Below are 115,343 nucleotides of genomic sequence, written 5' to 3' on the forward strand. Positions count from 1 at the left end.
GATGTTCAGTTAATTGGTGGTATGGTGTTGCACGAAGGTAAAGTTGCCGAGATGCAAACGGGGGAAGGTAAAACTTTAGTAGCTACACTTCCACTATACTTAAATGCTTTGACCGGAAACGGAGTTCACTTAGTAACAGTGAATGATTATCTTGCCAAACGTGATAGTACATGGAAAGCACCTTTATTTGAATTCCACGGTTTAACTGTTGATTGTATCGATAATCACCAGCCAAGTACGGAACAAAGAAAGAAAGCATACGACGCCGATATCACTTACGGAACCAATAACGAATTTGGTTTTGACTATTTAAGAGATAACATGGCACATTCGCCAAGCGATTTAGTACAAAGAAAACACAACTATGCTATTGTCGATGAGGTCGATTCTGTATTGATTGATGATGCCAGAACACCACTTATTATTTCAGGACCGGTACCTCAGGGAGACCGTCATGAATTTAATGAACTGAAGCCAAAAATCGAAAACTTAGTAGCACAACAACGTCAGTTGGCAAATGGTTTCCTTGCTGAAGCAAAAAAATTAATCAAAGAAGGAAACACTAAAGAAGGTGGATTCTTATTGTTAAGAGCTTACAGAAGTTTACCTAAAAATAAAGCATTAATTAAATTTTTGAGTGAAGAAGGAATCAAACAATTGCTTCAAAAAACCGAAAATCAATACATGCAGGACAACAATCGCGAAATGCACAAAGTGGATGAAGCTTTGTATTTTGTAATTGAAGAAAAAAACAATCAGGTTGAATTGACGGATAATGGTATCCAATACCTTTCAGGAGATACTGATCCGGACTTTTTCGTACTTCCGGATATCGGAACTGAAATTGCCGCTATTGAAAAGCAAAAATTAGACAAAGATGGTGAAGCAGAAGCGAAAGAAAGATTATTCCAGGATTTTGGAGTAAAAAGCGAGCGTATTCACACTCTTACTCAACTTTTAAAAGCATACGCACTTTTTGAAAAAGATGTGGAATACGTAATCATGGACAACAAAATTATGATTGTCGATGAGCAAACAGGTCGTATCATGGATGGCCGTCGTTATTCTGATGGTTTACACCAGGCGATCGAAGCTAAAGAAAATGTAAAAATCGAAGCTGCTACACAAACTTTTGCAACTGTTACATTACAGAATTATTTCAGAATGTACAGCAAACTAGGTGGTATGACCGGTACAGCTGTTACAGAAGCTGGCGAGTTATGGCAGATTTACAAGTTAGACGTTGTTGAAATTCCAACCAACCGTCCGATTGCGAGACAAGATAAAGAAGATTATATCTACAAAACAACACGTGAAAAATTCAATGCTGTAATTGAAGACGTAACTGAATTATCAAATGCAGGAAGACCTGTTCTTATTGGAACAACTTCTGTAGAGATTTCAGAGTTGTTAAGCCGTATGTTGAAAATGAGAGGCGTTACACATAACGTTTTGAATGCTAAAATGCACAAACAAGAGGCACAAATTGTAGAAGAAGCGGGTAAAGCCGGAGTAGTAACGATTGCAACCAACATGGCTGGTCGTGGTACCGATATTAAATTAACACCGGAAGTAAAAGCTGCCGGAGGTTTAGCAATCGTGGGTACAGAGCGTCATGACTCTCGTCGTGTAGACAGACAGTTACGTGGTCGTGCAGGACGTCAGGGAGATCCGGGAAGTTCTCAGTTTTATGTTTCACTTGAAGACAACCTAATGCGTTTATTTGGTTCTGAAAGAGTAGCTAAAGTGATGGACAGAATGGGACTTCAGGAAGGTGAAGTAATTCAGCATTCTATGATGACGAAATCTATCGAGCGTGCACAGAAAAAAGTAGAAGAAAATAACTTTGGTGTTCGTAAACGTTTATTAGAATATGATGACGTAATGAACTCTCAACGTGAAGTAGTATACAAACGTCGTCGTCATGCTTTGTTTGGTGAGCGTTTGAAACTGGATATCGCAAACATGCTTTACGATACTTGTGAACTAATCGTAAGTCAGAATAAAGCAGCTAATGATTTCAAAACTTTCGAATTTGATCTGATCCGTTATTTCTCTATCACTTCTCCAATTTCTGAAGCTGATTTTACGAAATTATCAGACATCGAAATTACAGGAAAAATATACAAAGAGACTTTGGCTTTCTATACTGAAAAAACAGAAAGAAGCGCCAGAGAAGCTTTCCCAATCATTAAAGGAGTTTACGAAGAGCCAAACAATCATTTTGAGCGTATCGTAGTACCGTTTACAGACGGTATCAAAACACTGAATGTGGTAACTGATTTGAAAAAAGCATACGACAGCCAAGGAGCTCAGTTAATTGCCGATTTTGAGAAAAACATTACTCTTTCTATCGTTGATGAGGCCTGGAAAAAACACTTACGCAAAATGGACGAATTGAAACAATCAGTTCAATTGGCCGTTCACGAACAAAAAGATCCATTGCTTATTTACAAATTAGAAGCTTTCAATTTGTTCAGAGGAATGTTAGACAACGTTAACAGAGAAGTTATTTCATTCTTGTTCAAAGGTGATTTACCGGCTCAAAACGTTCCTGAAATTCATGAAGCTAAAGAAGTACGTCAAAAAGAAAACTTCAAATTAAGCAAAGACGAAATCGTAAACAGCGAAGAAATTAACCGTGAAGCCGGAGAAACACAACAGCGTCAGGTTACAGAAACGATTGTAAGAGATATGCCAAAAATCAACCGTAATGATACTGTAACCGTTCAGGAAGTTGCAACCGGCAAAACAGAAACAATGAAATTTAAAAAAGCGGAATCTTTAGTAGCCTCAGGCGAATGGGTTATCGTTAAATAATAACGAACTATCGTTTAATTAAGTAAACCCGACAGATTTAAAACCTGTCGGGTTTGTCTTTTTAAATCATCCGATTTACGAAAACAATTATCAAATCCGACAGGTTCTAAAAAACGTGTCGGATATTTTTTTGAAAAAAAACCAGTATTTGTTCGTTCAAAAAACGATTATAGTGTATTTTTGCATTCGAAACAACGAAATCTACTCTTGAAGAAGTTATTTACCATATTTCTTTCCTGTATGCTCCTAGTGCCCTCATTCGGCAGTTTTGTTGTTTATACCTCTTTCAAATTAAATCAGGACGAGATAGTAAAAACGATTTGTGTGCAGCGTAAATTAGTTTTTAACACCTGTAACGGTCGATGCGAACTTCAGAAAAGTTTAAAAAAATACGCCGACAACGAAAAGAAAATGCAAAACAACCTGAAAGAAAAATCAGAGATCGTTTACATTCAAAATACAACCACAGCCGATTTTAAATTAGTAGCACCAATAGAATCTAAAGCAAAAATTTATGCTTCTTTAGACCAAAAACCTATTTCGGTTTCCATCGCTACTTTTCACCCTCCTTCCTATTTTATATAATTTTTAAATCCCGTTTCAATACCAATTGAAATGATTTTTCATTGTACCTAAAAAACAATGAAAATGTGTTTGCGCACACCCAAAAATTTAAAATTACAATTATATAAAATTCTTAAAATGAAAAATACTTTATACAAAGCCCTTGCTATTGTAGCACTATCTATATCTTTATTCTCCTGTTCAAACGATGACAATAACGAAACTGTTTCAGGAAACGGAAACATCACTTTAAAATTCGACAATGCTTATGGCGCAAATGATCTTATTTTAAACACACAGGGCAATATAACTTCAAACAACGAAGTACTAAAAATCAACCTTGTAAAGTATATCGTGAGCAATGTTGTTTTCACAAAAGCGGACGGAACGACTTTTACCTATCCAAAAAGCAAAAGCTATTTTATTGCTGACGAATCTACTGCTGCCGGTCAGCAATTTAAACTAACAGATGTTCCTGCAGGTGATTATGTGAAAGTAAAATTCGGAATCGGAGTTGACGAAGCGCAGTGGAAACTGGGTGCTGCGGGTCAGGGAGATTTTCTTGCACAGGCAGATGCTGCCGGTATGATGTGGTCATGGGCTGCCGGATACAAATTCCTTGCCTTCGAAGGTACTTTTACCTCTGAAACGGTTACAACTGCTACGCCATTTATGATTCACACCGGAAAAACAGGAACAGATTACAACTACACTGAGGTAACTGTAGACTTTCCAACAAAAGCTTTGGTACGTTCTAACATTACTCCTGCTGTTCATATTATAACAGATCTTTCTAAAATAATTGACGGTCAGAACAAAATCAAACTTTCCGAAAACAATATGGGCGGTATGGGTGCAATGATTATGGGTGGTGCAAAACTGCCATTAATCACTCAAAACATTTCCACAATGTTTAGAGTTGACCACGTACACAACGATTAATTTATTTTTTAAGAAGTACTAAAATTTAGGCAAAACCTAAACAATCCACTATACCGTATCTTTTGTGTCCGCTAAAATGGACACAAGAGTATATTGGTAACGGAAAAAAAACATAGGTACTTCTGCAAATCAAAGAGTAATCCCGGTAAAATTTAGTTAATGCTTCTTTATGCGAATTCGCACAAGTAGCAATGAAAAAATACTCTTTACTCTTTTTACACTCAAAATATCATGCTGAAAATAAAATACTTTCTTTGGCTATTGATTCCGTTAGTATGGAGCTGTTCGAATGAGGAAGAAGAATATGTAAATATTCCTTTAGAATTTAAAGTCCCTTCCAATTTCCCCGCTTTAGCGTACAATATTGCTCAGAATCCTCCAACGGTAAAAGGATTCGAACTGGGCAAAAAACTATTCTATGACGGACGTTTAGCGTCAGACGGAGTTGTTTCCTGTGGCTTTTGTCACATACAGGCTAATGCCTTCACCCATCACGGACACACGGTTAGTCATGGTGTTAACGATGCTCAGGGAACACGAAATACACCACCAATTCAAAATCTGGCTTACCAGTCTATGTTTATGTACGATGGTTCTGCGGATCATTTGGACCTGCAGCCTATAATTCCGTTGACGAGTATTATAGAAATGAATGGGAATCTGAATGCCATTCTAAAAATGATGAAAGCCGACAAGGAATACCAAAAGTTATTTGGACAGGCTTTTACTGACAAAGAAATCTCAACCGAAAACATGCTGAAAGCACTTTCGCAGTTTATGGTTATGGTCACTTCTTCTAATTCAAAATTTGACAAATACAGACGTAAAGAAGCCGGTGGAACTTTAACTACAGACGAATTGGCAGGATATGATTTATTCAAAACAAAATGTGCTTCCTGCCATGCTACTGATTTACAAACCGATAATTCGTTTCGAAACAATGGCCTCGCTGTAAACCCAATGGTAAATGATGTCGGAAGATACAAAGTCACCGAACTGGCGAGCGATTATTACAAATTTAAAGTGCCCAGTTTACGAAATGTAGAAGTTTCCGGACCTTATATGCACGACGGACGATTTGGAACTCTGGAAGGTGTTCTGGATCACTATGCAAGAGGGATAGAATCCTCGCCAACTCTGGATCCGATATTAAAACAAAACGGAAAATTTGGAATCACACTTTCCGAAACCGATAAAAAGCAAATCATAGCATTTCTGAAAACACTGACCGATACGGAATATCTAACCGATAAACGTTTTGCAGAATTTTAAAAATACGGCCGCAGGTTATTGCTTTGCAGAAATGTATAAGCCGCGACAAAAAACATAATGAAAACCGAAGTCCTAGCCCCGATAGAGGCGGTATCCTTTTTGGGTGATTTTTCTTCACCCGAAAAGATAAAGCCGAAAGCGGGATTAGCTTCTAAAAATAATTAAAATGAAAAAGATAATAGTAATGTTCACCCTTTTGACTGGTTTATCAGCTTTTAGTTTTACTTCAAAAGATAGTATTTCTGCCTTCACTTTTCAGCGTATGGCTTTGATGGAAGATTTTGATTGTGATGCCTGTGGTTGTTCGGCAAGTGGCGGAAGCATGGGATTTAGCTCTATGCTGAACAATAATTTTGTAGGTCTGAGATATTTCAGACAAAGTTATACCAGCCGTGATGGAATCTTTGCAAACTCTCCCTGGATTGACGAAAATTTCAATACTGTTCAGGCATGGGCACGTATACCGATTACAGAAAAAGTACAAATTTCGGCATTGATTCCGTATCATTTTCATGAAAGACAATTAACTGCAGGAACTGAAAGTATTGCCGGTTTGGGTGATATTACAGTGATGGCTTTGTACACGGTTTTTGAAACTCAAAAAGACAGTACCGTTTTTACACATAAAATAAGCCTTGGCGGTGGTGTTAAAATTCCGACCGGAAAATTTACAGAAGCTAATAACGCAGGAAGTGTTAACCAAAGTTTTCAATTGGGAACCGGGAGCTGGGATTTTCCGTTGGCCACTGAGTATGTGGTAAAACGCAAAAATCTGGGACTAAATACGACGCTGAATTATATTTTTAAAACCCAAAACAACAAAAATTATCAGTACGGTGACCAATTTAATTATGCTGCCACTTTCTTTTATTTGTTTGATACAAAATCAATTCAGATTGTTCCGCAAGCCGGCCTGGCAGGCGAACTTTATCAAACCAATAAACAACATAATCTGAATTTACCCAATACTGCCGGCGATATTTTGTTTGGAAAATTTGGTCTCGAAGCCGGAAAAGACAAGTTTTCAATTGGTGTAAATGCGATGCTGCCAATTACTCAGAACCTATCAAATGGTAATATGGAAGCCAATTACAGATGGAGTATTAATTTGAATTATACTTTGTAAGAGGTTTTAAATCTCTGAGGTTCAAAGCTGCAAAGGTTCAAAGCTGCAAAGGTTCACAGGAGCAAAGGTTCACAGGAGCAAAGTTTTTTAACCACGACCCAAGCGATAGCGAACAGGCGAAGCAATTCACGAATGTTCTTTTTGAAAATTTATGATTTTGTAGAGGTTCAAAGCTGCAAAGGTTCAGAGGGACAAAGTTTTTTAGCCACGTATTCACGAATTTTCTAAAAAGTATTCGTGAATTCGTGGCTAATTTTTTAAAGGGAATTTTGAAAATAGCTAACCTAAATCGCTTTTACGATTGGGGATTTTTTTATATTTGGAAGCTAATAAATCCTTTACAAAAAAAAAAGATTGAAAAAGAATTTTCGGTTTTCATTGCAATTAATTTGGACTTTCCTTTTTAGTTACTTCTTTGTTTTAATGTTACAGCTGACATTACAATATGTTCCACTAAAAAAAAACATTGCATTTCTTCAAATCAAGCAGACTGAAGTTTCTGAAATTCCATTTTACATTACTTTCTTTTACATACATGTATATTCGGCAATTTTTGTTTTGCTCAGCGGATTTTTCCAATTCAGTGACACTCTATTAAAAAAATATCCTGCAACTCATCGAAGTATTGGAAAATTTTATGTTTTGACAGTGCTCTTTTTTAGTGCCCCGTCGGGATTATTTATCGGTCTTTTCGCCAACGGCGGACTTTTCGCTAAGATCTCTTTTGTTGCCTTGTCAATTTATTGGTTTTACTTCACTCTTAAAGGTTCTACTTCTATAAAAAACAAAAAGATTAAGCAACATAAGGCATTTATGTTACGAAGTTTTGCTCTAACCTTTTCTGCTGTAACATTACGTTTTTGGAAGGTTATTCTTGTATATTTGTTTCATCCCGCACCAATGGATTTGTATCAGATTATTGCTTGGCTGGGTTGGATCCCCAATTTATTAATCGTTGAGTATTATCTTTATAACCAATTAAAAAAATGAAAAACCTTTTTTGTCTACTAGTGTCAATATTACTTTTTTCCTGTAATTCTAAAGAGAAAAAAATAACAAAAGACATTACCAAAGATCTGCCTAAAGAAATCAGAACCGATTTATATGGCTCTTATGTAGGTGATTTTACAATTCTAGAACGCGATACCACAGGACCTGAAAAAGAAAATTATATCAATAAAATTAATATTGTCATCAAAAAAATCACATCCTCAAAAGTTATAGGACAAAGTATTGTTGCCGGAAACAGCAGACCTCTCACAGGTACAATGACGACAAAAGGAAGCACCCTTCGTTTTATACTTAAAGAACCTGGTGATGATAAAAATGACGGTGTTTTTGATTTTGAGATCAAAAATGACACTCTTTTAACCGGAATCTGGGTGGCCAATAATCCTAAAAAAGAAGTCTCTAAAAGGAAATTTGAACTTATTAAAAAAGAATTTAAGTATGATCCTAATGTGATGCTTCCGAAAGACGGAATGTATATTGATTATGAAAATCCAAGAGAAGAACAAGTAACCAATTTAGAGGGAGAAGAAGCTGAAACCTACATAGAAGCAGTATTCAGAGCAGCATCAGAAAGTATTATGACGATAAATTCGTCTACGCAAAAATTAAAAGAATCAGATTTAAAAAATTTAAAAAAAATTGATTTAGAGATTCTAAGAAACACCATTTTCGCAAGACATGGACTGACTTTTAAAACAAAAACAGTTCGTCAGTTTTTTGATAGTGTAGAATGGTATATTCCTGTTTCAGACAACGTAAACAATGAACTAACCAGTACCGAAAAAGATAACATTGTATTATTAAAACGCTTTGAAAAATACGCCGAAGACAATTATGATTCTTTTGGAAGATGATTTTGTAGAGGTACAAAGCTTCAAAGGCTCAGAGTTGCAAAGTTTTTAGCCACGAATTCACGAATGCTTTTAAAAATTCGTGAATTCGTGGCTATTTTTTTTATCTGCTATTATCTTCAAAAGGTTCAAAGCGGCAAAGGCTCAGAGGAGCAAAGTTTTTTTTGCTCTGAATTCAAGAATACATTTTTACTAAAATTCGTGAATTCGTGGCTAACTATTTTTTATCGGGGATTATCCTCATAATATCTGGCTTCGATTCGTTTAATATCTTTGATGGAGTTTTTAGCCCAAAGTAAACGTTTCTCCAGGATTTCCTCATCTGACAATTGCCATTTGATATCTGAATTTCGCAATCGGTTGGTCAGGTTTTGAATAATGATGGCTGCCGAAACGGAAATATTTAAACTTTCTGTAAAACCTACCATCGGAATTTTAAGAAAACCATCTGCTTTTTCCAGAATTTCAGGAGATAATCCGTCTTTTTCAGTTCCAAAAAATAAGGCACTTGGTTTTGTGATATCGAAATCCTGAATTAAGCAATCATTTTCATGCGGAGTTGTCGCAATAATTTGATATCCTTGGTTTCGCAAAGAAGTTATACAGCCATCTACGGTATCAAAACGATTGATATCAACCCATTTTTGTGCCCCCAGAGCGATTTCTTTATCGATTCTTTTTCCGAAACGCTGCTCAATAATATTAAGTTCCTGAATCCCGAAAACCTCACAGCTGCGCATTACGGCACTTGTATTGTGCATCTGAAAAACATCTTCTACAGCAACTGTAAAATGCTTGGTGCGATTGGCCAGAACATCCAAAAATCGTTCTTTGCGATTGTCTGTTAATATATTTTCAAGGAAAGCGAGGTAATCTAAATCAATCATTTCAATCTTAATTTGCCACAAAAATACATTTTAAATAAAACAGAAAGAAAAAATAAAAACTATTTTCAAGTTGTTACATCCTCCAGAAGAATATTCTCCAGCTTTTTATGCAAACTGTTTACCAATGTCAAATCGACCTCCAGAACTTCTTCTTTGAACGAATCGCCTTTAAAAACGGCATTTTCATTTTTAGAGTGTCTGTTGAGTCTTTCATACATTTTTTCAAGTTCATCGGTACTGTAATCAATATTAATAAAAGATATGAACTTTTCGATGACGCTTTTCATACCATCGTTATAATTGAGTTTTACGACATTCTGATCTGTTTCATAAAAATCCAGAAAACCCTGAAAATACTTCCCTAAGACCAAGGCTCCATATTGCTGGAAACTGATCTCGCTAATTTCTTTAGCAGAGATTCCAAAAACATCAGGTGGCAATAAATTCGGAACCATGTGCATCCCCATCATTTTTTGATGCGATTTTAAGACTTCACCCGGATTTCTAAAAAGCAAAGCAAAAGGCAGCCCGGAAAATATTGACCTCAGATATCCGGCTTTAAAAATATGCCAGGCATCTAATTTTACAATTAAATTCTTTTGCTCCGGAAATCTTTTTTGACCTAAGAATTTCAAAGCCGATTGTAAAAGCTCGCTTTTTTTATCTGTTCCAAAATTATGACTTCTTAAAATTTCATCGATAAGAGGTGCTTCCGAAATCATAATATTCTCTTTCGAAGTTGCCAGCGATTGACTCAGCATTGTAGAACCACATCGGGACACATGAAATACGAGTGATTTTAGATCTGCCGAAACTAATTCGTTTGACCAGTCTACTAAATTTTCTACCCTACTAACAATTTTAAATGATGTTGAATTATAAGCATGACTTTTACATTTCGAAATGGTTTCATCAAAAAAAGGATCGACATATCTTTTATCCGCCAGGTACAGCCATTCCAGATAAACTTCATTTTCTTTTTCTATTAACTTATAGGGAATCCAATTTAGTAAAGGATGATTCATGTTTTCCATTTTTCGGCATTTATTATGATTGTAAATCGGCAATAATCTGAGCTCCTGCTGCCGACGGGTTTCGGGAAAGTTCTGCAATAATCTGCTGTTTTACCTCATCAGAATATTGTTCTTTTTTTGGAGTATAATGAATATCAAAGCCCATTTCAGCAAACAATTGATCGGACCAGTCATTTCGCAGACAATCCAACGTAAGATGAATACGTGCCTCGGAACTTTTATTCTCCACACTGTGCGGCAGCTGAAAATTAGCGTACCAGCACTCTCCTATTTTCATGGGAACCAATTTTTTATCTACATAAAAAAGTACCTCAGAATTTGTAATTATAGGAACGTGAATTCTAAAAAAACCTTCTTCGTATGAGGTATCGTTATCTGTATGTTCTTTTATTTTGCTTTGAGGGCCTAACCTTAATAATCGTACGGCTTCCTTTTCGCACTGAAACCAATCCATGATCTCTTTAAAGTAATGACATCTGTCTAATAACTCTGTATTTTTATAACTTTTATTCGCAAAAGAGGTAATATCGTTTATCAAACCCGACTGTGACCTTAAGGATACACTTGTCCAATTACCGCTATAATCACCTGTGTTAAAGTGAGGCGTCCATAGATCATTTTCACATATTTCAAGGTCTTTTTGTAGTTTATCTATCGAAAAAGAAACTGGGAGTTTACTCGAAGAAGGGTTCATAGGCATTAAAAAATTAAATTAGACAGTATACTTTGGGGCTTGTAAATATAAAAAATTACAAACGCTTTATCATCAAAGAAATAAGTAAAATAAATACAATTCGGAAACCCGATTTTAAAGGTTAAACCAAATCAGGTAAACTGTTTAAAATAAAATGATACAGTTTATGAGTCGAAACAGGAACGGTTTCTATATCGGTTTTCAGCACTAAATCTGCTTGTAGCGGAGTTTCAAAAATATCGCTTATTCCTGTAAAATTCTTTATTTTATCAGGATCATTATCCGATAATAATGCTTTTTTATACAGTCCTTTAGGATCTCTTTCGATTAAATTATCGATCGAACAATCTAAATATACAGTTCTGACAAATTCATGATTGCGCAATTCGTTTCTCAGATTTTCATATGGATTTATAACTGACATCAAAACGATCGTGTCTGATACAACAAAATTTCGTCCGACATTAAAAAGACGTCTGACATTTTCACAGCGGTCTTCTTTAGAAAATCCCAGATCTTTACAGATGGTTTTCCGATATACATCACCATCAATTATCTCGACTTTATACTTTTTTTCGATTAAAAGCTGTCGAACATTTTCAGCTAATGTTGTTTTACCCGAACCCGATAATCCCGTAAATTGTATTAAAATCATTTTAAAACTCTTTTCTTTTATTGCTCACTAAAACTAGATAATTTGTAAGACCGAAACAATAAGTATAAATACGCTTTTATCGGTTATCTAAACTATAAAAAAATGGTAATGCAGCTATTCCGAAACTAAATGAGGAAATCACTATTTTTATCCTTTAATTACAATACAATGAAAAAGAAATTAGTGGTTTTAACCGGAGCCGGGATTAGTGCTGAAAGCGGGATCAAAACTTTTCGTGACAGTGATGGTTTATGGGAAGGTCATGATGTGATGGAAGTTGCCACTCCTGAAGGATGGAGAAAAAATCAGGAATTGGTTCTGGACTTTTACAACAAAAGACGCCAGCAGCTTAAGGAGGTAGAACCCAATTCAGGGCATACCATTCTAGCCGAATTAGAACGTGATTTTGATGTGCACATCATCACTCAAAATGTAGACAATTTACACGAACGTGCCGGAAGCACCAAAGTCCTGCATTTACATGGAGAATTACTAAAGGTACGAAGCACTCAAAATCGCAATTTAATTCTAGACTGGGCAGAAGACCTTTATACCGGTGATCTGGACCAAAACGGACATCAGCTTCGTCCTCATATTGTATGGTTTGGCGAAGACGTTCCTGCTCTTGAAGAAGCCATCGACATTACCGAAACAGCCGATTATTTTGCCGTTATCGGAACATCGTTACAAGTATATCCCGCGGCAGGATTAATTTCATACACTCCCTCTGTCACACCTGTTTTCTATATTGATCCAAATCCAATCAGCATCCCAAACCTCCGTAATAAAGTAGAAGTAATTGCCGAAGTAGCTTCAAAAGGTGTAGCAACTTTAAGAGATCGTTTAGAATCTGGCTTTAATTTTTAAGTTCTTAGTGATTAGTCCTTAGTCCATAGCCTCAAGAATAAAACAAACAACTAAGGACTAATCACTAAAGACTAAGAACTATCCTTTTTTATCCACAAATTCTGTTTATATTTGTGCCTTTCGAACAAACAACATAACAATGACTACTTTAAACGAATTGAATGCTATATCTCCAATTGACGGAAGATATAGAAATAAAACCCTTTCATTAGCGCCATTTTTCTCTGAGGAAGCTTTAATCAAATACCGTGTACTGGTTGAAATTGAATATTTCATCGCTTTATGCGAGGTACCTTTACCACAGCTTTCAGACGTAAATCCTGATCTATTTGAAAGTTTAAGAAACATCTATAAAAATTTCTCTACTGAAGATGCTCTTTGGATTAAAGAAACCGAAAAAGTAACCAATCACGACGTAAAAGCCGTAGAATACTTTATCAAAGATGCTTTCGAAAAACTGGGTTTATCTCAATACAAAGAATTCATTCACTTCGGATTAACTTCTCAGGATATTAACAACACTGCGATTCCGCTTTCAACAAAAGAAGCGTTTGAGCAGGTTTATATGCCATCGTTGATTGCTTTAATTTCTAAATTGAAAGAACTAAGCGTAGAATGGGCCGCTATTCCAATGTTGGCACGCACACACGGACAGCCTGCTTCACCTACTCGTTTAGGAAAAGAAATTTTAGTTTTTGTAGAGCGTTTAGAAGAACAAATGCGTTTGTTGTTTAATATTCCGTTTGCGGCTAAATTTGGCGGTGCAACCGGAAATTACAACGCACATCATGTAGCTTACCCACAAATCGACTGGAAACAGTTTGGTAATAAATTTGTAGAAACGGATCTTGGTTTACACCACTCCTTCCCTACCACTCAAATCGAACATTATGACCATTTTGCTGCATTTTTCGATGCTTTAAAAAGAATCAATACGATCATTATCGATTTAGATCGCGATATCTGGACCTATGTTTCGATGGATTATTTCAAACAAAAAATCAAAGCAGGAGAAATTGGTTCCTCTGCTATGCCCCATAAAGTAAACCCTATTGATTTCGAAAATTCAGAAGGAAACTTAGGGATTGCGAATGCTATTTTTGAGCATTTAGCCGCAAAATTACCGGTTTCGAGATTGCAGCGTGATTTAACAGACAGCACCGTTTTACGTAATATCGGAGTTCCAATGGGACATACCATTATTGCTTTTGAAGCTTCTCTTAAAGGTTTAAACAAACTATTGCTGAATGAAGCCAAATTTGCTGAAGATTTAGAGAAAAACTGGGCTGTTGTAGCCGAAGCAATTCAAACAATCCTTCGTCGTGAGGCTTATCCAAATCCGTATGAAGCCTTGAAAGGTTTAACCAGAACAAATGAAGCAATTGACAAAAATGCCATTCATAATTTTATTGCAACTTTAGAAGTTTCTGATGCTGTCAGAGCCGAATTATTAGCCATTACCCCTAGTAATTATGTGGGAATTTAAAGAAAACCTAAAATATTTTCTCAAAAAAAGCTATCTTTATCGATAGCTTTTTTTATTTACAAATTGTATTAAAAAAATTAGTCCTGCTGATTCACTCCACTTTTATTTTTCAAAGGAGTTCAGTGAATTTATTTGCCATGAAAAACTGTTATTTCCAAACGCCGTATCTTTTTTAGCAAAACACTGAAACAAAAAGCCGGATGATTTTCTTAACAAAAAACACTACTCTATGATCGCATTAAACGCCGCCACCGCATCTACCCACCACTTACAACCTTTAATTAGCGACTTAGGTCTCATCCTGCTGACTGCAGGGATTGCTGTTCTGTTGTTTAGACTAATCAAGCAGCCTCTGGTTTTAGGATATCTAATTGCGGGTTTTTTGGCCGGAAATCATTTTGATTTCTTTCCTACCATTACTGAAATGAAAAGTGTTGAAGTTTGGGCAGAAATTGGTGTAATAGTTTTACTATTTAGCTTAGGTCTTGAATTTAGTTTTAAAAAGCTAATGAAAGTTGGCGGAACCGCTTCTATAACGGCTATTACCCAAATTATAACGATGGTCGTCATGGGTTATATGGTCGGGCGCTGGATGGGCTGGGAACAGATGGATAGTATCTTCTTAGGGGTCATCCTCTCTATTTCTTCAACAACCATTATCCTGAAAACCTTTGATGAACTAGGCGTAAAAGCTCAAAAATTTGCCGGAATTGTAATCGGGTCTTTAATTGTGCAGGATCTTGTTGCTATTTTGATGATGGTATTACTTTCAACCATTGCAGTAAGTCAGCAATTTTCAGGAAGTGAACTGATGATGTCTGTACTAAAACTGATTTTCTTCCTGACTGTATGGTTTCTGGGTGGAATCTTTTTTATTCCAACCTTACTTAAAAAAGCCAAACATTTACTAACGGATGAAATGCTGCTGATTATTTCGCTTGCCCTTTGTTTAACAATGGTAAGTTTTGCCGCAAATGTAGGTTTCTCACCTGCTTTGGGTGCTTTTATCATGGGATCTATCATTGCCGAAACTACTCAGGCAGAACACATCGAACATCTTATAAAACCCGTAAAAGATTTATTTGGAGCTATTTTCTTTGTATCAGTTGGAATGCTTATCGACCCTAAAATGTTATACACGCATGCACTGCCAGTTGCTATTTTAACTTTTGTGACGATCATAGGCCAGTCTGTCAGTTCGACTATTGGTGCATTACTGGCCGGACAACCTTTAAAACAATCTGTACAAACAGGGATGAGTTTATCTCAAATCGGGGAGTTTTCGTTTATCATTGCTACATTGGGAATGACACTAAATGTAACCAGCTCCTTTTTATATCCGGTAGTGGTTGCTGTTTCGGCCATCACTACTTTTACAACGCCGTTTATGGTCAAATATGCCGTGCCATTTTCTGATTTTCTGGAACGAAAACTTCCTAAAAGATGGGTTAAAAACATCAATCGTTACAGTGTCAATGCACAGGCAATAAAATCCGTAAGTGTTTGGCAAAAAGTGCTTAATGCTTATATCATTCAAATCGTTCTGCACACTATTATTATCACAGCAATTATTTTATTATCGGTAAAATTTGTTGCGCCTTTAGTTGCAGAAACAAGATTCGGAAATGCATTGGCGGCTCTTATCACTCTGGTCATTATTGCGCCGTTCTTATGGGCACTCTCCCTTCGAAGAGTGGCAGTAGAAGAAGTCGATTCTTTATGGGAAGAACGAAAATACCGTGGTGCAATATTGATGCTGATTCTGATTAGAATGAGTCTCGGATTGTTCTTAATTGGATTTTTACTAAACATCTTCTTCTCTCCTTTAGTTGCCTTTATTGCTTTGGTTATTGCCATCGTAGTCTATCAAATATTCCCTAAAAAATTAAACGAACAATACCATAAAATTGAAAGTCATTTTCTTAAAAATTTAAATGATCGCGAAAACAAAAAAATCGATAGACGTTACGCTAATTTAATGCCATGGGACGGTCACATGTCTTTTTTTGATATTGGGACAGAATCTAATTTAGTGGGTAAAACTTTAGAAGAACTGCGTATTCGGGAATCAATGGGAATCAATATTGCTTACATCAAACGAGGAGATATTACAATTCCAATTCCAACTAAAAATGAGCGTCTGTTCCCCGGTGATGAAATTTGTGTTATTGGTACCGATGCTCAGGTTACTGAATTCAATAAATACCTCAATCAAAATGAAATCGAGGCTCCGGAAAAAGTAGCAGAAACGGATATTGTTTTACGCCAATTTGAAGTCTCTCCCGAAGATTTTGTACAAAAAAGCATTGGTCAATTCCGTACAAAAACCAATGGTATGGTGGTTGGAATTGAGCGAAATGGGAATAGGCTTCTGAATCCCGAATCAAGCTTAATTTTAGAAAAAAATGATATTCTTTGGGTTGTAGGAGATAAAAAGAAAATGGCCGAATTGGTCAAAAGTCACTAAGATTCTGAGATCCCAAGAAAAAAAGCTCCATACAAAAAAATGTTTGGAGCTTTTTTATATTCTGTTTCAACCAGATAATACCTTATTTAAACGGTTGCATTTTATCGCATTGACATTCGCAATTAGGATCGCTGGTGTTAAGAACCGTTAAATATCTTTGATAAAAACCTCTTCTTGATTGTGTTTTATCACTATCTGCTTTATTGCATTCTAAAGCACCATTGATAATATTAATCGTCGCTCCAAAACCGGGTTTACGTCCCTCATTAATATCCTGTTGGGTTGGCAACCACTGACCAACCATTACAGCATGACACGAAGGTTTAGGAGCCTGTGGTGTCATCCAAAACCATATGGCAGTCTGGAACGCCAAAGCCGCATCTTTGACTACATTTTCAGGATTTTTAAGCAGTACGTTTTTATCTGCATATAAAAATTCACTTATCTGTCCATAATTATAGTTCCAACTCAACTGTATGGGTCCTCGCCCATGGTAGGATTTCTTTGCCACTGGGGGATAATTCACGTTATTCTCCTCTCTGTAACCTGTCGTGCTATTTTCATCATAGCCTACCTCTTCACGAAAGTGCAAGCCCCATGAATAGGCTCCTCCTGGTGCCGTTGACCAGCCCCCCGTAGTTTCATGAGATATATTAGCAAGAAAAGCGGCTAGTTCTCTTTTTCGTACTTCCAAAGAACCAATGCTTATAAAATCTGCATAATCAACTTCTTGTCTAACTACGGTATTATTGTTCCAGGAAGCACTGAAATCAGCATCTTCTTTAATCACTTTTGTCTCATTGGTCGATTTTTTAGTACGGGTTATTTTCTGAAACCAACCTTTTCTTTCGATAACAACCTTTAGGTCTGCCATAAGATCAACTGCTTTCATTAGCGCATCGTAGGTATAAAAATCTTTTGAAGGATTCACTATCCAGTTATTGCTCTGCTCTGCTCCGTAACGATAAGGGAACAACTCCAGAAATTGCTGTTTACTTATAAGGTCTTTAAGCCCTGCATTATTCCCTGGGCTATTTGGAGTATCCGGCTTTGGAAGTTCTTCATCAGGTTTAGGATTTTCCGTCGTAGGATCCTTCTTTTCCTCCAAATTATCATGACTACAAGAAAATAGCACGGAAGAGACACAAAATAAAACAGGCAAAAAGGCAAGTGGCGTATACTTCATTAATAAGGTTTGTTTTTTTGTAACATTGCCTTTACAATTCGTATTGTATTTTTTAGTCATAATTCAATTTTATTTTTTGGATTTATCCAAATTACCTATGGTTAACGTTAGCAATCCCCTGCTTTTATTATACAAATTCTGATAGCCTGTAGTGACTCCTTGTGCAGGTGTACGGGTGACATTAGCAATTTGATCTTTGTATGATTTTATTTCGGCATCTGTCAGAGTTGTGGGATTCATGACTACCAAAAGCGATTTAAAACTTTTTTGCGAATTAGTACTGTTCGGAATTCTTGTTTTATTGGTAAAACGGGGATCATTATAAATAGCCAGACTCTCGGCATCTTTAATTTCCGAGGCGGGAATCGCTCCTGCAAGATACAATTCAATATCAGCAATGTTATTGGATACTCCGCTTAGTATTCCTTTTACTTTATCCCAATGGTATGCATAATCTTGCGGAACGGCATAATTGGCCCATCGGTGAAACATCTCATGTAAAATAGGTCCTCCCTGAATATTATTTAGATAAAGAAAATAAACTCCTTGCAGTTTACCCGCAGAACCATAATCTTTTGTATTGTCTGACAGACTAAGTCCGATACCCTGTGTATCATTTTTCACCCTTTGATAAATACCATAAGGCATTCCAGCAGGAGGAGTACTTGTTGCATTATTTAATACGATCACAATAAAATCAAAATCATCTTTCAAAACCGGATAAATTTCAGTTTTACAAAGCGTTTTAAGTTTTTCTACGGTCGCTGTTTCATCTACCGTATGACTGTTCCAGTAATTAAAATCGTCTTGTGATAATTTTAAAATTCCAAACGTATTGGAGGATTCTATACTCAGGTTTGTGGTAACAGCTGGTGGAGGTGTCTGTGTCTCGGGATCTGTAGTCTCAGGTGTCTTTGATTCAGAATCAACAGGACTATCTCCCTTATCACAGCTATTGAAAAGAAATAGCATAATTACGAGCGAACCGATCGTTTTTAAGTTTGTTTTAGAAATCATATTATTTTGGGGTTTAATTACTTTTTTTCGAATACCATAAGGATGTTGCTTTTATTATCGATTCTCACAAACTGAAAATTAGATTCAAACCTTTTGGTGTAATTCAGATTTCAATCGTAACCAATATAAAGAATCCCTTATTTAAGCATTCATACAGCGAACTTACAATACAAATCTTTTATTGCGAAAAACAATTCAATAGTTGGTAACTTTCGTTTCATAAGCGGAGCATTAATCACTTTTCGCATCTACTTTAAACAGTATAATCCTAAAATTATTATTCGATTCCGGAATCCGGAAAAAATAAAGATTCCGAACCTTTAAGAAAAAACTCTTAAAAACTCGGAATCTTTATTAAATCGCAATGACTAAAAAAATAAGTCCCTCAGGACCTTAGTCTCTCAGAACCTTACTTATTAGGTTGCGGTGTGATACGCAAATAAGGTTTTATTGGTGTGTATCCTTTTGGAAATTTCGCAGGAATATCACTATCCGGAACAGCTGGTGTAATCACCACATCTTCTCCGTCTTTCCAGTTGGCGGGAGTGGCTACACTATAATTGGCCGTTAATTGCAAACTGTCTATAACACGTAGTAACTCGTCAAAATTTCTTCCGGTTGAAGCCGGATAGGTTAAAGTAAGTTTGATCTTTTTATCGGCACCCACTACAAATACAGAACGCACTGTAAATTTATCACTTGCATTTGGATGCAGCATATCGTATAAAGTCGCAATTCTTTTATCCTCATCTGCAATGATTGGAAAATTAACCGTTGTATTCTGAGTTTCGTTAATGTCCTTGATCCACTCTAAATGTGAGTCTAAACCATCTACACTTAACGCGATAACTTTTGTATTTCTTTTGGTAAATTCCGGAAGGTAATTGGCAACTGTTCCTAATTCGGTAGTACAAACCGGAGTGAAGTCTGAAGGATGCGAAAATAAAACACCCCAGGAATCACCTAACCATTCATGAAATTTAACTGGCCCTTCGGTTGTTTCTGCATGAAAATCCGGAGCAATATCTCCTAATCTTAATGTTGACATAATAATATATTTTTTAGTTTCTCTAAAATTAGTCAAAAAAAGCACAAAGAAAACACCGATTTTCTAAAAAAAAGTTAAAGTTCTACATTCTCTATCTAATTAGTATTTAAAACTAAATTAAACTCAGAATCCAATACCAAATTGTAAGGGTAATAAATGAAATCGGGATTCCGAAACCAATCATCATACTGCTCAATCTCGGTTTCAATCCATAAGTCGACGCTAAGATCGCACCTGTAATCATGGGAGCCATGGCCATTTCCATAATGGTTATTTTAACGGCTTCGGAATGCTGCTTTAAAATAAAAACGTATAAAACCAAAATAACAAACGGAACTACTACTAGCCGAAAGAAAAGTCCGAGGCGCAAAAATTGCCAGTGCTGGCTTTTTCGATCAAAAGTAAGCTGTAATCCAACCGAAAGTAAGGCCAAAGGAGTCACAAGGCTCCCCACTTTAACTAAAACAGACTGAACATTCGTATCTAAATCGTATTGGAGAACATTCAGCAAACAGGCCACTAAAAAAGTAATAAACGGAGGGAATAAGATGATCTTTTTTAAAATACTTAGAGCATCCGCGCTTCCTTTAGAATAAAAAGCTGCTACAAAAACTCCTAGTGTAGAAACCACCACAAACGTTCCCGGCTGGTCTACAAGAATTGCAGTTTCCAATCCTTTTTTACCAAACAGAGCTTCAATTATAGGGTACCCTAAAAAAGAGGAATTACATAGTCCCGCTGTTAAAATCAGGCAGCCAATCAGTTTGTTTGACCAGCCTAATCTTCTTCCCAGAAAATGAAAAAATACAAGAGCCAACAGAAAACCAATCCAGCCCGACAGTATGGGGAACAGTAATTCATTGCTCCATTTTATTTTCGGAATATGATACAAAGTAATCGCGGGCAGGCAGACATAAAGAACGACCTTATTTAAAACCTTATAAAGGTGAGTTGGAAATTGCTTTATGCGTTGTAAAAGTAAACCCAGTGCAAGAAATAAAAATATTTGAATAAAGTTGCTCATATCATTTAGTAGTCACAAAAATAGACATTTATTATTGGATGCATCACACAAATCAGACTGCTTCTCTCATTTTTTTGCTACTTTTAAGATCTAATTTCAAAAACAAATGCAATCGATAAGAGACAATTTTGAACGAATGGCAAAACTTTCAGATGCCGAATGGAATTTTTTTTCATCTAAGCTCATTCGGGAAGAATTTCCAAAGAAAACTCCAATACTGAAAGCGGGTACCATCGAAAATTATCTTTCTTTTGTCGAAAAAGGATTGGTAAGATATTACATTCCCGGTCAGGATCACGACCGTACTTTTACTTTTGTATTCGATGGCGAATTTACGAGTGGCTATGATTCGTTTATCACAAGATTACCTGTCACTTATACGATTGAAACCCTCGCAGAAACTGTTCTCTGGCGCATATCTTACAAAGATCTTCAGGATATTTATGCCGAAACTAAGATTGGAAATACCATCGGGCGCTTTGCCAGTGAAGGATTGTTTCTTAAAAAAACAAAAAGAGAACTTTCGCTGCTGAACGAATCTGCCGAACAGCGTTATCTGAATCTGTTTACAGAACAGCCACAGCTCATACAAAGGATTCCTCAAAAATATCTTGCTTCTTATATTGGCATCACTCCACAAGCTTTGAGCAGAATCAGAAAACGCATTTATTAACCCAGGTTCATTGTTTTCAATCGCATTACTGCGCAACTTTGTTAAAAAAAAGATATGGAAACTTTAATTGTGTTAATAGGTGTTTTTGTCATTACGTTGCTTTTTATAAAACTAATCTCAAAAAAAATTGAAATTTTTCAGTCAGCCAGAATTGCCATGGCTGTCATGCTTGTCTTTACAGCCGTAAGTCATTTTGTATTTACCAAGGGAATGGCGATGATGGTCTCTTTTTTGCCTTGGCCGACCGCAATTGTTTATGCAACGGGAATTATAGAACTCATGGCGGCAGTGGGCTTATTAATTCCAAAAACGAGAGTGCTTACTGCTAAACTGCTGATCGTGTTTTTTATCGTTTTACTTCCGGCCAATATCTATGCCGCCGCTCACAGTATCAATTTACAAACAGCCAATTATAGCGGAAAAGGCATTTCTTACTTGTGGTTCAGAGTACCGCTGCAGCTTTTGTTTATTAGCTGGGTATACTTCTCTTCCATCAAAAAACAATCTAGCTTTAAAGGAGTTACAGCGAACTAAAACTTGCATTTTCTATCACTTTAACCTGAGCTTCTTTGAAGGATCGTTTCGAAATAGAATTAATTTTTAGTTAAAACTTTTTTTTGTTTCAAAAAACATCATACATTTGTAACATATTTTATTACAGTATGATTTCAGGTAAGTTTGCCATAACGATTCACATTTTAACTTTGCTCACTAAATTCCCAAACGATTTTTTGTCATCGGAATTTATTGCAGGAAGTATTAATCTGAATCCGGTTTTGGTGCGAAAAGAAATTGCCAATTTAAAAGCACATCATGTTGTTGAAAGTAAAGAAGGTAAAAACGGCGGTACAAGACTGTCGGTTGATCCTTCGAAAATTACATTAAAAGAAATATTTGAAATGACTTTTGAAACGATCAATCTGGGTTATGCCAAAAATCAGCCTAATCCGGATTGTCCGGTTGGAAAAAAGATCAATCAAAATTTGAGCTCTTTGTATGCTGAAATGAATCAAAAAGTTAGTTTACAATTAGATGGAATCTCCTTGGAAGATTTTTCTAATCAATTCTAAAACTATTTTTTTACACAAAACTGTAACATTTTTTATTACTAATTAAATTTATATATTATGAAAATCGCAATTATTGGAGCAACCGGATTTGTAGGTACCGCAATCTTAAACGAACTCGCTAACAGAAATCATGACCTTACGGCTATTGCCAGAAACCCAAAAGACAGCTCAAATGCAACGTGGAAAAGTGCAGACATTTTTAATGTAGAAGCTTTGTCTGAAATTTTAAAAGGAAATGATATCGTTATCAATGCTTACAATTCGGGATGGACCAATCCAAATATTTATGATGATTTTATTTCCGGATCAAAAGCCATTCAGGAAGCGGTGAAAAAATCGGGAGTAAAACGTTTTATTACTATTGGAGGAGCAGGAAGTTTATTCGTAGCTCCGGGCCTACAGGCTGTTGACACACCTGATTTCCCTAAAGAATACCATGCGGGAGCCACAGCAGCAAGAGATTATTTGAATATCTTGAAAGAAGAAAAAGAACTGGATTGGGCTTTCTTTAGTCCTGCTTTTGAAATGCACCACGGAATCACTACCGGACGAACCGGAAAATACCGCTTAGGTTTAGAAAATCCGGTTTTTAATGACGACCAGAGAAGTATTCTTTCTGTAGAAGATCTGGCAGTCGTTATCGCTGACGAAGCTGAAACTCCGAAACATCATCAGGTTCGTTTTACAGCAGCTTACTAAATCTTAAGGCGCAAAGACACATAGGTACAAGGGGCAAAGGTTTTATCACTTTGTATCTTTGTACCTATGTGCCTTTGAACCTTTGAACCTTTGCAGCTTTGAACCTTTGCAGCTAAAAAAATCCTTTTTGAAACTGTTTTTGTTTTCTGTACTTTTACACTACCAAAAAGTATATTTTGTCAGGTTCAAAAAAACGATCAGGTAGTTTACACGAAAAAGCCGGAATTTCTCCTCCAGAAATCACCAATGTTTCTGCTATTCAGCAAATTAAAAAAAACAGAAGACAACAACCTTCTTCAAAGGAGCTAATTGATGGTATACTAACCGGAAATATTACGGCTCTGAGTCGTGCGATCACACTGGTTGAAAGTACCAATCCGGAACATACTGCAAAAGCAAACGAGGTTATAAAAGGCTGTCTGCCACATGCCAATCAATCGATCCGAATTGGAATCACTGGAGTTCCCGGTGTTGGAAAAAGTACATTTATTGAAACTTTCGGGAGTTACCTGACTCAATTGGGGAAAAAAGTTGCAGTTCTGGCAGTTGATCCCAGCAGCTCTATTTCACACGGCAGTATTTTAGGTGATAAAACCCGAATGGAAGAACTTGTAAAAGACGAAAATGCTTTTATCAGACCAAGCGCTTCGGGAGATACTTTAGGCGGTGTAGCTCGTAAAACAAGGGAATCGATTATTTTATGTGAAGCCGCAGGTTTTGACACGATTGTTATAGAAACAGTTGGTGTAGGACAAAGTGAAACTGCCGTTCACAGCATGGTGGACTTTTTCTTACTACTAAAAATTTCAGGTGCCGGCGACGAACTTCAGGGGATCAAACGCGGCATTATGGAAATGGCTGATGCTATCGTAATCAACAAAGCAGATGGCGATAACATCAAAAAAGCCAATCAGGCCAAACTGGAATTCAACAGGGCTTTGCATTTGTTTCCTCCAAAAAAATCGAACTGGCAGCCAAAAGTTACTACCTGCAGTGCCATTACCAAAGAGGGCATTTCTGAAATCTGGAATACCATTTCTGATTATACGGAAACGACCAGCGCAACGGGCTTCTTTCAGGAAAGGCGAAAAGAGCAAAATCAGTTCTGGATGATGGAAACCATTGATGAACATTTGAAATCAAACTTTTACAATCATCCTGAGATTATTGGGCAATTGGTACAAATCAAAAAAGCGGTGCAAAATGATGAAATATCACCTTTTGCAGCCGCTCAGTTCTTGTTAAATGAGTATAAAAACAGCTTCTAATTTCTTAAAGCTTTTTTTAAATATTTCATTTATTTTACATGAATTGAAATTGTATAAGTCGCTTCACTTTCTTGAATAAGATATTTACCGGGAACTAAAATGTCTGAATTGAATTTTAAAGATTTGACTAATTCCGAATCTATAGTCTGTCCTTCAGGTATTACATAAACTTCTCCATTTCGCAATAATACTTTTTTATGTTCTGGAGTTAAAGCACTTTTTTGAATTTCCATAACAAAATTTCCTTTATCATTTGTAACACGTACCGGTGTTCCATCTGGGTGTGGCTTAAAAAAGTTATAATTTCTGTACGTGTCGTAAATAGTAAAATTACAAAACCCTTCTGGCTGACTACAGTCAACATTATGTGCCCCCCAAGCTCGCACAACGATTGGATAAGTATAATACACCCGCTTAGTATCGGGTTGATTTTGCTGCTCAGTGTTTGATAATTGAGTATTTTGATCTTCAACAGATTCATTGTTGCAGCTTATAAAAAAAGCGGCAGACACAAAGACTAACATTACTTTTAATACTTCAGATTTTTTTTGCGGTAATTTTTTCATAATAAATAAATTTAATTGTCCCTACTCTATCTTTGGCTTTTCAGGTTACGCCTTTTGGTTTAGTATAAATCAATTAAATTATTTTTTGTTACCCCTTATTTTTAAATTTTAACAAAAAAAAGCTGTTAAGTACTTCTATACTTAGCAGCTTTTTATTTACAATAAACTGGAAATTACTTTTTCTTATCCCTAAGTTTATATTTATTTTCTTTATATAAATTTCCTGCTGTAATAACATGTGCCAAAGCATCTTTTGCTAAGTCTTCATTTAACTTAACAGGAATTAAAGTGGTGTCGTTTTTGATTTCAAACTGTAGAGGTTTCAAATTAGGCTGCATAATTACGACCTGGTTCTCGACTCTGAAGGCGTTGATATCATTGAACTGCATAATTGATCTTCCTTGTGTTTTTGGATCTAATTTGTTTAGATTTCTTCCTACCATCGGAGTTTCAAACGGCAATCCTAAATAGCTTAATAAGGTTGGGGGAATATCAATCTGACTTGCCAATTTACTGTAAACTGTTCCTTTTTTAACTCCTGGTCCCATGATCAGAGCCGGAATATGAAACTTATTGATTGGCACTAAGTTTTTACCGTAGGTTCTGGTATTGTGGTCCGCGATTACGATAAAAATGGTGTTTTTGAAATAAGGCTCTTTTTTAGCCATTTCGAAAAATTTCCCAATCGAGAAATCGGCATATTTCATGGCATTATTTACCGTTGCAGGTTTGGCATCATAAGGTTTGATACGTCCCGCAGGATATTCAAAAGGCTCATGATTGGACGTCGAAAACATTAAAGAAAAGAATGGCTTATCCCCTTTTGCTTTAAAATAATTATTCGCTTTGGTTACCAGATCCTCATCTGAATACCCCCAGGTTCCTTTAAAAGCATACTTGTTTCCGTCTGATTCAAAATCCTCCTGATCTACGATATCCTGAAATCCATTTCCATTAAAAAAGGAAGCCATATTATCGAAATTCGCCATTCCACCATAAATAAAACTGGTTTCGTACCCTTTTTGTTTCAGCGCATCGGCTAAGGTGAAAAATCCTTGCTGCGAGTTTCCTAATTTTACGACACTTTCTGAAGGCGAAGGTAAAAATCCGGTTACTACTGCTTCGATTCCACGTACACTACGGGTTCCTGTACAATACAAGTTGGTAAACAATAAACCTTCTTTTGACAGTTTATCAAACTCAGGTGTTAAAGGCTTTCCTCCTAAAATTCCAACGTACTCCGCTCCTAAACTTTCCTGTAGAAAAATAACTAAATTGTAAGGTTTCTTCAAAAGTGTGTCTGGTTGCTGTACATGTAAAAACGGAATTTCGGCATCTGTAAAATCACCAGGACCTGCAATCATGTATTTTTTAACACGGGCAATGGCCTCGGCTTCTTCCATTTTACCATACATCTTGGTGTTTCCTTCATTTTTAATGGAATATGCCGCAAAAGCAACGGTATAAAAAGAATTCAATCCCAAAGTATTAGTCAGCTGATCTGTTGAGAAAACAGCATTACTGGCATTGATCGGACGTTTTGAGGTAAGACTTGAACGTGCTCCAAAAAACAATAAAAAAGCCAATAACGGAAAAACCATCAATTTAATTTTATAGTCTGCACTGCTCGTGTAGAAGTATTTTTTTCCTTTTTTGAAGGCAAAATACAAAACTACTCCTAAAATTAAAAAAGTTACAATGATCGAAGTCAGATAACTTTTAAGCAGCATTCCGACTACCTCTTTTGGATAAATCAGATAGTCTAAGAAAATTTTATTGGGACGTGTATCATATTGTTTTACAAAATCGGGCGTTGCCAACTCTACGAACAGAATCAGAAACAGCAATAAAAAACTATAAATTACAAGAAATTTATTGGTAAACTTCGATGCTTTATCAGGCAGAAAAGTAATTAAAACTGCCGGCAGGAAAGACATATAGCAAAGCAAAATCAAATCCATTCGAAGTCCAATTGGAAAAATATACCAGAAATTTGGTGTTTCTGTTACTCTGTCTTTAAAAATAAAAAACAAAAATAATCGGCTTAAAGTGGTAATCAGCAATCCGATCGCGATGAAGTTAATGATAGGTTTTAAAAAACTTAATTTTTTCATTAGAAAGATTTAAATGTTTTTAGATTGGGGTACATCCTAAAGACACACCTCTGTATGTCTTTACTCTTCGTAACGGTTTATTTCACGATCGTAAAACTCGTTTGCCAAAACAATTAAACCTTCCATTTCAGCATTTAACTCTGCTTCATCAAGATCTTCTGCTTCTTCCATGAATTCTACCTCATCATCTTTTAAATTGATAATGAATCTTGGGTAATCCAGGTGAATGATGAAAATATCATCTGGAAAATCAGTATTGTCTCCGAGTAAAAATTTAGGTAATTCCATTTGTATTGATTTATTATTTTTATGTATTGGCTCACCGATTGCAGCGGTTTCAGAGTGTTTTTAAATCCTCTTTTTAGCTGCAACTGATTCTTTTGCAGTCCAAATTTAAGTATTTGAAACTGAATTTTTGATTAATTTTTTAGTCAGGTAATGAAATCTAAGATAAAGAAATATTGCAGCAGTCGTTAATCCCGCCAAAAGTCCTATCCAAACTCCCTGCGCTTTTAGTTCTGTATATTCCGCAAGGTAATAGGAAATGGGAAAACCAACGACCCAATAGGCAACAAATGTAATGTACATCGGGATTTTCACATCCTGCAATCCACGTAATGCTCCCAGAACAACTACCTGAATTCCATCAGAAATCTGAAAAACGGCCGCTATTAAAAGTAATTTTGACGCGATACCTATTACCTCGTTGTTGTCCAGAAGCTGACCTCCGTTTTCCATATTCAAAAACATATGAGGAAGGAAATCATGAAACGCTACAAACAGAATTGCAAAGAATGTCTCGATGATAATCGCGAGTAAAAAGATCGAACGCGCTACCACAACTAAATTTTTATAGTCCATCAAACCTCTTTGATTGCTTACTCTAATCATCGAAGTTACACTTAATCCCATAGCAAACATAAAGGTCATTGACGCCAGACTTAAAGCAATTTGATTGGCAGCCTGACTGGTTTTTCCAATGTTTCCGCAAAGCCAGATCGACGCAGTAAACAAAACCACTTCAAAAAGCATTTGCATCGCCGACGGAAATCCGATACTGATTATTTTTTTCAGCGTTTCCTTTTTGATTTGATTAAAACTGAAGTTTTTAAAGAAACGTTTCAAATCGTTTCTTCGCGAAAGCATGATGTGCATGAACATCACTAAAAATATTCTTGAAATCACCGTCCCCAATGCTGCTCCGATAATTCCCATTTTTGGAAAAATCCAGATTCCGTAGATCAGCATGTAGTTGATTCCAACGTGCAGCACATTGGCCATAACCATAGCATACATTGAATATTTGGTCAGCGAAAGTCCATCCGCAAATTGCTTGTATCCCTGATACACAATTAACGGAATCAAAGAAAAAGCTACCCAATCCAGATACGGTTTCGCAAGAGCAATTACATCGGCAGGCTGCTCTAGTAATTCCATTAACGGTTTGGCCAAAACAATAACTCCAAAAAGCAGTAGCCCTAACAAGATACATAAAAACAATCCGTGATGAAACGCAGAACGAATTTTACCATCATTTTTTTCGGCATCACCTTCCGCTACAATCGGTGTAATGGCGGTCGAAAAACCAATTCCTAATGACATGGCGATAAAAATCAAACTGTTTCCTAACGAAACGGCTGCCAATTCTGTACTTCCTAACTTTCCTACCATTATATTGTCGACTATTCCTATTAGGGTGTGTCCGACCATTCCTAATATAATGGGGTATGCTAATCTTAAATTATATGAAAACTCTTTGGTATACTGCTTAAAATTCACTTCGATTCTTTTTTAGTCGGCAAAGATAATCAGAAGCTTTGGATTCTTTGTTACGATTAAAAACATAAGCTAATATTAAGTGCTTTTTAAGAGACCCTGATATTATATAACAAATCCTAAAAATTATATAACAGAATGTTAAGATCCTGAAACTACTTTTACAATATTAGAAATTCAAAAATGATTGTCATGAGAAATTTAAAAATGTTATGCCTCGCTGCTTTCGCTTTCTTATACGCCAATACCACTTTCGCTCAGGACAGTACCATTAAGAATTATAATCAGGGTTTTAGATTAGGCTTTGGTTTAAATGGTGGTATCCCGACGGATAATGACTATAAATGGTCACTTGGAGGAGATGTTCGTCTGCAGTACGATTTATCTAAAAAAACATCGCTAACCTTAACAACAGGTTTTACAAATCTGTTTATGAAAAATGACGCAAAAGATCTTGGATTCATTCCGGCGAAAGCAGGTTTTAAAGCTTTTATCTGGGAAGATCAGTTTTATGTTTTAGGAGAAGTAGGTGCTGGTTTTGCTGTCACAAACGGATATGACGACACTACTTTTTTATGGGCACCGGGAATTGGTTATGCCAACAAATATATTGATATCAGTGTCCGTTATGAGGATTATAATAAATTCAAAACCAATCAGGTTGCTTTACGTTTAGCCTATGGTTTTGATTTATAAAGATTAAGTTTAATTTATTTTTTTGTTTTTGGTATGAACCCGGTAGAAGTTAAATTCTATCGGGTTTGGTGTTTTTTATACCATTGGTCAAAAGAGAACTGCCATTAGTCAAATGATTTTTCGTGATTGGTTTAGAACGCGGTAATTCGCAGAAAAATTAATCAAATCATGAACAAAACAATCTTTTATCTATCGCAGCTTTTCCTTTTTTTATTGACTAGTATTGCTGCACAATCGCAATCAAAAATAGCAGGAGAACTTAAAGTTGATTATGTTCCGTTCTCCAACTATGTCCGTCCAATGGACAGTACTAAAACAAGTGCTGAAAGTAATTTCAAAAGGGCGCAAATTGCTTTTGAAATACCTCTTTCTCTGGAAATGGACCAATACAACCGTCCAAAACTCTGGTCTCTTTTTGCAAACGGAAGTTATGCCAAAATGGAAAACAAGAATTATGAAATTCAGTCTCTTCCGGTAGAATTTCAGGGTGGATTTCCTAATGAAATGCTGAATGCGCAAATCGGAGTCAAACATTTACGTTCTATCTCACCAACCTGGTCGTTAATGATAATGGCTTCTGTGGGGGTTTACACAGATATGGTTGAAATTAACAAAGATGATGTATTGCTTCAGGGCGGTGTGTTTTTCATCAAACATTTCAATCCCAATATGGCATTTGGTATGGGGCCTGTACTAACCAATAGTTTTGGTGTTCCGATGGTGCTTCCGGGAATTTATTTCAACTGGGAGTCCAGAGGTGCATGGCATTTTAAAATTACCTTTCCGGAAAGTCTGCAATTTGGATATCGAATCTCAGACAATTTTGACTTAAAAGCGGTTGTCGAACTAAGCGGAATGACGGCAGAAACAAAAGTGAATAACAGAACATCACTATTGGGGTATCAGCAAATTATCGCCGGTATACAGCCTGAAATTAAGCTTGGCAAACACTGGACACTGCAACCAACGGCAGGATCGACACTTTTACGCAGCTTCTCCAGTACCAACAGAAAAATTAAGGATATTTTCAAGGAGAAAGACATGGCTAATCCTAGATTCACGACTACATTTTACGGAGCTGTGGCCCTAAAATGGCAATTCTAGGGTCATCGGCTTAATAAGTTTTTATAGACTACCTCTTTCAGTAATGCTTCGCGGCGTGTTCTTGAAATGGGTAGTTCTTGTCCTTTTATAAATAATCGTCCACCGGAAACAGAGTCAATATGAGTAATATTTACAAGGAAAGATTTATGAATTCTAAAGAAAATTTCTGTCGGGAGTGTTTCTTCTAAAGAGATCATCGTTTGATGAATTACGAGAACCTTATCTTTAAAATGGAGCTTTGCATAGTTCTGCATTCCCTCGATATAGAGAATATCGAGCCAGGAGATCTTTTGAAATCCTTCCTCCTGACGCACATACAAATAAGGATCTAATTGATTCTGCCTTGGCGCACCCAGCATCTGATGCCATTGTTTTGCTTTTAAAGCAGCCTGATAAAAACGCTGAAACGTAATGGGTTTTAATAAATAATCGACCACCTGCAAACGATACCCTTCAAGAGCATATTCAGAATAAGCTGTCGTAAAAATAACCAAAGGCGGATTGTCCAGCGATTCCAGAAATTCCAGCCCCGTGAGATACGGCATATTAATATCCAGAAACAACAAATCGACTTCTTTTTCCTGAATGTACGAAGTGGCTTCTAATGCGGACGCACAGGTACCTGCGACTTCAAGAAAATCAATTTTAGAAACAAAATCTACTATTCCGTTTCTTGCAATAGGTTCGTCGTCGATAACAAGACATTTCATTTTCATATTTTATTTTTTTATTTTTTCCCGCAGATCTCGCAGATCAGGCAGATTTTTTCTTCTTTATTTTTTTACTGTTCTTCATTAAACCCAATAGTTAAAATGATTGCTGATTTTTGATTTCTGAGATGTGAAATTCAGGAAAATAGATCCTATTCCACCCTTATCAATACCCAATCAAAAATCTGCAATCGTTACTCTTCAATCTAAAATCTTTTAATTTCATGACATTGTGCTATCAGAAACGGCAAAATCTTTTACTTCAAATCTAAAACCACGATTACCGTAAAATCAGAATCGGTTTTAATGATGTTTAACTGGTGTTTTTCAGGATATTGAATCGCGAGTCTTTTTTTGACATTTTCAAGTCCGAGCCCTTGATTCTTTGAAGGAATTTTGTATTGTTCTGTATAGGAATTCTCGATCTTAAAATGCAGCTGTTTTGCCGTTTGTTTACATCCCAAATGCACATATCCTTTTTGCCCCGGAAGCCTTGAAACGTGCTTGAATGCATTTTCTATTAAAGGGACTAAAAGTAATGGTGCGATCTGAAGCTGGGCATCTTCAATACTCCATTTACATTTTACTTTTAATTCATTTCCCCATCTCGTTTCTTCGACTCCAATTAAGTCTTTCAGGTATTTTATTTCGAGATGCAGCGGCACGTATTCTTTGTTGCATTCGTACAATTGATACCTCAAAATATCCGAAAACCGAATCAGTAAATCCGAAGCCAGTTTTACATCACTCTGCATCAAAATGTGAATGTGATTGAGCACATTAAACATAAGATGCGGATTAATCTGATCCTGAAGAATCTTGATTTGTGCCTCAAGATGAACCTGTTGCAGCTGAGCATGATTTCTTTCGATTATATTATGTTCCTGATAAAACCGAAGCCCGCAGGCAGTACCGCAAATCAAAATAGCTGCAGGGGTACTCCCAAAGAATCGTGCAAATAAAAACTGAATCATCGTCATGTTTGCTTCGTCGGGATACAATCGTGCGCGGGTCTGCGAATTTGAAAAGATGGCATCAATAACGGCCAGGCAAAATGAAAGCATAAAAACTACCATGACACTTTGCACCGCAAATAGCGCCATTCTTCTTTTACGCAACGCAACAGGCAATACAATATCGCTAAGAAAATGCGCCAAAAGACATGAACAAAGTAAAACCAAAAAAGCCTGAAAAGCTGCCGCTCGAACGCCGTAAGCCTCGATCAGCTGTGACCAGATCGTTATTCCGAGTAAACACCAGAAAAAAACTAAAAATATTCGATGTCTGTTTTTATTTATTACAACCATTCTAAAAGAATAAAAAATTGATGAGAAACTTCATGTTCAAAAATAACCCTATATTTTTCAAACAAACAGCAAAGAACCAAAAAAGATTCTTTGCTGCTGACAAGGCCAAACCAAAAAAGCCTACTTAAAATATAAAATAACCAACCCCAATGTTAAACGAATTTGGCTTCGAACTAAACTCCTTACTTACATTGTTTAACCCTCCCTGATAAGTAATATCCAGAGTAAATTTCGAAATTTCGATTCCCGCTCCAACCTGATAGCCTATATTGGATTTATTAAATTTTCCATAGGTAGTTTTCAATTGACTCACAGAAGAAACATTTTCATCCAGCACATAAGAATAAACTCCTCCTCCAAAAACTCTTACGTTCAGCATCGATTGATCAATTATTTTGTAACCAATTACCAACGGCATTTCGAGGCTTCGCCATTTTACATTTTTAGAAGGCAAAGAAGCTGTTTTTTCAATTTTAGAAGATTTCTCACTGTAGAGGATTTCATTTTGAATAAAAAAACGTTTGAAATCAAATCGGGCCATAGCACCACCAAAAAAGCCCGTTGCATACTTTGAATCAAAACCTTTTGAAACCGGAAGTTCGGAATAATTTGATCCTGCTTTTATTCCAACATGAATAGGAAGCGGAGATTGTGCATTTGATTTAAAAGAGATTAATGTAAAAATAACTGCCAAGCATAATAATTTGTACGTGTTCATGATAATAATGTTTATTAATTTGATGCAAAGGAGCACAAACCTGCAACGCTATTAAAATTAGTTTGATGAACGGCAGTTACGTTTTGACTAACGGAAGTATTAATTGACTTTTCCCAAAAATAACAAACCCGACAGGTTTCAAAAACCTGTCGGGTTTAGATATTATACCCACTATTTACTTCAGATACTTCTTATCGGTCAAGGTTCTCATGAAGGCAATGAGCTGTTTTTTCTCCAACTCTGATAAGTTTAACTTGTCTTCCGGTAAAGTTTGATTCGGAACATCGAATCCTAAACCTAACCCGCCTCCTTCATTATAAAAGTCAATCACTTCTTCAAGAGTGTTGTAAACTCCATTGTGCATGTAGGGAGCGGTAAGTGTAATATTTCGGATCGTTGGCGTTTTAAACGAATGTTTATGAATAGCCGCCTGGGTGATGACAAACTTGCCCAAATCTCCGTCCAGCTTTTTGCTTTTATTTGGAACGCCTAATATTTCACTCTCCGATCGGTCAAAATTAGGCGGAACTGTTCCGTTGGTTAATGGAATAAAATGGCAGGTCGCACATTTGGCTTTCCCTGCAAACAAATTAAAACCTGCTTTTTCATCCGCTGTGAAATTCTCTTTGTTTTGCATATAAGCATCAAACTTCGAATCGTACTGACTCAATGACCGAATATAAGAAGCCAAAGCATTCTTGATTTCAAATTCATTAATAGTCCCTTTCGGAAATGCTTTTTTGAAATCTCTTACATAGTTCGCATCTTTTTGAAGTACTAAAGCCGATTTCTCAAGAGAACCGTGCATTTCGTTTTCATTTTTAATCACAGCAATGGCCTGATCTTCGAGATAACTTACTCTGGAATCATCAAAAAATACACGCTGAAAAGCAATATGATTCAATGTCGGCGTGTTGCGCTGCAGCATCGATTTCCCGTCTAATGAAACCGCTCTTTCCAATCCGTCGGTAAAAGCTTTATCGGCATGATGGCACGAAGCGCAGGAACGGGTGTTGTTACCCGACAAAACCGGATCATTGAACAGCTTTTTTCCTAACGCAATTTTCTCCGGCGTTGTTTGATAATCCGGAAAACCTGAAAATGCTTCAGGATCAAATGCTCGGGAATCAAACAGTGTTTGTGCTGTTGTTTTTAAACCTCTTTGCTCTTTCATGAGCGGAATACCCAATTCTGATCGGGTTTTGAATAGCCCTTTGTTTAATGGATTGGCAATTTCTTTGATAAAATACGCCCGGTCAAAAGCATTGAAATTGGTATTTGTTTTTAAATATTGCTGTCCTTTCTTCAATATTTCAAGCACCTGATTTGAATTTGAAACTGGCTTATCTTCGACATAAACTTTGTAATATTTCTCGATGGTTTCTAAAGCTGCCACAGCTTCAGGAAGTGAATTCAATACCACAGGCGAATCGAATCCGGTTATTCCTAAAGTAACTATTCGATATACTTCCAATCGCATTGCATCAAAAACATGTGCGTCTGTTAATTGATTGGATTTGGAAACTTTTTCTAGACGAGCCAAATTAGCCGACAAGATACCCAGCTCCTGAAGCAATTCTTTTTTATGCTCTTTGTCATATTTAGGAAAAACAAATTCTTCAATAACCTGAAATCCTTCGGGTGGAACGGTCACTTTATCATTTTCTTCAAACTCAGGTATTGCAGGACCGTTTATTGCTTTGGAAACTGCAGGCGAATAATACTCACTTATCATTTCGACCTTTTTGTAACTTTGATGTGCTTCGCGAAATTGTCTCTGAATTTGTACTTCGGTAGAATCTGACTGCACGGAATATTTCAGTTTAGCAACCTTCTCAATCAGTAAAGTAATATCAGACTGAAACAATTCATTTACTTCCTGATGTTTGTCTTTTTTCTGACAGGCTACCAATGCCAGCAGGAAAAACAAACCGTATATTTTTTTCATGTGTATTAAAAATTAAAAGGGAAATATTCAGAAAAACAGAAACCACTACCTCAAATTGAGATAGTGGATGACTGTTTTATAATGCTTAAAAAATTTATCTCGCTAAACCTTTAATCACTACAATTTGACTTGCTTGTTGCTCGTTCGGACGATTTGTTCCGCCGTCAACTCCTTTATATTTTTCACCAGTCCAGGTATGAGGCTGGATGCTTAACATGAAAGTATCCGGAATACCCAACTGATCTGATACATCGATCATTGCACCGTATTCCCAATCTCCGAATTTTGATAGTTTACCTACGTTGTATTTGGCAGCATCAGCCTGAGTACGACGGTGATCTAATTCCAATACCACTTTCAATTCTTTTGTAGCAATGTTATATTGATAGATGTAAGCATCGTGTGTTTCGTCACCGTATCCGTTTGCATCTTCCTGAACGTAAACATAGTTACTGGTTACACAGATATTATCAGGATTTTGGAATTTCCCTGCTTTTCCACTGCGGTTGTCACCATCTAAAACCAGCTCTAAAGTTCCTTTTAACGGATCGGCAGCATCAAGATTTAATCTGTAAACTCTACCATATTTCGTTCTTGAAGCATCGGCATTCGTTCCTGTGATATCTTGTCCGGTTACGTTAAAATACAATTCACGGTCAGCATTGTTACCTCCTTTGCGGTAATCTAAATCTTCAACACGACCAAATTTGATTGCTTTCAAAGTATTTACAGATGCATTGATCTGAGCTCCTGTTAAAGTAGTGTGGCTGTCAATTTTCACGAAAGAAACAGGATACGTTTGATCCACAGTCATGTCTTTTTCTCTTTGATTGCTGTCATTTCTTTTTAACATGTACAAAGATCCTCCACTTAAATCACCAACTGTGTTTGATACATACATAAAAACCTGACCTCCGTAAGTTCCTGAGTCATCATCACCAATTACTACAACTGTTTTTCCTTTGTAAGCAGTAGAACGCAATGGTAAAGCATTTTCAGCACTTAAACGTCCAAATCCTGCTAATTCTTTAGAAACCGAAGCTCCTCCTGCACTTGCATAAGGATCCAAAGCATGTGTACGGGATTCTTCTCCAGACTCTCCACAAGTTAAGTAAAGTGGTCCGAAACCGTGTTCTGCCTGCGTAGCCATAGTAGCTCCGCACAATCTCCACGTTCCTCCGCTAGAGTTTAGTAAATATTCTCCTTTTGTCGGTTTGAAAGTCTTGTCTAAAGTAATTCTCGAAACTGCAAAATTGTCTTCGTTATTTACCAAGAAAGTAAAAGTCCCGTCTGTATTTTTCAATAAACCTGAACCATCGGCAGAACCTCCAAAAACAAATTTAGGACTGTCTGCAAAAACATCATCTGAGCTAAAAAGAGAGTAAATTTTCAAACTTTCAAATCCTGCCTGAGCTTTTATTAAACTTGGTGTTACAGATTGATCCTTCAGTACAACACTTGTTGTTTCTGCTTCGTCTTTAGAATCGTTATTACAAGATGTAAGCAACGAACCGAGCATAATTAGAGGTAAAATAATTCTTTTCATGTAGTTAAAAATTGGGTTTCTATTTTTTTTACAAAGTAACCCCCTGCTCTTTAACTTAAAATGATTTAGATATTATCAAAAAATCAACAGTTTTCCTAAAAAGCGTTATAAAACAAAAAAACGTTAACATTAAATTAGTACTACAAAACACTCATAAACTTCCATTAACATTAGTACAAAAAAAAGAGCCTTATTTTAAGACTCTTTTCTAAGTTGTTGTTTATAAAGCTCAATATTGGTTTTTATTTTATCATCCAATTCAGGTTCTTTAATGTCAGTATGTTTTTGCATTTCCTCCCAGATTGTCTTGGCCACTATATAACGTGCCATTTCCTTATCATCTGCCGGAACAACATACCATGGTGCGTGTTCAGTCGAAGTTCTGTTGATCGCTTCTTCATAATACTGCTGGTATTCATCCCAATGTTCGCGTTCTTTTAAATCTCCGGGCGAAAATTTCCAGTGGTGCTTCTCCTCTTCCAAGCGACGCAGCAAACGCTGTCTTTGTTCTTCTTTACTTAAATGAAGATAAAACTTCAGCACAATAGTTCCATTTTCGGCAATATGCCTTTCAAAATTATTGATCTGCTCGATTCTCCTTTTCCAGAACTTCGGTGTAATATCATCCACAGAGTTGATTCCCGGTAAATTTTCTCCCAAAATATATTCCGGATGCACCCTTGTTACCAAAACATTCTCGTAATGTGTACGGTTAAAAATTGCAAACTTCCCTTTTTCCGGCAAAGCAATATAATGTCTCCAGAGATAATCATGTTCCAATTCAGTCGAATTGGGCGTTTTAAAACTGTGTACTACTACCCCACGCGGGTTAAACTCTTTAAAAACTTCCCTGATCAGGCTGTCTTTTCCTGAAGTATCCATTCCCTGCAGGCAAATTAAAACCGCGTACTTATTGTGCGCATACATTACATCCTGCAAATTGCTTAGTTTGGCCTGTACCTTATCCAGTCTGGCTTCTTTTTCATCACTATCAGCATCGATGTCAAGTAAAGTTGGAATCTTTGCTAGTCTTATTTTTTCTGTAACTTTAAAATCATTCGGATCTATCGATTTCATAATTTGTGAGTTTTTATACTAGTAAATATACTATTTTTACAAAGCATATCCCTGCTATCCCTTCTAATACTTTCAGGAACAGCGATTTTATTTACAAAACAGTATTCATGGAAAAATTTACTTTAGAAATATTATTTCAAATCATCGGAATCGGATCGGCATCCGGATTATTTTTTACTGACAATTCACTTTACCTTGTTGGAGATAACAGTGGTTTCCTATACGAATACAACATGCAGAATCAGCAATTGAACGAACACCCTTTAATTGACAATCCGACGAAAAATATCGCAAAAAATCTTAAACCTGATTTTGAGTCTTTAACCAGTCATAACGATACGCTTTATGTTTTTGGTTCCGGTTCGACCGAAAACCGAAACAAAATGATTGCATTCGATCTTAAAAAGAAAACCATACTGCAAAAAAATAATCTGGTCGATTTATACGCATTAATGCAAAGTTTTGGCGAAATAAAACCGGAAGACTTTAATCTGGAAGGTTCTATTTTTGATGGTGAGAATTGGTACCTGTTCAATCGTGGTAACGGAATCTCTAACAAAAACACCATTTTTACCATCCATGCTAAAAGCCTGGGAGAAGAATTTGCTCTGGTTGCAACCAATTATAAACTTCCAAAAATAAAAGGCATTCGCTCCAGTTTTACAGACGCTGTTTTGGTCGAAGATAAAATCTATTTCCTTTCTACAGTAGAAAATACCAAATCAACTTATGATGATGGTGAAATTTTGGGAAGCTTCATAGGAAGGATCGACCTTAAAACCATGAAAATCGATTTTACTCAAAAAATAACGGCAACCCATAAATTCGAAGGTTTAACTTTCTATAAAAAAGAAAACAATACAATCGAATTTCTGCTTTGCGAGGATAATGATACGGAGCTTTTAGAAACGAAGATTTTTAAATTGAGTTTACCTGTTAAATAGCAAAGAATCTCTTTGCCTTAATTGTATCACAGAGATTCTCAAAAATTTCGCAGAGACACACAAAGGATCGTTCACTTTTTATTATTTTGAGTTAAAAACTCATTTATTCTGTAGTACTTAAAAAGTACTACAGTGGCTCTTTATTAAGAAAATCGTACCTTTAAAACCATCTATTAAGAAAATAAAAGCCTTTTTTAAACTTTTTTTCATTTCTCTCCCAACCTTTTTATCTTTTTATCCCTCTATATAAGAAAGACAACAATTGTGATAAACGAAACTCTCATATCCAACTGCAAAAAAATGAACCGCGATGCTCAGCGTCAGGTTTATGAGCATATGGCTCCAAAACTGTATCGCGTTTGCAAACGATACCTTAAGAAGGAAGAAGAAATTGAAGAAGCTATGGCTGATGCTTTCTATACCATATTTACAAAGCTGGATCAGCTTAAGGAGCTTTTAGCTTTTGAAGCCTGGGCGCGAAAAATTACCGTCAACCATTGTTTGGCAACCATCAAGAAAAACACCAATTTCAACATGTACCTTGATGACGTCAAATTGCTTTCGCAGCCTTTTACCGAAGAAGTGAACGCATTGGAAGAAGAAGATTTGCTGAATTTACTAAATCATATTCCGGACGGTTGTAAAACGGTTTTTAATCTTTTTGTTATCGAAGGTTTCGGGCATAAAGAAATAGCCGCTATGCTAAACATTTCTGAGGGCACATCGAAATCACAATTGAATGCCGCTAAAACCAAATTAAAGGAATTAGTAAATAAATTGTATTACCAAAAAGCAAAATAGTCATGGACAATCAAGATAAAATATTCGATAAATTTAAAGAGGCCGCGCACAACTCGGAATCTAAAGATTTTCCAGGAATGGAAAAAGTCTGGTCACGTCTTGAAGACAAACTAGACAAAAAGGAAGACAAAAAAACCATTTCGTTATGGAAAAAAATTGCGGTTGCAGCTTCTCTTTTATTACTTCTTTCTTTGGGAGCACAATTTCTAAAATCCAACAAAACAGTTCCTACTGTGACTACTAAAGTTGTAGTGAACGAAGAAGAAAAAGCAACACAGTCCATTTTAGAGAAAAAAGAGGCAATTGTTTCTTCGGATTCACCAATAATACCTAAAGCAGAAGCTGTAAAAATCCTGGATCAGCAAATCAAACAACAGCAAAAAGTAGCGGTACAGGAAATACAGTATGCAGCCGACAATGCTATTGTTACGCAAGCCAGTCCTGCTCCCGTTGCAGATCAAATAATTCCTCCGGTAGCTGCGTCATCTGAATATTTTAAAGAAGAAGAGGTACAAAACAACACTGCCAAAGATAAAGCCATTCAAAACTATGGTTATGCCGGAGCAGCGCGAAGAGAATCAGCCAAAATGGTTTATGCCGAAAAACCTGTCCAAATGGCTAAAAAAAGTGCTCCGCTAATTGTTTTAAACGGAAATGCCATGTCACACAATGACGATGCAAAAAGAGACAAAATGATGCAGGCAGAGCTACCAAATTTACAGCCCGAAAATGTAGATTCTCTGGTGGTACTGGATGCGCCATTGTACATCATTGACGGCATATATTATTCCGAAAGCGAATTATTTGGCAATAATCCAACCAGTCCGTACGCACCTTTAAACAAACAGGAAATCAAGACCATCACCGTTCTTCAGGACCTCGAAGCCACCTCTAAATATGGCAATAAAGGAAAAAAAGGAGTCGTAATCATTACCACCCGAAAAGGAAAACCCGCAGCAAAAAACTAAGGGTAAAAACTCAAATTTAATTTCAAAAAATCATTCCTAAGCCTAAGGCTTAGACTACGATCAGCCCGATTATTCATCTAAAAATTACTACCATGAAAAACGTAAAACTTATTTCATTAGCCCTATCTATGCTTATATGTTTCGTAGCATCAGCACAGGAGAAAATCATTACAGGAAACGTTACCGACGAGGCCAGCATACCACTTCCGGGAGTAACTATAGGGATTAAAAATACCAAAAACACAACACAAACTGATTTTGACGGAAATTATTCCATCAAGGTACAAAAAGGCGACATTTTGATCTTTAGTTACATCGGATTCAACTCTCAAACGCAAACCGTAGGCAATAAAAATGTGATTAATGTTAAACTAACCGGCCAACAGCAATCCCTTAACGAAGTAGTAGTCGTAGGCTATGGATCTTCAAATGCCGACTACGAAAGCTCTAATTACAGCCGTCGTGACAAGAAAATGGCTTCTAAGACTATTACCTCAACGCTTCAGGGAAGAGTTGCCGGATTACAGATCGCTTCTAATTATGTTCAGCCTGCACCCAATCAAAACATAATTATAAGAGGGACTGCATCTCTTTCTTCTAAAAATGAACCTTTGTATATAATCGATGGTGTTCCGGTTAAATCTGATCAATTCTCAAAAATCAATCCGAATGATGTGGAGGAAGTAAAAGTTATAAAAGATGCAGCTGCTACTTCTATTTATGGAAGCAGAGCCTCAAACGGAGTCGTACTTATTGAAACCAAAAACGGCATTTACAAAAACCTTACGGAGAAAGAATTAAATACCAAACTGAAAAAAATAACTGTTCCGCAGCCGGTAGAACCTAATGAAGAAGATTACGATACTTTTGTAGAAAATGCCTTCGAGAGTCCAAAAACAGCTCCGCTTTCTACATTTTCTATCGATGTTGACAATGCTTCCTATACCAATGTAAGACGCTTTATCAATAACGGACAAGCGGTTCCGAAAGATGCCGTTCGTGTAGAAGAAATGGTTAACTTCTTTAAATACAATTATCCACAGCCAAAAGATCAAAATCCGTTTTCTATTAACACAGAAGTAAGTGATTCACCATGGAATGCCAAAAACAAAGTGCTTAAAATTGGTTTACAGGGGAAAAACATCCCAACCGAAAATTTGCCTGCTTCTAATTTAGTTTTCTTAATTGATGTTTCAGGATCGATGAGCGACATGAATAAATTGCCTTTGCTGAAACAATCATTAAAAATACTGGTAAATGAGTTACGTCCGAAAGACAAAGTTGCTATGGTCGTTTATGCCGGTGCAGCAGGACTGGTTTTACCTCCAACTTCAGGTGACGAAAAGAAAACCATTATTGATGCTCTTGAAAAATTGAATGCCGGAGGAAGCACTGCCGGAGGAGCCGGAATTGAACTGGCGTATAAAATTGCTGCAGAAAACTTTATCAAAAACGGAAACAACAGAGTGATTCTGGCTACTGATGGTGATTTTAATGTGGGAGATACTTCTAATGCTGACATGGAAAAGCTAATTGAAGACAAAAGAAAAACCGGCGTTTTCCTTACCTGCCTGGGATACGGAATGGGAAATTATAAAGACAGTAAGATGGAAACTTTAGCCGATAAAGGAAATGGAAATTATGCTTATATCGACAACATTCAGGAGGCCAATCGTTTTTTAGGAAAAGAGTTCAAAGGTTCCATGTTTGCAATTGCTAAAGATGTAAAAATTCAGATAGAATTTAATCCCAAACAAGTTCAGGCTTATCGTTTAATCGGTTACGAAAACAGAAAACTGCGTCCGGAAGATTTCAAAAATGATGCTATTGATGCAGGAGAACTTGGAAGCAACCATACCGTTACTGCTCTTTATGAAATTATTCCTGCCGGAGTAAAAAGCGATTATTTGGCACAGCAGCCTGATACTTTAAAATATACCAAAGTCGAAGAAGCCGGAACAAATTACAGCAATGAACTTGCTACCATAAAATTCCGTTATAAAAAACCGGACGGAGATAAAAGTATTGAACTGGTACAGGTAATCGAAAACAAATCGGTTGCCTTGGAAAAAGCTTCGGATGATTTTAAATTCAGCAGTTCAGTGGCCTGGTTCGGTCTGAAACTAAGAGATTCAAAACTTATTTCAGATAAATCTTCTGATTCCATTTTGAAATTAGCCAAACAGGGGCTTTCCAACGATCCTGAAGGTTACAAGGCCGAATTTATCCGTTTAATTGAAACTGCAAAATTCGATTAAATTTTATGATGAAAAATGTAAAACTTGCTTCATTGGCTTTTTCTATATTTCTCTGTCTCGTAACATATGCACAGGAGAAAGATGTATCTCATACAAAACCTGTAAATGCCGATAGTCAGATCATAATATGTGCACCATCAAAAAAATCTATTATTAATCCACCTTTGGTAATTCTTGATGGAGTTATAATCAATTTTAAAGATTTTCCTAAAGTGAGCCCGAATACTATCAAAGAGATGAAAGTTTTAAAGGAAACTGAAGCAACATCAGTCTACGGAAATAAAGGAATAAATGGTGCTATAATTATCACAACAAAGAAAAATAACTGAAATTTGATAACACAGATTTCATTTTTAACAGCGGTTTATTAACAAAATTATTTTTACATTTGATCTCCTTTTGAAACCCTTTCAGAAGGAGATCAATCATATTATTTAATCATTTTCACACAATCAATTAATGAACCCTATTTTAAATCAGAATTTATTTCTTGTAAAAGAGCATGTTGGTATGTTTAAAGCATCAAACAACTATGACATTTATAACCCGGAAAGCAATCAGATCATCCTGAACTGTAGAGAAAATAATCTTGGATTCTTCACTAAAATGTTACGCTTCACCGATTACAAAAGAATGACACCTTTTAATGTTGAAATCGCAGCAGCTTCAGGTGAAAAACTAATTTCGGTAAAAAGAGGTATTGCCGTTTTCAGATCGAATGTTGAAGTTTTTGACGAAAAAGAGAGACTGATAGGAACCTTTAAACAAAAGTTCTTTTCTTTTGGAGGCAAATTTGAAATTTTAGATAAAAACGAAAAACCAATTGCTACACTTCAGGGAAAATGGACAGGATGGGATTTCAAATTTACCCACGAAAATAAGCAGCTGGCTCAGGTAAGTAAAAAATGGGCCGGAATGGGGAAAGAACTCTTCACCAGTGCCGATAATTATGTTCTTCAAATTGAAGAAACTGTAGCACAGGACAGTCCGCAAAGGCAGTTAATTCTGGCAGCTGTAATGTGTATCGACATGGTTTTGAAAGAATAGAAAAAGTTGTTAAACTTAGATTAAGAAAACATCTAAAGCATCATTTTAGGAAGCAAAAGCCTTATTTTTGTGGTACTAAAATGATGCTTTCGCATTTCTAATATGACAATCATGACAGACTTAAAAAATAAAAATGCCCTAATTACAGGAGCCGGAAAAGGAATAGGAAAAGCAATCGCACTTGCACTTGCCAACGAGGGAGTTAATCTAATTTTAGTTTCGAGAACGCAAGCAGATGTTGACCAGTTAGCAATCGAAATCAATAACTTAGGTGTAAAATCTTTGGCTTTAGCAGCTGATGTTTCTGATATTAATTCTATAAATAGTGCCGTAGAAAAAGCATTAGCAGAATTTAAAAGTATCGATATCTTAATCAACAACGCCGGAATTGGTGCTTTTGGGAAATTCCTGGAATTAGAACCAAACGCCTGGGAAAGAATCATTCAGGTCAACCTTATGGGAACCTATTATACCACCCGTGCCGTTATTCCAAATATGATCGAAAGACAAGCGGGAGACATCATTAATATTTCATCGACAGCAGGTTTAAACGGAAACGCCCTTACAAGCGCTTACAGTGCTTCAAAATTTGCTGTTCTGGGTCTAACGGATTCTTTGATGCAGGAAATGAGAAAACACAATATTCGTGTTACTGCTTTAACACCAAGTACAGTAGCTACCGATATGGCCAAAGATTTAAATCTGACAGACGGAAACCCTGAAAAAGTAATGCAGCCCGAAGATATTGCCGAACTGATTGTCGCACAACTGAAACTGAGTCGTCGCGTTTTCATTAAAAACAGTAGTATCTGGTCTACTAATCCCTAAAAATAAATTCCAATCTTTTGAAAAATTCCAAATTCCAAATGCTGCAAGCTGGAATTTGGAATTCAAATGTTGTAATTACTAAAAACTAAACGATGGAAAACTATTTAAGACAATTAATTGCCATAGAATTTACCGATAAGAAAGAACTTTATACCGGATTTCTTATTGACTATTCGGATGACTGGATTTTATTGCGGAACAATCCGGTAGATTTTATTCTGGATGGTTTTGTACTATTGAAAAATAAAAACATTGAAGCCATTCACAGAGATCAGGATCTGGAATTTACCGAAAAAGTAATCCGTTTAAAAGGTCTGAAAACAAATGCCGAAGATATCATTCCGATACGAGATTTGAATTCGATCATCAATTTTATCACAAACAAATACGGTATTTTCCAAATTGCTAAAAAATCCGCAAAGTCAGCTTATTTGGGAAAACTAATCGAATTAACGGATGAAGAACTTACTATCGATTTCCTGGATACAAAAGGTCAGTTTGGTGGTGAATTAAGCTTTAATCCACAAAAGATAAGGGTAATTGAATTTGATACCGATTATATTAATTCGTTGAAACTGGTAATTCCGGAAAATCAGAAGTAATTATTAAATAAACAGAGAAGCCCTTTTTTATAAAGGGCTTCTCTGTTTATTGTCATCTCGACGTGAGGAGAAATCACACCAATAATTCCATTCCTAAATTCGCCAATCTTTGTCGAGTTTCTAGTGTGATTTCTCCTCACGTCGAAATGACAAACTAGGTTTAAGCCTCTGTCAATTTATTTAAAAACTCCAGACGAACACTTCCGTCTTCGTCAATCTTAGTCAGGTTTATTTCCTGCAGGGTATTTACCAGTTCAGGATTCCACGGTGTTTTTACTTTTACGTAATTCTCTGTAAAACCATGAATATATCCTTCTTTATTTTCTCCTTCGAACAAAACAGTTCTGTTAGATCCTAACTGACTTTCGTAAAAAGCACGACGTTTTTTCACTGATAATCCACGTAACATTTTACTGCGTTTCGCTCTTACATTTGCCGGAACAACTCCCTGCATATTTGCAGCTTCAGTATTGTCTCTTTCCGAGTACGTGAACACATGCAGATAAGAGATATCCATTTCGTTAAGGAAATGATAGGTTTCTAAAAAATGCTCGTCTGTTTCACCCGGGAAACCAACAATCACGTCTACACCAATACAGGCATGTGGCATTACTTCACGAATTTTATGAACTCGTTCAGTATACACTTCGCGCAGATAACGGCGCTTCATTAATTTCAAAATATCATTGCTTCCGGATTGTAACGGAATATGAAAATGCGGTACAAAAGTTCGGCTTTTAGAAACAAACTCAATGGTTTCATTCTTCAGCAAATTAGGTTCGATAGAGGATATTCGCAAACGCTCGATCCCGTCAACCTCATCCAGAGCCTGAACTAAGTCCAGAAAAGTATGCTCGTGTTTTTTATTCCCAAACTCCCCTTTTCCGTAGTCTCCAATATTAACTCCCGTTAAAACAATTTCTTTGATGTCCTGAGCAGAGATTTCTTTGGCATTTTTTAATACATTTTCCAAAGCATCACTTCTCGAAATTCCCCTTGCTAACGGAATGGTACAATACGTACATTTATAATCACAGCCATCCTGAACTTTCAAAAAAGCACGGGTACGGTCTCCAATAGAATAACTTCCAACATAAAAATCAGCCTCGGCAATTTCACAAGAGTGTACTTCACCCATGTCATTCTTGCTCAGGTCATGAATATAATCCGTAATTTTAAATTTTTCTGTAGCTCCCAAAACCAAATCAACTCCATCAACAGCGGCTAATTCCTCCGGTTTCAACTGGGCATAACAGCCTACAGCCGCTACGAAAGCTTTCTCATTCAGTTTCATTGCTTTTTTCACCACCTGCTTAAACTGCTTATCAGCATTCTCTGTAACCGAACAGGTATTGATGACATAGATATCGGCTACTTCCTCAAAATCAACACGATCAAAACCTTCATCGTTAAAATTTCGGGCAATCGTTGAAGTCTCTGAAAAATTCAGTTTGCAACCAAGCGTATAAAAGGCAACTTTTTTTCTATTTTCCATAGGAATAAACTACATTTTAAGTAGTAAGATATTATATTTACATCTCTTTTGAAGAGTTTGCAAATTTACATACAATATTCTTTAAAATAAAATCAATAATATACTATATATCAATATTTTGCAAGAACCTGCTATTTTAATTTGTTTCAAAAAACTATAAATCAAACCAAATCGTCAGGAAAAAAAATTAAACTGAAAAAAACGCAACCCAATTCGATAAGAATAAAACGACAAATTGATCGATTAAACGCAAATAACATCGATTAAGTGCGTTTTTTAAGATATTAAATTAAAATTTTCTTACATTTAACTTTGCTGGAAATATTTTTAGAAGTAATTTCACTTCGTCAAAAAATAGGATACAAAAACTATAGCATCAAAATCATAAATAGCGCATAACAATTTTGATTTTCCATCGTTATGTTGTTGTTTTGTTATAATAAAAATGGGTAGGCCGAAAACCATAAAGAGTAGGCAAAAATTAAAAATTAAAACTCCATATGAAAGCATTTTTACCCACAATCTGCTTGATGTTCTTAACCCTTTTTAGCGCTCAGGCACAAACTGCTCCAGCTGCTAATCCATTTCCATCTATCAGCACATTGACAAACTGGGCGAGCTTAAACTCTCAATCTCAATTTGATATTGCAATTCGTGCGGTTGGATTTAAATTTGAAGTAAAAGAACCGGGTGAAGGCTCAACGGCTTACACTTATATTCGTAAAGTAACCGTAAATGAAGTAAACTACACTGACAGAATCGTTTACAGAATTACAAACAACAATTCAGCAAGTATCATTTCATTAGTAACTGCTTCTACTGATTTAGTAAGCTTGTACACTCCACAATTGTCAACTTTTAAAAACAACAATTGTAAAACTGAAATGTCTAAAGACAAAAACACAACTTGTACTTGCTACGAAAGCGCTAACTTCGCTATCGATCTTTGCGACGAACGTGTAAAATTGACAATGGGTGACGGAAACAAATATTTTGTTTCAGTAGCTAAAAAATAATATTTAATACCTCTTTCTAAAGTATTAAAAACGGAGAACTGTTTTCCAAATCTTTGCAAATCTTAAGCAATTTGAGTTTACAAAGATTTGGGACACATTTCATTTTATCTCTTTACAAATCTGGATGCTTCAATTCATACCAAACTTCCAGCTCTCCTTCATATTCAAAAGAATTCACGTAGCGAAAACCTAATTTTTCTAACGCTTTTCTTGATACCTCATTTCCTTCATCGGCATAAGCATAAAGAGCTTTGACTTTCATTTTGTTAAATGCATAATCAACAAATGCTTTTCCGGCTTCAGTCGCATAACCTTTTCCCCAATGTTTTTCGATGAAACGATATCCTATTTCATAAAAATCTTTATGGCTGTTGATTTCCGTAGTAATAAACTTTATTCCGGACCAGCCCAAAAACTCATTCGTTTCTTTTAGTACCACTGCCCAGCGCCCTGTTCCATAAGCTTCATATTGCTCCTGAATGTGTTCTATCATAGCAACACTTTCCTCAATTTCTTTCACAGGTTTATTTCCCACGAAACGCTGCACATTGGGATTCGAATCCAATTCAAACATTCCATCAACATCCGAGAGAAGTAATTCTCTTAAAAGTAATCGTTCTGTTTCAATTGTTTTTTTCATACAAATTAATTTAAAATATAGCGCTGCACCACCTCAGCTACGCCATCGTTATTATTTGAAGCTACGATTAAATCTGCCTTGTCCCGCAGCTCCGGTGTTACATTATCCACCCAAACACCAAGTCCGGCATATTCGATCATGGTCAGATCATTTCCGGCATTTCCTACGGCAATAATTTCGCTTTGATGAATGTTTAGTTTCTCTGCCAAAAGTTTTAAACTGGCCGCTTTATCGATTCCATTCTGTGCTGCTTCCAGAAAGAAAGGTTTTGACATCGCAACACTCAAATGAGGCATTGCTGCCTTTAAGTCAGCTTCTACTTCTTTTAGATAAGAAGGTTCCGCCAGCAAAATACATTTTACTGCAGGTTCTGTAACCGCTTCTTTAAAACCAGAAACTTTATTATGTGGTAATCCTGTAATTTCTTTTTCAACATCAATATATTCCGAATCGGTTTCGCTTATAATTTCACCATCCAGATAAGTAATGATATGAGTATTCTTTTTTACACTGTAGTCATACAGCTCATGGATTTGTTCAACGGTTAATTTTTGTTCGAACAAGATAACATCATCTTTAACCCTACTGATGATCGCTCCGTTAAACGAAATTATATACGAGTCATTCAAATCCAGTTCTAACTCCTTAGCATAGGCAGTCATCGCCGATGTTGGTCTGCCCGAAGCCAAAACAACGTAAACGCCTTTTGCCTGTGCCTCCAGCAGTACTTTTTTATTAAGGTCCGAAATTTTATGATCGTCTGTCAACAAGGTATCATCCATGTCGAGCACTAACATTTTATATTGCATATTTTTTTCAGTTTGCAGTCTCAGTGTTCAGTCTCTCTACACTAAAACTTTTAACATCTCACATTTCACATCTCACAAAAAACTATTGAATATTCATTCTAAATTCTTCAATAACCGGATTTGCTTTGGCGAAATCAGTTTCCTGAATAAATACTTCTACTGCTAAATCAGATCCGCCATATCCTCCCATACGAGCCGACTGGATGTTATCTTTTTTTACCGTTTCTACTCCGGCTTCTTCTAATCTTTCTTTCAAAGCAATTGCTAACACTTCACTCCCTGAAAACACTTTCATTAATCCCATGACATTTTATTTTTACTATTATTTTTTCTTTTTATTCTAATATTCCGCTTAACTTTTTTTGAAAGACTTCATTTTCATTCATCCCGACATGCCCTTGATTTTTTAATCCGTAAAAATGCCCTTTAAAATCTAATAATTTATTTAACCGAACAGAATTATCGCATGAAATTAATTCATCATCAATACCGTGAAAAATATAAATCGGCGCTTTAACTTTTGTCACATATGTGAAAGTCTCTAAATGAAACTTCTTCATAATATTTGGAAAAAAGGGTACTTTGCCGCTTGATAATTCAGTAAAACTAAAATAAGGCGATTGAAGCAATAAGGCTTTTGGTTTGTTCTCAGAAGCCAAAATTGTTGCCAGTCCCGAACCAATAGAATAGCCCGCAATAATTATTTTATTCTCAGGATATCTTTTACACAATGTCTTGTAAACGACTGCGACATCCTTATTTAACTGATCCTCATCTTCTATTTCACCTTCACTTTTCCCAAAACCTCTATAATCCAAAATAAAAATATCATATCCCAGATTAGTGTAAACTTTGGCAATTTTCCCCCAAGTTTCTAATGTACCTGCATTTCCGTGAAGATAAAAAACTAAACCTTTAGAATTTTTGGTTTTAAAAAGCAAACCATTTAAGTTCACATCATCAAAAGATTTAATATTTAATTCTTCAAACTTTTGCTGATAATCAAACTTATAATCTTTCGGAAGCGAAGCACTTTTAAAAACCAATTCACTTTGATTGAAATAAATATAGGAAATGATCAAAACATAAATTACAACAAAAAATCCTAAAAGTACAATTATTAAAAATTTAAGCGTCTTGAAAACCTCCATACAAAACTTATTATTTCAGAAATTTATTCCTCTTCAATATCATCCTCATCTTCATCAAGCTCCTCTTCTCCTTCATCCTCCATATCAAAAAGATAAGGTTCTACTAACATTTTTTCGGCCAGGATCTCGATACGTTCTGTCAGTTCTTCAGCAAAAATGATTCGCTGTACTTTAGCGATACTGTTTGAAATACGCATGATTTTAGTTTCATGACGTAATTTCAGAATTGGATCGGCATCATCCAGAATAAACATTTTCAGACGGTTTACATTGTAGCCCGCTGTCGTAAACATATCACTCAATTTATTGGGTGTCCCGATTAAAACGTCAATTCCCGTAGAAACATAATTTTTATCATAGTCCATGTCGCCTTTGTCGTGTACACCATAAACTTCAAGATTAGTATACTTTCCGTATTTTTCAAAAAGCGCTTCCATTTCCAACACTTTGGCTTTGTCTTCAACAATAATCAAAGCACGTGGAGATTCTTCCGTTTTCCCTGCCAATTGCTGAATGACATTTAATACAATTGTTGTCGATTTTCCGCTCTTTTCCGGAGAAAGAATGATACAATCAGCCCCACTTTTAATGGTCGAAAAAGTTTCCTGCTGCAACGCATTTGCTTCTGTTAAACCATTCTCAATTAAAGCCTCTTGTAATTTCTCGTTTATTTTTTTCAGTTTCATTTTTTTTATGCTTTAAGCTTTAAGCATTAGACTATAAGCTAAAATATTATTGTTTTTTGAAGCCCAAAGCCTAAAGCTTAAAGCGTATTGCGCGAAGCATCTACTTGCTTGCAAACATTTTTACATCAGTTTCCGAGATTTCACTTCCTCCTAAAATGATTAATCTTTCCACTACATTTCGAAGTTCACGGATATTTCCCGTCCAATCGTATTCCTGCAATAGTTTTATTGCTTTTGGCGAAAATACTTTTACCGAATTACCTTGTTCTGATGCAATTTTCTCGGTAAAATGAGTAATCAATGCCGGAATATCATCACGTCTCTCGTTCAATGGCGGTACTTTAATTAAGATTACTGCCAGACGATGGTACAAATCTTCACGGAAACGGCCTTCTGCAATTTCAGTTTTTAGGTCTTTATTGGTCGCTGCTACCACACGCACATCGACTTTGATGTCTTTTTCAGCTCCCACTCTTGTGATCATATTTTCTTGTAGCGCACGTAATACTTTGGCTTGTGCCGAAAGACTCATGTCGCCAATTTCATCCAGGAAAATAGTTCCCTTATCGGCTGCTTCAAACTTTCCCGCACGATCTTTCACCGCCGATGTAAAGGCTCCTTTTACGTGCCCAAACAATTCGCTTTCGATCAATTCACTTGGAATAGCTGCACAGTTTACTTCTATCAAAGGAAAATTTGAGCGCTCGCTTTTTTCATGTAACTGATGTGCTACCAGCTCTTTTCCGGTTCCATTTGGACCTGTAATCAAAACTCTGGCTTCGGTTTGGGCTACTTTATCAATCATTACTTTAATATGACTGATCGCTTCGCTTTCCCCTACCATCTCATAGTTTTTACTAACCTTTTTCTTCAGAATCTTATTCTCTACTACGAGTTGTTTTTTATCTAAAGCATTACGAACAGTGTTCAGCAATCGATTCAAATCTGGTGGTTTCGAAATATAATCAAAAGCTCCTAAACGCATCGTATGAATCGCGGTTTCCATATCACCATGACCGGAGATCATAACCATCGGAATTTCCGGTTTGATTTTCTTTACTTCTTCTAAAACCTCAACTCCGTCTAATTTTGGCATTTTGATATCACACAACACCAAATCGTAATCGTTGTTTTTTATTTTCTCAAGACCTGCAGCACCATCTTCTGCTTCATCTACCTGATACGTATCATTTTCTTCCGATAAAATTTTTACCAAAACTCTTCTGATGGACGCTTCGTCTTCTATAATTAGTATTTTACTCATTCTTTTGAGGTTCTAAGGTTCTGAGTTACTAAGGTTCTAAGGTTTTTCTATAAGAAGCTAAAAAAACTTAGCATCTTAGAATCTTAGCATCTTAGCTACTTTAAAAATTAATATTTAAGCCATTTATACAATTCTTTCCAGGTTGGTTTTTTGCCATACATTAAAATCCCTATTCGGTAAATTTTGGCAGCGAACCATACTACAAGGAAAAAGGTAGCAAACAATAATGATACCGAAATCGCAATTTGCCACCACGGCACTCCAAACGGAAGTCGCATTAACATGACAATTGGCGAGGTTAACGGAATCATCGAGAATACCACGGCAATGGTTCCGTGAGGATCATTTACAACCGTAAAAAAACCAACATAGACACTTAAAATCAATGGCATAATGATCGGCAAAAGAAATTGCTGTGAATCGGTTTGGTTGTCTACTGCAGCACCGATAGCTGCGTAAAACGAACTGTATAAAAAATACCCTCCAATGAAATAAATTACAAAGCCAATTATGATACTGGCAATTGGTAAATTCCATAATTCGCGAATATACATTTGAGCTGTTCCCGACATTTCATGTTGAGCAGACTGCATTAATTCCGGTGAGATTCTGGCTGTTGGACCAACATTTACTCCAAAAAAAGCCGATGCGGCAAACATTAATCCCAAACCTATGATGGCCCAAATCATAAATTGAAGTAATCCTGCAAGTGAAGTTCCCACAATTTTACCAATCATCAGCTGAAATGGTTTTACCGACGAAATAATAATTTCGATGATTCGGTTGGTTTTTTCTTCAATCACACTTCGCATGACCATATTGCCATAAATGATAATAAACATCATAATCAGATACCCAAAAGCACCTCCTATTCCGATTTTTATCTCATTCAACCCTTTTAAACTCTCTTCTCCGGATGCTTTTACCAAATGAATATTCACATCCGACTGCGCTTTTTGAATGGCCAAAGTGTCCAGTTTTGCCGTTTCAAGATTTATTTTGGTAATTTTTGATGCGATTACATCCTGTGTTTTTTCGATAAAAGAAATACTGGGACTGTTATTCGAAATAAACTCTATTTTACTTTCTAAATCTGATAAATTACCTGTTTTTGGAATAACAATTAAACCGTCAAAGCTTTCGTTAGTAATACTGTCTTTTAAGGCTTTTGTATCAATTTCAGACAAATTGAGGTATTTAAACTCGGCTTCTTCCTTATTCTGTTTTAGAAAATCCTGCGCAAACAAACCTGTTTCGTCATGAATAGCAATTCTTTTCGTCTCTGCTTTCATTGAACTCAGATACCCAATGAATCCTGCGATTGCTACAAACAATAACGGACTCAAAAAGGTCATGACAACAAAAGACTTATTGCGCACTTTTGCAATAAACTCTCTTTTTATAATTAATGAAATTATACTCATTTATTTAGATTATAAGATTTTTAGACTTTTTAGATTATTAGATTTTTTTTTAGATCTCCTGATTCATTCTAAGAATCCTGAAATCTAAAAATCCAACAATCTATCCCGTTACTGTTTGAATAAAAATATCGTTTATGCTTGGTATTTTTTCTACAAAATGGGTAACCTGTCCGCGTTGCGTTAGTAAATGCAATAACTCATTTGGTGCTGCGTTTCCAATTTGAATATCCAATTTCAGATCGTCATTTAAGGATTTAAAACTTGCCGGCGACACGGTGAATTTTTGTGTAATATCATACATCAGGCCTTCTACATTATCCGTTAAAATTCCCACTTCAAAACTATTGGTTCGGAATTGGCGCTTTACATCACTTACTTTTCCTTCAATCAGTTTATTTGATTTATGAATTAAGGCAATATGATCACAAAGTTCTTCTACACTTTCCATACGATGTGTCGAAAAAATAATGGTAGCCCCCTGTTCTTTAAGTGCCAAGATTTCATCTTTGATTACATTTGCATTCACAGGATCAAATCCCGAGAAGGGCTCGTCAAAAATCAGCAATTTAGGCTTGTGCAGCACACATACCACAAACTGAATTTTTTGCGCCATTCCTTTAGAAAGCTCCTGAATTTTCTTGTTCCACCAGCCCTGAATTCCAAGACGATCAAACCAATACTCCAATTGTAATTTTGCCTCAGCTTTAGAAAGTCCTTTCATTTGAGCCAGATACAAACATTGCTCTCCAACTTTCATCGAAGTATACAATCCTCTTTCTTCAGGAAGATAACCAATATGTTGTATGTGTTTGGGCTGTAATTTTTCTCCATCCAAAATCACTTCACCACCGTCAGGTAAAGTAATTTGATTTATAATTCGGATCAGGGAAGTTTTTCCGGCTCCATTGGGACCAAGTAGTCCATAAATACTACCTTTTGGCACATTTAATGAAACTTCGTTAAGCGCTACATAATCACCGTATTGTTTTACGACTTTATGTACTTCGAGTAAGTTGCTCATGCTATAATTAAGATTTTCTGCGTCAGTTTGACCATTGCGGCATTATGGATGTAAAAGTAAATAAATAGTATCGAAATCTTGTACTATTCACACAAAAAACCCATTCTACGGTTTACTATAGAATGGGTTTCTTAAATTTATTGTTGATTCCTTTTAGAAAAAGTCCGATTTATGAAAACATATCTTTTACCTTTTCAAAAAATGATTTTTCTGATTTTTCAGGGCTAGGAATAAAGTGATCGTCGTTAAGTGCATTTTCAAAAAATTGTTTTTGCTCTTTGTTCAACGTTTTTGGCGTCCATACATTTACGTGAACTAACAAATCTCCATTTCCGTAACCATTGATACTTGGAATACCTTTTCCTTTTAATCTTAAGATTTTTCCGGACTGAATTCCTTCTTCTAATTTGATACGAACTTTTCCATTAATCGCTTCGATATCCTTAGAAACTCCTAAAACGGCTTCCGGGAAACTGATGTATAAATCGTAATGAATGTTTTCGCCTTCACGTTTCAGAAACTCGTGTTCCAATTCTTCAATAGCAACAATTAAATCACCAGGAATACTGTTTCCCGGGGCATCATTTCCTTTATTAGAAACTTTTAACTGCATGCCATCTACCACTCCCGCAGGGATTTTGATTGAAACAGTTTCGTCTTCCAAAACCATTCCCTGTGCATCCGCTTCAGATGGTCTTTTATCTAAAATCTGACCAGACCCGCCACAAGCAGGACAAGTTGACGCAGATTGCATTCTTCCTAAAATAGTGTTGGTTACACGCATTACCTGTCCCTGACCGTTACAAGTCGAACATGTTTTATAGGTAACTCCTTTAGCCTGAACTTTACGTTTTACTTTTACTTTTTTCTCAACACCATTTGCAATTTCTTCTAAAGTCAGTTTAACTTTAATTCGAAGATTACTTCCTTTAGCACGACGAGGGCCACCGCCTCCGCCTCCGCCGAAACCACCAAATCCACCTCCAAAAATATCACCAAACTGGCTGAAAATGTCATCCATATTCATACCGCCGTGACCACCGCCAAATCCGCCAGAACCATCAAAAGCCTGATGTCCGTACTGATCGTATTTCGCTTTTTTGTTCGGATCGCTTAGTACTTCATAAGCTTCTGCCGCTAATTTAAAGTTTTCTTCTGCCTCTTTGTCGCCCGGATTTTTATCCGGATGATATTTTAATGCACTTTTTCTATAAGCTTTTTTAATTTCGGCAGCGTCAGCATTTTTTGAAATGCCTAGTATTTCGTAAAAATCTTTTTTCATAATTTAGGTTAAATTGCTTCGCCAGTTCGCTAGCGCTTGTGTCCAAATTTAAAATTCCGAATTCCAATACTTTAAAAATTGACTTTCAGAATATGTCATTTGTTTTTCTTAGTTCCCGATAACAACTTTAGGGAAACGAATAATTTTGTCTCCTAATTTGTACCCTTTTTCGATAACATCAACAATTTTCCCTTTTAATTTCTCAGACGGAGCCGGAATTTGGGTAATTGCCTCAGCAAAATCAGCATCAAAAGCATCACCTGCTTTTAATTCAACTTGCTCTAAACCTTTAGAAACTAAAGTATTTTTTAATTTTTCATGAATCAATTCAACTCCTTTTGTCAAAGTTTCATCTTCCGATTTATTGATCTCTACTATAGCTCTGTCAAAATCATCTAAAACTGGCAACATGGCCAATAAAACATCTTGATTTGCAGTTTTAAACAAATCGATACGCTCTTTTGAAGTTCTTTTTTTGTAATTTTCGAATTCAGCAAATAGTCTCAAAAACTTATCTTTTTCTTTTGCCAAGTCTTGAGCCAATTGCTCTTCAACACTTAATTCTTCAACAATTAACTGCTCACCGTTGGCGTTGTTCTCTAACGTTACATCATCTAATTCCTGATCGAATTCTGTATTTTCCGTAGTCATATTACTTTTATTTTTAAAAATATTCTTAAACTTCATTTTTTATTCTTTCTTTTGGATTGCAAAAGTACTGCCAAATCTTTCAAAATGTCAAATTGTCACTTTATTAAAACTGAGTCATTTAAAAAGCAAAACAGCCTTTTAAAATTTAGTATAATTTTAAGACTATCACGATATAGATTATAGTATATTTGAAATCCAATTGAAAACTAAATTTATTACCTATCAAAATTGAATTTAAGGGTTAGCCTCGGCTTTGTAAATAATTATTAATTCAAGTTTACCTTATATTAAAAAAAGCTTCGCCTTATGAGACGAAGCTTTTTTTTATGATTTCTTTTGTGATTGTGTTAGAACATTTTTTTGATTGCCTCGAATTCGCGAATTATTTCTAATGCAGCTTTTCAACCAAAATAAATTTACAGAATCTATGAGAGACAAAAAAACTCCAACTTATCCAACTGACATAAAGAACTAAGCCAGTAAAGCGATAATATTAAACAGTGGAAGCAAGACTATTATTGCACGGGCGGAGGGATTCGAACCCCCATCAACGGTTTTGGAGACCGCTATTCTACCCTTGAACTACGCCCGTATTTTGAAGTCGCAAATTAAACGCTTTTTTTCTCTTCCGGCAACTATTTCACTGCTTTTAATTCAATAAAAAATCAGCAACGCTACAGCTTTTCACCTAACTTTTTCTTCTGCAACGAATTACAGAAAACATTCTTTGAGCAGACCATTTACTAACGGATTTAAAAGTAAATCTGCTTGAAGTAAAAATCAAGCCAAACTTATCTTTTTTTAGCCACGAATTCACGAATTAATTCTTAACAAGCTTACATAAAAACAAAAAATCTGCTTAATCTGCCGAATCTGCGTGAAAAAAATCACACCAGACTTGTCTCCCTTCCGCCACGAATTCCCGAATTAATTCTTAACAAGCTTACATAAAAACAAAAAATCTGCTTAATCTGCCGAATCTGTGTGAAAAATAATCACGTCAGACTTGTCTCCTTTCTGTTACGAATTCTCGAATTATTCCTTTTTTAGATCTCGTTTAAACAAAAAAAATGCGCAAATTCGACTGAATCTGCGCAAAAAAAATATTTTATTTCAGCATAAAAATCTAAGCCAGCAAAGCATTTTTCAATCCTTCAAAATCTACCGTAATCTGCTCGCCAGTTACCAGGTTTTTAAGTGAATACGAATTTGAAGCGATTTCCTGATCTCCTGCAATTACCGCGAAAGGAATCAGTCTTTTATCAGCATATTGAAACTGTTTCCCTACTTTTACATTATCCGGATAAAGCTCTACTTTTATATTTTCCTGACGTAATTTCTGAATGGCCTGCGATGCATACAAAGCCTCTGCATCTCCGTAATTAATAAACAATGCCTTTGAAGTCGCCGAAACAGTTTCCGGGAACAACTGTAATTCTTCTAAAACTAAATAAATACGATCTAGTCCGAAAGAAATTCCAACACCACTCATATTTTTCAAACCAAAAATACCCGTCAAATCGTCGTATCTTCCTCCACCTCCGATAGAACCCATCGAAACTGATTTCGGAGCCGCTACTTCGAAAATGGCTCCGGTATAATAGTTTAATCCACGAGCAAGAGTCACATCTAAATCTAAAGTAGCTGTCGACAATCCTAAAGTTGCCACATTGTCACAAATAAATTTAAGCTCCTCCACACCTTTCATTCCTTCTTCTGACGCAGCTAATAAATGGGAAAGCTGATTGATTTTATCCGCAAAAGTTCCGGTAAAACTAAAAAGAGGCTGCACTTTTACCAATGCTTCTTCAGAAATACCATTCTCTATCATCTCTTTTTTCACACCATCTTCACCAATTTTATCCAGTTTATCAAGAGCCACCGTAAAATCAATTAATTTATCAGAAGCACCAATCACCTCAGCAATTCCGGATAAAATTTTTCTGTTATTGATTTTAATGGTTACTCCTTCTAAACCTAATGCAGTAAAAACGGTATCGTACAATTGCACCAGTTCTACTTCCTGCCACAACGATTTTGAGCCCACCACATCGGCATCACACTGGAAAAACTCTCTAAAACGCCCTTTTTGTGGACGATCAGCTCTCCAAACCGGCTGAATCTGATATCTTTTAAACGGAAACTCGATTTCATTCTGGTGCTGCACCACATATCTCGCAAACGGAACTGTTAAGTCATAACGCAATGCTTTTTCAGAAATTTGTTTTGTAAACGAATTTAATTCAACTCTTTCTGCAATAGTAATTTTATCAGCAGAAACAGCCTGAAGCTGCTCGATAGATTTTGGCAGTTCAATTTTACTTTTATTGTAGAAAAAATTTCCTGAATTTAATATTTTAAAAATCAAACGATCTCCTTCTTCCCCATACTTCCCCATCAAAGTATCTGAATTTTCAAATGAGGGGGTTTCAATCGGCTGAAAGCCAAATTTCTCAAAATTATGTTTGATAACCTGAATAATATATTGACGTTTTGACACCTCCGCTGGTGAAAAATCTCTTGTTCCTTGTGGTATGCTTGGTTTTGAAGCCATTTTTTTAGATTATTAGATTTTGGGATCTTTAGATTATTAGATTTTTTTTGAATCTTAAAATTTAAAAATCTCCTTATGAATTACTGTCTTTTCAGAACTTCTTTTTCTCAGATTCTGAACGACTGCAAATATCTTACTTTTTAAAATAAATTTTCAGTAAAAATCCATCAAAGATTAAAAATAGCTAATGTAGTATTGAAATATACGTTTCGACCTCAGCATTATTTCCATCATAATACTTTCTCCCATGAATAGTAAAGTCTGACTTGTAAGCCCTATTCAAACTTTTATCCTGCCATATTTCGAGCCATGTATTAAAAACAGCTTCAGGCATTTTACCTTTTGAAATGTACTTTTGGTAAACATCGGTTTCAATTGTTATCCCCACAAAACCCTTTGGAACATTTTCTAATATACTTACGCGGGAGCCTATAATTAACGTATACGCCCCGTTAAAATCTGTTTCGTAATCCCTGTAAACAGCATAAATATCATCACTGATTTTATTTGGTATTTGTTTTTGAATTTCTTCACCCCAAAATCTTGTCCATAACGCTTCTATGTCTACGGCAGACTTTCCTTTTTCATTTATAGTTCTTGTTGCTATGCCAATTACGTAAAATTTCTGAATAGTTGAATTGTCCATTGTTTTTGATTGTTTTTGTGATTGAGCTGTGAAAGGTAAAACTGCAAATACGAGTAACATTACAGCGTAAATTTTAATTGTTTTCATCTTTTTTTATTTTGTTTCACAGCAAAATTAAAACACACCTGCGACAACCTTATGGCAAGGGTGGAAGACATTTTTTTCTGGTGCGGTCAAAATATTCTTCAAAAGTAATTTTATGCGGCTCAAATACTTCATCCTCCACCGTCAAATCTGCAATACGATCTAAACGAAAAGCCCTGTAATCCTTCCTTAATCTGCAAAATGCAATTAACAACCAATTCTCATCAAAAGTATACATAGCAAAGGGCTCTATTACACGATTGGTTGTTTGATTATTATCCGGTGAAAAATATTTTATACGGACAAGATTAAAGTTTGTCAACGCCAATTGAAGAGTAGACAAATTATTACTTGTCCGATCATTGTTATTATTCAGCCCGGAAACAATACGATTTGAAAGCAGATTGGCTTTGTCTTTTGTATTGTTTCGAAGTACAGATTTTATCTTGCTAATGGCTGCTGTGTATTCTTTTACAAACGAAGCATCTTTATTCTTCAAAACCAATTGCTCAGCAGTAATCAAAGCATTGGCTTCGCTTTCGGAGAACATTACGGGCGGAATTTTATAACCATCCATTAGTGTATAGCCTTTTCCCTCTTCTGTCAAAATAGGAACTCCTGCTTGTTCCAAAGCTTTGATATCTCTATAAATTGTTCTTTTACTAATTAAAAATTTTTCAGCCAATTCACTGGCCGTCAAAAGTCTTTTAGTCTGCAATACTATCAGGATTGCTGTAAGACGTGAAAGCCTTTTCAGATCACTATCGTTCATATGGATTAAGCTTTTGATTCTTTTTTACTTGATTCTTTTTTGAAATTACAAAAAAACAAAACATCCTGGTATCTGAAAATTTCAATAATAACGAAAAGAGAATTCTTTAATCTAGTGTCTCTAAATAACTCTGAAGCAAGAAATACTGTCTTCATCATAGAGAAAGATCACAAACCTACAGATTTCCATTTTAACAAATTAAAGATAAGACATTGCGATCAAACCAAAAACTATTAACTAAAGACAATAACCTTTAACGTATTTGAGTAATAATACTTTTCCTTAAAAACTTTAAAATAAATAATACCACTTCGAAAACAAACTTGTAACAAAAAACGTATTTTCGTGACAAATAGATCATGATGCTAAAATTATTTAAAGAAAATATCCGAATTGCTTTTGGTTCTATCAAAACTCAATTGCTGCGTACGATTCTTACCGTTTTAATTATTGCTATCGGAATTACTGCTTTGGTAGGAATTCTGACGGTCGTTACAGCACTTGAAAATACGGTTTCGACCAATTTTGCATCCATGGGTGCCAATACCTTTAACATCAATCAATACGAAAATAACCTTAAAAATAGAGGAGGAAACGAACGCGAAATCATCAATCCGATTATTTCTTACCCGGAGGCAGTAGCCTTCAAAAACAAATACAAATATCCTTTTACCGAAACTTCACTTTCTTTTACCGCTACCTCTAAAGCTGAAGTAAAATATTTAGACCAAAAAACCGATCCGGAAATTACGATTGTTGGTGTCGACGAACATTTTATCTCTAATTCAGGCCTGGAAACTACTTTAGGCCGTTCTTTCAACCAATTCGACATTGAAAACAATACTTACTCGTGTGTTGTAGGTTCTGATTTTGAAAAAGGCTTACTAAAAGACGTTAACCCAATTGATAAAATTATCTCTATCCGTGGTGCCCGATTCAAAGTGATCGGTGTTTTAAAAGAAAAAGGTTCAACCTTCGGGAACAGTCAGGACTTACGTGTTTTAGTTCCAATTCAGGTCGCACGATCTTTGTTTACTGCTCCAAAAATCAACTACACCATTAGTGTGATGGTTTCAAAAAAAGAACTTTTGGACGAAGCTGTAGACAATGCCACAAGTACGATGCGCAGGGTTCGTAAATTAAGCCCTGTTCGTGACAACAATTTCGGAATTGGAAGAAGTGACGATTTAATTAACCGAATTCTGGGAATCACCAAATATCTGGGATGGGCCTCCTGGATTATTAGTATCATTACGATCCTGGGGTCATCAATTGCTTTAATGAACATTATGATTGTTTCGGTTACAGAACGAACCCGTGAAATTGGCGTACGAAAAGCCTTGGGAGCAACCAAAATAACGATTTCAGTACAGTTTTTTATCGAAACCTTATTAATTGGTCAAATAGGCGGTTTGGTTGGTATTGTATTAGGAATTCTTGTTGGATTTGCCTTTGCAGCCGCGATGAGTTTCGCTTTTGTAATTCCGTGGGTGGCCATCTTTGCTGCTTTTGCTACCAGTTTTATGGTTGCTATAGTTTCAGGTTTATATCCAGCAATAAAAGCATCACAACTGGATCCGATTGAGGCATTACGATATGAATAATTTCTAGTTTTCAGTCGTGGTATTCAGTCTCAGTTTACAGTTACAGTTTACAGTTTACAGTTACAGTTACAGTTTGCAGTTAGTTGTATGACTGAAAATTGAGACTGCTACTGCAAACTCAAACAGTTCCCTTAATCATACGATCATTATCGTAAATGTCTTTTTTCAGTTCAATATTTTTGAAATTCATCTTTTCTAATAAATCAATCATCTCTTTACCCAGATACTGATTGATTTCGAAGTACAATTGTCCGTTTTGTAAAAGATTTTCCCTGGCCAGTTCAGCAATTTTTCTGTAAAAAATCAAGGCATCGTTATCTTCTACAAAAAGAGCAAGATGCGGCTCATAGTCCAAAACATTCTTTTTAATCTCTTTTTTTTCTAAATTCCGCACATAAGGCGGATTCGAAACAATGACATCAAAGTTGTGCTTCAATTCTTCTGTCTCTAAAATATCCTGAAGCATAAAAGTAACTTCAACTTTATTCCGGACTGCATTTCTTTTAGCTGTTGCTATTGCTTTTTTCGAAACGTCAATTGCATACACTTCTGCATGAGGAAGGTTTTTTGCCAAAGAAATCGCAATGCAGCCACTGCCGGTTCCAATATCAAGGATTTTGATTTTTTTTGATTTAGTTCCTCCTGAATTCTCATTAATAATCCATTCTACCAGTTCTTCTGTTTCGGGGCGGGGAATCAGAACATTTTCATTGACTTCGAAATCCAAACCATAAAAATGAGTTTTACCTAATAAATACTGAATTGGAACTTCTTTTTTTAATTGCAGTACTAAAAAATCCCAAATCAGAAAATCATCTTCTGAAAAAGCCAATTCATGATTCAATGCCAAATCAATTTGTCGCAATTGATGCTTATCTTCAAGAATTAAATAAAAAAAACTTTCCGCTTCATACGCGTCGTAAAAGGGTGATAAATCTTTAATGAACTGAGTCCGATATTGTTTGATTTTCATTTTGGGTATTTGAGCATTATTTTTCAGCCAAGGGCAACCGTATTACAAGATAAGTATTGTAACGCAAATTTGCTACACTAATTTCCTATAATTTTTTCAACATCCAAACAGGACAGGAACTGTGACCTGTATTACCCATAGGAGCTTCTAAATATTCAAAACCTGATTTTACATATAATTTTTGCGCGGCATGCATAAAAGGCATCGTCTCGATATAACATTTTTCAAAACCAAAATTTTTCGCCTGCTCTAAACACTTCTCCATCATCACGCTCCCAATTCCCAAACCCCTGGTTTTCGGCAAGAAATACATTTTCTGCAACTCGCAAATCTCCGGAGAACCGTTTTCTAAAGGCGCAACTCCACAGCAGCCTATAATTTCACCTTCCTTTTCAACCACATAATAAACTGATTTCGGCTTATTGTATTCTTCAAACATTAAATCTAAATACGGATCTTCATAAGCAGTCCCTACTTTAGGTATTTCCATTTCATCAAATACGGATCGTATTAAATGCGCAACTGACTGATTGTCTTCTTTTTTAATAGCTCTAATAGTCCAATTTTCCATATTTTATTACTCCTTTAATGTCATTACAAAAGTAAAAATACTTTTTCGATAGTTGCTTAAGTGCCCCAAAACTATCGGGACTAAACTCAAAATTAACTACTTTTGTATTGTGAATATACATGAAAAATACATAAAACGCTGCATCGAACTGGCTCAAAATGGTTTTGGGACTACTTATCCAAACCCAATGGTTGGAAGCGTAATTGTTTACAACAATCAGATCATCGGAGAAGGCTGGCACAAAAAAGCGGGAGAACCACATGCAGAGGTTAATGCCGTACGTTCTGTAAAAGACAAATCGCTGTTAAGCAAAGCGACAATATATGTTAGTTTAGAACCTTGCAGCCATTTCGGGAAGACACCTCCATGCTGTGACTTAATTATAGAACATAAAATTCCACATGTGGTGGTTGGAACTGTTGATCCCAATGAAAAAGTGGCAGGAAACGGTATTAAAAAAATAATCGCATCCGGAGCAAATGTTACTGTTGGAGTTTTAGAAAAAGAATGCTACGAACTCAACAAACGCTTTTTTACTTTTCACCAAAAACAGAGACCTTATATACTATTAAAATGGGCCGAAAGTCAGGATGGTTTTTTATCTCCTGAAAAACAAAAAAATGCAGAAAGAAAACCAATTTGGATCACCAATTCCTATTCCAGACAATTGGTTCACAAATGGAGAAGCGAAGAACAGGCAATTTTAGCCGGAACTCAAACTGTTATTGATGACAACCCGAAATTAAACACCAGAGATTGGTCAGGAAACAATCCGGTGAGGGTTATTTTGGATCAAAACAACCGCATCTCGAAAGACAGTTTTGTTTTTGACGATAGCGTAAAAACCATCGTACTTACGAAATCTGAAACCAGCCTTTCAACAGAAAACACTACCTTTACAGTAATCGATTTTGATCATAGCATTGTACCGCAGATCGTAGCTGTTTTGTATCAAAATCAGATTCAGTCTGTTATTATCGAAGGAGGCGCTCAGACTTTACAATCCTTTATAGACCAGAATATTTGGGACGAAGCCCGCATTTTCATCGGAAAAACCTCTTTCAAAAACGGAACTAAAGCACCACTTATTCCAAAAGGAAACGTAACAAAAACCAATATTCTCGACGACGAATTATTAAACATTAGAAATCATGATTGATACTATAATTTTTGACTTTGGAGATATTTTCATCAATCTGGACAAACAGGCAACTATTTCAGGATTACAGAAATTAGGGCTAAAAGAATGGAATGCAGATTTGAACCAATTGAATCTTTCGTTTGAAACCGGAGACATTTCCACTGAGGATTTTCTGGCAGGCTTTCAAAAACAACTTCCAAACGCCACTACCGAACAAATTCTGGAAGCTTGGAACGCTATTTTAGCAGACTTCCCTCTATACCGACTGGAATTTTTACAACTGCTGTCTCAAAAATACCGCATGTTTCTATTGAGTAATACTGACTCTATACACATTGAAACTTTCGAAAACAAAACCGGCATTTCGTTTTACAGTGATTTTTATCAATGCTTTGAAAAAGTTTATTTTTCATTTGAAATTGGCATGCGAAAACCAAATGCAGAAGTTTTTCAATATCTCATCAACAAACACGAACTATCCCCAAAAAGAACTTTGTTTATAGACGATAAAAAAGAAAATACAGATTCGGCAGCAGCACTGGGATTTCATGTCTGGAATTTACAAGTTGGACAAGAAGATGTTGTTGATTTATTTGACAAACAAATTCTTTAGCTTTTCTATTAGCTACAGATTAAAAAAATAATTTAGAAATTAACTTTTGGAAATTAACGATACGTACCAGACCATTTCTTTTGAATCTGAAGAAGTGCTTTTAAAAGAAAAAAGCAGCAAGTTCTTTGGCTATGCCTATCCTATCGAAAGTGAAGACGAGGTAAAACCTATTATTGAGAACTTAAAAAAGCAGCATCCGCATGCCGTACATTATTGTTATGCTTATCAATTAGGAACCGCTCCCAAAATCTCCTACCGCGCCAATGACGACGGAGAACCCAGCAACACTGCAGGCGCACCAATTTACGGACAGATACAATCTTTTGGCGTAACCAACGTTTTAGTAGTAGTGGTTCGAATTTACGGAGGAATTAAACTAGGCGTTGGCGGCCTGATCACTGCTTACAAAACAACGGCACAAATGGCGCTGGAAGCCTGTGAGATTATAGAAAAGACAATAGACGTTCACTTTTTAATCTCTTTTGATTACAAAAATATGAATAGGGTTATGCGGGTGATCAAAGAAAAAAAACTCGAAATTACAGCTCAGGAAATGGAGATTAATGAAGACTCAGGACTTCCAATTGGCAAAATAACAACCAAAACACGAAAAAAAAATGCCGAAACAATATTCGACATTTTTGATTTAATGTTTGAAATCGATATTAAAATTATGTAATTTGACATTAAAAGCCGTCACATTTTAACAATTATACCAGTGTTTTAAATAATTCTAAAATGTAATCTGGAGGTGCTGTAGGACGACCCGTTTTTAACGAAATAAATACTAAAATAAATACAGCAGTTGTTAATAACTCACCTGTTTCATTATAGATCGCGCAATCAAATTCAATCTTAACAGATGACTGACTTTTGAAAGCTGTATGAATAGTAAGAAGCTCATCGTAACGTGCCGATTTTTTATAATTTATCTGCATCGAAACAATTGGCAATCCAATACCGCTTTCTTCCATGCTTTTATATGAAATCCCTTTATTTCTAAGCCATTCCACTCGTCCAATCTCAAAATATGGCACATAATTTCCGTGATAAACGACCCCCATTTGATCCGTTTCTGAGTAACGAACACGCACTTGCGTTTGATGATTTTTCATTATTTACAGGTTAAAAAAATTAAGTTTAAAAAGTTCACTTACAACTTTTTTTTATAAAATTAGAGTTCAAAATATTTTTTTTTACAGAAATTTGTTCACATATTTGTTATCCCGAAATACGGAATAAAATTGCTCCTTTTTTATTAGGAGAATCTTTATCAATAATAAGAAAATTTATTTGAATCTATGACTAAAACTGCTCAATCGGTATGGGAAAACTGTTTGTCTTTTATAAAGGACAATATTCAAGATCAAGCATACAAAACTTGGTTTGAGCCAATCAAGTCAGTTGAACTAACCGATAACGCGTTATACATTCAAGTACCAAGTAAATTTTTCTACGAATGGCTCGAAGAGCATTACGTAAAATTATTGAAAGTTGCACTTACCAAAGAACTGGGAAAAAACGCAAAGTTACTCTATAAAATTAAAATGGAGAACACTTATGGAAATAAACAGCCATTCACCGAACAGCTGCCAAGTTCCAACAGAGTTCCAATGAAACCGCAAGAGGTTGATGCTCCGTTTAAAAACCTAAATCCTGAACTTAAGAATCCATTTGTAATTCCGGGAATCCGAAATTTAAAAATTGAATCTCAGTTAAATCCAAATTACAGTTTTGATAATTTCCTTGAAGGAGATTCAAACCGTTTAGCCCGTTCTGCAGGTATGGCAGTTGCCAACAAGCCTGGAGGAACTTCCTTTAATCCGTTATTGATTTTTGGAGGAGTTGGATTAGGAAAAACACACTTGGCACATGCTATAGGTGTGGAAGTAAAAGACAAATACCCTGAAAAAACGGTTTTATACATTTCTGCCGAAATTTTCACACAGCAATATATTGATTCTGTAAAAAAGAATAATCGTAATGATTTTATTCATTTTTATCAGTTAATCGATGTTTTAATTATTGACGACGTTCAGTTTTTATCCGGAAAATCAGGAACTCAGGATGTTTTCTTCCACATTTTCAATTATTTACATCAAAACGGAAAACAGGTAATCCTTACTTCTGACAAGGCACCTGTTGACATGCAGGATATCGAGCAGCGTTTATTATCCCGTTTCAAATGGGGTCTTTCTGCCGAGCTGCACCAACCGGATTACGAGACTCGTATCTCTATCTTAAAAAACATACTATATCGTGATGGTGTTGAAATGCCGGAAGATATTATTGAATATGTGGCACGTAACATTAAGAGTAACGTTAGAGAATTAGAGGGAGCTATTATTTCCTTAATTGCTCAGTCTTCATTCAATAAAAAAGAAGTTACTATTGAGTTAGCTAAAAGTGTCGTAGAGAAATTTGTTAAAAATGTAAAGAGAGAAATCTCTATCGATTATATTCAAAAAATTGTGTCTGATTATTTCCAGTTGGATGTTGAAACACTTCAATCTAAAACCCGAAAGAGGCACGTGGTACAGGCGAGACAATTGGCTATGTTTTTTGCAAAGAAATTCACAAAAGCTTCTTTGGCAAACATTGGCTCACAAATTGGAGATCGCGACCACGCCACCGTATTACACGCTTGCAAAACAGTTGACAATTTAGTTTCTACAGACAAACAATTCAAAAAATTTGTCGAAGACATCAACAAAAAACTAACGCTATAAACGCGCATCATGCCAGTAAAAATTTTAATGGTTTGTTTGGGAAACATTTGCAGATCCCCTTTAGCTGAAGGTATTTTAGCTTCAAAATTACCCAAAAATAATTTCATCGTTGACTCAGCCGGAACCGGATCCTGGCATGTAGGACACTCCCCTGATAAACGATCTATAGCAGTAGCCCAAAAAAATGGCCTGGACATTGGAAACCAAAAAGGAAGACAATTCAAACCTGCTGACTTCAATACTTTTGATTACATCTATGTGATGGATTCTTCTAACTATGACGACGTTATAAAACTGGCTCAGACTGAAGAACATAAAAACAAAGTCCGTCTGATTTTAGACGAATTATTTCCCGATGAAAACGTAGATGTTCCGGATCCATACTTTGGCGTTAGCAACGGATTTGAAAATGTATATCAAATGTTAGACGAAGTAACCGATATCATCTCGAAGAAACTTATCGAAAAACATTTATAAGTTCTTCTTTTCCTAACAAAATAAAAAGACATCTATGAAACTCCTGGGAAAACTATACTTAATTCCAACAACAATGGGCGAAAGCGACCCTATGGATGTTTTACCTCAAACTGTCAAAAGAAGTATCGATTTTATAGATCACTATATCGTTGAAAACGAAAAAACGGCCCGTAAATCCATAAAAGCTGTCTCGCCGGAAAAAAAACAATCAGAACTGATTCTTTTTACCCTTAATAAACGTACAGAAACAAGCGAACATTTAGACTTCATCAAACCTTTGCTGGAAGGAAAAAACGTTGGATTAATGAGTGAAGCCGGCTGTCCCGGTGTTGCTGATCCCGGTGCCGTAATTGTAAAACTGGCACATGAAAAAGGAATTCAGGTGGTACCTTTAGTGGGCCCATCTTCTATTTTATTGGCCATGATGGCATCCGGAATGAACGGACAAAGTTTCACTTTCAATGGCTATTTACCTATTGATAAAGACGAAAAAAAATCAGCAATTCGTCATTTCGAAAGATTATCACAAGATAAAAACCAATCACAGCTTTTTATTGAAACTCCGTATAGAAACAACAAACTAATCGAAGATCTTTTACAGATTTTAAATCCGTCAACACATCTTTGTATTGCAACAGATATTACTTTACCAACAGAATTCATTAAAACAATGCGGGTTTCTGATTGGAAAAAACTAAAAATAGATATCGACAAACGCCCTACCATTTTTATTATTCATAAAATGTAAACTATTAAACCGTATTCGTAATGAAAAAGTTTCTTCTTCTACTCCTGATCTGCTTTACCCAAATTACATTTTCGCAAACCAATAAAGAATCTGAAAAAACAACAGCAAGTTCAATTTCGAATGACGATACTGTTTATGATCTCAAAGGAATAGAGGTAAAACCCGAATACCCTGGCGGTGTCACTGAATTCAATTCCTTCCTCAACAGAAATTTTATAAAACCTGTTGAAAAACCAACTCTAAAAGGAAAAATCTACTTCACCTTTATCATCGAAAAAGACGGTTCTGTTAGTGATATAAAGATTATAAGAGATCTTGGTTTCAAAACCGGAGATGAAGCAACGCGTGTTTTAAAGTCTGCTGCAAAATGGAAGCCCGGTAAACATAAAGAAAAAGAAGTAAGAACCTTGAATACAGGCGCAATAACTATAACTTAGACAAGATTCATCTGTATCACTCACAAGTTTTCCCCTAATCAAACTTTATCATGAGTAAACTTCCCAATGTAACCACCAGTATTTTTACGGTCATGTCTAAAATGGCATCGAAATACAACGCCATAAATCTTTCACAAGGATTTCCGAATTTCCCTGTTGATGAAAGATTGACCGATATCATTGCGAGATTAGCAAAAGAAAACGTGCATCAATATACCCCAATGGCAGGATTCCCTCCATTGATGGAACAAATAGCACAATTGGTTCAAAAATCCTATGGCCGAACCATTCTACCAGAAACCGAAATCCTGGTAACAGCGGGGGCCACTCAGGGAATTTTCACTACAATTTTGGCTTTGGTCAAAACCGGTGATGAAGTCATCATCCTGGATCCGAGCTACGATTCGTATGAATCTCCTGTTTTATTGTGCAACGCAAAACCTGTTCGCGTCGCTTTAAACGATGATTACACCCCAAACTGGGAAACAATAGAAAAAGCCTGTTCTTCAAAAACGAAGATGATTATCATCAACAATCCGCACAATCCAACAGGTAAAATTTTAACTCAGGATGATTTTTCTCACCTGGAGAGATTATTATCCAAACATCCTGATCTTCTTGTTCTGTCTGATGAAGTTTACGAATACATTACTTTTGAAGAAAAACACATTTCGGCACATACTAAAGATTTTCTTTTAAACCGTTGTATCATGGTTTCTTCTTTTGGAAAATCATTTCATATTACTGGATGGAAAATTGGCTACACCGTCGCTCCGGAACATTTAATGAAGGAAATTAAAAAAGTACATCAGTTTCTGGTTTTTAGTGTGAATAGCATTTCACAGGCTGCCATCAGTCAATATTTGGAGATTGTTGATGTCAATTTACTTGGAAAGTTCTATCAGGAAAAAAGGGATTATTTTCAAAAACTACTTCAAAATAGCCGGTTTGAATTGAAACCTTGCGAAGGAACTTATTTTCAGGTGGCTTCTTATGCTACTATTTCAGCCGATGACGATGTTACTTTCTGTAAAAAATTAATCACAGAACATAGTGTCGCCGCAATTCCGATTTCTACTTTTTATTCCGACCACAAAGATCAAAAGCTGATTCGCTTTTGCTTTGCTAAAGACAATTACACACTGGAAGCAGCCGCAAAAAAATTAGGCGATATTTAAAGTTTATTAAAATTTTATAACATTATTATGCGTGCATCCTATTTATTTAATTAATATTGTAATAAAAAGAAATACATATGAGCTATACAGATAAAATGTTAAGAGATGATGCTTTAAAAGGCAAAGTCATTGTTGTTACAGGTGGAGGAAGCGGTTTAGGAAAAGCCATGACCAAATACTTTTTAGAATTAGGGGCTCAGGTAGCCATTACTTCAAGAGATTTAGAAAAACTTAAAAACACTGCCACTGAACTTGAGACTGAAACCGGAGGAAAATGTTTACCGCTTCAATGTGACGTTCGTCATTACGAAGAAGTGGAGAACATGCTTCAGGAAGTTTTAAAAACTTTTGGAAAAGTAGATGTTCTTTTGAACAATGCAGCCGGAAATTTCATCTCACCAACAGAACGTTTATCTGCGAATGCTTTTGATACCGTTATTGATATTGTACTAAAAGGTACAAAAAACTGTACACTTGCCTTTGGAAAACATTGGATTGACACCAAACAAGCCTCTGCTACGATTTTAAATATTGTTACAACTTATGCCTGGACAGGTTCGGCCTATGTTGTACCAAGTGCAACCGCAAAAGCGGGAGTACTGGCGATGACTCGTAGTTTGGCCGTTGAATGGGCAAAATACGGAATTCGTTCTAACGCAATTGCTCCGGGACCATTCCCAACAAAAGGAGCCTGGGATCGATTATTACCGGGAGATCTTGCCGAAAAATTCGATATGGCTAAAAAAGTACCTTTAAAACGTGTAGGTGATCATCAGGAATTGGCTAATCTGGCAGCTTATTTAGTTTCAGATTTTTCAGCTTATGTAAATGGAGACGTTATTACAATTGATGGTGGAGAGTGGTTAAAAGGTGCCGGACAGTTTAATTTACTGGAAGCAATCCCGGAAGAACTTTGGGATCAGCTTGAAATGATGATTAAAGCAAAAAAGAATAAATAATTACAAGTGCTTACTAAATTCAGAATATTTTATTAAAACTATACTGATTGCACCAAATCCCGATGGCATTGCTATCGGGATTTTTTTTACATAATTCCTGTAATCCTTTCGAAACCTTAGTTAAACTTATCCGCATAAATTCAATTTTAAAGTTCGGATACCATTATGAATCCACTTAAATTATTATTTTTGCCGAACAAATATATAACACAAATTTTATGCTCATTATTGGACTTGCAGGAGGAACAGGAAGTGGAAAAACAACAGTAGTACACCAAATCATGAATGAATTACCGGACACAGAAGTGGGTGTAATTTCTCAGGATTCGTATTATAAAGAGACTAACAATTTGTCATTTGACGAAAGAGCATTAATCAATTTTGACCACCCGCGTGCGATCGATTTTGAATTACTGGTAAAACACCTTAAAGCGTTAAAAGCAGGTGAAACCATAGACCAGCCTGTATATTCATTCATACAGCACAACAGAACCGACGATACGGTTTCAACTCACCCAAGAAAAGTAATGATTGTTGAAGGAATTTTAATTCTGACCAATCCGGAATTACGTGATCTTTTTGACATCAAAATTTTTGTTCATGCCGATTCAGACGAAAGATTAATCCGTCGTTTAAAAAGAGACATTTCAGAACGCGGACGTGATATTGACGAGGTTTTAACACGTTATCAAAATACCTTAAAGCCAATGCACGAACAGTTTATAGAACCTTCTAAGGCTTTCGCCGACATTATAATTCCAAACGACAAATACAATACCGTGGCCATTGATGTAGTCCGGGCTGTAATTAATCAACGAATTTTATAATTTTTATTGTAAATTTAATGCATCAAACTTAGAAGATCCATTTCACCTTTTGTGCCTGACAATGGCACAAAAGGATTATCACTTCTATCAAAACCAAAACATCAATCGAAATTATAAAACGCAATCGGTTAAATGAAAATAAAAAACCCATATAAAGACAAAAAATGGTTTAAACTCCTGGGCAACAAATACGTTTGGGTGTTGCTCTTTTTTGTCATATGGATGTTATTCTTAGATAATTATTCTTATTTTGATCATCGTTTTCTGGACAACCAGATTCATGAATTACAAGACAATAAAAAATACTATCAGGACGAAATAAAAAAAGATCAGGAACAGATCAAACAGCTCAAAAATCCTGAACAAATTGAAAAATATGCACGCGAAAAGTACTTTATGAAAAAAGACAGCGAAGATATTTACATCATACATTTTGAAGGAGATACCATTCAAGATAAAGAATAACCCGAAAAAATACGCAATGGCCACTACCCTGTTCGACGATTTTAGTCCAATTTCATCCAAACAATGGAAACAAAAAATTCAGTTTGAATTAGATGGAGCCGATTACAACCAAACTGTAATTTGGAATTCTCCCGAAGACATTCAGGTAAAACCATTTTACCACATTGATGAATTTACAAAGGCCGCAACGGTAAAAACTCAGGCATCCAACTTTAAAATTTGCCAGAACATTTTTGTTTATGATATTGATAAATCAATTCAGAGAGCCATCAATACACTCGAAAGAGGCGCTGAAAGCCTGCGTTTCACAATTGAAGACAAAACCATTGATGTTCAAAAATTACTGGAAACACTTCCTTTAGAAAATAGAATTGTTTACTTTAATTTGAACTTTATTTCAATCGATTTCGTAAAACTATTGGATCAGATTTCAATTCAGAAGAAAGCCACTTTTTATTGCAATACTGATCCTATTGGACAATTGGCAAGAGAAGGAAACTGGTTTTCTACAGCAGATAAAAATAATTTTGAAACGCTGGAAAAAATTTCAAAAGCAACAACCAATATTTCATTTTTAAGTATCGACTCGGGTTTGTATCAAAATGCGGGTGCTACAATCACGCAGCAAATTGCTTATAGCCTGGCTCATGCCAATGAATATTTGAACCGCTTTCCGAATGCTTTAAAACCAATTCTTTTTGAAGTCTCAGTAGGAACTAATTATTTCTTTGAAATTGCTAAACTTCGTGCATTGCGCATGCTTTTCAAATTAATCGCTGCTGAATATAATCCTGACTTAGAATGTCATTTATTAGTAACTCCTACCAAACGAAATAAAACGATTTACGATTACAATGTTAACATGTTGCGTACAACCACAGAATGCATGTCGGCCATTTTAGGCGGTGCAGATGCTGTAGCCAACCTTCCTTACGATTCTTTGTATCATAAAGACAATGAATTTGGTGATCGTATTGCCCGCAATCAATTACTGATTTTAAAACACGAAAGTTACTTTGACAAGGTTGATAATCCGGCAGACGGAAGTTATTACATTGAAAGCCTGACGATGCAGCTGGCCGAAAAAAGCTTAACGCTGTTTAAAGACATTGAAGCAAATGGAGGATTCTTAAAACTTTTAAATGACGGAACGATCAAGAAGAAAATTCAGGAAAGTGCCGCAAAAGAACAGGAATTATTCGATTCTAAAAAAGAAATTCTGTTAGGCACCAACAAGCATCCGAACAAAGAAGACAAAATGAAACATGATTTAGAACTGTTTCCTTTCGTAAAAATAAAACCGAGAAAAACATTAATTACTCCAATAATAGAAAAAAGATTAGCCGAAAAACTGGAGCAGGAGCGATTGGAGCTAGAATGAAATTAATTTCAAATAACTATATTTGAGTATAAATCAAAATAATTATGGAAGCGATCAGACAAATACTATCCGTTAAAAATCATTCTGTAACCGTAATTCTACCGGAGGATTTTGTAGCAAATGAAGTTGAAGTAATTATTTTACCGGTACAGCATGATGACTATAAAATTCCACAATGGCAAATTGATCAGGTTAGGGAAAGAACCGAAAACTATTTAAAAAATCCTGACAATGTCTCTGACATTGATGATTTTTTAAAAGAAATCGAAAATGATCTATAAAGTAGTCATTATTGAAGAGACAAAAGCAGATTATAAAAATTCCTTGCTTTATTATAAAAATATACATCCAAAATTAGGCAACAGATTCAATGACTCCTTTAAAAAGAGTATCTCAATCCTTAAAAGTAACCCATTATCTTTTCAGATTAGATATGACAATATTCGCATCCTATTTTTAAAAACGTTTCCATACGCGACATTATTCTATTTATAAAAACAGCATCGTAATTAAATCTATTTTTCACACATCTAGAGATAATGAATTAAACTTATTTTAAATAACATTTTTACAATTGAGAAAAGACCTTACACATATTAAGTTAGATTTTAACCGTAAAAAGTTAGACGAACTGGCGCATAACTCAGAACCTGTAACTCAAAACTTCACCACGGCAGAAGGAATTGAACTCAAAAAAAGATATTCTGAAAAGGATCTTGAAGATTTAGAATTTCTTGATTTTGGAGCCGGGTTTGCACCCAACTTGCGCGGACCTTACGCGACCATGTATGTAAGACGTCCGTGGACGATTCGTCAATATGCCGGATTTTCGACCGCTGAGGAAAGTAATGCTTTTTACAGAAGAAATTTGGCTGCGGGACAAAAAGGACTTTCGATTGCCTTCGATTTGCCCACTCATCGTGGTTACGATTCCGATCATGAAAGAGTAGTTGGTGATGTTGGAAAAGCCGGCGTAGCCATCGATTCTGTCGAAGACATGAAAATACTGTTCGATCAGATTCCACTTGATGAAATGTCGGTTTCAATGACTATGAATGGAGCCGTTTTACCTATTATGGCTTTTTATATCGTTGCAGCAGAAGAACAGGGCGTACCGATTGGGAAATTATCCGGAACCATTCAAAATGATATTCTGAAAGAGTTCATGGTACGTAATACTTATATCTACCCTCCGACTCCTTCGATGAAGATCATTGCTGATATCTTCGAATTTACGAGTCAAAAAATGCCTAAATTCAACTCTATTTCAATTTCAGGATACCACATGCAGGAAGCGGGTGCCACTGCCGATATTGAATTGGCCTATACCTTAGCCGACGGTCTGGAGTACATTCGAACCGGTCTCTCTACCGGAATGAGTATTGATGACTTTGCTCCCCGATTGTCTTTCTTTTGGGCTATCGGAATGAATCATTTTATGGAAATTGCCAAAATGAGAGCAGGTCGAATGATCTGGGCAAAACTAGTGCAGCAATTCAATCCCAAAAGTGATAAATCTTTGGCGCTAAGAACCCATTGTCAGACTAGTGGATGGAGTTTAACCGAACAAGATCCGTTTAATAATGTTGCCAGAACCTGTATCGAAGCCACGGCAGCTGCTTTTGGAGGAACACAATCCTTGCACACAAACGCATTAGACGAGGCTATTGCTTTGCCTACTGACTTCTCGGCAAGAATCGCCCGTAATACACAGATCTTTTTACAGGAAGAAACTAAAATTACCAAAACGGTTGATCCTTGGGGAGGGAGTTATTACGTGGAAAATTTAACCGATGAAATTCTCAAAAGCACCTGGAAACTTATAGAAGAAGTGGAAGAATTAGGCGGGATGACAAAAGCTATTGAAGCGGGAATTCCGAAATTAAGAATCGAAGAAGCTGCGGCAAGAAAACAGGCCAGAATAGACAGCGGACAAGATATAATTGTCGGTGTAAATCAATACCGATTAGAAAAAGAAGATCCTCTACACATTCTGGATGTTGACAACCAAATGGTTCGCAAGCAGCAGGTGGATCAACTTCAAAAAATTAAAGAAACCAGAGATACTGAAAAAGTAAATCAATCACTCGAAAAATTAATTCATTGTGCAAAGACCGGAGAAGGTAACTTACTCGCAATCGCAATTGAAGCAGCCCGAAACAGAGCGACTTTAGGAGAGATTAGCGATGCCCTTGAAAGTGTATTCGGCAGATTCAAAGCACAAATTAAATCCTTTAGCGGTGTGTATAGTGCAGCAATAAAAAATGATGAGAATTTTGAAAAGGCAAAACAATTAGCTGATGCCTTTGCCAGACAAGAAGGAAGACGTCCCAGAATTATGATTGCTAAAATGGGACAAGACGGACATGACCGAGGTGCAAAAGTAGTTGCAACAGGTTATGCCGATGTAGGTTTCGACGTAGACATAGGTCCACTCTTCCAGACTCCTGCCGAAGCTGCCAAACAAGCGGTTGAAAATGACGTTCACATCTTAGGCGTTTCTTCACTTGCTGCCGGACATAAAACTTTAGTCCCTCAGGTGATTGAAGAACTTAAAAAACACGGCCGCGAAGATATTATGGTCATTGTAGGAGGAGTAATTCCTGCTCAGGATTACCAATTTCTTTTTGATGCCGGAGCAGTAGCAGTCTTTGGTCCCGGAACAAAAATTAGTGAAGCGGCCATTAAAATCTTAGAAATTTTAATTGATTAGAAGATAAATTCATTACAAGAGAGGCAATTGCCTCTCTTTTTTTATTCCGCATTCTCCCATCAACAAAAAACCCTTCAATCTTTATCAGCCCCCTATTGTTGGATTCCTATTATCAGACTTCTATTGTCATTTCGACGAAGGAGAAATCACACAAGCCATTCTACAAAGAAATTCCATAAACAAACTCTGCAAACAAGTTACCAATCTTTGTCGAGCTGCGTTTGTGATTTCTCCTTCGTCGAAATGACAAACAAGCGGCAATTCACATCTTAAAATCTCGATGACCCTTACTAATTAAAAAAGGCCATAAAAAAACCCGCTTTTTACAGCAGGTTTTTCTATAAAGTTTACACCTTCTTAATTGTGTACTGTAGCATTACTATCTGCTTCAATATAAGATAAATCATAACCTCCAAAGGCTTTAAGGTAACTTTTTAAAGAAGTTCCGTAGGCATCTCTAAAATGTTGACCTCCTTTGTTCTTAAAAAAGTTTTTAACGGAACCTGCACCACCAAGATGAGCAGCGGCTAAAATACCAGACTCTGTAATTTCAACACCGTTAATAATTTTCCCTTCATACTTCTCGATCTCATTGCGTAAAATCCATTTGTTTTTAGACAATAACACTAGAAATGCTTTTTCCTGTAAGGCAGGGTCTTTTAAAAAGGCTTTGTTGTTTTGAACACCAATAGCTCTCAGTGCCTGAGTCCCAAATTGATATTTCCCCATATAACCTAACGAATTTACCAAACGATATTTCCCTTGAGATTCCTTAAAAGCTACTGCTTCTTTGAATCCAATTAGGCGTTTTCCGGTAAATGGGGTGTTTAATTTGTGTAAGGTAGGATAATCATCCTCTTGCTGTGATGGAAATACGTATTCAGATCCATCTGTTTTTTCTATTAGAAACCACGGTTTGGTTTCCAGATTAAAGGGTTTAAAACCCAAAGTCAAAAATGTAATAATAACGATCAAACTCGCATAAAAATACCACTTCTTTATCATAAATTGTTTTTCTTCAAAACGCTGTCACCTTTTTGAAATTTCTACGGTGCAAAGGTAATAAAAAACAAATTATGCTGACAATCAATAAGTTAGCTTTTTCTAAAAATAGAAGGCATGCGCTTTAAGCCCTTTATTGGCGGAGTATTCGAGAGTTGGCGCCGGAATTTTTATCGTGTTAAAAATGGAAAAAATTGTCTTTAAAAAATGTGATTTTGTTTCAATTTTCGCCAAATTCACGTCAAAACTAAGATAAATCTGACGAAATCTTTTCGGGTTTTGTGTGAAATCAGGATTATCATTTTGTAAATTTCCGGTTAACATTCCATCCGCTCCATACCCAAAAGCTACATTTAACCACTTTGGAATTTTACTCTCTTTCGCGAAAGAATGAAGATTTACAGAGAGCCAATAAGTTTGACCATTATAATCTTTCAAAAGCTGTTCATTTAACGAACTTCCCAATACTTTAGGTCTTAAATTCGCATATTGTGTAGTATGAAAAGAAAATTTTGGAACAATACGCTGTTCTTTCCAAAGTAATTCCTGAGAAACATATAAGGCAGTACCAGTAGCATTAGCAATAACATCTCCTGAAGAAGCACCCCATTCTGATGAAAATCCATCCAATACTTCGACAGCCGTCAAAAAGGCAAAGCCAAAACCTGCACCGTAAATTAATTGTTTTTTTTGATCGGCTCCACTCCATTTCATCATTTCAGCACCAAATCTTCCTAAGTGATAGGCCGAATACATATGCCCCACCTTATCCATTTGAAGCCATTCGTTATTATCATTTATAAAGTGGAAATTAGAACGAGGATAATCAGCGTACCAAAGCTGATTCAAACCTAGTAAAGTTACCGAAGCCAGAGTAGCTTCGGTAATTATGACTGTATTTTGTCTTTTTTTATTTAAGGTATCCGAGGGCGTTAAAAAACTTTCAACCCTGCTTTGAGCGTTCACAGAAAAAACACTCAAGACCCCTAAAACCGATAAAAAAAATATGCTTTTTAAATTCAAAACTATCTTGTTACGCCCTGACTGGCAATCCAGTCTGAATATTTTTTTGCATTTACATTGTGTTCTGCCAAAGTAGCAGCGAATTCATGGTATCCGAAACGTTCAACGCTCGCACAAAAATAAATATAATCGTTTTTCTCCGGGTTTAAAACAGCATCAAGGGCTGTAATATCAGGCATTGCAATTGGTCCCGGGGGAAGTCCGATATTCACGTAAGTATTGTAAGGCGATTTCATGATCAAATCGTTGTAAAAAACTCTTTTGATTACCTGATCGAAATTATTGTCTCTGAGTTTTAAAGCGTAAATTACCGTTGGATCAGCCTGTAATGGCATTTCTAAACGCAAACGGTTCAAATAAACACCTGCAATACGAGGTCTTTCATCTTTCTTTACTGACTCTTTATGAACGATGGAAGCCAAAATAGTAACCTGAACCGGAGTTAATCCTTGCTTTTTTGCTTTTTCGATTCTCTCGGCAGTCCAAAAATTGTGGTATTCTTTGATCATTTTATCACGAAACTTCTCTGCCGAAGTATTCCAGTAGATTTCATAAGTATTCGGAATAAACATAGCAAAAACGTTCTCTTCATTAAAACCATTTGCAGCTAAAAATCTCGGATCTCTAAAGGCTTTCAATAGCGATAAACTGTCCGCTTCGATTTCAGAACCCACTCTTCCTGCAAAATTCTCCAGACGTTCCTGATTATTAAAAGCTAATTTTACAGGAACATTAGAACGCATAGCACGAACCAAATCTATATTATTCATGTCTTTTTTTAGCAAAAAACGACCCGATTTCACATTCTCAGGATAACTTCTTTTACTGGCCACCATCTCGAAATCTTCAAAATTCTTGATATAAGGCTCTAATATTTTTTTAACATCGGTATAATTTGCTCCTGTCGGAACATACACGTACAATTCTTTCTCTTCGAATTTAGTATTGGCGCTGAAGATTTTACTAATCAAAATAAATCCGTAAACCAATAAAACTGAAATTACGGCAACAGCAGTTAACGTGATGATTTTTTTTATGCTCAAAGTTTTAAATTTAAATGTGTTTATTAATTAACTGAAACATTGCTTCGTCCTGATAGCGGTTATGGAGCAAAACCCAGTCCTTCTTAATTCCTATTTTCTCAAAGCCAAATTTAGTAAAAAGAGCTACACTTGCTGCATTTCCCATAGCAATATTTGCATATAATTGATGCAAATTTAAATGGTGAAATGAATACTTAATTAAAAGTTCTAATGCCTCAGATCCAACTTTTTGATTTCTGTTTTCGTCTTTTTGAATGACTATCCCAATGCCTGCTCTGTTATTCTTCGGATCAAATTCGAACAAATCAATTAATCCGATCGCCGGAAAGTCCTGATCCTGACAGATCGCCAAACGCAATTGCTTGGCCTCATAAATATCCTGCTGTGCATTTTCGAGATACTGGCGGATCAAAAACCTGCTGTAAGGCGTTTGGGTGTTACTGACTTCCCAAATGCTCTCATCATTCTCCATGGCATACACAAACTCCAGATCGTCAGGTTCCAGTGCCCGCAAATAAATTGAATCGCCTTTGAGTGTTATCATTTGATTTTAGATTGTAGCTATTTAGATTGCTGATTCTTGACACTTCATCTCTGGTTTTTAATACCAATTGACTTCGTTGTAACTGATCGCAATTTTTAATTAAATTTCGATCGTTCCTTTAAAAACGAATTTGGCTGGCCCGGTTAAAAAAACATTGGTAAAATGTTCGTCTGACTTATCAAAAGAAACCACCAATTTTCCGCCTTCAACATTCAGATGAATTGACGTTTTATCTGTTAAACCAATAGCGTTCATTGCAATTGCCACTGCCGTTGCTCCGGTTCCGCAAGCCAAAGTTTCATCTTCAACGCCTCTTTCATAAGTACGCAATGAAAAAGTACTATCGTCTACTTTTTTCACAAAATTAACGTTACTTCCTTTTTCACCATATAATTCGCCATAACGAATTGCAGCACCATTTTCTTTCACATTATAATGTTCTAAATCCTCTACAAGCTGCACATGATGTGGTGACCCCGTATTTAAGAACGTATAAGAGTCGTATTTTTTTACTTCATCCACATCAATCATTTGCAAAGAAATAATAGCATCCTCTCCAACCGAAGCATGATGTAATCCATCTGTTGCAATAAAGGTCGTTTTGTCGTCAATAACCCCCAACTGATTGGCAAAAGCAACCAGACAACGGCCGCCATTTCCGCACATCGAACTTTGGTTTCCGTCTGAATTATAATAGACCATTCTGAAGTCAGTTTCAGTATCATTTTCGAGTAAGATAAGTCCGTCCGCACCTATCCCGAAACGTCTGTCGCACAGTCGCTCAATCAATTTAATATTATCTTTTGGAAAGAACTCTGAACGGTTGTCAATCATAACAAAATCGTTCCCGGTACCCTGATATTTATAAAATTCTATTTGCATTTTTTTTACATTAACTGACACAAAAGTACGAACAAATAATTAATGAAATGTTAATCATTGTTAAAGAGCGTTAAACCATTTTATCAGATAATTTTTTGAAGTATTTTTACGTTAAAATAACCAATAATATAAACTGTAATATGAAAAGATTTTCAACCTTATTTTTAGTTTCACTACTTAGTGGTGCGACTACCCTTGGTGCTTACAAATTATTATTTGAAAGCAGCAATTCTTTTTTTGGAAGAGGAAATTCTGTTGTTACTCTTGCCCCAAACTCATTTGGAAGAAACGTAGCACTATCTGCTGAAACGGTTGATTTTACAGCGGCCGCAGACAAAACCATTCACACTGTTGTTCACGTAAAAAATGTCTCGCGAAGAACCGTCAGCAATCCTATGATGGAATTTTTCTACGGTTATGGAGGTCAACAACAACAGGAGCAGGTTGGAACCGGATCGGGAGTTATTATTTCGGAAGACGGATACATTGTAACCAACAATCACGTGATTAAAGATGCTACAGAAATCGAAATTACCTTAAACAATAAAAAATCATACAAAGCTAAATTAATAGGTACTGATTCTAAAATGGACATCGCTTTACTGAAAATTAATGCTGATGAAAAATTGCCTTATACCGCTTTTGCCAATTCTGATTCTGTAAAAATCGGAGAATGGGTTTTGGCAGTAGGAAATCCGTATAATTTAACGTCTACGGTTACTGCCGGAATTGTTTCGGCAAAAGCCCGAAATCTGGATACTAACGGAATTCAATCTTTCATTCAGACAGATGCGGCTGTAAACCCAGGAAATAGTGGTGGTGCATTAGTAAACACCAGAGGTGAGTTGATTGGCATCAATACAATGATCTCCTCTATGACCGGCTCTTATGTTGGATATTCGTTTGCCGTTCCGTCTAATATTGCCCGAAAAATAATCGAAGACATTATGGAATTCGGAAATGTACAAAGAGGTATTTTGGGTGTTGAAGGTGGTGAATTAAACAGTACCGCTTCTAAAGAATTAGGAATTACCGAAACACAAGGTTTCTACATTAGCAAAGTTTCTAAAAACTCCGGAGCCGAAAAAGCAGGATTGGGTAAAGGAGATATTATTATAAAACTTGACGACCAGAACATTGCCACTTATGCAGATCTGTCCGGTTATATTAATACCAAACGTCCAAATGATGTTGTAAAAGTGACCTATATTAAAGATGGAAAAACAAAAATAGTTCCGGTAACTTTAAGTAAAAATGAATTTTTTAGTACTGAATTTAAAGGAATTGAGCTGGAAAACATCGATGCCTCCGATAAAAAGAAATTTAAAATTGATTATGGTGTAAAAATCAGAAGCATCACTAACGAAAACTTAATGCAGTATCAAAATGAGCTTCAAGGCAATATTATCTTAAGTATTGATAATGTAAAAGCAACCAACATTGAAACTGTTTCTAAACTTTTAAACAATAAAAATGACGGACAAAGTGTGCGTCTTGAAATGATCAGTAAGTCGGGAGAAATTCTCAGAATTATTATTTAAGTCTCTCTTTACAGTCTCAGCTTTCAGTCTCAGTTTACAGTCATAGTTTTCTTTTTTTACACTGAAAACTGAAAACTGCGACTGAAAACTCCTAAAAAAGTCATCTTAGAAATAAGGTGACTTTTTTGTTTTCCTTCACAAATGAGCTCCCATTTTCATTATCATAAGCTCAATTTTTAACTAATTGGGAAAAATTATTTTTTATATAAATTTCAAAAATAAATCATAAAACAGTTTACGAAATCGATTGAAATGGGTACTTTTGCGCAAAATTTAAAAATAGTCGTCTATTTATTTTTTCAATTTAATCAATTATGAGCAAAAAATCTTTGTACCAAAAAGAGGTATCATTACAAGTCGACCGAAGAAGAGCTGGTGTCGAATTAATTAAAATCATAAGCGATTTATGGTATGACAAATCCATTGAAATGGTTCTTTTCAAAAACCAATTACTGGATCAAAATGTCAGCGATATTATCAACTTGCATCAATATGCCGGTGAATTTGTAGGCAAGCCTATCACCATTTTTGATTCGGTTGAAATCGCCAAAGTTGTTTTATCTTTAGATCTTCCACCTGCAAAATTAGATCTTGGAAAACTAACTTACGAATATCGTTTAGAAGATGAAAAATATCCTGATGCGCGATATTTTGTAATCGATAAATTGAAAGAAGCAAAATCTTCAGAAGAAATTCAGCCAAAAGATGTTGTTTTATATGGTTTCGGAAGAATTGGTCGTTTATTAGCGAGAGAATTAATGTCTAAAACTGGTAAAGGAAACCAATTGCGACTGAGAGCGATTGTTACCAGAGACAAAAATGACGCTTCAACATTAGAGAAAAGAGCTTCTCTTTTAAGATACGATTCAATACATGGAGATTTTCAGGGGTCTGTTACTGCCGATCCAAAGAACAATGCATTAATTATCAACGGAACTACCGTTCATATCATTACAGCAAATTCACCGGAAGAAATTGATTATACATTATACGGAATCAATGAGGCCTTAGTTATTGACAATACCGGAGCTTTTACAACAGAAGAAGCTTTAAAAAGACACTTAACTTCTAAAGGAGCCAGTAAAGTTTTATTGACTGCACCTGGAAAAGGAGTTCCAAATATCGTTCACGGAGTAAACCACAACGAGTACAATCCTGACGAAATTGATATTTTCTCTGCTGCATCCTGCACGACAAATGCTATCACACCAGTATTAAAAGCTGTTGAAGATACTTTAGGAGTAGTAAAAGGACACTTAGAAACCATCCATGCCTATACAAACGACCAGAATTTGGTTGACAATATGCATAAAAAATACCGTCGTGGAAGAGCAGCCGCTTTAAACATGGTCATTACCGAAACTGGTGCAGGAAGTGCCGTTGCAAAAGCATTGCCATCATTAGAAGGAAAATTAACCTCTAATGCCATCAGAGTTCCTGTTCCAAACGGTTCATTGGTAGTTTTAAACTTAGAAGTTAAAAAAGCAACTTCGATCCCGGCTATCAACAAGATCATGAAGAAATACGCTTTGGAAGGTGAATTGGTGGAGCAAATCAAATATTCATTGAACAACGAACTGGTTTCATCAGACATTGTAGGAACTTCAGCTCCTTCAATCTATGACAGTAACGCTACAATTGTTTCAAAAGATGGTAAAAACATTGTATTATACATTTGGTACGATAATGAATACGGCTACAGCCACCAGGTAATTCGTCTGGCAAAATACATTGCCAAAGTAAGACGTTTTACTTACTACTAGGATACATCAAAACCACTAATACTGTAAAGCCATCAAGTTTTTCTTGGTGGCTTTTCTTTTAGATTTCAAATCATCACAATTTTAATCCAAAAAAATCCAGCGGCTTATTGAAACTATATCGGTAAAACTGTCGTGCTCTTCACTTCAGAAATTACAAAAACAGTATTGATCAGAGAAACTTCAGGAAGAACTGCTAATTTTTTTTGATGAAAGTGATGAAAGCTTTCCATATCGGGAATGACAACTTTCAACATATAATCAAAATTTCCGGAAACATAATTACACTCCACCACTTCCGGTAAATTCAGAATGGACTGATTGAATCCTTCCGAAGTATCATAAGTCTGCTTCGTGAGGGTCACCTGACAATACACGGTTAAATTATTCCCGAGTTTTTTCTTGTTTAAAATAGAGACATACTTCTCTATAACCCCTTCTTTTTCAAGACGTTTCACCCGATCATGAACTGGTGTCAAAGACAGGTTTATCTTGTTCGCAATGTCTTTTAAAGTATAATGCGCATTTTCCTGTAAAAGTCGTAAGATTTTCTTGTCAATTTCATCTAGAGCCATAACGAAAACGTTTTCATTGATTAATAAAATTTAGTCATTTTTTCTTTTTAGAGGCAATTTACTTTCCGTAAACAGTATAATTTTCTGTAAAAGTAGAAAATAAAATAATATTTTCTTATTTATTACTCATTAATCAATAATATATTCTCTATCTGTAGTTTTGTAAAACAATTTCAATAAAAAATAAAAAAAGATAACAAAATGATAATAGGTGTTCCAAAAGAAATCAAAAACAATGAGAACCGTGTAGCATTAACTCCTGCAGGAGTTTCTGAAATGAAAAAACACGGACATACTGTTTACGTACAAGCTACAGCCGGTTTAGGAAGTGGTTTCAGTGATGATGAATATGCAAATGCAGGTGCGGTAGTTTTAGGAACTATTGAAGAAGTATATGCCATTGCAGAAATGATTATTAAAGTAAAAGAGCCTATTGCTTCTGAATACCCATTAATCAAAAAAGATCAATTATTATTCACTTATTTCCACTTTGCTTCATCAGAGCCATTAACTCATGCTATGCTTGAGAAAGGTGCTGTATGTTTGGCTTACGAAACAGTTGAAAAAGCAGACCGCAGCTTACCATTATTAGTACCAATGTCTGAAGTTGCAGGTCGTATGGCTATCCAACAAGGGGCAAAATACCTTGAAAAACCATTAAAAGGAAGAGGAATTCTTTTAGGAGGTGTTCCGGGTGTACCACCAGCAAAAGTATTGGTTTTAGGTGGTGGAATCGTAGGAACTCAGGCTGCTAAAATGGCTGCTGGTTTAGGCGCTCAGGTTACTATCATGGATTTAAGCTTACCACGTTTACGTTATTTAGATGATATCATGCCAGCTAACGTGAACACAGAAATGTCTAACCACTACAACATCACTAAAGCAATCGCTACAGCTGATTTAATTGTTGGTGCCGTTTTGATCCCAGGAGCAAAAGCACCTCACTTGATTACTCGTGACATGTTAAAATTAATGCGTCCGGGAACTGTTGTTGTTGACGTAGCTGTAGATCAAGGTGGATGTATCGAAACTTGTACTCCTACAACTCACGAAAACCCAACTTTCATCATCGATGATATTGTTCACTATTGCGTAGCTAATATGCCGGGAGCTGTTCCTTACACTTCTACTTTAGCTTTAACAAATGCTACCCTACCTTATGCTGTACAATTAGCAAACAAAGGATGGAAGACCGCTTGTAACGAAAATGAAGAATTGAAAAAAGGATTAAACATTGCTAATGGAAAAATCCTTTACAAGGGAGTTGCTGAAGCTTGGAATTTACCTTTCAACGAAGAAATAGTGTTAGCAAACGCATAATGCTAACATTAAAATAAGTGCTTACTAAATCACTATCAAAAGGCTTTTCTTTATTGAGAAGCCTTTTTTTTTGCGCATAAAAAAACCTGTCAAAAAACATGACAGGTTCTATATCATTTTCCAATTACGGAAGAACTATTTTTCATCCAGAACTTCCTGTAACACTTTTGCTTCTGTTCCATTTGGAAAAGTTACTTTAATTTTTTGAGCTATTGTCGGCGCAATTTCAGTTATAGCTTTTTTGTCGTATGACTCTCCTTTTTTAATATGCCATCCATAAAAAATAGCTGGCACATGTGTATCATAACTATAAGGAGTTCCATGTGATGTTCCTGTAGTCGAATACTCAATATTTCCAGGTTTATCAAGGATAATCAAATCTCCGTTTTGAGTTACATCATAACCTTTCGCTATAAAATCAAGATAATAATCCTTTCCGGAATTTGCTAAAATTTCCTCTTCTGTATATGCTCTCTTAACTTGTGGTTGTGAAATCAAAAACTCTTTAAAACTCTGCTTCACTTTTACTAAATCAAGTCCTTTTTTCTTAAGAACTGGCTTATTCAAAAACACATTAAAGTTCGAATAATTTAAAATCAAATCTACACCAAATGTTTTCACCGAAAAATCCTGCAGACTCTTTCTAACATCCTTAACCGGATAATTGTTTACATTATATTTTCGATCCTTTAAATAGATCACATTCTCAGCACCCGCATGATCAGCTGTTAAGAATAACAAATAATTATCTTTCCCGACCGTCTTATCTAAATAATTTAAAAAGTCCGCAATTGTCTGATCCAATCTTAAATAAGTATCCTGAAGTTCCATCGATCTTGGCCCAAGTAAATGCCCCACATAATCTGTAGAAGAAAAACTAACCGTTAGAAAATCAGTTATATTATCTTTCCCTAACTCTTCCTTTTCGATCGCTTTCATAGCGAACTCTGCTAACAAATCATTTCCATAAGGAGTAGCTCTTAAAACTCCGGCATCATTCTTCTCATACATGCTTTTCAAATCATAAGGAAAAACCGGCGCTGCACTTCCGTACAACTTCCCTTCGTATGGATTATTATCCGGTAAGCTTTCATTATAAACCGAAAGAGGCTTATACAAATCCCACCCTTTATTGATATACGTCATATAACGTTTCTCATTATTGAATTCCGAAACCCACTCCGGTAACTTTTCACCATAAAAAGTACTCGAAATAAAAGAACCTGTCTTACTGTACCAAAAAGCCCAATTCGCAAAATGCCCCGCTGGCAAAATCGCACCACGATCTTTCAAACTCATTCCAATCACTTTACCTTCAAAATTAGTCCCCATTCTTACTTCATCAGTAATAGTAGTACTGAGCAAGTTCTTAGGAGACATCGCACCTTCTTCAGCAGTACCATCGCCAACTGTTTTCACACTAACATCATCCGTACAATAGGTATCTTTACCAAGTGTTCTGCTAAACCATTCATTCCCTACAATTCCATGAGTTGCCGGTGTAGTCCCTGTATAAATAGACGCATGACCAGGAGCAGTGTAAGTAGGCATATAATTATAATGCATATTCTGAAAAGTATATCCATTATTCATCAATCTCTTAAATCCATTTGACGAAAAATCATCTGAGAACCGATACAAATATTCCATTTTCATCTGATCTACCACAATACCTACCACCAACTTAGGGCGCTGCTGAGCACTTAAATTTGAGAATACAAACAGTGTCAACAATACAATAGTTTTTTTCATACTTAAATTATAATGTTTCAAACAAAAATACTCAATAGCATTTAAAAAAATCGATCACACTACCTTAAAAAACAAAAAATGACTATATTTTAACAAAAACAAAATTAATAGAGTAATTATGGCGTTCCCCTTCGGGTCGGGCTGTCCGCTAAATCTTTTGCGATAGAAGTTTCAGGGAATTTTTTAAGTGAACGGTCCTCGCAAAAGGATATCGCTCCCATCCCTAACGCAGTCAACGATAAAAAGAATATTCAAAGAAAAAAGGACCAATCATCCTTGAGCTATTTTCTAACCGCAAAGTCTGCAAAGGTATACGCAAAGCCCGCAAGGAAAAAAGGCTGAAAGCCCGAAAAGCAAAGAGCATAGTGCAAAGCACTATGGACCAAAATAAACAGCAAACATCGCCCTGAAAGGGCAAAAGCCATCTACATCCAATAAAAAATCCGTTCTAATCCGCGTTTTCGCCTGGCGAATCCGTATCATCCGTGTATAATTTTTTTTACCGCAAAACGCTCAAGGATTTAAAAAACGTTATACAACAAAAAACCCTATCCGAATTGGATAGGGTTCTTAAAAGAAAGGCGACGACATACTCTCCCACATAACTGCAGTACCATCTGCGCAGGCGGGCTTAACTTCTCTGTTCGGGATGGGAAGAGGTGAGCCCCGCCGCAATAACCACCTTAAGGTTTTTAGTCTAAAGTCACAAGTCTTAAAGTTTTAAAGTCTTTCAACTTTATGACTTTAATCTTTCGACTTAAAGACTGCTCGCGTCGAGCTAATATTTTAACATACTGAGATAAAGAAACAAATAAGTTTTTTATTAAGAAAGTTTCCTCCCTCTCGTCTGGGACGAGAGGGAAAAGGGTGTACATAAGCTTACGGATTATTAGTACTACTCGACTATGACATTACTGCCTTTACATCTATAGCCTATCAACGTGGTCATCTTCCACGATCCTTAAAAGAAATCTCATCTTGTGGTGGGTTTCGCGCTTATATGCTTTCAGCGCTTATCCCTTCCAAACGTAGCTACTCTGCGGTGCCCCTGGCGGGACAACAGATACACTAGAGGTTTGTCCAATTCGGTCCTCTCGTACTAGAATCAGATCCACTCAAATTTCTAACGCCCACAGTAGATAGAGACCGAACTGTCTCACGACGTTCTGAACCCAGCTCGCGTGCCACTTTAATGGGCGAACAGCCCAACCCTTGGGACCTTCTCCAGCCCCAGGATGTGACGAGCCGACATCGAGGTGCCAAACCCCCCGTCGATATGAGCTCTTGGGGGAGATCAGCCTGTTATCCCCGGCGTACCTTTTATCCTTTGAGCGATGGCCCTTCCATGCGGAACCACCGGATCACTATGCTCTACTTTCGTACCTGATCGACCTGTATGTCTCTCAGTCAAGCTCCCTTATGCCATTGCACTCTACGCACGGTTACCAAGCGTACTGAGGGAACCTTTAGAAGCCTCCGTTACTCTTTTGGAGGCGACCACCCCAGTCAAACTACCCACCAAGCACTGTCCTCTTCATCGAAGAGTTAGGCCTCAGATAAACAAAGGGTTGTATTTCAACAATGACTCCACAACGCCTGGCGACGCCACTTCAAAGTCTCCAACCTATCCTACACATCATTTATCCAAGGTCAATACTAAGCTATAGTAAAGGTGCACAGGGTCTTTTCGTCCCACTGCGGGTAAACGGCATCTTCACCGTTACTACAATTTCACCGAGCTCATGGCTGAGACAGTGTCCAGATCGTTACACCATTCGTGCAGGTCGGAACTTACCCGACAAGGAATTTCGCTACCTTAGGACCGTTATAGTTACGGCCGCCGTTTACTGGGGCTTCAATTCAATGCTTCTCCGAAGATAACATCTCCTCTTAACCTTCCAGCACCGGGCAGGTGTCAGGCCCTATACTTCATCTTACGATTTTGCAGAGCCCTGTGTTTTTGATAAACAGTCGCCTGGACCTCTTCACTGCGGCCCCCATTGCTGGGGGCGACCTTTCTCCCGAAGTTACAGGTCTATTTTGCCTAATTCCTTAGCCATGAATCTCTCGAGCACCTTAGGATTCTCTCCTCAACTACCTGTGTCGGTTTACGGTACTGGTACTAATTACCTGAAGTTTAGAGGTTTTTCTTGGAAGCCCTTAGGCGCACTATCTCTTTGTCCGAAGACTCCGAGTACTATCGTATTTCACCATTCTCTACGGATTTGCCTATAGAGAATATAGCTAGGTACTTCAACGAACTATTCCGTCAGTTCGCGGCGCTTTCATCACTCCGTCACCCCATCACAGTAATTAGTAGTACGGGAATATTAACCCGTTGGCCATCGACTGTCCCTTTCGGGTTCGCCTTAGGACCAGACTAACCCACAGCTGATTAGCATAGCTGTGGAAACCTTAGTTTTTCGGTGTGCGGGTTTCTCGCCCGCATTATCGTTACTTATGCCTACATTTTCTTTTCCAGCCAGTCCAGCATACCTTACGATACACCTTCAACCCTGCTGGAATGCTCCCCTACCACTTTGTATTACTACAAAATCCATAGCTTCGGTAATATGCTTATGCCCGATTATTATCCATGCTCGTCCGCTCGACTAGTGAGCTGTTACGCACTCTTTAAATGAATGGCTGCTTCCAAGCCAACATCCTAGCTGTCTGGGCAGACAAACCTCGTTCTTTCAACTTAGCATATATTTGGGGACCTTAGCTGATGGTCTGGGTTCTTTCCCTCTCGGACTTGGACCTTAGCACCCAAGCCCTCACTGTTATCAATCATTATATAGCATTCGGAGTTTGTCAGGAATTGGTAGGCGGTGAAGCCCCCGCATCCAATCAGTAGCTCTACCTCTATATAACTAAAATAACGCTGCACCTAAATGCATTTCGGGGAGTACGAGCTATTTCCGAGTTTGATTGGCCTTTCACCCCTACCCACAGGTCATCCGAAGACTTTTCAACGTCAACCGGTTCGGACCTCCACACTGTGTTACCAGCGCTTCATCCTGCCCATGGGTAGATCACACGGTTTCGCGTCTAACACTACTGACTAAAGCGCCCTATTCAGACTCGCTTTCGCTACGGATCCGTGACTTAATCACTTAACCTTGCCAGCAACGTTAACTCGTAGGCTCATTATGCAAAAGGCACGCCGTCACCCCACTTAAGGGCTCCGACCGCTTGTAAGCGTATGGTTTCAGGATCTATTTCACTCCGTTATTCACGGTTCTTTTCACCTTTCCCTCACGGTACTGGTTCACTATCGGTCTCTCAGGAGTATTTAGCCTTAGCGGATGGTCCCGCCAAATTCAGACAGGGTTTCACGTGCCCCGCCCTACTCAGGATACCACTATCTATTATACTTGTTACCCATACGAGGCTATCACTCTCTGTGGCTCGACTTTCCAGTCGATTCCGGTTCCTTGTACATAAAATGTCGTGGTCCTACAACCCCAACAATGCCGTAACATCATTGGTTTGGGCTAATCCGCGTTCGCTCGCCACTACTTACGGAATCACTTTTGTTTTCTTCTCCTCCGCCTACTTAGATGTTTCAGTTCAGCGGGTTTGCCCACCTATCGGTGTACTATGTCTTCAACATAGTGGGTTGCCCCATTCGGATATCTACGGATCAATCGATGTGTGCTCGTCCCCGTAGCTTTTCGCAGCTTATCACGTCCTTCTTCGCCTCTGAGAGCCTAGGCATCCCCCATACGCCCTTATTTTGCTTATTGTACCAATCTTGTTAATTAAAACAAGACCGTTTTTTTTTGTCTTTTATTATTACTAATAAAAAACGCTTTCTACTTTCTTATTATTTTCTTATCTCAATATGTCAATGAACTTTTATCAATTAGATAATACAGTAATTAGTCAATTTGATAATTAATTATCTCATATTCTAATTGGCTAATTATCTAATTAACCAGTGGAGAATAACGGAGTCGAACCGTTGACCTCCTGCGTGCAAGGCAGGCGCTCTAGCCAGCTGAGCTAATCCCCCATTTTTTAGTTGTCAGTTAACAGTTTTCAGTTAACAGTACTTAAAACGGTTACTCAACCTCTAAAATTTCCTTATAAATTAAGCTTACAGTCTTTCTTTTAATTGATAATTAACAATTGATAATTAACAATTCTTAAAAAGTAGTCCCGGGCAGACTCGAACTGCCGACCCCTACATTATCAGTGTAGTACTCTAACCAGCTGAGCTACGAGACTCTGTTTTTACTTAATTCTTTCATTTTTTTAAATTAACAGCAAGAGTAATACAATCTCCAATTCAGAAACCCATAAATAGTCATCTTTTTTCCTTAACGTGCACTAGACTAACAGTAAGGCTCTAGAAAGGAGGTGTTCCAGCCGCACCTTCCGGTACGGCTACCTTGTTACGACTTAGCCCTAGTTACCAGTTTTACCCTAGGCAGCTCCTTGCGGTCACCGACTTCAGGCACCCCCAGCTTCCATGGCTTGACGGGCGGTGTGTACAAGGCCCGGGAACGTATTCACCGGATCATGGCTGATATCCGATTACTAGCGATTCCAGCTTCACGGAGTCGAGTTGCAGACTCCGATCCGAACTGTGACCGGTTTTATAGATTCGCTCCTGGTCGCCCAGTGGCTGCTCTCTGTACCGGCCATTGTAGCACGTGTGTAGCCCAAGGCGTAAGGGCCGTGATGATTTGACGTCATCCCCACCTTCCTCACAGTTTGCACTGGCAGTCTTGTTAGAGTTCCCGACTTGACTCGCTGGCAACTAACAACAGGGGTTGCGCTCGTTATAGGACTTAACCTGACACCTCACGGCACGAGCTGACGACAACCATGCAGCACCTTGTAATTTGTCTTGCGAAAGATCTGTTTCCAAATCGGTCAAACTACATTTAAGCCTTGGTAAGGTTCCTCGCGTATCATCGAATTAAACCACATGCTCCACCGCTTGTGCGGGCCCCCGTCAATTCCTTTGAGTTTCATTCTTGCGAACGTACTCCCCAGGTGGGATACTTATCACTTTCGCTTAGCCACTGAACTTGCGCCCAACAGCTAGTATCCATCGTTTACGGCGTGGACTACCAGGGTATCTAATCCTGTTCGCTACCCACGCTTTCGTCCATCAGCGTCAATCCATTAGTAGTAACCTGCCTTCGCAATTGGTATTCCATGTAATCTCTAAGCATTTCACCGCTACACTACATATTCTAGTTACTTCCTAATAATTCAAGTTTAGCAGTATCAATGGCCGTTCCACCGTTGAGCGATGGGCTTTCACCACTGACTTACTAAACCGCCTACGGACCCTTTAAACCCAATGATTCCGGATAACGCTTGGATCCTCCGTATTACCGCGGCTGCTGGCACGGAGTTAGCCGATCCTTATTCTTACGATACCGTCAAATCTCTACACGTAGAGGTGTTTCTTCTCGTACAAAAGCAGTTTACAATCCATAGGACCGTCATCCTGCACGCGGCATGGCTGGATCAGGCTTGCGCCCATTGTCCAATATTCCTCACTGCTGCCTCCCGTAGGAGTCTGGTCCGTGTCTCAGTACCAGTGTGGGGGATCTCCCTCTCAGGACCCCTACCCATCGTAGCCTTGGTAAGCCGTTACCTTACCAACTAGCTAATGGGACGCATGCTCATCTTTTACCGTTGTGACTTTAATAGTATCTCGATGCCGAGTCACTATACTATGAGGTATTAATCCAAATTTCTCTGGGCTATCCCTCTGTAAAAGGTAGATTGCATACGCGTTACGCACCCGTGCGCCGGTCTCTGCCGATAAATCGGCATACCCCTCGACTTGCATGTGTTAAGCCTGCCGCTAGCGTTCATCCTGAGCCAGGATCAAACTCTTCATCGTATATTTTTTATATTATATTGCGATGAATATCTATCGGTTCTTTTCGAATCTTACGATTCTATTACTCTTATTCTTTTGTCCCGATTAATCGGGACGGCTGTCAATTCAATATGTCTACGAACGTATTCTTTTTTCTTAATTTCGCTTGTTTCTCAAAGCGGGTGCAAAAGTAGAAAACTTATTTCTAATCGGCAAGAGTTTTTTGAAGTTTTTTTTTAGAAAATTTCTTTTCGTTTTTAACTTCTCTCCTTACCAATCTTTCAATGAACTTCCCTTGTTTTGCGGGGTGCAAACTTAAAACTTTCTTTCTTTACTCACAAGCTTTTTTTAATCTTTTTTGAAAATAAATTTTCGTTTTGATTCGTTTTGCTTATCAGTATTTCCGTGAACGTTTATCGCTGTTGCGGGTGCAAAAGTAGTCACTTTATCCGCTTTTACAAGCTTTTTATAAACTTATTTTTAATCTTTTTTAAAGCTTTTCCTTAACACCTTGATAATATAAACTTTACAACTTCTTATTTGTTTTAAAATTATAAGATTTTTCCTCACCAACATTCATTTACCACAATATACCCCCTCAACAGCATTCCTTTTTTACATCCATCCTTACCTACCACACCATTTATTATCAAATTTCACCCCATATACAACCTCACCACACCCCTTATCAACATCTCCAACCTCCCAAGCAACCATTAAAACAAACACAGCACACTCCAAAACAACTCCAACCTTATTCTTTACAACTTAACCCGCAACAACACCTTATAATATAGTATACAAAAACAAAGAAAACCAGCTCATCCAATCAACACCTATTATATTATAGTATAAACATGAATTTATATATTGTATGTATTTACGTAATGCGCTATATTTGCATTCACAAAATTATAAACAATGATTAAGATTACTTTACCCGACGGGTCAATTAGAGAGTTCGCCTCAGGCGTAACTCCGATGGAGGTTGCGAAAAGCATTAGTGAAGGATTTGCAAGAAATGTGATTTCTGCATCTTTTAATGGTACAACAATTGAAACCGAAACCCAATTGACGACCGACGGTAGTCTTACTTTATATACCTGGAATGATGCAGAAGGAAAAAAGGCTTTTTGGCATTCTACTTCACACGTAATGGCACAAGCCCTCGAAGAATTGTACCCTGGAATCAAACTAACTCTAGGACCTGCAATTGCAAATGGCTTTTATTATGATGTTGATTTTGAAGATCAAAAAATTACTGACGCTGATTTCAAAAAGATTGAAGATCGTGTTCTTGAAATCTCAAGAGGAAAACATGAATTCAAAATGCGTCCGGTTAGCAAAGCCGACGCTTTAGAAATGTATAAAGACAACGTTTACAAAACGGAATTAATTTCAAATCTTGAAGACGGCACTATTACATTTTGCGATCACGCTACTTTTACTGACTTATGCCGTGGCGGACATATTCCGAATACAGGAATTATCAAAGCCATGAAAGTTATGAGTGTAGCCGGGGCTTACTGGAGAGGTGACGAAAAAAACAAGCAGTTAACTCGAGTTTATGGAACTTCTTTCCCTAAGCAAAAAGATTTAACTGAATATCTTGAACTTCTTGAAGAAGCTAAACGTCGTGATCACCGTAAACTTGGTAAAGAACTTGAATTGTTTGCTTTCTCTCAGAAAGTCGGACAAGGTTTACCATTATGGTTACCAAAGGGCGCCGCCCTTAGAGACCGTCTAGAGCAGTTTTTAAAGAGAGCTCAAAAGAAAGCCGGTTACGAACAAGTTGTTACTCCGCATATTGGACAAAAAGAACTTTATGTTACTTCTGGTCACTATGCAAAATATGGCGCTGATAGTTTTCAACCGATACACACTCCTGCTGAAGGTGAAGAATTTTTATTGAAACCAATGAACTGCCCTCACCACTGTGAAATCTACAATGTAAGACCGTGGTCGTATAAAGATTTACCAAAGCGCTACGCAGAATTTGGTACAGTTTACAGATACGAGCAATCTGGTGAATTACACGGGCTAACTCGTGTGAGAGGATTTACTCAGGATGATGCACATATCTTCTGTACTCCGGAACAATTGGACGAAGAATTCAAAAAGGTAATCGATTTAGTACTTTATGTATTTGGTTCCTTAGGTTTTGAAAACTTTACAGCTCAAATTTCATTGAGAGATCAGGAAAACAGAGATAAATACATTGGTTCTGATGAGAACTGGGAAAAAGCTGAAAACGCTATTATCAATGCCGCAGCCGACAAAGGACTGAATACGGTTGTAGAATATGGCGAGGCAGCTTTCTACGGTCCTAAACTTGACTTCATGGTTAAAGATGCTTTAGGCAGACAATGGCAATTAGGAACTATTCAGGTAGATTACAACCTTCCGGAACGCTTTGAATTGACTTATAAAGGTGCCGATAACGAATTACACCGTCCGGTTATGATTCACAGAGCTCCTTTTGGATCAATGGAACGTTTCATCGCAATTTTACTGGAGCACACTGCAGGAAATTTCCCACTTTGGCTAATGCCGGAGCAAGCTATAATCTTGTCTTTGAGCGAGAAATACGAAATATATGCTAAAAAAGTTTTAGATTTGCTAGAAAATCACGAAATTCGCGCCCTAATTGACAACCGAAACGAGACTATCGGTAAGAAAATTAGAGATGCTGAGATGCAAAAAACTCCATTTATGCTGATTGTTGGTGAGGAAGAGGAGAAAAACGGAACGGTTTCTATCCGTCGTCATGGGCAAGAAGGAAAAGGTAATATTACAGTTGCAATCGATGAATTTGTCGCTATTGTAAACGAAGAAATAAAAAAGACATTAAAAGTTTTTACAGTTTAACTTAAATTATAAAGTCATAGCAATAAGAAGCAACAGAGGTTACCAACCTCGAGTAGAAAAAAAGGATGCCCACAGAATAAACAATAATATTCGTGGCGTACAAGAAGTAAGATTAGTAGGCGAAAACATCGAACCAGGTGTATTTAAGCTTGCTGAAGCTTTACGATTAGCAGATCAATTTGAACTGGATTTAGTTGAGATCTCGCCAAACGCTGAGCCACCGGTTTGTAAAATCATGGATTACAAGAAATTCGTTTACGAACAAAAGAAACGTGATAAGGTGTTAAAAGCTAAGTCTACGCAAGTTGTCGTAAAAGAAATTCGATTCGGTCCTCAAACGGATGAGCATGATTACGAATTTAAAAGAAAAAATGCAGAGAAGTTCCTTAAAGAAGGTGCTAAACTGAAAGCGTTTGTATTCTTTAAAGGACGTTCTATCATCTATAAAGATCAAGGTCAGATCTTGCTTTTACGTTTGGCAACAGACCTTGAAGAGCATGGTAAAGTTGAAGCAATGCCTGTTTTGGAAGGAAAGAGAATGATTATGTTCATTGCTCCGAAGAAAAAGAAATAAATTATTTGCAATAAGCAATAGGCTTTAAGCAAAAGTTTGATGAAACTTATGCTTAAAGCCTAAAGCCTAATGCTTTTGAAGATATAAGTAAGTAAGAATAAATTAAAACACTAGGAAAAATGCCTAAAATGAAAACAAAATCTAGCGCCAAGAAACGTTTCAAAGTTACTGGTTCTGGAAAGATTAAAAGAAAGCATGCTTTTAAAAGTCACATCTTGACTAAAAAATCTAAAAAACGTAAATTAGCTTTGACACACTCAGCGCTAGTTCACTCTACAGATATGAAAAGCATCAAACAACAATTAAGAATTATCTAATATAAGTCAAAAGTTGGAAAGTCATAAAGTTGAAAAGTCAGTAACTGACTTGAGACGTTTGACTTTAAAACATTAGACTAGAGATTTTCTTTAGGTTTAAAATTATTTATATAACCTTGGAGTATGGCTTTTAAGTTCCTTTGATTCAATTCAGGACGCCTGCTACAAAAACACATTAAAATTATGCCAAGATCGGTAAATTCAGTTGCTAAAAGAGCAAGAAGAAAAAAAATAATGAAGCAAGCCAAAGGTTTCTTTGGTAGACGTAAAAACGTTTGGACAGTTGCTAAGAATGCAGTAGAGAAAGCAATGTGCTACGCTTACCGCGATAGAAAACAAAACAAAAGAAATTTCCGTGCTTTATGGATTCAACGTATCAACGCTGGAGCTAGATTAGAAGGAATGTCTTATTCTCAATTCATGGGGAAAGTAAAAGCTAACGGAATCGAATTGAACCGTAAAGTTCTTGCAGATTTAGCGATGAACCACCCTGAAGCTTTCAAAGCAATACTTAATAAAGTAAAATAAACGTTTTATAAACTCAATTTAGATTACTTACTTATCATAGAAAAACCATCTCGTTTAAACGGGATGGTTTTTTGCTTTATACCCGTTTGCTAAATTCTAATTTTTAAAAGTACATTTGTATAAAACTTATACCAATGTACACTGCTCTTTTTGCACACATCGAAAAATTTGTAACTCTGGAAGCTTCTGAGATTAATCTCTTAGAATCTGCTTTAAGTTTATCAAGCATTAAAAAGAAAGATCACGTACTTCGGGAAGGTCAAATATGCAACACTCTATATTTTATCGTTAAAGGATGCATGCGTCAATATATCATTAATTCGAAAGGAACTGAACAAACACTTCAATTTGGAATAGAAAGCTGGTGGATTACAGATTACCTAAGTTACCACAACCACGTTCCTTCTCATTTTTATATTCAGGCTGTAGAGAATTCTGAGGTTATTGCCTTAGAACAATCTGTATTGGAGTCTGTATTGATTCAAGTTCCAAAATTGGAGCGCTACTTTCGCATTGTTTCCCAGAAGTCATTTGGAGCTGCACAAATGCGAATTAAGTTTCTATTCACCATGTCTGCAGAAGAAAGATACCATCATTTCAACAATCTTAATCCTGAGTTTGTTCAGCGTGTTCCTCAATACATGCTTGCCTCCTATCTTGATTTTTCACCAGAATTTATGAGCAAAATCAGGGCCGGTAAAGTTTAATTCTGAGAAACTAAGGCTCTCAGATACTAAGCATCTTTTGATTTTTAGAGTATCAAAAAACAAATCCTGTTCTTTTATATACATCGTTAGCGAACTCTGAACCTTATTATCTCAGAATCTCAGCGACTCAATAGTTTTCTTGAAGTAGTTCAAGTTTTTCAAATATGATATATATGATCTTTGTATCAAACTTTTAAAAACACTTCAAATGAAACCAAGAATCGTTATTCCAACAGCTGCTCCGCAAGCTTACCAAGCATTACTAAATTTAGAAAAATACATTTCTACTACTTCACTTACACCTGTACACAAAGAGCTGATTAAAATTCGTGCTTCACAAATAAATGGATGTGCGCATTGCATTAACATGCATACCATCGATGCGCGAAAACACGGTATATCCGAACAACGTATTTATTTATTAAGTGCCTGGCGTGATACAGATATTTATACGGAAGAAGAAAAAGCAATTTTAGCCCTAACTGAAGAAGTTACTCTAATTAGCCATCACGTTTCTGATGAGACCTACCAAAATGCAGCAAGTTTATTCGATGATCAATATTTAGCAGAAATCATTCTGGCAATTATTACCATTAACTCCTGGAATAGAATTGCTATCACAACAGGATTGCGAGTTTCTTAGTTCTTTTGAGAATAAATTAACCCACTAATACAGACAAAGTCTTCATTAAAGGAAGGATTTGTCTGTATTTACTTATAAATAAACTTCGAAAAATAAAAAATAAAATTTACATAAAAACAGGTATTTATACGCTTTTTTTAGAACTTTAATTCTTTACTTTTGGCGCATGATACCTTACAGAATGCGGACTTTCCTATATATTATCTTTACTTTTTTTCTCCTCACATCCTGCCAGAAAAAGACTTCAAATACCCCAAAACCAAGAAATACAACATCTGAAGTTAAACAAACAATCCTTACCGCAAATCGCTTTTATGATCATAAGGAATTTGATAGTGCCTTTTTTTACTATAACAAACTAAGGTCGATTTGCAACCCAATTACGGACTCCCAAAACTACATTAGTTCTCTGAACCGTATGGCAGAGATACAGCAAGATCACGCGGATTATACAGGCAGCGAAAATACTATTAAAGAAATACTGCCTTATTTGAAACATGCGAAAAACCAATCGCAAATATGGCGCACTTATGTTATTTTAAGCATCAACTACTTAAATACGTACGATTATAAGAATGCTATACTTTACAACCAAAAAGCCTTACAGTTACAAACAAAAGAGTGGCAAAAACTAGCGGCAAGAAATAACATCGCAGTTATTTTAATGGAAGAAGGAAAATACAATAAGGCTCTCCAGATCTTTCTGTCTTTGACAACAAAGAAAGAAGTTCTTAACAATGATGAGTTTCAAGGGAAAGCGCTAGACAATATTGGATTCTGCTACTTTAAAATATACAATTCAGATAAGGCTCTGTATTATTTCCAAAAAAGTCTTGAAATAAGGCAAAGAAAAAACCGTCCTTTTGATTTAGGCAAAAGCTATCTTCATTTTGCAAAATTCTACGAAAAAAGCAATCCTGCACTAGCAAAAAAGTTCATGTTGTTAAGCTATGAAAATTTCACTGCTGCAAATAGTGTAGAAAGCAGAATATCCTCACTGGAACTGCTGATTAAAAATACTTCTGATCAGGAATTAAGAAAATATGCTACAAAGTATGTAAATATAATAGATAGTATATTTGAAGTAAGACAGAAAGTAAAAAATCAATTTGCAAGAATCAAGTACGATTCAAAAAGAGAGCGAGAAGAGAATTTAAAACTAAAATCTCAAAAAATCGAAAATGAATTACAAATAGAAAGACAGGAGAATAGAAATATTATGTCTTACATCATAATTCTTGTGGCATTAAGTTTAGTAGTAACCCTGTATTTTCATCTCACATCTCGTGCGAATCGACAAAAGATCGAAGCAACTTATCAAAGTGAGACCCGTATTTCAAAGAAACTGCATGATGAACTGGCAAACGATGTTTATCATACTATGGCATTTATCGAAAACAAAAATCTCTCTATAGAGAAAAACAGAGAACATTTATTAAAAAACCTAAGAGATATCTACACGCTAACAAGTGATATTTCAAAGGAAAACTGCCCGCTTGTTGCTAATAAAGACTATGCTGTTTCTTTAAACGAAATGATCTCTGAATTTAATAATACCGAAACAAATATTCTAACTAAAGGTTTAGATACAATTTTATGGAGTGAAATCAAAAAAAATAAAAAAGTAGCAGTATACAGAACTATCCAGGAATTGTTAGTCAATATGAAGAAACATAGTTCCGCAACCTCAGTCGTTATAACTTTCAAAAAAACAAACAAAAACATACTAATTATCTACGTCGATAACGGTAAAGGTATTGATGCAAATCAAATACTTTTGAAAAATGGTTTAAACAATATCGAAAATAGATTTTTTGCTATAGATGGCTCTATTGAAATCGATTCTTTTCCTGACATGGGATTCAAAGTTTTTATTAAATTCCCTATATAAGATGAAAAAATTGACATTTACATTCTTATCAAACAAGAATATTACAAACTGTTTAATAAGCTTTCTAATGATCTTAAGTATAATTTTTTGCTTAGAATCCTGCTCAAAAAAAAGAGATACGAAATCTAAAAAAACAGATCATACCTGGGAAGTAAAAAGATTAACAGCTATTGCTGACAGGCAATATGAAGAAGACAAACTCGATAGTGCTTTTCACAACTATAATAAAATCATACTACTCGCTGATATTAAAAACAACACTGTGGATTATGCAGATGCCCTAATCGCGATGGGATATATTCATCATGCGCAAGGTGATTATATCAATAGTGAAGCCGTTACTACAAAAATTTTACCTCTTCTCGCACATTTGAAAAAAACAAGATTTGCCTGGAATGCTTATAATATTCTGGGGTTAAATTATCTTGCTACCAAGGATTATGACAATGCGCTTTTTTATCTAAAAAAAGCTTTAGCCCTAAAAACAAACCCATGGAGACAACTTGAAACTTTAAGCAATATCGGCCTTATTTATATAGAACAACACAATTACAAGAAGGCAACAGACCTCTATCTTCAAATTACAACACAGGGATATTATGCCGCTAAAAAAAAACAGCATACTCTTGATGCTTATGATTATACTGAATATGCAACCATGATAGACAATTTGGGATTCTGTTTATTTAAACTGAAAAACCCTCAGGCCTTAGTCCATTTCAATGAAGCATTGGAAATAAGATTAAAAGTAAAAAGTTATGAAGCATTACCCTTTAGTTTTAATCATCTTTCCGAATATTATTTATCAAAAAAAACAGCCCTATCCAACCAATATGCAAACATGGGGTACAAGGCGGCTTGCAAAATAAACTCTTTCGGAACCAAAAAAAAATCCCTAAAACTTTTAATAGCAACCAGTACCGCAAACGACTTGAAAAAATACGCCAATGCTTACATCAAACTTATCGATAGTATGTCCGTAACTCAAAAAAAAACGAAAAATCAATTTTCCCTAATTAAATACAATCTCAATCAAAGCAAAGAAGAAAATTTACAACTTAAAATTCAAAAAGCGGCACACGAACTGCAACTAGAAAAACAAAAAAACAGATCTATAATTTCATACGTTATCATCCTTGTGGTCACCATGATATGCATACTGACATTTATGCACTTACGCACGAAAAACAGAAAAGAAAAAAAATATGCAGTTCTCGAAAGTGAAATACGAATATCAAAAAAGCTAAGCGACGAATTAACGGATAATATGTATCAAATATTAGATTTCTCATCAAATGCCAATCTCAATCACGAAGAAAATAAAATAAAATTACTGAATGATCTCACCACAGTCTACTCCAAAACAAGAAATATTTCAAAGGAAAATAGCTCGATTGTAACAAATGAGAACTACAGTATCGCTTTAAAGGAGATGATTTCCGGATTTAAAACACCCGATTTACATATTATTCTCAATGGTTTTGATGCAATTATCTGGAATGAACTTGAAAAAAGCAGAAAAATTATACTTTACAGAATCCTTCAGGAGCTCTTCGGAAACATGAAAAAGCACAGTCAGGCAACATTAGTTAGTCTTACTTTTAAAAATTTTGAAAAAAAAATAGTTGTAACTTACAGTGACAACGGGGTCGGAGCCTATAACCGATCAATAATTTTAAAAAATGGACTACAAAATGTGGAAAACCGTATTAAAACCATAAATGGAAATATTATTTTTGACTCCAATTCTAAAACAGGTTTTAAGTTAAGTTTCAATTTCCCCAAATAAACAAAATAATATGTTCAAAAAAGTTTTAGTTGCCGAAGATTTAGACAGTATCAGCATTGCCGTAATTCAAGCACTTGAAGAACTAAACGTTCCCGTAATTGACCATGTCAAATATTGCGACGATGGATTAAATAAAGTAAAAAAAGCTATTATGGATAACGAACCATATGATTTATTAATCACTGATTTGTCATTTAAAAAAGATCATCGCAAAACTATCTTAAATGGTGGCGAAGAGTTAATCGAAGCGGTTAATGAAGTTCAGCCTAAAATAAAAAAGATAGTATTTTCTATAGAAGACAAATCTTATCGCATAAAATCTCTTTTTTATGATTTAGGCATTAGTGCTTATGTTTCTAAAGGGCGTAATAGTATCGTCGAATTAAAAAAAGCGATTGAAGGAACTTTTAGAAATGAAGAAAAAATACTTTCTTCTGATTTGTCTTTTAGTTTCAACGAAAAATCATTGTTTGAAATTGAATCGTACGACATTTCAATCTTAAAACTTCTGTCTCAAGGTTATATTTTAGACAACATATCAAACGAATTTAAAGCGACTTCGATCACTCCAAACGGAACCAGCAGTATCGAAAAACGCATTAATAAACTAAAAATTTATTTTAAGGCAAACAACAATGTGCATTTAATTGCTATTGCAAAAGATTTTGGACTGATTTAATTTTTAACTGATTTTACGGTTTCCCGTAAGGAAATGTTTTTTAATAAATCTATTTTTGTCTGTAATCTATTAGTCAACTAATGAAAATCAAATACAAAAATAGCTCTAAAAGAAATTTTCTACAGATTTTTGTTTCGAAGATTAATACAACTAAAAACAAGATCATAATGAAAACAATGTTGCTTTGTCTTTTTCTATCCTTAAGTTTTGCTTTCGTTTCTGAAAAAACAGGATGGCTGGAAGTAGATTGGAAAATTATTTTTATTCCGGCTCTGCTTGTTCTGCAAATCATTATAATTGGTACTGCTCTAAAAAACAGGTATAAAAAGCATTAATCTTAAATTTATTGATGCTGAAATTTCAATGAGAATCTTTTTTAAGACAGATTCTCATTGAAACTAAAAACAGAATTCGACCAAACAGTAATCGAATTTTGAAATGCCTATATTTGAATTTTTAAATACAGCATGAAATACTTATTAAGTCTTACTTTCTTCCTTTTTACTGTTCTTACGTACTCACAAACTAAAATTCTATCCTGGAATATTGAGAACTTAGGAAAATCAAAATCAGAATCAGAACTGAATTTCATTGCAAATACTGTTCTTGCTTATGATATTATCGCCATTCAGGAGGTTGTTGCGGGATATGGCGGTTCGCAGGCTGTTGCTAAACTTGCTACAATTTTAAACAATAAGGGATCAAAATGGGACTACACCATAAGCAATCCAACAAGTGGAAACAGCTATAAAACAGAACGATACGCTTATATATGGAAAACAAGTAAGGTAAAGTTAAAAGGAAACGCCTGGCTGGAAAAAAAATACCATTCAGAAATTGATCGTGAGCCATATCTGGGCACTTTTGAAATCAATAAAAAGAGCATTACTTTAGTCAATTTTCATGCTATCACTAAGAAGAAGCAGCCTGAGACGGAGATCAAATACTTTAAATTTCTGCCTGAACAATATTCCAATTTAAATTTGGTATTTGTTGGTGATTTCAACTGCCCGCAATCTCACTCTGTATTTACTCCATTAAAAAAAATGGGATACCATTCTACTTTACAGAATCAAAAGACTACTTTAAAACAACAATGCAAAGAGACTGTTTGTCTGGCATCAGAATTTGATAATATTTTTTATCACAAAAAGTCAGTAAACTATATAAACTCCGGTATTGTTTCGTTCTATAAAAACTTTAATTCGCTTCAGGAAGCCCGTAAAATATCCGATCATATTCCAATCTGGATTGAATTTTCACTGAACTAGATTATGTTTTCAGCTTTTTCTTTCTTGCAGCAGGAAACAAAACATTATTTAAAATGAGACGGTAACCCGGAGAGTTTGGGTGTAAATCTAAAACGGTAGGCGGATCTCCAACCTGATGCTGAAAATCTTCAGGATCATGTCCCCCAAAAAAAGTAAACATCCCTTTTCCTTTCTCTCCATGAATGTATCTTGATTCTCCATTCAATTCACAAGTCCCCATAATCAGGACATTTGATTTTATCAAATCGGTATCAAATGAGGTCGTCTGCCCCATAAATCCTTTTACTAATTGTGTATGATTTTGGCACAACATACTAGGAATTGGGTCCCATTTTGCGGAAAACTCCATTAAAGAAAAATAATCTTTCTCCATAGGAATTCTACGTTTTGAGGTCATGTCAATATCTGAGAATTCATATACTTCCGGTCTTCGTTCCAAAGTAAAATTTTTAAAGGCAAATGAATTTCCGTAATTCAATTTTGACTGATAATTGGATTCACTGGCATCTCCATCAAACATGGCTTCACAAATATCAACTCCATCTGCCGAAAGTGCGATATCAAAACTATCTGTTGCAGAACACATGGCAAACATAAATCCGCCACCGATTACAAAATCTCTAATCTTTTTTGCAACTGCTCCTTTTTCCTGAGACACTTTAGGATATCCTAATTTTGCAGCCAGAGCTTCGGCATCTTTTTTTTGTTCAATGTACCAGGGTGTGTTTTTATATGCAGAGTAAAATTTACCATACTGTCCGGTAAAATCCTCATGATGCAAATGCAGCCAATCGTAAAGAAGCAACTGATCACTTAAAACCTCTTCATCGTAAATTGGCGTAAAAGGAATTTCGGCATAAGTTAAAACTAAAGTTACGGCATCGTCCCAAGGTTGTTTCCCTTTTGGTGTATAAACAGCAATTTTAGGTGCTTTTTCTAAAATAACAGATTCCATATTTTGGGAGGGACTTGAAATATCATTTAATATCGAAGCTTCCTCAGCATCTGAAAGAATTTCAAAACTTACTCCTCTAATTTTACATTCTTTACGGATTTCATCGGCATCCGGGAGTAAAAATGAGCCTCCGCGATAATTTAACAACCAACTTGCTTTATAGTCTCTACTTAAACACCAATAGGTAATTCCGTATGCTTTAAGATGATTCTGCTGTGTGGTTTCGTCCATCGGAAGTAAGATAAACGAAGCTTTTGCTGTGAATGAAAGTAGCAATATGAAAATATAAACTAAGCACTTCTTCATTAGAAAATTATTTTAGTAAAGATATAAAGGAACCTTCAAAAAACACAACAGTTGTTTCGCTTTTATAGGTAGACAAATGTTAAAAAAATACCTAAAAATAATTAAATACACGACAAAAATCACGTAGAAACACCTATTTTGCAAAAGCACATTATTCTTACATTTGCTCTCCCCGCGGCGTAAATTTAATCAATGAAAAAGACAAAGGCATGAAGCTTAATGATAGCAACCAAGAACCTAAGGGATTAAGTATGATACAAAAAATAGGAATAGTTATACTCGTGCTAATTATAATTTTATACTATGTACTCTCCATTCAATATTTAGCAAGCTTAGATTTACAGCGTTAAAACAGCGATTTCATTCTGAATCGCATATACTACCAGACCTGCAATATTCTTGGATTCTGTTTTAAGCAATAAGTTGTTGCGGTGCCCTTCTACAGTTCTGGGACTTAAGTAAAGATGATCTGCAATTTCTGAAGTTGTTTTTTGCTGGCAAATAAGCTGAAGTATTTCTATTTCCCGTTGTGAAAGAAAACCGGTTTCCAGATTACCTTTTGAAGTTTTAGTGGAGATAATAGTCTCCTGAATGGTTTGCAGTACGCTTTCATTGTAATAAAAACCTTTTTTTGCTACTTGATTGATGGTATGAATTAAATCTTTTGGAGTAGTATTTTTTATCAAATAAGCCACAGCTCCCACCTGAATCATATTGGCAATAAATGATTTTGTATCATAGCTCGTTAGCGCAATAATTTTAATTTCGGGAAATGATTTCCGGATAATTTTTGTAGCCTCGACACCATTTAAAATGGGCATTTTCAAATCCATGATAATAATATCAGGCTTGATCACGCTGTTGTCTAAATTTAACAGAAGTTCTTCTCCGTTTGATGCTTCAAAAATAATATCGATATTATCTTCTCTTTGCAATAAAAAAGAAATTCCTTTACGGAACAAAACTTCGTCATCTACTAAAGCAATTTTAATAGCGGCACTCATTTGATTTTTGTTTTTGGTCTTTTTGGTACACCGAAATTACAAAATATGAATCAGAAAAAAGTACTACAACCACAATATATTAGGCAAAAACCGAATTTATTGTCCTTTTTTAACCTAAAAAGTAAAAACTACGCTAATACCTTTACCAATTTCCGAATGAATTTCGATTGTTCCTTTCAAAAACGAAATACGGCTATCCATATTTTTCATACCCAATCCTTTCTGATTTTCGGCATTTTCGCTGTCAAAACCAATTCCGTTATCTTTATAATAACAAGTCTGAATCTCATTTTCTACTTTAAAATCAATCCAAATTTCGGTCGCTTTTCCATGGCGTAAAGAATTGTTCATTAATTCCTGCAGGATTCTAAAAATATGCAAATGTCGGTCAATATGATTCGAGTCAAAATCAATTCCATTATGATAATGCACTTTTACTGCCTTACAACTTTCAAATTCATCACAAAGTTCCCGGACTCCGGCATTCAGACCAAACTTTTCAAAAACCGGGGGCAATAAATTATGGGCAATTTTTCGGGAATTCTCTAATGCTTTTGCCGTTAGACTAATAATTGTATCCGTAATTTCATTTGTCTCCGCCTCTGTTAAATTGGGGGAGGTTAGTAAATGTGAATTTAATGAAACTATATTAAGCTTAGAACTGATGTCATCATGCAAATCCTGAGCGATTCTTTTTCGCTCTTCTTCCTGAGTAACAATAACCGCATGCAATTGTTCCTTTCGATATTGAATCTCCAAATCTCTTTTCTCTACTTCCTTCTGAATAATTTTCTTTCTTGAAAAATAAAAGAAGGCCACTAAAAAGAATGCCACAACCATAAAAAAACATGATGTGTACAGGATTATGGCAACTATCTCTTTTTCGTAAACCGGGCTTCCACTCATATCATACCTGATTATTAATTTTCTTTTTTGGATTAAAACTTACTTTCCATTCATACAAAATAAATAAATAAAACAACAGTACGAAAAAAGCATTTAGTCTCCATGTAAAATATTTTAAATCATCGCTTAATCCGAGGGTAAGATTACCCACTAAAAAAAGGACCGTACTCACTAACAAATAAGAAGACAATCCCACTGTAAAATAATAGTACTTCCTGTCATCGGTCAGCATATTGTAAAAATGCAACAACGCATATACAACGCTCAGCAAGGAAGTTGCTGTAATGGCGAACAAATTAAATTTAAAAAATTGTTCTGTATTAATCAAACACTGAATAGCCAAAACTAACAACATTAAAGTCAGACTCCAGTCGACAAATGTTTTTTGTCTTTTTAGTCCTAAAATTGATTTATAAAACAGTCCTAATAAAACCATTTGTCCAATAAAATAGGTGTTTACTAAGAGTAAATTTTCAATATGTAAACGGTATAACAGTTCCATTGTGAATTGAATAACACACAAAAACACGACATAAACTGTAAAAAAAACATTAGCTTTTTCCCGTAGGAAAAAGCTATATGTATATAAAATCAGGTTGAGTAAGAGTACAAAATAACCTGAATATATTAAAAAATTATCCATCAATTATTGATTCATTGGACTACCCGGGTCGGTGTATGGAGGACAAGGACGAGAAGCATCGTAAAGCACGTCTTCTCCGTCTCCGGCAGTTCTTGCTCCTGCTGCAGCTTGCTGTTTTTTGAAAACATCTACATAAACACCTGTTTTTGGGTCCAGTTTTGTCCCTACAAGCATTAAGTTTTGCTCTCCGGCATTATTAATCCCTACATAAGCACGCACAGCATCAATATCCTGATCTAACACCAACTTGATACTTTCTAACGGAATTAAATAAGCATCTACTTTTCCTTTACCTTCCTGAGACTTTCGAAATTTCCGAGCCCATTCCTGACCAACAGCCAAACTGACTTCAACTGATCCTAAATTCTTTTCTTCTGACATAATTTAAATTTGTTTTTGGGTTAAAGTTTAATTTATAATTGCTTTGCGCAATTGTTTAGCTAAACTACAGAATTTTCTAGGAAAAGTATTAATATAAAGACATAAAAAAAGCCTCAAAATGAGGCTAAATTGTTTTATTAAAACGGAACATCGTTATCGTCGTCGTCGTCATTTAAATTACTGCCAAAAGCTTCATTGGCCGAAGGCAGGCTTTTAGTTATAAAAGAATTATCGTCATGATTCATTTTTGATGGTAAATCGTCATAACTGCCTGAAAAATCATCAAGATTATCAAACTTTCCAAGATGTCCTAAGAATTTCAATCGAATGTTTTCGATACCCCCGTTACGGTGTTTGGCGATCATAATCTCTGCCTGACCTGCAGTTGGTGATGCTTCATCGTCATCCCATTCTTCAATTTTGTAGTATTCCGGTCGGTATAAAAACGAAACGATATCGGCATCCTGCTCAATAGCTCCAGATTCACGAAGATCCGAAAGCAATGGACGTTTACTGGATCCACGCGTTTCAACGGCACGCGATAACTGCGAAAGTGCAATTACCGGAACGTTTAGCTCTTTTGCCAGGGCTTTTAAGTTTCGGGAAATTGTAGAAATCTCCTGTTCACGATTTCCTCCTCCTTTATTATTTCCTCCGGCAGTCATCAGCTGCAAATAATCAATAATAATAATTTTAATTCCGTGCTGTGAAGCCAAACGACGGCATTTTGCTCTCAAGTCGAAAATAGAAAGCGAAGGTGTATCATCAATAAACAAAGGCGCTTTTTCCAGATCTTTTACTTTGGTACTCAACATTTCCCATTCGTGAGGTTCTAATTTACCGGTACGAAGTTTTTCTGATGACAATCCTGTTTCTGACGAAATTAACCTTGTAATCAACTGAACGGATGCCATCTCCAGAGAGAACAAAGCCACCCCATGTCCATACTGAATCGCTATATTTCTCGCCATTGAAAGTACAAAGGCCGTTTTTCCCATCGCAGGTCTTGCCGCGATAATAATTAAATCACTTGGCTGCCATCCCGAAGTCAATTTATCCAGATTATGAAAACCGGTTTCGACACCACTCAATCCTTCTTTTTTCGCAATCTCTTCAATCTTCTTTTTAGCCTGAAGTACTAAACTCTGAGCAGTTTCGGAACTACGTTTGATATTTCCTTGTGTTACTTCATAAAGTTTGGATTCGGCCTGATCCAGCAAATCAAACACGTCTGCCGTTTCATCGTAAGAGGCTTCGATAATTTCGGACGAAATTCGAATCAAACTTCTTTGAATGAATTTTTGAAGGATAATACGAGAGTGGAATTCGATATGCGCAGAAGAAGCAATTTTTTGAGTAAGCTGAATTAAATAAAAATCTCCTCCGGCTAACTCTAATTTTCCATTCTTCTTCAATTGGGCCGAAACCGTCAGCAAGTCGATTGGCTGTGTTTCGGTAAAAAGCTGAACGATCGCTTCAAAAATAAATTTATGTCCCTCTTTATAAAAAGCATCAGCCTGCAAAATATCAATTACATCATCAACCCCCTTTTTATCAATCATCATCGCCCCAAGAACAGCCTCCTCCAATTCAAGCACTTGCGGCGGAAGTTTTCCTTTTTCTAAATTAATAATTGTGGTTTTATCTACCTTTACAGGATTTACATTCTTGAAATTTTCCATATAGCGAAAGTAACAAAATTTAAAAAAAAATTGCTATTGAGTTATAACTATTAATTGTTTATAAATATGTTTTTTTGTTCATAACCAAAAAAAAATCCGAAACTGTAAGGCTTCGGATTTTAATTCATTTTGTAAGAATTTACTCTTTATACTCCCCCATCTTACTGTACTTGTCCATTCTTTGGGCAATCAGATCATGTGTTGATAAGTCTTTCAATTCATTATATCCTTTAGTGATGTACTCTGCTACTGTTTTAAAAGTAGTTTCGCGGTCGTAGTGCGCTCCACCTAATGGTTCAGGAATCACATCATCAACTAATTTTTGTTTTTTCATATCAGATGAAGTCAATTTTAAAGCATCTGCAGCACGTTCTTTGTACTCCCAGCTTTTCCATAAAATTGAAGAACAAGATTCTGGAGAAATTACAGAATACCAAGTATTTTCTAACATATATACTTTATCTCCCACACCAATTCCTAAGGCTCCTCCTGAAGCTCCTTCACCCACAATAATTGTAATGATAGGCACTTGTAAACGAACCATTTCGAAAATGTTTCTGGCGATTGCCTCTCCCTGTCCTCTTTCTTCAGCTTCAAGTCCCGGATATGCACCCGGAGTGTCTACTAAAGTTAAAACCGGAATTCCGAACTTCTCTGCCATTTTCATCAAACGCAAAGCTTTACGGTATCCTTCAGGGTTTGCCATACCAAAATTACGGTACTGACGGGTTTTGGTATTGAAACCTTTTTGCTGACCTACGATCATAAACGACTGTCCGTTTATTTTCCCTAATCCACCCACCATCGCTTTATCATCTTTAAAGCTTCTGTCTCCGTGAAGCTCTAAAAATGTATCTCCGCAAAGTGCTTTGATATAATCTAAAGTATAAGGTCTATTTGGATGTCTTGACAGCTGAACACGTTGCCAGGCTGTAAGGTTTTTGTATATTTCTTTCTTAGTTTGCTCTAATTTTTTGTTGATTTCCTTGCAGGTTGGTGTTACATCAACATCAGATTCTTTTCCAATTATGACACACTTTTCTAACTGTTCTTCAAGTTCTTTAATTGGAAGCTCAAAATCTAAATATTCCATGGATTTTTGAATTTTGTTTGTAAATCGAACCGCAAATATAAAAATATTATATCATTGGTTGAATTAAATCGTATTTAAAATATAAAAATGTAATTTAAAAATAAGGAAATTATTACACTTGTTTCTTGTTTTTATAATGTTTCAAAACACCGTTTAAGATAACGGTAATTACAATTATCAGGGCACCAATATAAAATTCTGTACTCATTTTTTCTTTTCCTCCAAGAATAAAATAAGCCAGCATAATTCCGTAAACAGGCTCTAAATTAGTCGTTAACATCACGGTATAAGGCGTTAATTTCTGCATCACTTTCACTGAAGCAGTAAAGGCATAAGCCGTACAAACCGAAGCCAAAACAAGCAATAAAGCCCAGTTGTTTAGTGACATTGTAAAAAAATCGGCAGTGAATTTCCCCTGTATTAAAAAATAAATTGAAATAAAGAAAACTCCGGCAGCAAACTCATAAAAAGTAATTACCGAAGGATCGTGTTCTGTTATTAATTTTCCGTTCATTAAAGTGAATAAAACCCCCAGAATAATAGCTGCTAATGCATAATACATTCCGTGCAGATACTTTACCTCGACCTGCATAATCAGTGCTAAACCGGCGATAATAATCAATCCGAAGAAAACTTCGTAGAATAAGATCTTTCTTCCGTAAAAAAGAGGTTCCAGTAACGACGCAAAAAATGCACCGAGCGAGAATATCGAAAGTGTTATAGAAACGTTGGAAACGTGTATTGCTCTAAAAAAGAAAATCCAATGAAGCGCAATCAGTAATCCCACAAAAATCAGTTTCGCAAAGGAAGTGGCTGAGATTACAAATGATTGTTTTTTGTACACGATAAATGCTGCCAGGAAAACTCCTGCAAGAAGCATTCTAAACCAGACCAAATTTTCGGCATCAATGGTTATCAAAGCACCCAGAATGGCCGTAAAACCCCAGATAAAAACAATTAAATGAAGATTTAAATAACTTTTTAAATTATCGTTTCGCATTACGTAATAGGTAAACCGCCAGGATTCCGAAAACAATATTCGGGAGCCAGACAGCAAATAAAGGTGAGAAAGCAGATTTTTCGGCTAATGTTCCGAATATTTTATCAAAGAACACAAATGAAAAGGCAATTGCAATTCCGATTGCTAAATTAGTCCCCATACCTCCACGGCGCTTCATCGACGAAACGGCCACAGCAATAATAGTCAGGATAAAAGCCGAAACGGGTACACTGTATTTTTTGTAAAGCACAACCAAATACATATCAATATTTCCTGAGCCTCTTTTGCGTTCTTTTTCGATAAAATCGATCAGTTTTCCAAGTGGCAGGGTCTCTGCGATGTAAACTACAGGAGTTAAATCGGCTAGTTCAAATTTGAAAGCAACTCTTTTCTCAGGACTTTTTTCTATCTGATCGTTTAATTCTCCAAGAGTTCTTTTGGTGTAATCATACAAAGCATAAGTCTTGGATTTAGGATCCCATTTGATGCGGCTGGCAGTAATTTTATAGGTCAGCTTTTCATTTTCGAAATGCTCTAATGTAAAATTAAAAGCCGTTTTAGACTCTTCATTAAAACTATTGACAAAAATAAAATCGTTATCATTAATCTGACGGTAAACATTGGTATTCTCGCCTCGCATTAACTGTTTTCCGTTTCCTTTCAGATAGGTATACCTAAAATTATTAAAACCTTCACTGGCAGCGGGAACAATAAAAAACCCCATTAAAAGCACAAAAACCGAAACGATCGAAGCCCCAATAATATAAGGTCTTAAAAAACGGGAAAATGAAATTCCGGAACTTAAAACGGCAATAATTTCTGTATTATTGG

At 36.1% G+C, this 115,343-nt stretch carries 106 protein-coding genes, 3 tRNA genes and 3 rRNA genes (2 of these 112 cut by a window edge); 55 read left to right on the forward strand and 57 right to left on the reverse strand.

The window, feature by feature from the left end; genetic code table 11:
• The 7 genes from secA to OLM58_RS02340 all read left to right on the forward strand — a co-directional run.
• A protein-coding gene (secA, locus tag OLM58_RS02310; protein WP_264531047.1) for a preprotein translocase subunit SecA crosses the window boundary here: on the forward strand, positions 1 to 2,820 show its 3' portion. Its footprint begins 522 nt before the window's first position; only the last 2,820 of its 3,342 coding nucleotides appear in the window; the start codon falls outside the window, past its left edge; the stop codon is at positions 2,818 to 2,820.
• 240 nt (positions 2,821 to 3,060) lie between these two features.
• On the forward strand, positions 3,061 to 3,405 hold the full coding sequence (locus tag OLM58_RS02315; protein WP_264531048.1) for a hypothetical protein: 345 nt from the start codon (positions 3,061 to 3,063) through the stop codon (positions 3,403 to 3,405).
• 117 nt (positions 3,406 to 3,522) lie between these two features.
• Positions 3,523 to 4,326 (forward strand): MbnP family protein, encoded by an 804-nt coding sequence (locus OLM58_RS02320; RefSeq protein WP_264531049.1) that lies wholly within the window; start codon positions 3,523 to 3,525, stop codon positions 4,324 to 4,326.
• Between the two features lie 231 nt (positions 4,327 to 4,557).
• Positions 4,558 to 5,598: a cytochrome-c peroxidase gene (locus OLM58_RS02325; RefSeq protein WP_264531050.1), complete on the forward strand. Its 1,041-nt coding sequence runs from the start codon at positions 4,558 to 4,560 to the stop codon at positions 5,596 to 5,598.
• Between the two features lie 166 nt (positions 5,599 to 5,764).
• A complete protein-coding gene (locus OLM58_RS02330) occupies positions 5,765 to 6,724 on the forward strand; it encodes a transporter (RefSeq protein ID WP_264531051.1) in 960 nt (319 codons plus the stop codon).
• Between the two features lie 354 nt (positions 6,725 to 7,078).
• Positions 7,079 to 7,714 (forward strand): DUF2306 domain-containing protein, encoded by a 636-nt coding sequence (locus tag OLM58_RS02335; protein ID WP_264531052.1) that lies wholly within the window; start codon positions 7,079 to 7,081, stop codon positions 7,712 to 7,714.
• Positions 7,711 to 8,589, forward strand: coding sequence for a YARHG domain-containing protein (locus OLM58_RS02340; RefSeq protein WP_264531053.1), 879 nt, complete (start codon positions 7,711 to 7,713; stop codon positions 8,587 to 8,589). The genes OLM58_RS02335 and OLM58_RS02340 overlap by 4 nt, the downstream gene beginning before the upstream one ends.
• Positions 8,590 to 8,810: 221 nt before the next feature.
• On the opposite strand, the gene OLM58_RS02345 is transcribed toward OLM58_RS02340, so the two are convergent.
• The 4 genes from OLM58_RS02345 to cysC all read right to left on the reverse strand — a co-directional run bounded on the left by OLM58_RS02345 (position 8,811) and on the right by cysC (position 11,856).
• The gene (locus OLM58_RS02345) at positions 8,811 to 9,473 is read right to left on the reverse strand and encodes a TrmH family RNA methyltransferase (protein ID WP_264531054.1); all 663 of its coding nucleotides are present in this window, start codon (positions 9,471 to 9,473) and stop codon (positions 8,811 to 8,813) included.
• A 65-nt stretch (positions 9,474 to 9,538) separates the two neighbouring features.
• On the reverse strand, positions 9,539 to 10,507 hold the full coding sequence (locus tag OLM58_RS02350) for a sulfotransferase family protein (RefSeq protein WP_264531055.1): 969 nt from the start codon (positions 10,505 to 10,507) through the stop codon (positions 9,539 to 9,541).
• Between the two features lie 13 nt (positions 10,508 to 10,520).
• Positions 10,521 to 11,201: an aspartyl/asparaginyl beta-hydroxylase domain-containing protein gene (locus tag OLM58_RS02355; RefSeq protein ID WP_264531056.1), complete on the reverse strand. Its 681-nt coding sequence runs from the start codon at positions 11,199 to 11,201 to the stop codon at positions 10,521 to 10,523.
• A gap of 121 nt (positions 11,202 to 11,322) precedes the next feature.
• Complete coding sequence (gene cysC, locus OLM58_RS02360) at positions 11,323 to 11,856, reverse strand: adenylyl-sulfate kinase (protein ID WP_264531057.1); 534 nt, start codon at positions 11,854 to 11,856, stop codon at positions 11,323 to 11,325.
• 168 nt (positions 11,857 to 12,024) lie between these two features.
• Between cysC and OLM58_RS02365 the strand changes: the two genes are divergently transcribed.
• The 3 genes from OLM58_RS02365 (at position 12,025) to OLM58_RS02375 (ending at position 16,676) form a co-directional block, all read left to right on the forward strand.
• A complete protein-coding gene (locus OLM58_RS02365) occupies positions 12,025 to 12,723 on the forward strand; it encodes an SIR2 family NAD-dependent protein deacylase (RefSeq protein WP_264531058.1) in 699 nt (232 codons plus the stop codon).
• A 139-nt stretch (positions 12,724 to 12,862) separates the two neighbouring features.
• A complete protein-coding gene (gene purB, locus OLM58_RS02370; RefSeq protein WP_017495141.1) occupies positions 12,863 to 14,209 on the forward strand; it encodes an adenylosuccinate lyase in 1,347 nt (448 codons plus the stop codon).
• A gap of 229 nt (positions 14,210 to 14,438) precedes the next feature.
• The gene (locus OLM58_RS02375) at positions 14,439 to 16,676 is read left to right on the forward strand and encodes a cation:proton antiporter (protein WP_264531059.1); all 2,238 of its coding nucleotides are present in this window, start codon (positions 14,439 to 14,441) and stop codon (positions 16,674 to 16,676) included.
• Between the two features lie 82 nt (positions 16,677 to 16,758).
• Here OLM58_RS02375 and OLM58_RS02380 read toward each other — a convergent pair whose 3' ends face one another.
• The 4 genes from OLM58_RS02380 to OLM58_RS02395 form a co-directional block, all read right to left on the reverse strand.
• Positions 16,759 to 17,922, reverse strand: a complete 1,164-nt coding sequence (locus tag OLM58_RS02380; protein WP_264531060.1) for a chitinase — start codon at positions 17,920 to 17,922, stop codon at positions 16,759 to 16,761.
• A gap of 9 nt (positions 17,923 to 17,931) precedes the next feature.
• The gene (locus OLM58_RS02385) at positions 17,932 to 18,879 is read right to left on the reverse strand and encodes a hypothetical protein (protein ID WP_264531061.1); all 948 of its coding nucleotides are present in this window, start codon (positions 18,877 to 18,879) and stop codon (positions 17,932 to 17,934) included.
• A gap of 409 nt (positions 18,880 to 19,288) precedes the next feature.
• Positions 19,289 to 19,927 carry a peroxiredoxin gene (locus OLM58_RS02390; protein ID WP_017495137.1) on the reverse strand — a complete coding sequence of 213 codons (639 nt, stop codon included), beginning with the start codon at positions 19,925 to 19,927 and terminating at the stop codon, positions 19,289 to 19,291.
• Positions 19,928 to 20,039: 112 nt separating this feature from the next.
• Positions 20,040 to 20,951: an AEC family transporter gene (locus OLM58_RS02395; protein WP_264531062.1), complete on the reverse strand. Its 912-nt coding sequence runs from the start codon at positions 20,949 to 20,951 to the stop codon at positions 20,040 to 20,042.
• A 106-nt stretch (positions 20,952 to 21,057) separates the two neighbouring features.
• Here OLM58_RS02395 and OLM58_RS02400 point away from each other — a divergent pair, with 106 nt between their 5' ends.
• The 5 genes from OLM58_RS02400 (at position 21,058) to meaB (ending at position 24,661) form a co-directional block, all read left to right on the forward strand.
• Positions 21,058 to 21,624 (forward strand): Crp/Fnr family transcriptional regulator, encoded by a 567-nt coding sequence (locus OLM58_RS02400; protein ID WP_264531063.1) that lies wholly within the window; start codon positions 21,058 to 21,060, stop codon positions 21,622 to 21,624.
• Positions 21,625 to 21,678: 54 nt separating this feature from the next.
• Positions 21,679 to 22,158 carry a hypothetical protein gene (locus tag OLM58_RS02405; RefSeq protein ID WP_264531064.1) on the forward strand — a complete coding sequence of 160 codons (480 nt, stop codon included), beginning with the start codon at positions 21,679 to 21,681 and terminating at the stop codon, positions 22,156 to 22,158.
• A 128-nt stretch (positions 22,159 to 22,286) separates the two neighbouring features.
• Positions 22,287 to 22,694, forward strand: a complete 408-nt coding sequence (locus tag OLM58_RS02410) for an Rrf2 family transcriptional regulator (RefSeq protein WP_264531065.1) — start codon at positions 22,287 to 22,289, stop codon at positions 22,692 to 22,694.
• Positions 22,695 to 22,751: 57 nt separating this feature from the next.
• The gene (locus OLM58_RS02415; protein ID WP_264531066.1) at positions 22,752 to 23,393 is read left to right on the forward strand and encodes an NAD(P)-dependent oxidoreductase; all 642 of its coding nucleotides are present in this window, start codon (positions 22,752 to 22,754) and stop codon (positions 23,391 to 23,393) included.
• A 176-nt stretch (positions 23,394 to 23,569) separates the two neighbouring features.
• Positions 23,570 to 24,661 (forward strand): methylmalonyl Co-A mutase-associated GTPase MeaB, encoded by a 1,092-nt coding sequence (gene meaB / locus OLM58_RS02420; protein WP_264531067.1) that lies wholly within the window; start codon positions 23,570 to 23,572, stop codon positions 24,659 to 24,661.
• Positions 24,662 to 24,690: 29 nt separating this feature from the next.
• On the opposite strand, the gene OLM58_RS02425 is transcribed toward meaB, so the two are convergent.
• From OLM58_RS02425 to OLM58_RS02440, 4 genes are all read right to left on the reverse strand, one after another.
• Complete coding sequence (locus tag OLM58_RS02425) at positions 24,691 to 25,227, reverse strand: hypothetical protein (RefSeq protein WP_264531068.1); 537 nt, start codon at positions 25,225 to 25,227, stop codon at positions 24,691 to 24,693.
• Positions 25,228 to 25,400: 173 nt separating this feature from the next.
• A complete protein-coding gene (locus OLM58_RS02430) occupies positions 25,401 to 27,341 on the reverse strand; it encodes an LTA synthase family protein (protein ID WP_264531069.1) in 1,941 nt (646 codons plus the stop codon).
• Positions 27,342 to 27,401: 60 nt separating this feature from the next.
• Complete coding sequence (locus OLM58_RS02435) at positions 27,402 to 27,629, reverse strand: hypothetical protein (RefSeq protein WP_017495128.1); 228 nt, start codon at positions 27,627 to 27,629, stop codon at positions 27,402 to 27,404.
• Between the two features lie 105 nt (positions 27,630 to 27,734).
• On the reverse strand, positions 27,735 to 29,120 hold the full coding sequence (locus OLM58_RS02440) for an MATE family efflux transporter (RefSeq protein ID WP_264531070.1): 1,386 nt from the start codon (positions 29,118 to 29,120) through the stop codon (positions 27,735 to 27,737).
• 189 nt (positions 29,121 to 29,309) lie between these two features.
• Between OLM58_RS02440 and OLM58_RS02445 the strand changes: the two genes are divergently transcribed.
• Entirely contained in the window at positions 29,310 to 29,813 is a 504-nt protein-coding gene (locus OLM58_RS02445) for a hypothetical protein (RefSeq protein WP_083342548.1), read from the forward strand.
• A gap of 168 nt (positions 29,814 to 29,981) precedes the next feature.
• The gene (locus OLM58_RS02450) at positions 29,982 to 30,917 is read left to right on the forward strand and encodes a DUF6268 family outer membrane beta-barrel protein (RefSeq protein ID WP_264531071.1); all 936 of its coding nucleotides are present in this window, start codon (positions 29,982 to 29,984) and stop codon (positions 30,915 to 30,917) included.
• A gap of 2 nt (positions 30,918 to 30,919) precedes the next feature.
• Here OLM58_RS02450 and OLM58_RS02455 read toward each other — a convergent pair whose 3' ends face one another.
• The 6 genes from OLM58_RS02455 to OLM58_RS02480 form a co-directional block, all read right to left on the reverse strand.
• Complete coding sequence (locus tag OLM58_RS02455) at positions 30,920 to 31,633, reverse strand: LytR/AlgR family response regulator transcription factor (RefSeq protein WP_264531072.1); 714 nt, start codon at positions 31,631 to 31,633, stop codon at positions 30,920 to 30,922.
• Positions 31,634 to 31,884: 251 nt separating this feature from the next.
• A complete protein-coding gene (locus tag OLM58_RS02460; RefSeq protein ID WP_264531073.1) occupies positions 31,885 to 32,934 on the reverse strand; it encodes a sensor histidine kinase in 1,050 nt (349 codons plus the stop codon).
• A 124-nt stretch (positions 32,935 to 33,058) separates the two neighbouring features.
• Positions 33,059 to 33,652: a porin family protein gene (locus OLM58_RS02465; protein WP_264531074.1), complete on the reverse strand. Its 594-nt coding sequence runs from the start codon at positions 33,650 to 33,652 to the stop codon at positions 33,059 to 33,061.
• Positions 33,653 to 33,827: 175 nt separating this feature from the next.
• Complete coding sequence (locus OLM58_RS02470) at positions 33,828 to 35,600, reverse strand: cytochrome-c peroxidase (RefSeq protein WP_264531075.1); 1,773 nt, start codon at positions 35,598 to 35,600, stop codon at positions 33,828 to 33,830.
• A gap of 94 nt (positions 35,601 to 35,694) precedes the next feature.
• Positions 35,695 to 37,146, reverse strand: a complete 1,452-nt coding sequence (locus OLM58_RS02475) for a hypothetical protein (protein ID WP_264531076.1) — start codon at positions 37,144 to 37,146, stop codon at positions 35,695 to 35,697.
• A gap of 195 nt (positions 37,147 to 37,341) precedes the next feature.
• Positions 37,342 to 38,223 (reverse strand): PPK2 family polyphosphate kinase, encoded by an 882-nt coding sequence (locus OLM58_RS02480; RefSeq protein ID WP_264531077.1) that lies wholly within the window; start codon positions 38,221 to 38,223, stop codon positions 37,342 to 37,344.
• A 107-nt stretch (positions 38,224 to 38,330) separates the two neighbouring features.
• Between OLM58_RS02480 and OLM58_RS02485 the strand changes: the two genes are divergently transcribed.
• The 8 genes from OLM58_RS02485 (at position 38,331) to OLM58_RS02520 (ending at position 45,671) form a co-directional block, all read left to right on the forward strand.
• Complete coding sequence (locus OLM58_RS02485; protein WP_264531078.1) at positions 38,331 to 39,167, forward strand: DUF6929 family protein; 837 nt, start codon at positions 38,331 to 38,333, stop codon at positions 39,165 to 39,167.
• A gap of 300 nt (positions 39,168 to 39,467) precedes the next feature.
• Positions 39,468 to 39,968, forward strand: coding sequence for an RNA polymerase sigma factor (locus OLM58_RS02490; protein WP_202701084.1), 501 nt, complete (start codon positions 39,468 to 39,470; stop codon positions 39,966 to 39,968).
• A 2-nt stretch (positions 39,969 to 39,970) separates the two neighbouring features.
• On the forward strand, positions 39,971 to 40,936 hold the full coding sequence (locus tag OLM58_RS02495) for a hypothetical protein (protein ID WP_264531079.1): 966 nt from the start codon (positions 39,971 to 39,973) through the stop codon (positions 40,934 to 40,936).
• Positions 40,937 to 41,028: 92 nt separating this feature from the next.
• Entirely contained in the window at positions 41,029 to 43,194 is a 2,166-nt protein-coding gene (locus OLM58_RS02500) for a YfbK domain-containing protein (RefSeq protein ID WP_264531080.1), read from the forward strand.
• Positions 43,195 to 43,199: 5 nt separating this feature from the next.
• Complete coding sequence (locus OLM58_RS02505; protein ID WP_264531081.1) at positions 43,200 to 43,523, forward strand: hypothetical protein; 324 nt, start codon at positions 43,200 to 43,202, stop codon at positions 43,521 to 43,523.
• Positions 43,524 to 43,653: 130 nt separating this feature from the next.
• A complete protein-coding gene (locus OLM58_RS02510) occupies positions 43,654 to 44,241 on the forward strand; it encodes a phospholipid scramblase family protein (protein WP_264531082.1) in 588 nt (195 codons plus the stop codon).
• A gap of 111 nt (positions 44,242 to 44,352) precedes the next feature.
• Complete coding sequence (locus tag OLM58_RS02515) at positions 44,353 to 45,069, forward strand: 3-ketoacyl-ACP reductase (protein ID WP_264531083.1); 717 nt, start codon at positions 44,353 to 44,355, stop codon at positions 45,067 to 45,069.
• Between the two features lie 92 nt (positions 45,070 to 45,161).
• Entirely contained in the window at positions 45,162 to 45,671 is a 510-nt protein-coding gene (locus OLM58_RS02520) for a hypothetical protein (RefSeq protein ID WP_264531084.1), read from the forward strand.
• A 160-nt stretch (positions 45,672 to 45,831) separates the two neighbouring features.
• On the opposite strand, the gene mtaB is transcribed toward OLM58_RS02520, so the two are convergent.
• Positions 45,832 to 47,166, reverse strand: a complete 1,335-nt coding sequence (gene mtaB / locus OLM58_RS02525; RefSeq protein WP_264531085.1) for a tRNA (N(6)-L-threonylcarbamoyladenosine(37)-C(2))-methylthiotransferase MtaB — start codon at positions 47,164 to 47,166, stop codon at positions 45,832 to 45,834.
• A 500-nt stretch (positions 47,167 to 47,666) separates the two neighbouring features.
• Between mtaB and OLM58_RS02530 the strand changes: the two genes are divergently transcribed.
• The gene (locus tag OLM58_RS02530; protein ID WP_026109828.1) at positions 47,667 to 48,182 is read left to right on the forward strand and encodes a hypothetical protein; all 516 of its coding nucleotides are present in this window, start codon (positions 47,667 to 47,669) and stop codon (positions 48,180 to 48,182) included.
• A 112-nt stretch (positions 48,183 to 48,294) separates the two neighbouring features.
• Here the strand turns inward: OLM58_RS02530 and OLM58_RS02535 are convergent, their stop codons facing one another.
• From OLM58_RS02535 to OLM58_RS02600, 14 genes are all read right to left on the reverse strand, one after another.
• Positions 48,295 to 48,822, reverse strand: a complete 528-nt coding sequence (locus OLM58_RS02535; protein WP_264531086.1) for a GNAT family N-acetyltransferase — start codon at positions 48,820 to 48,822, stop codon at positions 48,295 to 48,297.
• Positions 48,823 to 48,827: 5 nt separating this feature from the next.
• The gene (locus OLM58_RS02540; RefSeq protein WP_264531087.1) at positions 48,828 to 49,631 is read right to left on the reverse strand and encodes a Cof-type HAD-IIB family hydrolase; all 804 of its coding nucleotides are present in this window, start codon (positions 49,629 to 49,631) and stop codon (positions 48,828 to 48,830) included.
• An 82-nt stretch (positions 49,632 to 49,713) separates the two neighbouring features.
• Positions 49,714 to 49,935, reverse strand: coding sequence for a putative signal transducing protein (locus OLM58_RS02545; RefSeq protein WP_017495103.1), 222 nt, complete (start codon positions 49,933 to 49,935; stop codon positions 49,714 to 49,716).
• A 31-nt stretch (positions 49,936 to 49,966) separates the two neighbouring features.
• Positions 49,967 to 50,782 carry an alpha/beta hydrolase gene (locus OLM58_RS02550; protein ID WP_264531088.1) on the reverse strand — a complete coding sequence of 272 codons (816 nt, stop codon included), beginning with the start codon at positions 50,780 to 50,782 and terminating at the stop codon, positions 49,967 to 49,969.
• A 23-nt stretch (positions 50,783 to 50,805) separates the two neighbouring features.
• Positions 50,806 to 51,468: a DEAD/DEAH box helicase gene (locus OLM58_RS02555; protein ID WP_264531089.1), complete on the reverse strand. Its 663-nt coding sequence runs from the start codon at positions 51,466 to 51,468 to the stop codon at positions 50,806 to 50,808.
• Positions 51,469 to 51,568: 100 nt separating this feature from the next.
• The gene (locus tag OLM58_RS02560; RefSeq protein WP_070907512.1) at positions 51,569 to 52,732 is read right to left on the reverse strand and encodes a sigma-54-dependent transcriptional regulator; all 1,164 of its coding nucleotides are present in this window, start codon (positions 52,730 to 52,732) and stop codon (positions 51,569 to 51,571) included.
• Between the two features lie 107 nt (positions 52,733 to 52,839).
• A complete protein-coding gene (locus tag OLM58_RS02565; protein ID WP_264531090.1) occupies positions 52,840 to 54,156 on the reverse strand; it encodes an ABC transporter permease in 1,317 nt (438 codons plus the stop codon).
• Between the two features lie 100 nt (positions 54,157 to 54,256).
• On the reverse strand, positions 54,257 to 55,177 hold the full coding sequence (locus OLM58_RS02570; RefSeq protein WP_264531091.1) for an ABC transporter ATP-binding protein: 921 nt from the start codon (positions 55,175 to 55,177) through the stop codon (positions 54,257 to 54,259).
• 169 nt (positions 55,178 to 55,346) lie between these two features.
• Positions 55,347 to 56,459, reverse strand: a complete 1,113-nt coding sequence (gene dnaJ / locus OLM58_RS02575; protein WP_264531092.1) for a molecular chaperone DnaJ — start codon at positions 56,457 to 56,459, stop codon at positions 55,347 to 55,349.
• A gap of 108 nt (positions 56,460 to 56,567) precedes the next feature.
• Entirely contained in the window at positions 56,568 to 57,146 is a 579-nt protein-coding gene (locus tag OLM58_RS02580; protein WP_017495096.1) for a nucleotide exchange factor GrpE, read from the reverse strand.
• Between the two features lie 485 nt (positions 57,147 to 57,631).
• A tRNA-Trp gene (locus tag OLM58_RS02585) sits at positions 57,632 to 57,702 on the reverse strand.
• Between the two features lie 534 nt (positions 57,703 to 58,236).
• On the reverse strand, positions 58,237 to 59,664 hold the full coding sequence (hisS, locus tag OLM58_RS02590; RefSeq protein WP_264531093.1) for a histidine--tRNA ligase: 1,428 nt from the start codon (positions 59,662 to 59,664) through the stop codon (positions 58,237 to 58,239).
• Positions 59,665 to 59,848: 184 nt separating this feature from the next.
• Positions 59,849 to 60,397, reverse strand: a complete 549-nt coding sequence (locus OLM58_RS02595) for a GyrI-like domain-containing protein (RefSeq protein ID WP_264531094.1) — start codon at positions 60,395 to 60,397, stop codon at positions 59,849 to 59,851.
• A 49-nt stretch (positions 60,398 to 60,446) separates the two neighbouring features.
• Positions 60,447 to 61,166 (reverse strand): helix-turn-helix transcriptional regulator, encoded by a 720-nt coding sequence (locus tag OLM58_RS02600; RefSeq protein WP_264531095.1) that lies wholly within the window; start codon positions 61,164 to 61,166, stop codon positions 60,447 to 60,449.
• Between the two features lie 359 nt (positions 61,167 to 61,525).
• On the opposite strand from OLM58_RS02600, the gene OLM58_RS02605 reads away from it, so the two are divergent.
• The gene (locus OLM58_RS02605) at positions 61,526 to 62,770 is read left to right on the forward strand and encodes an ABC transporter permease (protein ID WP_264531096.1); all 1,245 of its coding nucleotides are present in this window, start codon (positions 61,526 to 61,528) and stop codon (positions 62,768 to 62,770) included.
• Between the two features lie 118 nt (positions 62,771 to 62,888).
• Here the strand turns inward: OLM58_RS02605 and prmC are convergent, their stop codons facing one another.
• Positions 62,889 to 63,743 carry a peptide chain release factor N(5)-glutamine methyltransferase gene (prmC, locus tag OLM58_RS02610; RefSeq protein ID WP_264531097.1) on the reverse strand — a complete coding sequence of 285 codons (855 nt, stop codon included), beginning with the start codon at positions 63,741 to 63,743 and terminating at the stop codon, positions 62,889 to 62,891.
• Between the two features lie 85 nt (positions 63,744 to 63,828).
• Complete coding sequence (locus tag OLM58_RS02615; protein ID WP_264531098.1) at positions 63,829 to 64,314, reverse strand: GNAT family N-acetyltransferase; 486 nt, start codon at positions 64,312 to 64,314, stop codon at positions 63,829 to 63,831.
• A gap of 109 nt (positions 64,315 to 64,423) precedes the next feature.
• Between OLM58_RS02615 and ribD the strand changes: the two genes are divergently transcribed.
• The 3 genes from ribD to OLM58_RS02630 are packed head-to-tail and all read left to right on the forward strand — an operon-like array spanning position 64,424 to position 66,747.
• The gene (gene ribD / locus OLM58_RS02620; RefSeq protein ID WP_264531099.1) at positions 64,424 to 65,473 is read left to right on the forward strand and encodes a bifunctional diaminohydroxyphosphoribosylaminopyrimidine deaminase/5-amino-6-(5-phosphoribosylamino)uracil reductase RibD; all 1,050 of its coding nucleotides are present in this window, start codon (positions 64,424 to 64,426) and stop codon (positions 65,471 to 65,473) included.
• Positions 65,466 to 66,068: an HAD family hydrolase gene (locus OLM58_RS02625; RefSeq protein ID WP_264531100.1), complete on the forward strand. Its 603-nt coding sequence runs from the start codon at positions 65,466 to 65,468 to the stop codon at positions 66,066 to 66,068. The genes ribD and OLM58_RS02625 overlap by 8 nt, the downstream gene beginning before the upstream one ends.
• A 46-nt stretch (positions 66,069 to 66,114) precedes the next feature.
• Positions 66,115 to 66,747, forward strand: a complete 633-nt coding sequence (locus OLM58_RS02630; RefSeq protein ID WP_264531101.1) for an IMPACT family protein — start codon at positions 66,115 to 66,117, stop codon at positions 66,745 to 66,747.
• Positions 66,748 to 66,778: 31 nt separating this feature from the next.
• Here OLM58_RS02630 and OLM58_RS02635 read toward each other — a convergent pair whose 3' ends face one another.
• A complete protein-coding gene (locus tag OLM58_RS02635) occupies positions 66,779 to 67,183 on the reverse strand; it encodes an acyl-CoA thioesterase (RefSeq protein WP_264531102.1) in 405 nt (134 codons plus the stop codon).
• A gap of 186 nt (positions 67,184 to 67,369) precedes the next feature.
• On the opposite strand from OLM58_RS02635, the gene dnaA reads away from it, so the two are divergent.
• The 11 genes from dnaA to scpA all read left to right on the forward strand — a co-directional run bounded on the left by dnaA (position 67,370) and on the right by scpA (position 77,982).
• The gene (dnaA, locus tag OLM58_RS02640; protein WP_017498620.1) at positions 67,370 to 68,797 is read left to right on the forward strand and encodes a chromosomal replication initiator protein DnaA; all 1,428 of its coding nucleotides are present in this window, start codon (positions 67,370 to 67,372) and stop codon (positions 68,795 to 68,797) included.
• A 9-nt stretch (positions 68,798 to 68,806) separates the two neighbouring features.
• On the forward strand, positions 68,807 to 69,274 hold the full coding sequence (locus OLM58_RS02645) for a low molecular weight protein-tyrosine-phosphatase (RefSeq protein ID WP_264531103.1): 468 nt from the start codon (positions 68,807 to 68,809) through the stop codon (positions 69,272 to 69,274).
• A 34-nt stretch (positions 69,275 to 69,308) separates the two neighbouring features.
• Positions 69,309 to 70,022: an SAM-dependent methyltransferase gene (locus OLM58_RS02650; protein WP_089076556.1), complete on the forward strand. Its 714-nt coding sequence runs from the start codon at positions 69,309 to 69,311 to the stop codon at positions 70,020 to 70,022.
• A 20-nt stretch (positions 70,023 to 70,042) separates the two neighbouring features.
• Complete coding sequence (locus tag OLM58_RS02655; RefSeq protein ID WP_264531104.1) at positions 70,043 to 70,459, forward strand: energy transducer TonB; 417 nt, start codon at positions 70,043 to 70,045, stop codon at positions 70,457 to 70,459.
• A gap of 50 nt (positions 70,460 to 70,509) precedes the next feature.
• The gene (locus OLM58_RS02660; RefSeq protein ID WP_264531105.1) at positions 70,510 to 71,637 is read left to right on the forward strand and encodes a methionine aminotransferase; all 1,128 of its coding nucleotides are present in this window, start codon (positions 70,510 to 70,512) and stop codon (positions 71,635 to 71,637) included.
• Positions 71,638 to 71,714: 77 nt separating this feature from the next.
• Complete coding sequence (locus OLM58_RS02665) at positions 71,715 to 72,596, forward strand: SDR family oxidoreductase (RefSeq protein ID WP_264531106.1); 882 nt, start codon at positions 71,715 to 71,717, stop codon at positions 72,594 to 72,596.
• Between the two features lie 218 nt (positions 72,597 to 72,814).
• Positions 72,815 to 73,423 (forward strand): uridine kinase, encoded by a 609-nt coding sequence (gene udk, locus OLM58_RS02670; protein WP_017498626.1) that lies wholly within the window; start codon positions 72,815 to 72,817, stop codon positions 73,421 to 73,423.
• A 132-nt stretch (positions 73,424 to 73,555) separates the two neighbouring features.
• Positions 73,556 to 73,888: an FtsB family cell division protein gene (locus OLM58_RS02675; protein ID WP_017498627.1), complete on the forward strand. Its 333-nt coding sequence runs from the start codon at positions 73,556 to 73,558 to the stop codon at positions 73,886 to 73,888.
• A 16-nt stretch (positions 73,889 to 73,904) separates the two neighbouring features.
• Complete coding sequence (locus tag OLM58_RS02680; protein ID WP_264531107.1) at positions 73,905 to 75,269, forward strand: methylmalonyl-CoA mutase subunit beta; 1,365 nt, start codon at positions 73,905 to 73,907, stop codon at positions 75,267 to 75,269.
• Between the two features lie 44 nt (positions 75,270 to 75,313).
• Positions 75,314 to 75,550 carry a hypothetical protein gene (locus OLM58_RS02685; RefSeq protein WP_264531108.1) on the forward strand — a complete coding sequence of 79 codons (237 nt, stop codon included), beginning with the start codon at positions 75,314 to 75,316 and terminating at the stop codon, positions 75,548 to 75,550.
• Between the two features lie 293 nt (positions 75,551 to 75,843).
• A complete protein-coding gene (gene scpA / locus OLM58_RS02690) occupies positions 75,844 to 77,982 on the forward strand; it encodes a methylmalonyl-CoA mutase (RefSeq protein WP_413614490.1) in 2,139 nt (712 codons plus the stop codon).
• Positions 77,983 to 78,339: 357 nt separating this feature from the next.
• Here scpA and OLM58_RS02695 read toward each other — a convergent pair whose 3' ends face one another.
• From OLM58_RS02695 to dapF, 5 genes are all read right to left on the reverse strand, one after another.
• Positions 78,340 to 78,987: a peptidoglycan-binding protein LysM gene (locus OLM58_RS02695; protein WP_264531109.1), complete on the reverse strand. Its 648-nt coding sequence runs from the start codon at positions 78,985 to 78,987 to the stop codon at positions 78,340 to 78,342.
• 99 nt (positions 78,988 to 79,086) lie between these two features.
• On the reverse strand, positions 79,087 to 80,007 hold the full coding sequence (locus tag OLM58_RS02700) for a DUF2279 domain-containing protein (RefSeq protein WP_413614491.1): 921 nt from the start codon (positions 80,005 to 80,007) through the stop codon (positions 79,087 to 79,089).
• A 2-nt stretch (positions 80,008 to 80,009) separates the two neighbouring features.
• Positions 80,010 to 81,050: an endolytic transglycosylase MltG gene (mltG, locus tag OLM58_RS02705; protein ID WP_264531111.1), complete on the reverse strand. Its 1,041-nt coding sequence runs from the start codon at positions 81,048 to 81,050 to the stop codon at positions 80,010 to 80,012.
• Between the two features lie 10 nt (positions 81,051 to 81,060).
• Complete coding sequence (locus OLM58_RS02710) at positions 81,061 to 81,594, reverse strand: GNAT family N-acetyltransferase (RefSeq protein WP_264531112.1); 534 nt, start codon at positions 81,592 to 81,594, stop codon at positions 81,061 to 81,063.
• A 99-nt stretch (positions 81,595 to 81,693) separates the two neighbouring features.
• Positions 81,694 to 82,476: a diaminopimelate epimerase gene (gene dapF / locus OLM58_RS02715; protein WP_249966185.1), complete on the reverse strand. Its 783-nt coding sequence runs from the start codon at positions 82,474 to 82,476 to the stop codon at positions 81,694 to 81,696.
• Between the two features lie 140 nt (positions 82,477 to 82,616).
• Between dapF and OLM58_RS02720 the strand changes: the two genes are divergently transcribed.
• Together OLM58_RS02720 and OLM58_RS02725 are read left to right on the forward strand one after the other, a co-directional pair.
• Complete coding sequence (locus tag OLM58_RS02720) at positions 82,617 to 84,017, forward strand: trypsin-like peptidase domain-containing protein (protein ID WP_264531113.1); 1,401 nt, start codon at positions 82,617 to 82,619, stop codon at positions 84,015 to 84,017.
• A gap of 314 nt (positions 84,018 to 84,331) precedes the next feature.
• Positions 84,332 to 85,780 carry a glyceraldehyde-3-phosphate dehydrogenase gene (locus tag OLM58_RS02725; RefSeq protein ID WP_264531114.1) on the forward strand — a complete coding sequence of 483 codons (1,449 nt, stop codon included), beginning with the start codon at positions 84,332 to 84,334 and terminating at the stop codon, positions 85,778 to 85,780.
• Between the two features lie 113 nt (positions 85,781 to 85,893).
• Here OLM58_RS02725 and OLM58_RS02730 read toward each other — a convergent pair whose 3' ends face one another.
• Positions 85,894 to 86,352 (reverse strand): Lrp/AsnC family transcriptional regulator, encoded by a 459-nt coding sequence (locus OLM58_RS02730; RefSeq protein WP_017498637.1) that lies wholly within the window; start codon positions 86,350 to 86,352, stop codon positions 85,894 to 85,896.
• Between the two features lie 201 nt (positions 86,353 to 86,553).
• Here OLM58_RS02730 and ald point away from each other — a divergent pair, with 201 nt between their 5' ends.
• Positions 86,554 to 87,672 (forward strand): alanine dehydrogenase, encoded by a 1,119-nt coding sequence (gene ald, locus OLM58_RS02735; RefSeq protein ID WP_264531115.1) that lies wholly within the window; start codon positions 86,554 to 86,556, stop codon positions 87,670 to 87,672.
• A gap of 135 nt (positions 87,673 to 87,807) precedes the next feature.
• Here the strand turns inward: ald and pafA are convergent, their stop codons facing one another.
• The 6 genes from pafA to OLM58_RS02765 form a co-directional block, all read right to left on the reverse strand.
• Entirely contained in the window at positions 87,808 to 89,424 is a 1,617-nt protein-coding gene (gene pafA, locus OLM58_RS02740; protein WP_264531116.1) for an alkaline phosphatase PafA, read from the reverse strand.
• 576 nt (positions 89,425 to 90,000) lie between these two features.
• Positions 90,001 to 90,110: ribosomal RNA gene (gene rrf, locus OLM58_RS02745) — 5S ribosomal RNA — on the reverse strand.
• Positions 90,111 to 90,293: 183 nt separating this feature from the next.
• Positions 90,294 to 93,173: ribosomal RNA gene (locus OLM58_RS02750) — 23S ribosomal RNA — on the reverse strand.
• Between the two features lie 195 nt (positions 93,174 to 93,368).
• A tRNA-Ala gene (locus OLM58_RS02755) sits at positions 93,369 to 93,442 on the reverse strand.
• A gap of 141 nt (positions 93,443 to 93,583) precedes the next feature.
• Positions 93,584 to 93,657: transfer RNA gene (locus OLM58_RS02760), tRNA-Ile, on the reverse strand.
• Between the two features lie 125 nt (positions 93,658 to 93,782).
• A 16S ribosomal RNA gene (locus tag OLM58_RS02765) occupies positions 93,783 to 95,296 on the reverse strand.
• The 16S, 23S and 5S rRNA genes sit together here with 2 tRNA genes alongside, the layout of an rRNA operon.
• A 900-nt stretch (positions 95,297 to 96,196) precedes the next feature.
• On the opposite strand from OLM58_RS02765, the gene thrS reads away from it, so the two are divergent.
• From thrS to OLM58_RS02820, 11 genes are all read left to right on the forward strand, one after another.
• Positions 96,197 to 98,143 (forward strand): threonine--tRNA ligase, encoded by a 1,947-nt coding sequence (gene thrS, locus OLM58_RS02770; RefSeq protein ID WP_264531117.1) that lies wholly within the window; start codon positions 96,197 to 96,199, stop codon positions 98,141 to 98,143.
• A gap of 76 nt (positions 98,144 to 98,219) precedes the next feature.
• Positions 98,220 to 98,717 (forward strand): translation initiation factor IF-3, encoded by a 498-nt coding sequence (gene infC / locus OLM58_RS02775; protein ID WP_217427714.1) that lies wholly within the window; start codon positions 98,220 to 98,222, stop codon positions 98,715 to 98,717.
• Positions 98,718 to 98,836: 119 nt separating this feature from the next.
• The gene (rpmI, locus tag OLM58_RS02780) at positions 98,837 to 99,034 is read left to right on the forward strand and encodes a 50S ribosomal protein L35 (RefSeq protein WP_007810722.1); all 198 of its coding nucleotides are present in this window, start codon (positions 98,837 to 98,839) and stop codon (positions 99,032 to 99,034) included.
• A 183-nt stretch (positions 99,035 to 99,217) separates the two neighbouring features.
• Complete coding sequence (gene rplT, locus OLM58_RS02785) at positions 99,218 to 99,562, forward strand: 50S ribosomal protein L20 (RefSeq protein ID WP_007810721.1); 345 nt, start codon at positions 99,218 to 99,220, stop codon at positions 99,560 to 99,562.
• A gap of 134 nt (positions 99,563 to 99,696) precedes the next feature.
• Positions 99,697 to 100,269 carry a Crp/Fnr family transcriptional regulator gene (locus OLM58_RS02790; RefSeq protein WP_264531118.1) on the forward strand — a complete coding sequence of 191 codons (573 nt, stop codon included), beginning with the start codon at positions 99,697 to 99,699 and terminating at the stop codon, positions 100,267 to 100,269.
• 208 nt (positions 100,270 to 100,477) lie between these two features.
• Complete coding sequence (locus OLM58_RS02795; RefSeq protein WP_264531119.1) at positions 100,478 to 100,912, forward strand: carboxymuconolactone decarboxylase family protein; 435 nt, start codon at positions 100,478 to 100,480, stop codon at positions 100,910 to 100,912.
• Positions 100,913 to 101,402: 490 nt separating this feature from the next.
• On the forward strand, positions 101,403 to 102,803 hold the full coding sequence (locus tag OLM58_RS02800; protein WP_264531120.1) for a tetratricopeptide repeat protein: 1,401 nt from the start codon (positions 101,403 to 101,405) through the stop codon (positions 102,801 to 102,803).
• Between the two features lie 67 nt (positions 102,804 to 102,870).
• A complete protein-coding gene (locus tag OLM58_RS02805; protein ID WP_264531121.1) occupies positions 102,871 to 104,592 on the forward strand; it encodes a tetratricopeptide repeat-containing sensor histidine kinase in 1,722 nt (573 codons plus the stop codon).
• Between the two features lie 10 nt (positions 104,593 to 104,602).
• Positions 104,603 to 105,271, forward strand: coding sequence for a response regulator (locus OLM58_RS02810; protein WP_264531122.1), 669 nt, complete (start codon positions 104,603 to 104,605; stop codon positions 105,269 to 105,271).
• 167 nt (positions 105,272 to 105,438) lie between these two features.
• On the forward strand, positions 105,439 to 105,606 hold the full coding sequence (locus tag OLM58_RS02815; RefSeq protein ID WP_157495921.1) for a hypothetical protein: 168 nt from the start codon (positions 105,439 to 105,441) through the stop codon (positions 105,604 to 105,606).
• Between the two features lie 132 nt (positions 105,607 to 105,738).
• Entirely contained in the window at positions 105,739 to 106,542 is an 804-nt protein-coding gene (locus OLM58_RS02820; RefSeq protein WP_264531123.1) for an endonuclease/exonuclease/phosphatase family protein, read from the forward strand.
• Between the two features lies 1 nt (position 106,543).
• Here OLM58_RS02820 and OLM58_RS02825 read toward each other — a convergent pair whose 3' ends face one another.
• From OLM58_RS02825 to OLM58_RS02865, 9 genes are all read right to left on the reverse strand, one after another.
• Entirely contained in the window at positions 106,544 to 107,803 is a 1,260-nt protein-coding gene (locus OLM58_RS02825; RefSeq protein WP_264531124.1) for an asparagine synthetase B, read from the reverse strand.
• A gap of 338 nt (positions 107,804 to 108,141) precedes the next feature.
• Complete coding sequence (locus tag OLM58_RS02830) at positions 108,142 to 108,807, reverse strand: response regulator transcription factor (protein ID WP_264531125.1); 666 nt, start codon at positions 108,805 to 108,807, stop codon at positions 108,142 to 108,144.
• Positions 108,808 to 108,921: 114 nt separating this feature from the next.
• Positions 108,922 to 109,713 carry a sensor histidine kinase gene (locus tag OLM58_RS02835; protein ID WP_264531126.1) on the reverse strand — a complete coding sequence of 264 codons (792 nt, stop codon included), beginning with the start codon at positions 109,711 to 109,713 and terminating at the stop codon, positions 108,922 to 108,924.
• A gap of 1 nt (position 109,714) precedes the next feature.
• A complete protein-coding gene (locus tag OLM58_RS02840) occupies positions 109,715 to 110,215 on the reverse strand; it encodes a hypothetical protein (protein WP_264531127.1) in 501 nt (166 codons plus the stop codon).
• A gap of 144 nt (positions 110,216 to 110,359) precedes the next feature.
• The gene (locus tag OLM58_RS02845) at positions 110,360 to 110,737 is read right to left on the reverse strand and encodes a hypothetical protein (protein ID WP_264531128.1); all 378 of its coding nucleotides are present in this window, start codon (positions 110,735 to 110,737) and stop codon (positions 110,360 to 110,362) included.
• Positions 110,738 to 110,874: 137 nt separating this feature from the next.
• Entirely contained in the window at positions 110,875 to 112,419 is a 1,545-nt protein-coding gene (gene dnaB / locus OLM58_RS02850) for a replicative DNA helicase (protein WP_202704264.1), read from the reverse strand.
• A 139-nt stretch (positions 112,420 to 112,558) separates the two neighbouring features.
• A complete protein-coding gene (locus OLM58_RS02855) occupies positions 112,559 to 113,512 on the reverse strand; it encodes an acetyl-CoA carboxylase carboxyltransferase subunit alpha (protein ID WP_017498443.1) in 954 nt (317 codons plus the stop codon).
• Between the two features lie 112 nt (positions 113,513 to 113,624).
• Positions 113,625 to 114,512, reverse strand: a complete 888-nt coding sequence (locus tag OLM58_RS02860) for a DMT family transporter (RefSeq protein ID WP_264531129.1) — start codon at positions 114,510 to 114,512, stop codon at positions 113,625 to 113,627.
• Positions 114,499 to 115,343 carry the 3' portion of an LptF/LptG family permease gene (locus OLM58_RS02865; protein ID WP_026110191.1) on the reverse strand. It continues 244 nt past the right edge of the window, so the window shows 845 of its 1,089 coding nt (coding positions 245-1,089); its start codon lies beyond the right edge, outside the window — the gene reads right to left on this strand; it ends in the stop codon at positions 114,499 to 114,501. Before OLM58_RS02865 ends, OLM58_RS02860 begins: the two co-directional genes overlap by 14 nt.

The sequence above is a fragment of the Flavobacterium sp. N502540 genome (assembly GCF_025947365.1).
Lineage (GTDB): Bacteria > Bacteroidota > Bacteroidia > Flavobacteriales > Flavobacteriaceae > Flavobacterium.

Excerpts from the sequence above, each read along its gene's own strand:
- OLM58_RS02550 (WP_264531088.1), bottom strand. The coding sequence starts at position 50,782 with ATGGAGGTTTTCAAGACGCTTAAATTTTTAATAATTGTACTTTTAGGA.
- OLM58_RS02565 (WP_264531090.1), bottom strand. The coding sequence starts at position 54,156 with ATGAGTATAATTTCATTAATTATAAAAAGAGAGTTTATTGCAAAAGTG.
- udk (WP_017498626.1), top strand. The coding sequence starts at position 72,815 with ATGCTCATTATTGGACTTGCAGGAGGAACAGGAAGTGGAAAAACAACA.
- OLM58_RS02395 (WP_264531062.1), bottom strand. The coding sequence starts at position 20,951 with ATGAGCAACTTTATTCAAATATTTTTATTTCTTGCACTGGGTTTACTT.
- OLM58_RS02570 (WP_264531091.1), bottom strand. The coding sequence starts at position 55,177 with ATGAGCAACTTACTCGAAGTACATAAAGTCGTAAAACAATACGGTGAT.
- OLM58_RS02615 (WP_264531098.1), bottom strand. The coding sequence starts at position 64,314 with ATGGAAAATTGGACTATTAGAGCTATTAAAAAAGAAGACAATCAGTCA.
- dnaB (WP_202704264.1), bottom strand. The coding sequence starts at position 112,419 with ATGGAAAATTTCAAGAATGTAAATCCTGTAAAGGTAGATAAAACCACA.
- OLM58_RS02710 (WP_264531112.1), bottom strand. The coding sequence starts at position 81,594 with ATGATAACACTCAAAGGCGATTCAATTTATTTGCGGGCACTGGAACCT.
- OLM58_RS02650 (WP_089076556.1), top strand. The coding sequence starts at position 69,309 with ATGAAACTCCTGGGAAAACTATACTTAATTCCAACAACAATGGGCGAA.
- OLM58_RS02515 (WP_264531083.1), top strand. The coding sequence starts at position 44,353 with ATGACAGACTTAAAAAATAAAAATGCCCTAATTACAGGAGCCGGAAAA.
- OLM58_RS02535 (WP_264531086.1), bottom strand. The coding sequence starts at position 48,822 with ATGAAAAAAACAATTGAAACAGAACGATTACTTTTAAGAGAATTACTT.
- OLM58_RS02435 (WP_017495128.1), bottom strand. The coding sequence starts at position 27,629 with ATGGAATTACCTAAATTTTTACTCGGAGACAATACTGATTTTCCAGAT.
- OLM58_RS02815 (WP_157495921.1), top strand. The coding sequence starts at position 105,439 with ATGAAAACAATGTTGCTTTGTCTTTTTCTATCCTTAAGTTTTGCTTTC.
- OLM58_RS02375 (WP_264531059.1), top strand. The coding sequence starts at position 14,439 with ATGATCGCATTAAACGCCGCCACCGCATCTACCCACCACTTACAACCT.
- OLM58_RS02485 (WP_264531078.1), top strand. The coding sequence starts at position 38,331 with ATGGAAAAATTTACTTTAGAAATATTATTTCAAATCATCGGAATCGGA.
- OLM58_RS02405 (WP_264531064.1), top strand. The coding sequence starts at position 21,679 with ATGGAAACTTTAATTGTGTTAATAGGTGTTTTTGTCATTACGTTGCTT.
- OLM58_RS02470 (WP_264531075.1), bottom strand. The coding sequence starts at position 35,600 with ATGAAAAAAATATACGGTTTGTTTTTCCTGCTGGCATTGGTAGCCTGT.
- OLM58_RS02860 (WP_264531129.1), bottom strand. The coding sequence starts at position 114,512 with ATGCGAAACGATAATTTAAAAAGTTATTTAAATCTTCATTTAATTGTT.
- OLM58_RS02545 (WP_017495103.1), bottom strand. The coding sequence starts at position 49,935 with ATGGGATTAATGAAAGTGTTTTCAGGGAGTGAAGTGTTAGCAATTGCT.
- OLM58_RS02730 (WP_017498637.1), bottom strand. The coding sequence starts at position 86,352 with ATGGCTCTAGATGAAATTGACAAGAAAATCTTACGACTTTTACAGGAA.
- OLM58_RS02490 (WP_202701084.1), top strand. The coding sequence starts at position 39,468 with ATGAACCGCGATGCTCAGCGTCAGGTTTATGAGCATATGGCTCCAAAA.
- OLM58_RS02680 (WP_264531107.1), top strand. The coding sequence starts at position 73,905 with ATGGCCACTACCCTGTTCGACGATTTTAGTCCAATTTCATCCAAACAA.
- OLM58_RS02355 (WP_264531056.1), bottom strand. The coding sequence starts at position 11,201 with ATGAACCCTTCTTCGAGTAAACTCCCAGTTTCTTTTTCGATAGATAAA.
- OLM58_RS02835 (WP_264531126.1), bottom strand. The coding sequence starts at position 109,713 with ATGAGTGGAAGCCCGGTTTACGAAAAAGAGATAGTTGCCATAATCCTG.
- OLM58_RS02505 (WP_264531081.1), top strand. The coding sequence starts at position 43,200 with ATGATGAAAAATGTAAAACTTGCTTCATTGGCTTTTTCTATATTTCTC.
- dnaJ (WP_264531092.1), bottom strand. The coding sequence starts at position 56,459 with ATGAAAAAAGATTTTTACGAAATACTAGGCATTTCAAAAAATGCTGAC.
- OLM58_RS02825 (WP_264531124.1), bottom strand. The coding sequence starts at position 107,803 with ATGAAGAAGTGCTTAGTTTATATTTTCATATTGCTACTTTCATTCACA.
- prmC (WP_264531097.1), bottom strand. The coding sequence starts at position 63,743 with ATGAAAATCAAACAATATCGGACTCAGTTCATTAAAGATTTATCACCC.
- OLM58_RS02820 (WP_264531123.1), top strand. The coding sequence starts at position 105,739 with ATGAAATACTTATTAAGTCTTACTTTCTTCCTTTTTACTGTTCTTACG.
- OLM58_RS02655 (WP_264531104.1), top strand. The coding sequence starts at position 70,043 with ATGAAAAAGTTTCTTCTTCTACTCCTGATCTGCTTTACCCAAATTACA.
- OLM58_RS02320 (WP_264531049.1), top strand. The coding sequence starts at position 3,523 with ATGAAAAATACTTTATACAAAGCCCTTGCTATTGTAGCACTATCTATA.
- OLM58_RS02600 (WP_264531095.1), bottom strand. The coding sequence starts at position 61,166 with ATGAACGATAGTGATCTGAAAAGGCTTTCACGTCTTACAGCAATCCTG.
- OLM58_RS02345 (WP_264531054.1), bottom strand. The coding sequence starts at position 9,473 with ATGATTGATTTAGATTACCTCGCTTTCCTTGAAAATATATTAACAGAC.
- OLM58_RS02385 (WP_264531061.1), bottom strand. The coding sequence starts at position 18,879 with ATGATTTCTAAAACAAACTTAAAAACGATCGGTTCGCTCGTAATTATG.
- OLM58_RS02790 (WP_264531118.1), top strand. The coding sequence starts at position 99,697 with ATGTACACTGCTCTTTTTGCACACATCGAAAAATTTGTAACTCTGGAA.
- OLM58_RS02625 (WP_264531100.1), top strand. The coding sequence starts at position 65,466 with ATGATTGATACTATAATTTTTGACTTTGGAGATATTTTCATCAATCTG.
- OLM58_RS02380 (WP_264531060.1), bottom strand. The coding sequence starts at position 17,922 with ATGACTAAAAAATACAATACGAATTGTAAAGGCAATGTTACAAAAAAA.
- OLM58_RS02795 (WP_264531119.1), top strand. The coding sequence starts at position 100,478 with ATGAAACCAAGAATCGTTATTCCAACAGCTGCTCCGCAAGCTTACCAA.
- OLM58_RS02555 (WP_264531089.1), bottom strand. The coding sequence starts at position 51,468 with ATGAAACTGAAAAAAATAAACGAGAAATTACAAGAGGCTTTAATTGAG.
- OLM58_RS02635 (WP_264531102.1), bottom strand. The coding sequence starts at position 67,183 with ATGAAAAATCATCAAACGCAAGTGCGTGTTCGTTACTCAGAAACGGAT.
- OLM58_RS02725 (WP_264531114.1), top strand. The coding sequence starts at position 84,332 with ATGAGCAAAAAATCTTTGTACCAAAAAGAGGTATCATTACAAGTCGAC.
- OLM58_RS02315 (WP_264531048.1), top strand. The coding sequence starts at position 3,061 with ATGCTCCTAGTGCCCTCATTCGGCAGTTTTGTTGTTTATACCTCTTTC.
- OLM58_RS02450 (WP_264531071.1), top strand. The coding sequence starts at position 29,982 with ATGAACAAAACAATCTTTTATCTATCGCAGCTTTTCCTTTTTTTATTG.
- OLM58_RS02855 (WP_017498443.1), bottom strand. The coding sequence starts at position 113,512 with ATGGAATATTTAGATTTTGAGCTTCCAATTAAAGAACTTGAAGAACAG.
- OLM58_RS02830 (WP_264531125.1), bottom strand. The coding sequence starts at position 108,807 with ATGAGTGCCGCTATTAAAATTGCTTTAGTAGATGACGAAGTTTTGTTC.
- OLM58_RS02325 (WP_264531050.1), top strand. The coding sequence starts at position 4,558 with ATGCTGAAAATAAAATACTTTCTTTGGCTATTGATTCCGTTAGTATGG.
- OLM58_RS02810 (WP_264531122.1), top strand. The coding sequence starts at position 104,603 with ATGTTCAAAAAAGTTTTAGTTGCCGAAGATTTAGACAGTATCAGCATT.
- OLM58_RS02365 (WP_264531058.1), top strand. The coding sequence starts at position 12,025 with ATGAAAAAGAAATTAGTGGTTTTAACCGGAGCCGGGATTAGTGCTGAA.
- OLM58_RS02685 (WP_264531108.1), top strand. The coding sequence starts at position 75,314 with ATGGAAGCGATCAGACAAATACTATCCGTTAAAAATCATTCTGTAACC.
- OLM58_RS02495 (WP_264531079.1), top strand. The coding sequence starts at position 39,971 with ATGGACAATCAAGATAAAATATTCGATAAATTTAAAGAGGCCGCGCAC.
- OLM58_RS02845 (WP_264531128.1), bottom strand. The coding sequence starts at position 110,737 with ATGTCAGAAGAAAAGAATTTAGGATCAGTTGAAGTCAGTTTGGCTGTT.
- OLM58_RS02805 (WP_264531121.1), top strand. The coding sequence starts at position 102,871 with ATGATCTTAAGTATAATTTTTTGCTTAGAATCCTGCTCAAAAAAAAGA.
- dapF (WP_249966185.1), bottom strand. The coding sequence starts at position 82,476 with ATGCAAATAGAATTTTATAAATATCAGGGTACCGGGAACGATTTTGTT.
- ald (WP_264531115.1), top strand. The coding sequence starts at position 86,554 with ATGATAATAGGTGTTCCAAAAGAAATCAAAAACAATGAGAACCGTGTA.
- OLM58_RS02430 (WP_264531069.1), bottom strand. The coding sequence starts at position 27,341 with ATGAAAAAATTAAGTTTTTTAAAACCTATCATTAACTTCATCGCGATC.
- OLM58_RS02530 (WP_026109828.1), top strand. The coding sequence starts at position 47,667 with ATGAAAGCATTTTTACCCACAATCTGCTTGATGTTCTTAACCCTTTTT.
- OLM58_RS02340 (WP_264531053.1), top strand. The coding sequence starts at position 7,711 with ATGAAAAACCTTTTTTGTCTACTAGTGTCAATATTACTTTTTTCCTGT.
- OLM58_RS02480 (WP_264531077.1), bottom strand. The coding sequence starts at position 38,223 with ATGAAATCGATAGATCCGAATGATTTTAAAGTTACAGAAAAAATAAGA.
- OLM58_RS02665 (WP_264531106.1), top strand. The coding sequence starts at position 71,715 with ATGAGCTATACAGATAAAATGTTAAGAGATGATGCTTTAAAAGGCAAA.
- hisS (WP_264531093.1), bottom strand. The coding sequence starts at position 59,664 with ATGGCTTCAAAACCAAGCATACCACAAGGAACAAGAGATTTTTCACCA.
- OLM58_RS02605 (WP_264531096.1), top strand. The coding sequence starts at position 61,526 with ATGATGCTAAAATTATTTAAAGAAAATATCCGAATTGCTTTTGGTTCT.
- OLM58_RS02560 (WP_070907512.1), bottom strand. The coding sequence starts at position 52,732 with ATGAGTAAAATACTAATTATAGAAGACGAAGCGTCCATCAGAAGAGTT.
- dnaA (WP_017498620.1), top strand. The coding sequence starts at position 67,370 with ATGACTAAAACTGCTCAATCGGTATGGGAAAACTGTTTGTCTTTTATA.
- OLM58_RS02475 (WP_264531076.1), bottom strand. The coding sequence starts at position 37,146 with ATGAAAAGAATTATTTTACCTCTAATTATGCTCGGTTCGTTGCTTACA.
- cysC (WP_264531057.1), bottom strand. The coding sequence starts at position 11,856 with ATGATTTTAATACAATTTACGGGATTATCGGGTTCGGGTAAAACAACA.
- OLM58_RS02675 (WP_017498627.1), top strand. The coding sequence starts at position 73,556 with ATGAAAATAAAAAACCCATATAAAGACAAAAAATGGTTTAAACTCCTG.
- OLM58_RS02445 (WP_083342548.1), top strand. The coding sequence starts at position 29,310 with ATGAGAAATTTAAAAATGTTATGCCTCGCTGCTTTCGCTTTCTTATAC.
- OLM58_RS02840 (WP_264531127.1), bottom strand. The coding sequence starts at position 110,215 with ATGGAACTGTTATACCGTTTACATATTGAAAATTTACTCTTAGTAAAC.
- OLM58_RS02645 (WP_264531103.1), top strand. The coding sequence starts at position 68,807 with ATGCCAGTAAAAATTTTAATGGTTTGTTTGGGAAACATTTGCAGATCC.
- OLM58_RS02425 (WP_264531068.1), bottom strand. The coding sequence starts at position 25,227 with ATGAAAAAATTACCGCAAAAAAAATCTGAAGTATTAAAAGTAATGTTA.
- pafA (WP_264531116.1), bottom strand. The coding sequence starts at position 89,424 with ATGAAAAAAACTATTGTATTGTTGACACTGTTTGTATTCTCAAATTTA.
- OLM58_RS02510 (WP_264531082.1), top strand. The coding sequence starts at position 43,654 with ATGAACCCTATTTTAAATCAGAATTTATTTCTTGTAAAAGAGCATGTT.
- OLM58_RS02460 (WP_264531073.1), bottom strand. The coding sequence starts at position 32,934 with ATGGTTGTAATAAATAAAAACAGACATCGAATATTTTTAGTTTTTTTC.
- rpmI (WP_007810722.1), top strand. The coding sequence starts at position 98,837 with ATGCCTAAAATGAAAACAAAATCTAGCGCCAAGAAACGTTTCAAAGTT.
- mtaB (WP_264531085.1), bottom strand. The coding sequence starts at position 47,166 with ATGGAAAATAGAAAAAAAGTTGCCTTTTATACGCTTGGTTGCAAACTG.
- OLM58_RS02660 (WP_264531105.1), top strand. The coding sequence starts at position 70,510 with ATGAGTAAACTTCCCAATGTAACCACCAGTATTTTTACGGTCATGTCT.
- thrS (WP_264531117.1), top strand. The coding sequence starts at position 96,197 with ATGATTAAGATTACTTTACCCGACGGGTCAATTAGAGAGTTCGCCTCA.
- OLM58_RS02695 (WP_264531109.1), bottom strand. The coding sequence starts at position 78,987 with ATGATAAAGAAGTGGTATTTTTATGCGAGTTTGATCGTTATTATTACA.
- OLM58_RS02540 (WP_264531087.1), bottom strand. The coding sequence starts at position 49,631 with ATGCAATATAAAATGTTAGTGCTCGACATGGATGATACCTTGTTGACA.
- OLM58_RS02410 (WP_264531065.1), top strand. The coding sequence starts at position 22,287 with ATGATTTCAGGTAAGTTTGCCATAACGATTCACATTTTAACTTTGCTC.
- OLM58_RS02415 (WP_264531066.1), top strand. The coding sequence starts at position 22,752 with ATGAAAATCGCAATTATTGGAGCAACCGGATTTGTAGGTACCGCAATC.
- OLM58_RS02500 (WP_264531080.1), top strand. The coding sequence starts at position 41,029 with ATGAAAAACGTAAAACTTATTTCATTAGCCCTATCTATGCTTATATGT.
- OLM58_RS02720 (WP_264531113.1), top strand. The coding sequence starts at position 82,617 with ATGAAAAGATTTTCAACCTTATTTTTAGTTTCACTACTTAGTGGTGCG.
- OLM58_RS02455 (WP_264531072.1), bottom strand. The coding sequence starts at position 31,633 with ATGAAAATGAAATGTCTTGTTATCGACGACGAACCTATTGCAAGAAAC.
- OLM58_RS02595 (WP_264531094.1), bottom strand. The coding sequence starts at position 60,397 with ATGAAAACAATTAAAATTTACGCTGTAATGTTACTCGTATTTGCAGTT.
- OLM58_RS02580 (WP_017495096.1), bottom strand. The coding sequence starts at position 57,146 with ATGAAGTTTAAGAATATTTTTAAAAATAAAAGTAATATGACTACGGAA.
- OLM58_RS02390 (WP_017495137.1), bottom strand. The coding sequence starts at position 19,927 with ATGTCAACATTAAGATTAGGAGATATTGCTCCGGATTTTCATGCAGAA.
- OLM58_RS02400 (WP_264531063.1), top strand. The coding sequence starts at position 21,058 with ATGCAATCGATAAGAGACAATTTTGAACGAATGGCAAAACTTTCAGAT.
- OLM58_RS02330 (WP_264531051.1), top strand. The coding sequence starts at position 5,765 with ATGAAAAAGATAATAGTAATGTTCACCCTTTTGACTGGTTTATCAGCT.
- OLM58_RS02350 (WP_264531055.1), bottom strand. The coding sequence starts at position 10,507 with ATGGAAAACATGAATCATCCTTTACTAAATTGGATTCCCTATAAGTTA.
- purB (WP_017495141.1), top strand. The coding sequence starts at position 12,863 with ATGACTACTTTAAACGAATTGAATGCTATATCTCCAATTGACGGAAGA.
- OLM58_RS02465 (WP_264531074.1), bottom strand. The coding sequence starts at position 33,652 with ATGAACACGTACAAATTATTATGCTTGGCAGTTATTTTTACATTAATC.
- OLM58_RS02520 (WP_264531084.1), top strand. The coding sequence starts at position 45,162 with ATGGAAAACTATTTAAGACAATTAATTGCCATAGAATTTACCGATAAG.
- rplT (WP_007810721.1), top strand. The coding sequence starts at position 99,218 with ATGCCAAGATCGGTAAATTCAGTTGCTAAAAGAGCAAGAAGAAAAAAA.